Source organism: Erwinia pyrifoliae DSM 12163, from assembly GCF_000026985.1.
Classification (GTDB): Bacteria; Pseudomonadota; Gammaproteobacteria; order Enterobacterales; family Enterobacteriaceae; genus Erwinia; species Erwinia pyrifoliae.
The window spans coordinates 1,968,902-2,084,244 of the sequence record NC_017390.1 but is presented as its reverse complement, the minus strand read 5'-3'; the positions used below and the strand labels follow the sequence as shown (position 1 = coordinate 2,084,244).

Here is a 115,343-nt window from a genome sequence, read left to right as displayed (position 1 = left end):
TTGGACATATTCAGGTCGATCCTTATGGCCAACGCTGCTGCTGCGGTCACCAGGGGTGCCTGGAAACGGTTGCCAGCATCAACAACATAGTTAATTTGGCTGCGCAGCGACTGTCGTCGTCGACGGGTTCTGTCCTGCATCATCAGCCACTGACGATCGACACTTTGTGTGATGCGGCGCTGTCCGGAGATCGTCTGGCCTGCGACATCATCAGCGGGGTGGGCAGCAGCCTGGGACGGGTCCTGGCCATAATGGTCAATCTCTTCCATCCACAGAAAATCCTTATAGGTTCACCGCTAAACCGCGCCCGGTCGATTCTGTTTCCGGCTATTTCTGGTTGTATTCGCCAGCAGGCCTTACCCGCCTGTAGCGCCGAACTCAGCGTAGAATCCACACGGTTTGCGCAGTCCGGCACCCTGTCCGCCGCAGCGCTGGTCAAAGAAGCGCTCTATGACGGGTCGCTGCTCATCAGACTGATGCAAGGCTGATAGATAACCAAAGATTGCGCTAACGCAATCTTTGATAACCGGTAGTGTCCTACACTTTTGGCTCCCATTGAGCACTAAAATACCAATCAGCCCAAACCGGGGCTGCCGGAGTCATGCTATGTCAACACGGTTATTTGTCACGGGAACGGATACGGAAGTTGGGAAAACGGTGGTATCGCGCGCCTTGCTGCAAAAGCTGGCAGCTGCAGGTAAACGCAGTGTGGGTTATAAACCTGTGGCCAAAAGCAGTAAGCAAACCGCCGAAGGGGCGCGTAATCAGGACGCGTTGGTGTTGCAGGCATCTTCTTCCGTGGCCTTGCCCTATCAGGCAATAAACCCGTTAACGCTGCTGGATGACGAGATCAGCACCAGCCCGACGCCGGTCAGTTATGAGGCCTTGAGCGGTGGGCTGAAGGCGCTGGATGACCACGCCGACTATATCATCGTGGAAGGCACGGGAGGGTGGCGTAGTCTGATGAGCGATCTGCGTCCGTTATCAGACTGGGCAGTGCAGGAGCGGCTGCCGGTGGTACTGGTTGTGGGCATTAAGCTGGGCTGTATCAGCCATGCTTTGTTAACCGCCCAGGCGGTAGTGAATGATGGCCTGCCACTGCTGGGCTGGGTAGCTAACCGCATTAATCCGGGGCTGGCGCACTATGCTGAAATCATTAACGTACTGCGCGGACAAATCCCGGCTCCGCTACTGGGGGAGGTGCCTTATCTGCCGCGCCCGGAAACCCGCGATCTGGCGCAATATCTCGATCTGTCACCTCTGGCGTAACGGCGGCAGCCACGGCCGAACGTGGCTGGATTTGCTGAAAACTCACCTGTTGCCCGCTGTTTGTCGTCAATCTGCAACGTCATATCCCGTTTAGCTGCTGTGACGTTGTCACATGCAGCTTCTCTGCTGAGGGTCTGTGCACCATCGTTTGTCCTTATCCGCCGCACCTCTGCCAGTAAAGCCTGGCTCAAAATAACTTGATGAAATAAGCTACACTGCTGGCAGCTGGCGTAAAGCCGCAGTAGCGGTCAAGGGTTTGACGAGCCTGATTCTGTGACATTGTCACCAACACCGTTAGCACAATCTGAAAATTGCTGTGCGCTATTTCATGCACAATGACAAGACGCATCGCCGGGAAGAGACAAATGTGGCAAGAGTTGGAAGATATGAATAATCAGGTTACGCATCGCCACTGGGTATTGGTCGCCTCAATGCTGGCGATGTTTATGGCCGCGATCGAAGTCACCATTGTGGCGACGGCCATGCCCACCATCATTGTGCAATTGGGTGGGTTCTCTCAGTTCGGTTGGGTGTTCTCTATTTACCTGCTCACTCAGGCCATCAGCGTGCCAATTTATGGCAGGCTGGCTGATTTATGGGGCAGAAAACGGGTATTTTTTATTGGCACCGGGCTGTTTCTTGTCGGTTCCGTGCTGTGCGGGTTTGCCACTAATATGGCCTGGCTGATCCTCTTTCGTGCCTTTCAGGGACTGGGCGCGGGAGCGATCATGCCGCTGACCTCAACCATCATTGCCGATGTTTACCCGCCGAAGGAGCGGGCAGGGATCCAGGGCTGGCTGTCAAGCGTATGGGGCATAGCGGCGATTATCGGCCCGCTGACCGGGGCCTGGCTGGTGCAGCATTTCAACTGGTCGCTGATCTTCTGGGTCAACATTCCGCCAGGGCTGGTTTCCATGTTGTTGTTAGCGCGTTATTTTCCCGAATCAAAATCCTCCGGTGCGCATCGGCTTAATTTGACCGGCAGCGGATTGCTGATGCTGAGCGTCAGTGCATTACTGGTGGCGCTACTGCAGGCGGAAACGCTTGGCGGGTTAGCGGTGGCCGGGCTGCTGATGCTGGCACTGCTGGCCGGGGCTGTGCTGGTACGCCACGAACGCCATTCCGGCGCACCACTCTTTCCTCTGGCTATCTGGCGCAGCCGCATGTTGTTGGCGGGTAATGCGGGCAACCTGCTGATCGGCGCAGCGATGATGGGTATCAGTGCTTTTCTGCCGACCTGGATTCAGGGAATAAACGGCGGTACGCCTTTACAGGCGGGCAGCGCACTGGCAATGATGTCGATAGGCTGGCCGTTGGCCAGTACCTTTAGCGGGCGTCTGATGCAGCGCACCTCATATCGCTTTACCGCGCTGCTGGGTTCACTGCTGCTGGTCGCGGGAACAGGACTGCTGCTGACCCTCCACCGTGAAAGTCCCGTTTGGCATGCCGGCGTTTTTGCCTTTGTGATTGGTTGCGGGATGGGAATGAGCAGCACGACCTTCCTGATTGCGGTGCAAAACACGGCGGAATTTGCCATTCGAGGCATCAGTACGGCATCGATAATGTTTAGCCGCATGCTGGGGTCGGCGCTGGGGACCGCGCTGATGGGAGCCGTACTCAACTACAATCTGCTGTTACGCCTGCCGCAATATCAGAACCCGGTGCAGCAGGTCATGTCCCACAGCGAACGGCAGCAGATAGCACCCGCCAGCCTGGAGATCATTCTTAATGAGATTGCGCATTCGCTGCACTGGGTTTTTGTCGTGTCGACGGTGATTGCCTTGTTGAGCCTTTCGGTATCACGATTGATCCCGGCCCGTCAGGCAGATTAAAAGCAGATAAAGCGACCCGTTTCGGGGCGCCTTATCTGTCAGGCTATTGTGAGCTATCCCGCGAGGTTCCCGTGCTGGCTGACGCATCATTTTCAGCTGCACCGCTCACGTGCTTATAAACGATTTTATGGGTATCACTTTCACAGTGGCCTACGACCTGACCGCCCGCCTGGTCGACCTGGTCATTCGGCACAATGTCCAGACTAAACCCCGAGGCGGGTACGCCATTGCTGATGATTTTCTGGTTAATATCCGCTTTCACCGACTCGCACGATGCCGTTGCTGCAAGCGGCGTGACAACCAGCAGTGCAGATAAAGCCCATTTAAAACCTTTCATCATCTCATCCTTTTGTCTCTGACCGAGCTGTCACTATAGCAGTAAAGTCAATTATGGGGTGACCTGGCGGCCGGTACGACGATCCAGGCAACGCAGGGTGTTGGGTTCCCAGTAAGCGTTAAGGTTCAGGCTTTTCTCGCAGCCGTCCTGGGTATCGAAGGCACGATCAACTTTATCGAACTGCTTCTCAACGCGGTTATTGACCTTGCCGCGCAGGCTATGGGTAGCATCCCACTGCTCTTTTTGCTCGCGAGCCTGTTCTTTGCTCAACGAGTTATCACCATTTTCAATGATCAAACGCTCAGTTTGTGCATGTGCGCCGTGTGCCACGGTAAACAGCGCGGCCAGCACCACCAGCGGTAGCGTGGCCTGAGCCAGGCGTTGTTGCAATGTCTTCATATTCGGTTCCCTTCTGTAGGCTGCCAGCCGTAATGACTGTGCGGATCTTGTCTGCCAGTATATCACCAGCTTTAAGGCGCTAACCAGTCAGCCAACCGCGCCATTGAGGCTTAAGCGAGATTTAAATCTACGTTGACTGGCAGAATCACTGAATTCTGCTTTTACGGTTACGCGATTTTGTGCACGCGCAGGCCCGCCTGGCTCTGCCCAACCGGCATCATCTCAAGCGCATTGATATTAACGTGCCCAGGCAAGGTAGCCACCCACCAGACGGCTTCGGTGACATCTTCTGCCGTTAAAGCCTCAACGCCTTGATAGACATTGTCAGCACGCGCATCGTCGCCCTTGAAACGAATATGAGAAAACTCGGTACCGCCTACCAGACCTGGTTCAATATCGGTGACGCGCAGCGCGGTGCCGTGCAGGTCAGTACGCAGGTTGAAGCTGAACTGACGGACAAATGCTTTGGTTGCACCGTAGACATTGCCACCCGGATAGGGCCAGCTACCGGCAATGGAACCCATATTAATGATGTGCCCGACGTTCCGCGCTATCATGCCAGGCAGGATAGCGTGTGTCATATACACCAGGCCTTTATTGTTGGTGTCGATCATATCCTCCCAGTCTTGCAGGCTGGCCTGCTGCGCGGGTTCAATCCCCAAAGCCAGTCCGGCGTTATTGACCAGTACATCGATATTGCGCCACTCCGCCGGCAGGCTGTTCAGGGCTGTTTCGATCCCACTGCGGTCGCGCACATCCAGCACCAGGGGGTACAGGCTGGCGCCCAGTTCCTGCTTCAGGGCATCCAGCCGCTCCTGACGGCGACCGGTGGCAATAACCTGATGGCCCATGGCGACAAAGCGGCGGGCGATGCTTTGACCAAAACCGGCTGTCGCGCCGGTAATAAATACGATCATTTTAATGTTCCTCAATGCATTTTAGGTTGTGAACACCTTACCACCCGATCGGCCCGGCTGATAATAAGCGAATGATTAACTTAAGACGAAATAACTGCACCAACAGCATGCGGCGGCTTTTACGATTGCGTTAACAATGTGCAAAGCAAAATTCAAATAAGCTCCGGGATTGACAAAACAGGGCTTTGCAACAGTTTATCCGGCGAGCTACCGGACGCGCACTCGAAGTGATAATGCAGGCGATAAACCAGAAGGAAGAATTTAACCTTCTGTCATTTAAGGGGTTATCAGGCGTATATCCGCTGGCATAACAATTGCAAAGGCAACTCTCAATCATCAAACTTCCCAGCTGCCGGGAATGTTGTAAAGGAATAACTATGTCAGTGAGCTATACGCGCGCCATCCGTGCCAGTTTCTTTGATATCACCCATACGGTTGACAACCCGCTCAACCTGGCTGAAGCCGCGCGCTACCTCGAAGACGGACTGCTGCTGCTGGATGAGGGGCACATTGTCTCGCTCTCAGAATGGGAGGCGGGCCGGCAGCTGTTAAGGCCGGGCGAGACTATCCTTGATTATCGCGGCCGGTTAATTGTACCGGGCTTTATCGATAGCCATATTCACTATCCGCAAACTGAAATGATTGGTGCTTACGGCGAGCAGCTTCTGCAATGGCTTAACCGTTATACCTTCCCGGTGGAAGGGCAGTACCGTTGTGCAGACCATTCGGCAAAGATGTCGGCGTTCTTCCTGGAACAGCTGCTGAGCAACGGCACCACTACCGCGCTGGTATTTGGCACCGTCCATCCGCAGTCGGTTGACGCACTGTTTGCGGCGGCAGAAAAACTGGGGATGCGGCTGATTGCCGGTAAGGTGATGATGGATCGCAATGCGCCAGAAGAACTGACTGAAACCCCGGAGCAGAGTTACCAGCAAACGCGGGATCTGATAGAACGCTGGCATAACAAAGGGCGTCTGAACTACGCGCTGACGCCACGCTTTGCTCCGACTTCTTCGCCACAGCTGCTGGAAAAAGTGCAGCAGTTACGCAGCGAGTACCCTGATGTCTGGTTACATACCCACCTGAGCGAAAATCCGCAGGAGGTCGCCTGGGTTAAAGCGCTGTTCCCGCAGCATGACGGCTATCTGGACGTCTACCACCATTATCAGCTCACCGGTAAACGCAGCCTGTTTGCCCACTGCCTGCATCTGGAAAACAGAGAATGGCAATGCCTGCACGATACTGCGTCGGCGGTCGCCTTCTGTCCAACCTCAAACCTGTTCCTCGGCAGCGGTTTATTCAATCTTCAGCGCTGCTGGCAGCAGGGCGTCAAGCTGGGACTGGGTACTGACGTGGGGGCGGGCACCAGTTTTAGCATGTTGCAAACCATGGGGGAAGCCTACAAAGTTGGCCAGCTGCGCGGCTATAAGCTGGCCGCCTGTGAAGCTTTCTATCACGCAACGCTCGGCGGAGCGCAGGCGTTGGATCTCGACCGCTACATCGGTAATTTTGCCAGCGGCAAAGAGGCGGATTTCGTGGTGTTGGACCCGCAAGTCACGGCGTTACAACAGATGCGCTTCGCCAACAGCCGCGATATTTGGGAAAAACTGTTTCTGCTGATGACGCTGGGCGACGACCGCAATATCGCCGCTACCTGGGTAAATGGTCGCTGCGTGTGGCAGCGCGCAAACGTGGAGCAGTCGGCATAATTGCGCTCCTGGCAGGGCGATCCTCCGCTGTGTTGAGGACCCGTCATTGTCGTTACCCTGTCACTTATTTCGTATTGATGAGCGCGCTGAAGCCTTAGGCTTGAAGCGCTGACCGACAGATCTGACGGGCGAAAAACCACGCTACGGCGACGATGGCAAAAGAAATTATCGCCATATATCAATGTTGTTAATGATTTTGCCGTCCGCAACGTTTATGCTGGAATTTTGGTAACCGGATGAAAGGAGAGCAGAGTAACAATGAGAATAACACCGTTAGTCTTGGCCATCGGTATGGCACTTACCGCCGGCGCACAGGCGGCAGAATCAAAACAGGAGAGCCGCCAGATGCAGTCAAAACAGAGTCATCCCTTCAGTCAGGCCAGTGCACTGCCGTTTCAGGCTCCGCCATTCGACAAGATAAAAAACGCCGATTACCGCCCGGCGCTTGTCGCGGCCATCGCTGATAAGCGCGCTGAAATTGAACGTATAGCCAATAATCCTGCCCCGCCAGACTTCGCCAACACCTATCAGGCGCTGGAGCAGAGCGGGCAGAAACTACAGCGCGTCTACAGTGTTTTCAGCGCGATGACGGCAAGTAATACCAGCGATGAGCTACAGGCTCTGGACGAAGAGATGTCACCTGCATTGGCGGCGCTGAAGGATGATATTATGCTGAACGCCAAACTTTTCGCCCGGCTGGACAGCGTGTACCAGCAACGCCAGCAGCTCCAGCTGGACGCAGAGTCGCTGCGTCTGGTGGAGGTCACCTGGCAGGCGTTCGTGCTGGCCGGAGCGCGCCTCAATGACGCAGACAAGACGCAACTGAAAGCGCTCAATCAGGAGTCAGCAACCCTCAGCACCCGCTTTAGCAATCGCCTGCTGGCGGCGACCAAAGCCGGAGGCGCGCTGTACCACAATCCGCAGCAGCTGGCCGGTCTAAGTCAGGACGAACTGACCGCCGCCGCAGATGCGGCCCAGGCTCGGGGACTGAAAAACCAGTGGTTGCTGACGTTGCAGAACACCACCCAACAGCCTGATTTGCAGGTATTAAGCGATCGCGCAGCACGTAAGACTCTGTTTGACGCCAGCTGGACGCGCGCAGAGAAATCAGACGGTAACGACACGCGTGAAGTGATTATACGCCTTGCGCAGGTGCGGGCGCAGCAGGCCAAATTGCTGGGCTTCGACAGTTATGCGGCCTGGAAACTCCAGGATCAGATGGCAAAAACGCCACAGGCAGCGCTGGAATTTATGCGCAAAATTGTTCCGGCTGCCACCGCTCGCGCGCAGCGTGAAGCGGACGATATACAGGCGGTTATCGATCGGCAGAAAGGCGGTTTTGCTGTTGCCCCGTGGGACTGGCAGTTCTATGCCGAACAGGTGCGGCGGGCGAAATACGACCTTGATGAATCAGAAATCAAGCCCTATTTCGAGTTGAACAACGTGCTGGAGAACGGGGTTTTTTATGCCGCCACACGGCTGTACGGCATCACCTTTAAACCGCGCCCCGATCTGCCGGTATATCAGCCGGACGTCAAGGTCTATGAGGTGCTTGATAAAGACGGTACTCCGCTGGCGCTGTTCTATGCCGACTGGTTTAAGCGCGACAATAAAGGCGGCGGGGCGTGGATGGGCAACTTCGTTGACCAGTCAACGCTGCTGGGCAGTAAGCCGGTTATTTATAACGTCGCCAACTTCAGCAAACCTGCAGCTGGCCAGCCGGCTCTGCTGTCGTGGGATGATGTCATTACTCTGTTCCACGAATTCGGCCATGCGCTGAACGGGATGTTCGCCGACCAGCGTTACCCGAGCCTGTCCGGTACGGCCACCCCGCGTGACTTTGTTGAATTCCCGTCACAGTTCAACGAGCACTGGGCCAGTAACCCGCAGGTGTTTAGCCACTTTGCCCGTCATTATCAGACAGGAGAGCCGATGCCCACCACGCTGCGCGACAAAATGTTGCGCGCCAGCCAATTCAATAAAGGTTACGAGATGAGCGAACTGCTGGCCGCAGCATTGCTCGATCAACACTGGCACGCTCTCAGTGCCGGGCAGCCTTTACAGCAGGTCGATAGCTTCGAGCAGGCTGCCTTGAAGCAGGAGAAGATCGGTTTGCCAGCGGTACCGCCGCGCTATCGCTCCAGTTACTTCCAGCATATCTGGGGCAGCGGCTATGCCGCAGGTTATTACGCCTATCTGTGGACCCAGATGCTCGCCGACGACGGTTTTGCCTGGTTTGATGAGCACGGTGGCTTGACGCGGGAAAACGGTCAGCTTTTCCGTGACAAAGTGTTGTCACGCGGTAACAGCGAAGATCTTAAGCAGCTTTATCGCGACTGGCGCGGCCGCGATGCGGAAATCGATTCGATGTTGTCTGACCGTGGGCTTCAATAACTCCACGGGTACCAGTATAAAATACAGCCGCTGAGAAAGGGCTGAAACCATTCAGGGCAGCGGGCCGCCCTGAATGGTTTCACACATTCCGCCGATAATGCGTTCTCCGCTCTCTTGTTTCAGCCCGGCGTACCATTCGGCGGTGAGCGCGGCATCTTTTGCATGGGTAATATCACAGCGTTTACGCGCTTTCAGCACCAGATCCTTAACCCGCCCGGCGCGTTGAGACTGGTAACGCAGTAGTGCATCCTCAATGCCCAGCGAATTGCTTTGCAACGCCATCGCCAGCACTACCGCATCCTCCATGGCCGCGCAGCCGCCTTGACCAATATCCGGCGTGGTGCTGTGTGCGGCATCGCCCAGTAATGCGATACGGCCCTTCACCAGCGGTGCAAATGGCTCGATATCGTGAATTTCCACGCGGTTGGTGATATCCGGATCCAGCTGCGCAATCAGCCGTTGCACTGGGGCGGCCCAGCCCGCAAAGTAGCGGGTTAAATCGGCGCGGATCGAGCTGCGGTCTTCCGCCAGGCCTTTCGGCAGCGGGACGTCAAAGAAGAAATAGAAGCGATTGCCGGCAACCGGCATCAGCGACACGCGTTTCCCTTCGCCAACGAAGGTGGTCCATTGATTAACCGGAGCCAGCGACGGGTCAATCTCTACCAGTCCGTTCCAGTTGACGTAGCCGGCATAGCGGCGATCCGGAGAAAAGCCGAGCACCGTTTTGCGTACCACCGAGTGCGTGCCGTCACAGGCGATCAGCAGATCGCCGTGAGCCTCGCTGCAATCCTCGAAGAAAGCAGTTACACCGTCACCGTTCTGCGCCACGCGGCAGATCCGTTTGCCAAACTGAACCCGGCTGCGGCCAAAGGTGTCCAGCAGCATTGCCTGTAATTCGGATCGCACCACCGGGTAGGGACGCTCGCCTGAATGCTGTACCAAAGGAGCGAGACTGAACTGCGTCAGGGTGTCCGCGCTGCGGAAATCCCGGTAGGCCATGTAATCCATCGTGCCGCCAATAGCGCGCAGCGCCTCTTTCATTCCAAGATAATTAAGGCATTTAACCCCGTTTGGCCAGATGGAGATGGCGGCACCTACCGGTTTGATCTCTTTGACCGCCTCAAACACGTCGCACTCAATTCCACAACGACGCAGGGCAATGGCCGTGCACATTCCGCCGATACCGGCACCGATAATCATTGCTTTCATCTGCTGCTTCTCCTGTCCGTATCAACCTGGAAATAAGCAATTTTCATACCAGCCAGCGGCCAGCAAAAAAGTCCGGTTTTCGGCGACCAGAGAAGGAAAACGAAACAAACATTTCGCCACCAAGGTCGTATTTATGGGCAATTGCATCATTTTGGGGCTTGTCAGGAGAAACTTTTGTTATCGCCATCAAAAATGATGGCTGGCATTAACGGAAATTTTTGCCACAGTTAAGCGGTCCCCCTCAGGAGAATCAACGATGACCGTTATTGCCTGTCTGCATGCAGCCGAAAGCAACATTGAGGTCTTCGAGCAGTCGCTAAGGGCGCTGAAGGAAGACGATATCCAGTTATTGCACCGGGTAGAGAGCGATCTGTTTGCGCAGGCGCAGGCAGAACGATCGGTAACGCCGGCGATTGTCGCCGCCACGCGCAGGGCGATAGAAGCGCTGTGCCAGCAGGCGGATGCGGTGATTGTTACCTGTACCACTTTAGGCATAGCTGTATGGCAGGCTGAATTCAGCAAACCGGTGCTGCGCATAGATGCGACGCTGGCCAGGATGGCCGCACGTTACCACGGCACCATCCTGGTGCTTTGTACTGCCCGTTCCACACTGGAACCTACCACCCGCCTGTTCAGCGCCTTTATTCCCGGTGAACGCCTATACGTTGAGCTGATCCCCCGTGCCTGGGCATGGTTTAACCGGAGTGATATTGCTGGCTATCATCGTGAAATAGCACGCTATATTTTGCAGCGCCCCGAATGCCCGTTGGGCTGCATTGTGCTGGCGCAGGCATCAATGAGCGGAGCGGAAAAATACGTCAACAGCACGCTGGCGGTTTTGAGCGGCCCACAGGTCAGCTTGCGCGCCGCAATTGAGGCGCTGCGATAATTCTGCCGTAGTGGGAATAACCAGATTGGCGGGTATAAATGGTTATGCCTGTTATAACAAGATGTTATCAATCATGTCTGCTGCATCAAGCGCTTCGCCATTAGCCCAGAATCAACTCATCCGGCCCTAATTCAGATACTGTGCAACCGTAGCCGCAGGCGGATCACCCCGCCTGACGCAGCAGATCGCGTGCCTTAGTATAACGGTCAGGCCGCACCGGGATCCCCATGAGTCTTAAAAAAACTTTTTTATGATATTCATTAATAGAGATTAAAATATAAAATGATGTTTTTAGTTTATAGGTTTTTATGTTCTCTCATCCCCTGTCCAATTGTATGCCAGGCCAACAGGATCGCACGGATAGTATAATTGCAAGTAATACCAGCTTGGGAAAAGTGCCGGAAATATTAACTCAGATAAAATACATGGGAAATTCCCCGCTCGAATTTCATTTAGCATCCAAAGAAATATCTGATAATAACAGAACGGCAAGTCATCTCACAAATGCTATCGCTGGTTGCCACACTGAAATAAGGCCTCCCAATGAAAACACTTTCGCCAATGGAATCCCCGCTGTGATACATTTCACATGGGAAGGAGATGACATTTCAGCAGAAGATCTGGCTAATATTCTATTAAACACGAAGATGGCCCCCGATTTTCGAGTATATATCTGGACAACGAGGTCAGAGTCAATATTATCAACTTTAGATAAAATGAATAATTCTGAAACTAATTCCCAATACAGATATCTCGCAAGGAATTTCGGTCCATCAATCTCAGTAAAAAACACCAGATTGTTATATGACAACCTGGTAACGAAGTTGGACGTAAGCAATGAAGTATTTAATGAAAATATATCATTAGCTGGTTATCTCTCTTCAGTTTTTTTTAGAGAAATAAATGGCACTTACAAAAACCTTGCGGCCGCAAGTGATATAGCTCGGTCAGTGTTGATGTATGTGGAAGGGGGTTGTTATATGGATGTCGATATTATCTGCACTTCTTTAAACAAACTCAAATCCGTTAAAATACCCGATGGATTTTTACAAGGGGTAACTCATAGTAAGCGTTGTAGTAATTCTTTTTTAATCTCTTTGCCTCAGTCAGCTATTTCACGGGAAATTCTGGAAGCTATTAATTATAATTTACGATTAGCCGATAACCTAATTACCAGCGAGGGTAAGGAGCTTATGCTTCAATGGGTCAAAAAAAGAAGTATCGAATACTATCGCATAAATGGCACCTTGGAGTGGACGGGGCCTTACGTGTATCATGAGAAAGTGAGTAGAAGATTACGTCTCCTTGTCGAAACTAGATACAGAACGAGTGGATCGGTAAAAAGCATTTTCCCTCCTGATGTAAAAGATTTTAACAGGATGACTACATCTGAAATAAAAGAATTATTCCGCATAAGGGGAAAGGATGAATTATTATTTTTTAATACGGTACCAGGTTTCGATGGTTCAGGTAGCTGGATTGATTTAGACGATAGTAAAATAAAAGCCACTGAAATTTAACTGCATATACTTAAGTTAATGCCTGAACAGCTATTTATTTACCTCACGCCGGTTGGTGGTCTGCTGATCGGTACGATGTTCGGCGTATCTCTGTTCAGAGGCGTACTGGTAGGGCCGCTGATTGCTGACGGCCTGCTGTCACTGATGCTCGGGAAAGAGGAGCGAACTGTGGTATTCTGCCCACCTGATTTCCCAGCGACCGAGAAACCGTGTGAGCAGCAAACAGGATAAACGTCAAAAACGCGCTAAAGCGAAGGCGAAGCAGGTCAACAAGGTACGCGCCCACGGGCGTCAACTTGATGCCATCGGCCGTCAGAACTATGTGGCTACGCCAGAGATGCAGGCGCTGTTCGCCACGCTGCCGGATCTTGATGACAGCGGGGAAATGCCGTTTGTCGGGGCAATTTATCATTGGTCAGCGGCAGAGTATCAATTCGATGGTTCTCAGCAGGAAGGCGAACAGCTACAGGTCGCTGCGCTGTGCGTGATGTATATTCACTGGAAGACCAGCGGTGGGGCAACAACGCGGGTACAGAATGAGCTGATTGAGGCAGCGCTGGGACTGGTTGAGAAAAACGACGCCTTTAAGCAGCGTTATCAGCAGGCGCAAGCCGAAGCGGTCAGCGCAGAAGCGTAGCGCACCCGCCACGGGCGCAGGTCCTCTAACGCGTCAGAAAAGGGACGGTTCAGGCCGTCCCTTATGCTGTCATCCCGGGTATATCCCCCGGTCTTTACGCGCCATCAGAATGCGCTCGCATGCCACAATATAGGCGGCGGTGCGCAGACTGCAGCTTTTCTCATGCGCCTTATCCCAGACGTGAATCATCGCCTCGGTCATGATTTTATCCATGCGCTCGTTGATCTCGTCTTCGCTCCAGAAGAAGCTGGCCATATCCTGTACCCATTCGAAGTAACTGACGGTGACACCACCAGCATTACAAATGACGTCCGGTACGACGGTTACGCCGCGTGAAGTGAGCACGTCGTCGGCTTCCGGGAATGTTGGGCCGTTAGCCCCTTCCAAAACCAGACGGCAGTGCAGCTTTTCCGCACGCTGCGGGGTAATCTGGCCTTCCAGCGCCGCCGGGATCAAAATGTCCATTTCCACATCCCAGAACGCTTCGTCATCAATCTCACGCGCGCCGCTGAAACCGGCAATCTTCTTATTGGCGCTCTGCCATTCTCCCAACGACACCAGATCGATTCCGTTGGGGTTAAACAGCGTGGTGCTGTGATCCTGGATGGCAATCACCCGCGCACCGGCGGCACAAAACAGGCGAGCGGCCTCGCTGCCTACGTTGCCGAAGCCCTGTACCGCAACTTTCGCGCCTTCAATATTAATACCGTTGCGGCGTGCCACTTCACGGCCGGTAATAAATACGCCGCGTCCGGTCGCTTTTTCACGCCCTAATGAACCGCCGAGGTGAATCGGCTTGCCGGTAACCACGCCGGTGATGGTGGTGCCGTGGTTCATTGAGTAGGTATCCATCATCCACGCCATCACTTTAGCATTGGTGCCAACGTCCGGTGCGGGGATATCTTTTTGCGGGCCGATAATCAGGCCGATTTCGCTGGTATAGCGGCGCGTCAGGCGCTCAAGTTCACCATCAGACAGGCTGAAGGGGTCGACCCGAATACCGCCTTTCGCCCCGCCGTAGGGCAGATTAACTGCCGCACATTTTATGGTCATCCAGGCAGATAGCGCCATCACTTCGTTTAGATCAACGTTGGGATGGTAGCGAACACCTCCTTTTCCCGGGCCTCGCGACAAATTGTGTTGAACGCGAAAACCTTCAAAGTGACGAATAGTGCCATCGTCCATTTGCAGAGGAATATCCACAATGAGCGCACGCTTGGGATGACGCAGAGTATCTATCCAGCGAGACAACTCGCCCAGATGTGGCGCAACGCGATCGATCTGTTGCAGATAGGTTGACCAGGCCGTTTTGCTGCCATCAGAAACGTAAGAAAGCTTTTCCATTTCAAACCTTTATTCAGTTAGCGCCTGTCCGTTGGCAAGTGGTGGCCTGGCGGTGGACGCTGAGTTGTCAGTACTGTTTTACCGTCAATGGCTCAGTGCATCTCACTGAGCGGTGAGTAATTTAGCATTGAAAAAAGTTTCCATCGTTTTAAATAATTGCGAAAACCTGAGATCCTAAGAGGTTTCCAGCACGATTAACTGCATAACAAACGGTTTTAACAGTGGATATATGGCACATGGGCGGTTTTTTGGTGTCTAACTATGCATTAATAATGCATAAGTTGATGTGACTTATAATTTCCTGAAATTTGAATCCGATCATACTTTAGATTCAGGCGCTTGACTGGATGGCTTCGCACTGCTTAAAGCGGAAAAGTAACTACTTGTACGCATGTCGAAAGGATAAGCTTGATTTCCACTGGATAACAAAAAAGCGGCTGGACAGTGATTTACGCGTTTCCGCACTTTGCCTGAACCGGCATAAGCGGTATTCTAGCGGCCGTATTTAATCAATAAGTTCATGAAAAAAGTTTCAACATTGAGGTCGACATGATTATTAAACCACGCATCCGTGGCTTCATCTGTGTTACTGCCCATCCGGCGGGTTGTAAAGCTAACGTGGAAAAACAGATCGAATACGTCACTGCTCAGGGCGCGATTACCTCCGGCCCGAAAAAAGTGCTGGTGATCGGTGCCTCTACGGGGTACGGACTGGCTGCCCGTATCTCTGCCGCATTTGGTTGCGCTGCAGACACGCTGGGCGTGTTCTTTGAGCGCCCGGGCGAAGCGAACAAACCGGCGACCGCTGGCTGGTATAATTCTGCTGCGTTTGAAGAGCTGGCAACGGCAAAAGGACTGTATGCGAAAAGCATTAACGGCGACGCTTATTCCGATGCGGTTAAGCAAAAGACGATAGAACTGATCAAACAGGATCTCGGCCAGGTTGACCTGGTGGTTTACAGCCTGGCTGCACCGCGCCGCACCCATCCGAAAACCGGAGAAGTGTTCAACTCTACGCTGAAGCCGATTGGCAAACCGCTGACCACACGCGGTCTGAACACCGACAAAGAGACCATTACTGACGTCTCGCTGGAACCCGCTTCACAGAAAGAGATCGACGGCACCGTCGCGGTAATGGGCGGTGAAGACTGGCAGATGTGGATTGATGCATTGCTGGAAGCCGGCGTGCTGGCGGAAGGGGCTAAGACCACCGCCTTCACCTATCTGGGTGAGAAGATTACGCACGATATCTACTGGAACGGTTCAATCGGTGAAGCGAAAAAGGATCTGGATAAGCGTGTTCTGGCCATTCGTGACACCCTGGCCGCACACGGCAACGGCGACGCCCGCGTTTCCGTGCTGAAAGCGGTCGTCACTCAGGCAAGCTCGGCGATCCCGGTGATGCCACTCTATCTCTCCCTTTTGTTCAAGGTAATGAAAGAGAAAGGCACCCACGAGGGCTGCATTGAGCAGGTATACGGCTTGTTCAAAGACAGCCTGTACAACGCCGCGCCGATTGTTGATGAAACCGGTCGCCTGCGCGCGGACTATAAAGAGTTACAGCCAGAAGTTCAGGATGAAGTCTCGGCACTGTGGCCAACCGTGACCAATGAAAACCTGAACCAGCTGACCGACTTTGTCGGTTATAAAACCGAATTTATGCATCTGTTTGGCTTCGGGCAGGACGGTGTGGACTATGAAGCGGATGTTAATCCGGACGTAAAAATCAAAAATTTGGTGCAGATGTAATTCTCTGCCGGACAAAATGCAGGGGCGGCCGTTGGCTGCCCCTTTTTTATGAACCCTGGTCACGGCGGCTAACCAGCCAATCGCATTAAAGCGCACCCTCATACGCCCGGCGCACAGGACGCAATACGCTTCATCAGGTAATCATTGCGCCGGGTGGCCAACGGCTGTAGCCATAAAGCCGCATTGCAAAGGGGATTTTCGTATTTAAACCCGCGCTGTTTTTAAGAAAATCTGACGTCATATTCTATCAGCACGGAGTTATATCATGAGTCAAACCCCACGTCGGATTAAACTCGGCCTGATGTTACAGGGCGCAGGCGGCTATATGAACGCCTGGCGTCATCATAGCGTGCCTGCCGATGCCAGCGTTAATGTTAACTGGTATCACCAGTTGGCACGCCAGGCGGAATATGGCGGACTCGATTTTCTGTTTGTCGCTGACGGGCTGCACATTAATGAAAAATCGCTGCCGCATTTCCTTAATCGCTTCGAGCCGCTGGCGCTACTCTCATCATTGACGGCGGTCACGCAACGTATCGGGCTGGCCGGAACGGTTTCCATTTCTTACAGCGACCCGTTTACCGAGGCACGACAGCTTGCTTCGCTTGATCTGCTAAGTAACGGCCGAGCCGGCTGGAATGTGGTGACCTCGCCGCCTGAAGGATCGGCACGAAACTTCGGCAGAGAACATCCCGAACATGGTCAGCGCTACCAGGTAGCCGGGGAATATATCGAAGTGGGTGCATATCGTCTGGAAGGGCAGGCGTCAGGCGATTTTGCGGGTTACTGAAATCTGAAGTAAATAACCGCTGTGCTCTTTAAGACAGCGGTTTGATCGGTTAAAAAACAAATCGACAGGATGGTAAAGAACAGCACGATTAAGCGATATCCGGTTGTCGGATACGTTGACCTTCTTAGCAACGGGCTATAATCAGCGTGATGATCAATGATGAAAAATCACCAACTCCTGGTGATTATTTTTGTTCATTGCCTTGGTGCTGCATATACCAATCACCAGCCACGCTTGTAATTATCTTATGAATTTCTTTCGTCTTTAATCCGCTTGCTTCCACACTGGCTGGTTGTTCAAGGCCGATATTCTTTTTCACTGCCTGACAAAAGATGGGTTGGGACACACGATTCTTCGGCGTTTCAGACCACACCTTTTCCATGCGTTCTTTCGTTAAAAATGTTGTAATAAATACGTTTTTACTATTTATTTTTTCTTTCTGCTCAGGGGGCAAGTTACCAGCTTTCGATTCTGTGTCTTTTGTCTCACTAACTTTAAACATCAGGCCGTTTGTTTTTGGATTATCAGAAACGACTCTCCATACCGCGCCTTCTCCTCGCCCCTTTTGGCCAAGCTTATGGGCTACAGGGCATTGCTCAATTATATCATTTGTGATTTCGAGCAATCGCTCAGGCACCTTATGTCGTAGGAATTTGCTTGATCCTGCAGAAATATTGCCTTCTATTTGAAAAGTAAGAGGATTTATGGTTAGCTCATAGGTTTCGAATTCATTTGTGCAGAAAACTCTTTCTTGAGCTGTTGAGGGATCATTGTCTGATGAATTCCTTTGGCCTCCATTTCTTGCGCTGGTTATAATGTCGTTGACTATTTTGGCTGGCAAAAAACGACATTCCTGATTTCTTGCTTTGTTTCCTTTTTTACTTCCTTCTTTAAAGAATGCAATATCGAAAACAACGAATAAAGGCTTCAATTTATTAATGGCGAAATCTTTAGAATCAGTATCCATAACCCCAACTCCGCACCACTCACCAAATATTGCGGCATGATTTTCTCCAGATAATTTATGTTTATTAATTTGTTCAAATGATTTTTTAAATATATCATTAATTTTCCCATCGTTTACAAATAACATAAATCCTTTATTTGGATCTTTTTTTGGATCAATATTTGGATCAATATTTGTATCGATAACATGTTTACGGGTCTGACCCCACATTTTTCCCGTCCGAAAATCAACGGCTACAGAACTATTCCTACCGTCTAACTTTACCGTACCCTCAATTTTCACGTTTTCAGTTAATGTTCCGTCGTTAACAAAATTTATTAATTTTACTGCAGCTTTGTCACCTCGTTGTATTTCAGGGTAATGCAGAAAGGTTGTTTCTTGGGAACTCTTTGCAGTATGAAATTCAGTATTCGTGCTTTCTGTACCTAACACATTTTCTAACACCTTGGAACCCTCCCCGTTGCGACTTATATTATCAGTAATATTTGTAGTTGACGGGGTAACTTGTGGAATTCCAGCCGAGACGCCAGGTAGCATAAACTCTCTCCTTAAATGATAGAATTGATACCTTAATAGCGGGCATCCTCTGTTGGCTATCATTAAACGGTTTATCGCTGAAACTGATCAAGTTATGACACTTTCGTATCCTGTCACCTCCTCTGTCACGCCTTTACCCATCACGGCTGAACGCTTTTTTAATGCCTCAGATTGTGTACAGCGGTAAATTTGTGCATGCTTTTATTGATAATGATTATCATTTGTATATGATAGCGAATGTCATCTTTAGTTTTGTCCCGTCAAATTGTGTTTGGGACCCTCTATTCCCGTATGGAAGCCATGCCTGAGCCTATACTCATAAACTATTCAGGTGTTTACCATGTCCAATTTTTCATACCGTCAGGGTATTTTTCACAGGTCACTGATGATGGGGACGTTGTTTGGCGTTGCCGTTACCACCACCAGCTCCGCTGCTCAACCGAGCGGCGCGTTGGCGGAAAACCGCTCCGGCCAGCAACAAATATTGTTTGCTATGCCAGAGGATAATGCGCTAATGACCGTGCTATCCCCCCCGGTTATGCAGGCGGCCGGAAGCACGGAAAGTATTAGCGTTGCTGATATGCAGCGACGCGGCGCTAACGACTTTGGTTCCATCATGCGCTATCAGCCGCTGGTCGGTGCGGTGGGCAGCAGCAGTGGTTCAGGCAGCGGAAAAAGCGGCTTCGACCGCGCGGGTTACGCCGGCTACAACATCCGAGGCCTGGAAAGTAACCGCGTAGCGCTCAGCGTAGATGGCATCCCGCAGCCGGACGCCACCGGCCGAGGCTACGGCAGCCGTTCAGGGGTTAACACCGTTGGCATCGGGCGCGATTATATTGACCCGTATCTTTATGCCCGGGTAGATATTGAAGCCGGAGCCACGGCGACATCTCGCGCCAATACCGCGATGGGCGGTTCGGTCTCCTTTCTGCCAAAATCGGCAGATGATTATCTGCTGCCGGATAAACAGAGCTATTTTGGTTATCAGAGCGACTACGATTCTGCCAACCGCAGTTGGCACAATGGCATCACCGCAGCCGCCGGGGATCGGAATCTGCGCGGCCTGATCGCTTACAGCCGCCGCGATGGGCAGCAAACGCGTAATAACAGCGATGTGCTGGATGCCTACCCCGCCAACTGGCATTCGGATGCCGTGCTCACTTCAGCGATCTGGCAGCCCGATGAACAGCATAAACTGGCCGCTACGCTCGATTTCTATAGCAAAGTAAATCATAGCCGCTATGCAAGCTGGACCGACCGTTTCAAGGAGCCGCTGGGTGACGCTGATCAGCAAAGCAACACGCGTCGCTGGGGAATAACCCTGAAGGATGAATGGACGCCAGACATTGACTGGATCGACAGTCTGAGCAACAAAATCTATCTCCAGCAAACCCAAGCGCATGATAATACGTTAAGTCCGCAGGAATCGCCGTCAACGGGATATCTGCGCACTTATTCCGACTACAACGTAAAAACATGGGGTTATGAAGCGCAGCTGGCGAAAACGCTGGGCCGCCATGCGTTTTTGGCGGGAGTTAACGCCCGGCTTATCGACACCGAACGGCCATTCAGCCAGTCGCCAGCGCAATCAGTTACTAAACCGCAGGCCGACAGCCGTACCCTGACGCTGGGGGCTTTTTTACAGGACAGTCTGCAGTTTGACATTGCTGGCCACGGTTTTGCCGTGGTGCCGGGCGTACGCGTGGCACATCAGGAAACGAAACCACAAAACCTGGCGAATATGGCTACCGGTACCGACGTACTGACCCCCGAGGATGCGCAAAAGCTGTACGGGAAAACCAGCACTGACAGCCAGCTGCTGCCATCCATCAGCTTAAATTACGAGGTAACCCCAGGGCTGATGACTTACCTGCAGTACCGGCGTGGGGTGCAGTTCCCCAATGCCAGCCAGCTATATGGTTCCTGGAACCTGGGCAGTAACTATATTCCGGGGGCGCAATACGCGTTAATTGGTAATACCGATCTGAATACTGAAACCAGCAATAACGTAGAGTGGGGGATAAAAGGCCAGGTCAATGAAGGGGTGACTCTCAACGCCTCACTGTTCTACAACACCTACAAAAACTTTATTGCTTACACCCGTTACAGCAGGGCGAGGAGTCCGGACAGGTTCGCCAATGTCCCTGCAAATATTGCGACGATTTTTCAGGCGGAAAACCGTGACAATGCGTATCTCTGGGGCAGTGAAATCAGTACTAAAATTAACTACGGTACCTGGTTAAAAGAGGTGAATGGTTTGAATACCACCTTTGCGCTCGGCTACAGTCAGGGCAAATCTAAGTCCAGTTACAGCGGCGACAAGTATGTGGATCTTGACAGCGTTGCCCCAATGAAAGCCATAATTGGCATGGGTTGGGATGACCCGGCACAGCGCTACGGGGCTGCGGTCACCGCAACCTTTGTCAAAGGTAAACAGGCAGATGCCACCAATCGCGAAGCCTGGCTCAATAACGGCAGCGACCTGACCGATTCCAGCAGTGAGTATACGCGCGTACCGGGCTATGGTGTGGTGGATCTCAGCGCCTGGGTTAAGGTCAGCAAGCAGGTTAAACTGAATGGCGGTATTTATAACCTGACCGATCGTAAATACCGGGATTACCTGAGCAGCCGCACTCTTTCCGGGCAGACAACGCGCGATATGAATGACCGTGCACTGGCCGTTATGCCGGGGCGTAATTTCCAGCTGGGCGTTAATGTTGATTTCTGAGGCTTGACCAGGCCGCGCGCCGCGCGGCTATTTTATTACGATTTATCCGCGTGACGATCAATATGCCCCAGGTCGCGCTGCGGGAAACAGACGGCGCGCACGCGTCGCTTGATTTCGGCAGCATCCGGGAAGCCATTATCAATTTTACGGTTCCAGATTATCTGCTGGTTGACGGTGATTTCGTAAATCCCACCCGTGCCGGGGACGAGCGTAACCGCGCCGAGGTCTGTGCTGAAAGTGTGCAGTAACTCCTGGGCCATCCAGCTGGCGCGCAGCATCCAGTTGCATTGGGAACAATAGTGAATGGTGACGACGGGCAAAGGTCTTAACATAGTAGCCTCACAGGAGAGATGACTTCTTTTCGAACACTTTCATACGCCAATCAGCTTAACAAGCCAGCACCCACATTAATCGACAGGCCGAGAATGGTCAGATTAAAGATAAACGACAGGACTGCCTGTAAGGTGGTAATTCGCCTGATGGTGGTATTGCCGGTAGCTACATCGGCCGTTTGTGACGCTAGCGCAAGGGTAAATGAATAATAAATGAAGTCCCAATAGCCTGGCTCGTGCAGCTTGTCGGGGAACAGCAGGGCCTGATGTGACTCCGTCTTGCTCAGATAAAACATATGCGCATAATGCATGGCGAATGCCGTTGGCAGTAACGACCAGGATACCACCAACGTTGCCACAGTGAGGGCAATATGCCGCGCCTGGGCCGCATCTTTAAGCTGTTTCACTTCGCCAAGTTCAAACAGGATTGCCAGAATACTGACCAGACAGGCCACACAGACTAATGCCAGCACGGTTCCGGCGCATTCATCCTGTGCACGAGCAATACGGGCAATGTCTTTTGCCGGCGTACGCAGCATCAGCCACCACAGTGACAGCAAATATAGCCAGGCCAGCACATTCCAGCAGATTAACAGGCGCTGTGCCAACGGCTGGCAGGAATGAAGAAAAAACTGACCACGGACAGCAAAAAGGCAACCAGCAGGTGAGGGCGCGCCCGGTAAAGATGCCGAAACGGGGGCGGGAAAGTCATCAAGGCGTTACCTCACCGAGAGAGACGGATTAGCCGCGCCAGCCATAAACATTCTTACCGCACAGGCGGTCATTTCCTGCACGCGTTTCACGCTCAACGGCGGTGCCGCACGCTGATAAATGCGTATTTCGATTTCTGCCGTCAGTAAAGCCAGAAATTGCAGTGCGCGGATGCGCGCATCGCCAATACGCAGCACGCCGTTATCCATCGCGGATGAAAACACCCGCGCCAGCTTTTCCACGCTCTCACGCGGACCTGATTCATAAAACAGCATACCCATTTCGGAGTGACCGGCTTCTGCCACCACCATGCGGTAGACCGCGAGGGCGGTATTATCGGTGGTCATAACCTTGAGCATTTGCTCGCCAAAGTGTTGCAGCTTCTCCTCCAGCGTGACATTTTTGCTTAAAGGGGTGTCCAGTGCGCTGGCGGCGTCGGTCAGATGCCGGGTGGCGTAAGTACGGATCACTGCGCTGAACAGCTCTTCTTTCGAAGGAAAATAGTTATATAGCGTGGCCTTCGAACCGCCCAAACGTTTTGCCAGCTCGTTCATTGAGGCACGTTCGTAACCCATCTGCTGGAACAACTGTGCGGCAGCTTCGACAATCGCCTCACGGCGCTCTTCAGTACGAACTTTCATCGGGTTTCTCTAGAAAAATAAATCAGAGTGTACATTCTATTGACAGAAAAATCCTGCCAGGGCATAAATAAACCGTACAGTACGGTGCATTTATGGGATTTTACTATGTTGAACCAGATCGGACCTTTTCGCGTTAGCATTATTCTGCTGTCACTGGCATTAGCCGGGTGTGCAGGAACTCAACTACCTCGCTATGCAGGCTTATCTTCTGCTGAACAGCTGCAGCCAAACATTGGCGACGAGGCTTACCGTCAACCGTGGCGCACCAACAGCCCGATTGAATGGAATAAGTACCGCGAAGTCACTCTGGACCCGGTAGTCATTTATAGCGGAGCAGATAATCAGTTTGGCGATCTCAGCCCGGCTGACCGAAATGAGCTGGCCGATTACCTTTATCAGCGTAACGCGGAGGCGCTCAAAACGCGCTTCAGCTTTGCACAGCCGCCGTCTGCGCATGGGTTGCGCATCAGGCTGACGTTAACGGGGGCTGAAACGACCACCCCGGTCATCGGGACCTTCACTAAATTTGACCTGGCGGGGGGGCCATATAACATCGTGCAGGCGGTACGCGGACGGGAAGGATTAATGAATGGCTGGGTCAGCTATGCAGTGGAAATTTATCAGGCTGATAATAATCGGTTGTTAAAGGCGTATATTACCAAACAATACCCTAATGCAATGAACATCAGCGCCAGTATAGGTTCGCTCGCCGCCGCCAGAGCGGGGATTGATAAGGGCGCCGATGAGTTATTGTCTGAGATGAAGTAACCTGTTTCCGACGCCAGAATACAGGCGGCATTAAAGCCGCCTGTTATTGATTTACCGGGTACAGCTAAGAACGCAAATTTTGTAATTCATTGACGCTCTTGAAATTAGTCTCAATGACGCGCCTTGCTAAATCTCCAATCGGATAAAAGTCCGAAGCAATAATTCCCCCATAATTCTTGCGTTTCCTGATGTAATTAGCCAGCTCGGGATTTTTATCACGCGCATATGACTTTGCTGATGTAAACGTATCTGCAGCAATGCTGGTGTAGTTGATCGTCAACCAACCTGCTCTGGAATTAGATTCTGAGAAATCCCAGGCAGATTTGATGGCGCACCATTTTTCTGACTCATTGCGCTCATTATATTTATCCTGTACATGTATTTTCATGGAGCCATTCGTAGTGTCGAATGTTGTATTATCCCCCCAATAAAGACTTTTTCCAACAGTGCTGCCATCAAAGCGTTTTAACAAGACTATCTTTCCTCTGACTTCTTCCAGCTTGGGGAAGCGGCCTTCTACAAACCATCTTTTGGGGTCATAATATTTTTCTTCAAATGTTTTAGCAAAGCTGCGAGAACAGTTCTCTTCTGTATGTTCATTTTTGACGGACATGAATATAAATTCACTGGGATATTTCTCAAGAAATCTGTAGCAGTCATTGAGGATTGTGCCAAAGTTAACATCTAAATAAAACTTGTCATGATGCATGGTAAACACATTTGAAATATGGCGGCAGCGCGCGTCAATGAACCTTACGCCATCGAGAAGCTGATCCCATACCGATTCATACTGGGTTTTAACCCAGGCACTAATTACCGCGTTTTTACCGATGGTGTAAGTTGCAGAGTTGTGTGTTCCCGGTATGGATAGTTGGTTAATTGGATGCTTATCGTCTATAAAATTAAGCCAGTTTTTGCTGGAGATAAATCCTTTGAACTTCCAGTGTTCAGTATCTTCACGATGAGGAGGAAAAGATAACTGATCTTTTGATGGATTGCCACGATGTCTTAACTCATAAAAATAACTCCATTTAGGAGAGTAGTAAATATCTCCCTCTTCGCCATCATCATTGTATGATTTAGCATCCATAAAAGTTCCGACTTTCCAACCGATAAAGTCCCAGTAACTATTTGATTCACCATTGACTGGAAAATACCATTTATTTCGGGATGGATTTCCATTCATTATTAACTTCATATATCCAAATTCTGGCTTGTGATAAATGCAGCCTGATGTTCCATATTCCGACCACGTCTTTGGCTGTTCACGCGTGCCGGCATTCATACCCCCAAAAAGAAAGTATTTATTGTCTTCTTTTCCTGAAGGGTAATACCATTTGTTATCACCTGGACTTCCTTCTCTTTTGAAAACATAGTACAGAGAATTGGCGGGATTATAGTAGATGTCTCCTTCCACGCCTTTATCTGCCCATTTTTTCGGGTTTAGATAAGTTCCTTTATTATGCATTTTAGCTCTCTTCTTTTCTTGCTGGTGTAAGTGAGACTTGAGTGTATATATAATTTAGTGCTGGTCAATGAATTATTTACTATCCGTGCATTTTATTTTTTCGGTATTTGTAGATTTATTGTTTTATTGTGGCAGTATTGAAATTAATTGGGTGGATATAATTAAATACAATTTAAACATGTTGTGTAAGCGAAAGAACATTCGACAATGCTCTGGCATTTTATCCAGTTTTAGAAGACGGGACAATACGCAATAAAATAATCATCTGTTTGCACCAAGAGTTAAAATGCCATACTTGCGACATCCTTCCCCGCGCCGGTTAAATAATCCGCCGTGCCGTCAACCGTGGGCTTGCCAGTCACTCTATGCTACGCGGTGCCTGTTACCTGTGCGCGGGGCTGATAGCCTGCTTATTGCTGCCAGATAATGCTAATCAAGAAACATCTGACCGACTTGTCAGCCGTCTTAATCATCGTTGACATTTTTTAGCGCAACAGGCGCAGGCAATATCAGAGTTTTTACCTGTCAAGTGCACACAGCAAGCATTATATTCTGCCTGAGTCACGACAGATGTTGGGCTTTGTACTAAATACTTAGAGTCAGATGCTGACTCTGACATTCCATAACTCAAGTGTGGTGAGATAAAAATGCTGTTAAAACGCAGTGGTACTATGGCAATTGTTCTGCTGATAACCTTCGCCGTGTCGGCTTGTGGCATGTCTCATCGCGGTAGAAACACCGCTATAGGCGCGGGTGTTGGCGCAGTGGGCGGGGCCGTATTAACGGGCGGTAGCACATGGGGCACCCTCGGTGGTGCGGCGATTGGTGGTGTTGTCGGTCATCAGGTTAGCCGCTAATTCAGGTGGTGCCGCAGACGGTTGATCTGCTCTGCGGTACCCATCTTCACTTCCCCCCGCAATTGACATACCATCCCGTTGACCCCGTTTTTTTACTGCGATTGGGCTATTTATATGGAAATCACCATCAGAAAATACCAACCCGCCGACCTGACAACCGTTATTGCCGTTTTCCAACGGGCAGTACGGCTAATTGCGGCACGGGATTACAGTCAGCAACAAACCGAAGCCTGGAGCCATGCTGATCGCACCGACTGGAAGCGGCGTTTGGACAACGGTGATGTGTGGGTGGCCTGCCACAATAATAAGATCATTGGTTTCACTTTGCTGGAAGCTCATGGCCATCTTGACCTGTTATTCACCGATGCAGGCTACCAGCGCTGCGGGGTGGCGACATTGCTGATGAATACGCTAGAGCAAGCAGCCACTGAAAAAGGATTAAAACAGGTTGATACTGAAGCAAGTATAACGGCAAAGTCTTTCTTTATGCAGCGAGGCTATCAACTGGTGGCGCAGCAGAGCGTAGCGGTACGTGGCCAGTACTTTATCAATTTTCGCATGCGTAAAGGGTTGATCGGGAAGGGTACGTAGACGGGTTCAAAGCCGGAATACCGCCTCAACGTGGTGTTGAAAAACGTATGGGTCTGAAAGCAGCTGGAACTGTTCATCATCCGGATAAGTCACTGCAACAGGGTAATTCTCCCCGGCAAACGCCTTAATCGCCTCCAGATCCTCCCACCAGGTGGCTAAATTTGTTATTACAGGACGCTCACCGACTGACAATCGCGGACGTGCTTATCCGTTGCTACATTTGCGCTACTGTCACTGATTCTCAATCAAAATAGGGTAGACATGATGACCTCACCAAGGCGTAATGGAGAGGTAGCACCTCTTGGTTTTTGATTTTTCTTATTATAAAGGGATCATATGCACGTACTAAAAAAAGCGGTACTCCTGACATTGTCATTCACCAGCACTGCAGTTTTAGCCGCAGCGGCGTCATCGAGCTGCCCGGCGCAGAATTATGAAATGGCACTGCGCTATCAACAAAAGTCCGCTGAAGTCATGGCTTTACAGCTACAGACTTACCGCTTCGCTCAGGCGCGTTTTGACCAAAAATTAGGCCAGTTAAGTGCTCCGGAAAAAGCCGCAATTGTGCTGGACCTGGACGAAACCGTTATCGACAACAGCGCATTGCTGGTACGGGACGCTAAAGAATGCCATGACTATACCCAATGGGACACCTGGGACAGCTGGGAAAAACACGGCAATCCCAGGTTAATCCCTGGCGCGAAAGCCTTTCTCGAAAACGTGAACAACAAAAAAGTCCGTATTTTCTACGTTTCAGATCGTTTTGAAAAAAATAAGGCCCAGACCATGGCAACCTTAAAAAAATTGGGGCTGCCCCAGGTTTCTGAACAGAATGTCCTGCTGGATACAGAATCCAAAGAGAAACGCCGGGCGAAGATAATGCGGGACTATCAGATAATCATGCTGTTAGGCGACAGCCTGCCAGACTTCGCCGCCCAGTTTAAAGCGAAAAAAAGTGCCGAATCGCAACACCAGCTGGTTAGTGAAAGCGCGGCACATTTTGGTGATGACTGGTTCGTGCTGCCAAATTCTGCCTATGGCGCCTGGTCGACCTATGACACTGAAGGCTGGAAAGAGATTAAATAGCGCATGCACCACTTAATCAATCCCGTCTTGAGTACCGCATGGCTCATAAAAAAAGCGCCTTAAAGGCGCTTCATTCAGGCGTTATTGATCACGTTTCGCTCTTTCCTGCAATACGTTAGCAGCAATACGATCGCCTGTTGCCCTGTCGATATTGCGCCAGTATTCAAACGCGCGTGAAAGAACCGGTTCTTCGACTCCCTTCAACAGATGGCCGGTGACGTTGTTCACCAGGCGATCGCGAGCGGCGGCATCCATGACCTTATTTACCAGGTCATTCGCCTGACCGTAATCATCGTCATCTGCACGCAGTGTGTAAGCCGAGCGCACCAGATTTCCCTGAGATTCCCAGGTTGTATCTGTCGGATAGCGTTCACCGTCCGCCGCCGGCCCACCTTTTGAATTAGGCGCATAGACTGGGTCAGAGGCGAGATGAATACGCATCGCACCATCTTTGCTGTAACTGTTCACCGGGGACTTAGGCGCATTCACCGGGATCTGCTTGTAGTTAACACCCAGCCGCGCGCGGTGAGCGTCAGCATAAGCGAATATACGGCCCATCAACATTTTATCCGGGCTTAAGCCAATGCCGGGCACCAGATTATTTGGCTCAAAAGCAACCTGCTCAATTTGCGCGAAGTTATCGGTAGGATTGCGGTCCAACACCAGTTTGCCCACTTTGATCAGCGGATAATCACTGTGCGGCCAGACCTTGGTGAGATCGAACGGGTTATAACGATAGGTTTCAGCATCAGCGAACGGCATAATCTGCATATGAAGCGTCCAGCTTGGTGAATTTCCTGCTTTGATTGCTTCAAACAGATCGCGGGTATGATAATCGCCATCCTGACCGGCTAGCGTATCGGCATTTTCCTGAGCCAGGAACTCAACGCCCTGATCGGTTTTAAAGTGATATTTCACCCAAAACTTCTCGCCCTGGGTATTGACCCACATATAAGTGTGGCTCGAATACCCATTCATATGGCGCCAGCTTTTAGGGATCCCACGATCGCCCATCAGCCAGGTCACCTGATGAGCCGATTCTGGAGACAGGGTCCAGAAATCCCACTGCATGTCGTTATCGCGCAGATTATTATCCGCACGACGTTTCTGGGAACGGATGAAATGCTGGAACTTCATCGGGTCGCGAATGAAAAACACCGGAGTGTTATTCCCGACCATATCGTAGTTACCTTCGCTGGTGTAAAACTTAATTGAAAAACCGCGTGGGTCACGCCAGGTATCCGGGCTGCCACGTTCACCCGCCACCGTTGAGAACCGCATAACCACATCGGTTTTGACACCAGGCTGGAAGAGGGCGGCCTTGGTATACTGGCTGACATCTTCGGTCACTTCAAAGTGACCAAAAGCACCGCTGCCTTTTGCGTGCGGCTGGCGTTCAGGAATACGTTCACGATTGAAATTAGCCATCTGCTCAATCAGGTAATGATCATGCAGCACGATAGGGCCATCAGGACCAACCGTTAATGAATGCTCATCACTGGCTACCGGGATCCCCGCGTCTGTAGTTGTTGGTTTACGCACATCATCGCTCATCGCCATACTCTCCATGTTTAAATGGTTATTTTCGACACTAAGCGTAGTACATAAACATTGATAAGGATGGGGGATTCGGTGGTTTTTTAATCATCTGACAGCATTTTTTTGCATCGCGTTATGCCATGATGGAGTGCCCCATATTGAAATAAACACCTTTGGAGTGTACATTGGAGTGTATGTTGGATTGTACATTTCAATAAGGCTATGACTATGCAAGCTATAAATTTTACAACAGCCCGTAATGAACTGGCATCCGTTCTTGATAGCGTTGCCAACGGTAAGCCAGTAATGATCACACGCAGATCGGCAAAGCCCGTTATAGTGATTGATGCCGGGCAGTATGAAAAAATGCAAAAGATTCAGGCCGAATCGGACTTTGATTGGTTGTTTACTGAACATGGGCAGACACTTGAGGCTCTTAAGAACCGATGATCAATTTTCTAACCAGTGAAGACATCATCGGCATTCATGAGCGTATGATTGTCGCTTACGGAGGTCTGGCCGGTTATGCTGATCCTGGTCGGATAGAAAGTATGGCAACACGAATTCTGAACCGCCACATGTACGAAGGCGAGGTTGATATATACGTTCTGGCTGCTGCATATCTGCTGGCCATCGCGCGGGGGCATTGTTTCAATGATGCAAATAAGAGAACCGCATTTGCTTCAACGGCATTATTTCTGCGCCGTAATGGGATTCTTCTTCGGTTTTCTCCAAGCCATGAAGAGTTGGCTGTCGCAGCAGCGCAGGGGAGCCTGGATGTATGGCATATTGCTGAAGCACTAAAACAGTCTGCATGACAAAAGCGCTATCCTCGCCCCAGTCTATTCAATTTAACATAATATACATTATGCGCACCAATGTTGTAAGTCCCATTTGATAATGTCACTTTTTAGCTAGTTTATAATGTCACCCAGATACGGCGCATTTGCCACCTTTATGGGAGATCTCTTCTAAAGAACTCCACCGCTTGCCGGTGATCCAGGCCGTTGTTGAAAAGCGCCTGCGTCGCCGTGATACCGCCTCTCAGTTGGATCTCACAGAACGTCAGGTACAACGTCTGATGAACCGCTTCAGGGAATCCGGTGCTGCCGGGTTGACGAACACTCGTCGCGGTATGCCTGGAACTCATCGCATTGATGTTGCACTGCGCCATCGGATACTGACGCTGCTACGTGAAAATTACGTCGGTTTCGGGCCCACATTTGCCGCAGAAAAGCTTCAGGGGCGTCACGGGATTTCTGTTTCAGTCGAGACGCTGCGCTGCTGGATGACTGCCGATGCTCTCTGGGTGCCGCATGCCCATCGGCGATCGCGAGTCTATCAGCCCCGGTATCGCCGCGACTGTTTGGGTGAACTCATTCAGATTGACGGTTCACACCACGACTGGTTTGAAGGCCGTGCACCGAAGTGCTGCCTGCTGGAATCCATCCGACTACAGGAACACGTAATGTCCTGGAGCCGCTATGGTCGGTCGTTATGTACAGGAACGGGGTTATTAATGGCTAAAATTAAGGTTTTTTAAATTAAAATTAGGTTAATCATCATTAGTTGGCATGAAGTGGTGATAGAAAAAATATACTATTTCAGGTGATTAAAAATAAATTGATGCCTTTTTTTTACTTTTTTCACCATCGGGAACTTCAAGCAATGATCAGTACTTATATCGATAATACCACCCCTGCCCTTTCCATTGCCTGTCAAATAACCTCGCGGAGTTTATCTTTAAATAGTGAATTATCAAATCATTATGCATATTTAATTTTAATTGATTTCGACGAGATGATTTGAAACATGAAAAGAATATTGAATCACATCTCATTGCCTGCAAAGCTCCTGCTTCTTGGCGTATTCGGTTTATTGCTCTTTGCTGTCCCTACCTGGATGTATATTCAAGAAGGGAACGCGGATGTGAATACCAAGATACTTGAATTAAAAGGCGTGCCTGTAGAAAAAGAGGTGTTCGACCTGTTAAATCTTATGCAGCGTCATCGGACTGAAACGGCTTTTGCCATTGCTACAAATAACCCGGTAAGTCCAACCCGCATCGCATCGAGAGATCGGGTGAATTCAAAAGCAGATGCCATTGGGGCGTATTTGCGTACAACTTCCATTGACAATCATGTTCAACAGAGATTTAGTGAACTAACTGCTTTGTGGAATCAATTGCAAAGCGATATCGATGATAAAAACCTCACAACTTCGGGAAATTTAAAGCGCCACACTGATTTAATACGCATGCTCCTTGATATAAACACGCATATACTCGATTATCATAATTTATCTCTCGACCCCGATCTTCGCAGTTATCAGCTTATAATAGCCATGCTAAATCGCCTGCCGACTTTAACAGAAGCTATTGCTCAGATGCAAGCTGTTGGTGTTTCCTCGCTGCTTAAGAAAGACGCTATCAGTGCCAGTGATTTGGTGCGCATGGAGGTGCTGATAAATAATGGTAAAATTGCGTTCGAAAATTTCAACGCGGAACTTGTGAAATCTTGTCAGTCTGACAACGCGTTATGTATGAAGCTTAATCCTCTGTCTGATATCGCTTTGAAAAAATATAATGAAGCGTTAGCGATGACTGAAGACGGTTTTCTAAAACACGGAAAGCGCCCTCAAGCTGAAGATTATGCGGCAGCATTGACTCTGGCTATTAATGACTATGCGATATTGGCTAATGAAGGCTGCGATGAATTGATGTTTATGCTTTCCGAACAGATTAAACAGCATCGATTAAATCAATTGCAGCTTTTAGCATGGCTTATTGTCATTGCCATTATGGTCATCGTTATGGGTATCTGTATTAGTCATTCGATTACCGGCCCGGTCAGTGAAGCGACTAAAGTTGCCAGCGAAGTGGCCTCTGGAGATTTAACTTCTCACCTTGTGCAAACAGGCACTAATGAAGTGGCAGATCTGACTCATTCACTGATGAAAATGCGTCAACGTCTTTCATCGCTAGTTGCAGATATTAAGCATCATGCGGCTACCATCGCGACCTCATCTGAAGAGATAGCCAAAGGGAATAATGACCTCTCATCTCGTACAGAGGAACAGGCTGCCTCTGTTGCGGAAACAGCCGCAAGCATGGAGCAGCTTTCGTCCAGCATACTTCAAAACGCCGAAAATACTCGTCATGCCGCCGTTATGGCAAGCTCGGCTACCGAATCTGCGCTTATGGGGGGAGAATCAATGGAATCCGTGCTTAGTTTGATGCAGAAAATCAGCACCAGCGCTGGCCAGATTGAGGAAATCACCAGCGTTATTGATCATATTGCATTTCAGACCAATATTCTGGCATTGAATGCATCCGTAGAAGCGGCAAGAGCTGGAGAACATGGCAGAGGGTTTGCCGTCGTCGCTGAGGAGGTAAGAGCGCTTGCCCAAAGGTCGGCAAGAGCTGCCAAGGATATCAAACTGCTGACAGGACAATCGGTTGACATTGCCCGTCAGGGGATTCTGCAAGCCCAGGACTCAGGGGATAAGGTCAAGCAAAGCGTTAAGGCCATTGCGCAAACGGCGCGACTGGTGAATGAAATTTCAACCTCTTCTAAGGAGCAAACTTCCGGTGTGACACAAGTGAATATTGCCGTAAGCCAAATGGATCGCTCAATCCAGCAGAATGCGGTTATGGTTGAACAATCAGCCTCATCAGCAGGAGATCTCGCTGCCCGAGCCATCCAGTTACTCGATATGGTTGCTGTTTTCCGTACCACGGCAACCATTTAAATATCGCAAAGTCGGCCACGGCGGGTTTTCCGCTTCTGGCCGACGGGTGACCCGCGCACCAGCATGGCGGTTGTAGCCGTCACTGATAAAATGCAGAATGTTATCTGAGTTGTACCATCACTACTAAAAAGAGATATCGCTATGCAACACATTGTCGAAGGTTTCCTGAACTTCCAGAAAGAGATTTTCCCGGAACAAAAAGAGTTGTTCCGCAGCCTTGCCTCTGGTCAGAATCCCAAAGCGTTGTTCATCTCATGTTCAGATAGCCGCCTGGTGCCGGAGCTGGTCACCCAGCAAGATCCCGGGCAGCTCTTTGTTATTCGTAATGCCGGCAACATTGTGCCCTCCTTCGGACCGGAACCGGGCGGCGTATCTGCAACGATCGAATACGCAGTCGTTGCGCTGGGCGTAAGCGATATTGTTATTTGTGGGCATTCAAACTGTGGTGCCATGAAAGCAATAGCTACTTGCCAGTGTCTTGAACCGATGCCGGCCGTTGAACACTGGCTGCGCTATGCCGATGCGGCTAAGGCGGTTATCGAGAAAAAAACCTACGGCAGCGAAGAGGAAAAAGTGAAGGCCATGGTTCAGGAGAATGTCATTGCGCAGCTAAACAATATCAAAACGCACCCATCTGTTGCTGTTGGCTTACGTAACAATGCGTTACGCCTGCATGGCTGGGTTTATGATATTGAAAGCGGTGTCATTCTGGCGCTGGATAAAAACAGCAAACGGTTCGTTCTGTTATCTGATAACCCGCAGGTTCATTTCGAGTAATTCTCAGCGGCATGGATGCCCTGCATTTTCCCCATTCCCCTTGCACTGACTTGTGCGAGTTCATTTCAGGCTGCCGCCGCCATCAACGTTAACCATAAAGCAACTGATGCTTTTTTTTACGTGACAGATAATCCTTATCCTCCCGGATCTGGTCCCAGCAGTGTTTGAAAATAGCGGCCGCTGCGGCTTTTTCTTCATTGAGTTGATAAGGCAGGATCTGCTTATCGGCATCATATTTACGCCCACCTTTGTGATTCGCGTAGCGGCGCGCCCGCGTATAACCCATTTGGATAAATTTACGTGCCATATCCATGCCGACGAAATCATCATCTGCGCGGTAGGCTTCAAAAAGCTGCATAATCTTTTTGGCGGAAATATCGGCAATAGCGGGAGTTTTAAAGCGCCAGTGGGGCAGTATCTCACTTTTATAAGGCTCTACTATCAATACGCCCTGCTCCCCCCGGCCTACCTGATATTTTTCAGGCTGTTGGCGAAAATTGATGCCCTTAAAATCCTGCTGATAATCAAATTCCTTCATTAGCGCTATATTCCGTTAAGTTGGCGATAGTGAATAATCCTGGCACATCCAGCGCATATGCCCAGTTAACGGCATCAGTATGATAGTTAATCGCCACCAGACAGTGCAGCCGGCTCATTGCACCAACTGATAACCCGGCCAAAATGCCGCCTGAGCGGTGATTATTATTGACAATAATGTGCTATTTTTCCAAAAACATATAGACAACACGCCAGATTAACCACTTAAAGGGTGCGTGATAACTGATTTCATTGAAAAATAACCAACTTTTCGCACTTCTGTAAATTAACCCGCAGGTTTTTTAACTAAAAAAATTATCTGTGCAATTAAAGAAACCAATCAGGAATTAAAAAAAACCAGATTTAGCTTAAGTTGTGAAAATAGTTATTAACTTATGGTTAAATTGCGCTAAAATATATTTTCAATTCTTTAACTAATACTGATATTCGATATGTCTAACATCAGAAAAACGATCCCTGTTCTCTCCTTGTCCGCTCTGCTTGTTTGTAGCAGTAGCTGGGCTGAAAACGCTGCCCCACAGAAAACGGATGTGCTGCTGATTGGCGGCGGCATTATGAGTGCATCACTGGGCACTTTTCTCCAGGAACTTCAGCCAGGCTGGAAGCAGCTGATGGTGGAAAAGCTCGATGGCGTTGCCCTGGAGTCTTCTAACGGCTGGAATAACGCCGGCACGGGCCACTCGGCCAACATGGAACTGAACTACACGCCCCAGCGTGCGGACGGTTCCATTGACGTCAGCAAAGCGCTGGAAATCAACGAGCAATTTATGATTTCCCGCCAGTTCTGGACCACTCAGGTGAAGCGCGGCATCCTCAACGACCCGCACTCCTTTATCAACTCGACCCCGCATATGAGCTTTGTCTGGGGTGATAATAACGTTAACTACCTGACCAAACGCTATGAGGCGCTGCAGCAGACTACCCTGTTCCAGGGAATGAAATTCTCAACCGATCAAAACCAGATCAAGCAATGGTCACCGCTGATCATTGAAGGCCGCGACCCGCAGCAGAAAGTTGCAGCAACCTGGACTCCGGTTGGTACCGACGTGAACTACGGCGAAATCACCCGTCAGCTGATCGGCAGTCTGAAGAAAGATAAAAACTTCACGCTGGAAACCTCATCTGAAGCTACCGGGTTTACACGTAATGCCGATAACTCATGGCATGTCACCATTACCGTTGTTAAAAGCGGTGATAAGCACAGCGTTGATGCGAAATACGTGTTTATCGGTGCTGGCGGCGGCGCGTTGAAGCTGTTGCAGAAAACCGGCATCCCGGAAGCGGATAACTATGCTGGCTTCCCGGTGGGCGGTTCGTTCCTGGTGAGCGAACATCCTGAAGTGACCAAACAGCATACGGAAAAAGTGTATGGTCAGGCTTCCGTTGGCGCACCGCCAATGTCAGTACCGCATCTGGATGCCCGCTTTATTGACGGTAAACGCGTAGTACTGTTCGGGCCCTTCGCCACCTTCTCAACCAAGTTCCTGAAAAATGGCTCGTTGTTCGATCTTCTCAGCACCACCACCACCAGCAACGTGATGCCGATGACCCATGTGGGCCTCGATAACTTTGACCTGGTGAAATACCTGGTGGGTCAGGTGATGCTAAGCGACGATGACCGTTTCGCTGCGCTGAAAGAGTACTACCCGAATGCGCGTAAGGAAGACTGGAAGCTGATTCAGGCAGGCCAGCGCGTTCAGATTATTAAAAAGGACGCTGACAAAGGTGGCGTGCTGAAGTTGGGTACCGAAATTGTTACCGACAAGCAGAAAACCCTTGCTGCTCTGTTGGGCGCATCGCCGGGAGCATCAACAGCGGCTCCTATCGCGCTGAACGTCATTAAGAAACTGTTCCCTGAGGAGTTCAACTCACCAGAGTGGCAGAGCAAGATCCGCGCTATCGTGCCAAGCTATGGCCAGCAGTTGAATGGCAACGTGTCCTTAACCCAGCAGGTTTGGAACGACACCGCAGCGACGCTGCAACTGACTAAACCCCCGGTAATTGATAGCAAAACCGGTAAAGCCACCGATGTGGCACCACAGCAAGAAAAGCACGTTGAAAGCGCACAACATGATATGGCGCTGTAATTTGTAACGCATGTAACGGCTAAAGCCCGGTGACTATCACCGGGCTTTTTTTATTTTGCAGAACAGGTTATCAGCCCGGACAGCAGCTGTAAGGCGATATTAGCCAGCAGTGGAGCTTGTGACGGCAAAAGCCGGTTTGTTCCTCGTCACTGAATAGGCAACGTGAACGGCTTGATCGGTGTTAGTGGTGACGTCAACAGACTGAATACTGACCCGGCCAAGGCCAAAAAGCGTTTGCACATAGCCCCCGACCTTATGTTTTCCGGCAGAGACAAACAGCGCTTTGCTGTCTCCGCGACCCAACATTCCCGCCTCTTTATCGTCGATAGTCAGGATCACCGTCGAGCCGTCATCGGCGCGGGTGAGGATGTGCGAGACATTAATCTGCGTTGGCCCTGCAGCAAATTCAGATACGGCAGGGGTGGCTTCAGCAGCGCTTACCTCCACGGTGGCAGGGGCTTCAGCCGCTTTATGGCTACAGCCTGCAAGCGCCAGCGTGGCCGCAAGAGTGACAAGAGTGGAACGATAAAACATAATGACGCTATTTCCTCAGTGTGGTTTAAGCCGGATATCATAGCGTTGCGTGCTGATAAAAACAGCCGTTCCTGCTTAGGGTTGTTCCTATTTACCAGAGTTTTACAGTCGCAGCGCCAGCGTATCGCTCTACCCGGCAATCAACGTCATAACGATGGCAACGCCAGTCTTGCTGCCGACATAAGCCTATGTTAATCATCTCATCGTCCGGCCTTGCGATAGCGGATGGCCAGGCAGGTCAAAATGACGGTTGTTCTTTATGGGTTGACACGGCTCAATGTTCCGTTCCCTTCTATGCTCAAAATACCCAACTAATTTATAGCTTGTTTGCGCATTTGGTTTAAGTCAAACGGCACTAGACTATGCTGTTATTACCCGCCTGTTAAATCCAATCCTGAATATAAGGCCTTTTGCGTGGCAAAAATCTTCTTACGCAGTGGAAATCTGGACGCGCTTCTTGCCCTCGGTGAAAGCGGTCAACCGGTTTATCTCTCCGCTTTGCAACTGCGCGAAACCCTGCGCCTGAGAAAACAGTCACAGATAGCCGACTGCCTGGCTATCCCTCAGCCGAACGATGCCGGCAACCGTCTTGACTGGTATTCCCCCGTAGCGGGTAAAGTGACTACCTGGGCTTCTGCCAGTAACAGCGCACGAAGCGCAGCGCTTAATCAGCTGCTGGTATGCCAGAGCACTTTCGCTGAAATTAGCGAACGCGCCCTGCGCTCGGAAAAACCAGGCCAGAAACTGTTCGGCGCTCTGCTGAACAAGGCACTGCAATTCCCGGACCAGAACTTTGTCTATCTTGTTGATGGCAAGCCGGTCATCACTTTTTGGGGTTTTATCAGTCTGGATAAAAAGACCCGTCAGAACGCTTTTGACTGTTTAACACTCGATGATGTTGATCCCCAGATTGCCCTGTCGCGCCTGGCCCCGGTGACTGTCTCCAGCGTTTCCGTGGCGAAGCCCGAGCCATTACCCGCCCGGCAACCGGCTCTGGTCATCCCGTCTATGACTGCGCAAGACCGGGCTGATGAACCTGAACCGACAGATGAACCGACAGATGAACCGACGTCAGAACCTGTTCCGGCGGTGCCGTTAGTCGAGGAAAAACCAGCCGCCCGATCCTGGCTGCGATATGGCTGGCTGTTGCCAGCCGCCGTATTACTGGTCGCTTTTGGCATACAGTTAAAAGCATGCAGCGACAGATCCATCGCCACATCGCCCCCGGCCACTCCCCCCGCTGTAGAGCCACCAGCACGGTCGCCAGCCCCCACGGTTGCACCGGCGGTGTTGAGTGCGCTACCGCTGACTTCCGCCATCGTCGTACCCACGCCCCGTCCTGATCCAGCGCCTGCACCGGCTGCCGCCCCGCTAGCGGATGTACGCCCGGCAGGGAAAGATGACCTGGTGATGCCGCAAAACGCGGTAAAAATCGGTTCCGTCAAGTTCCTCAACGGAAACTGGCGCGTTCGGGTACAGGTGAAAAATCCGCTGACCGGCACACCGCCCATGCTGAAATATCAGCTACAGAATGGTAAAGGCAGCGCCCGTATGATTCAGGGCGACGGCGTAAGCTGCCGGGTTGAGGTGTTCGCCGGACTGATGAAGTCAGGCAACCTGGTGATCAACAGCCGCAGCAAAGCGCGTTGTAGCGACGGCTCGCGCTATCAGATGCCGGAGCTGGTCTGTAAACAGGGTTTGACCGGCGCCGCCGAGTGCAGCGGCCGTTATAACAACGATACGGTGCTGCCAATGACCATGAAGCGTGAGAGTAAATGAGGATGCTGGCGACAATGACTGACTTTATACCCAATATGACGCTGATACAGAATAGCGGCATTCAGTTCCTCGACTTTGCTGTCAAGCCGGATCTCGCTACCGACTGGCCGGGTAAATTCGTGCGCCAGACGGCAAACGGCCCCCTGCTACGGCTCCACTATCATCAGCAGAGCGGAAAATACCTGCTTCCTCAGGTGGCGAGTGCGCCTGCCGAAGTGGTGAAGCCCGAATTCAGCTTCCCGCTGGAGCAGTCGCTCGCTTTGCTTAACGCACAGTGGCTTCCGCTGCCTTATTTCCGCTTTAACCCACCGCGCACTTTTATTGGCGGCCCTGATAACTGGGCGCGTGCGCAAGTCGTCGAGTTAGATAAGGCCGATGCCAGCGGTAACACGCATCGCGTCGTGCTGGCGTTTGACACCAAAGTCTGGGCCGATGGCGAAGACGAATCGCTGGCGTTGAATGAGAATGACGGTAAGAACGGGGTCAGCTTTGCATTGGCTCACCACAGCGATGAGCTGGGAGAATTCCTCGATCATACCTGGGTGGATGGCTGGCTGCGCGAAGTCTTCAGCGAAAGTGCTTCCCAGCTGGAGCAGCGCCCACAGGTGAATATCAAAACCGCACTGCGCGAATTCGAGTATCAGGCTCACTATCTCAATATCCTGCATTTTCTTGCTCATCAGCTGTCGCTGCCTGAACTGAAGATCAGCGCCGCCTCGCTGCAGGAGCCGGCAATTGCCGTGGATTTAATCCTTGACGTGGGCAATTCACACACTTGCGGCATCATGGTCGAAGACCACACGGACGATCACCAGGGCCTCAGGCACACCTACGAGTTGCAGATGCGCAATCTCAGTCAGCCGCATCAGCTGTACAACGAACTGTTTGAAAGCCGGGTCGAGTTTGCTCAGGCCAGTTTTGGTAAACAGAATTTCTCGCTGGAAAGCGGACGCGATGATGCCTTTATCTGGCCATCAATCACCCGGGTGGGTCGTGAAGCGGGTCAGCTGGCGCTGCAGCGCCTCGGCACCGAAGGCGCGACCGGGCTTTCCAGTCCGCGCCGCTATTTGTGGGATGAAGAGAGCTACACGCCGGGCTGGCGTTTCAGTCGTACTGCGGGCAACCTGATGCAGGAGCGGCCGGCCATCGCCCGGCCGCTAACCAATCTGATTAATGATGAAGGACAGCCGCTGTACAGCATGGCGCTGGAGGATCGTCTGCCGGTGTTTGCCGCGCATTACAGCCGCAGTTCGCTGATGAGCCTGATGCTGTCTGAGCTGCTGGCACAGGCGCTATTGCAGATCAACAGCCCGATGCAACGTCAGAAAATGCGACACGGCAGCGCGCCGCGTCAGCTGCGCAATATTATCCTCACCCTGCCGTCGGCAATGCCAAAACCGGAACGCGAAATCTTCCGCCGCCGCATGCAGGAAGCGATTGCGCTGGTATGGAAAGCGATGGGCTGGCATCCGCAGGACGACGATTTCACCCTCGCTGTGGATCGAGCGAAAAGCCTTGTCCCGGTCCCCCAGGTACAGATGGAGTGGGATGAAGCGACCTGTGGCCAGATGGTTTATCTGTATAACGAAACACAGGTTAATTTCGGCGGTCGTGCCGAGGCGTTCTTTGCCAGTATGGCGCGCCCCGACTGCGACCGAGCCGCCGATGAACCGGCCGGTAAAACGCTGCGCATCGCCTCAATTGATATCGGCGGAGGCACCACCGACCTTGCCATCACCCAGTATCGCCTTGATGACGGCGTTGGCAATAACGTGAAAATTTCGCCGCGCCTGCTGTTCCGCGAAGGCTTTAAGCTGGCGGGAGACGATATCCTGCTGGACGTCATCCAGCTTTATGTGCTGCCAGCGTTACTGATTGCCTTTAAACAGGCTGGTATCGTCAACCCGGAAGCGGTGATGACGCGTCTGTTTGGCCATGAAGGCCATATGGACGGCCACTCCACGCTGCGTCAGCAGGTCACGTTACAGCTGTTTATCCCCCTGGGTCAGGCGATCCTGTCCGCCTATGAAAACGTCGATCCGCTCGATCTCAACGCAGAAATTGACGCACGCTTTGCCGAACTGCTGGCCCAGCCGCCGACGGATAAACTATTGGACTATATCAACCGTGAAATCCAGGGCGAACTGCCGGGTGATGCGCCAGCCTTTGATATTCTCGACGTGCCGCTGATAGTCCGACTGAGCAAGCTGCACGGCGAGTTCCTGTCGCCGCGCATGAACATCACCCACAGCCTGCGCTCAATGTCTGAAGTGGTTGCGGTATATGACTGCGATGTGCTGCTGCTAACCGGCCGCCCTTCACGCTTCCCCGGGGTACAGGCCCTGTTCCGCCACCTGCAACCGCTGCCTGTCAGTCGTATTCTGTCGCTTGACGGCTACCACACCAATGACTGGTATCCGTTTAACAAGCAGGGAAAAATTGAAAACCCGAAATCAACGGCGGCGGTCGGGGCGATGCTGTGCCTGCTTTCACTCGATCTGCGGCTGGGTAACTTCTGGTTTAAAGCCGGAGATTTCCAGCCCTACTCGACCATCCGTTATCTGGGAATGCTGGACGGCACGGGCGCGCTGACGGCAGATAACGTCTGGTATAGCGATATCGATCTCGACAAGCAAAGTTTCAATCTCGACGTGCGCAGCCGTTTCCAGGTGCGCGGCGCGTTAACGCTCGGCTTTCGCCAGCTGGACAATGACCGCTGGCCCGCCTCGCCGCTATATACCCTGACCATTGTTGATTCACAGCTGGCTCGCAGCGTGGCGGGAGATAACGTATTACGCATCAAGCTGGCGGTCAGTCGGCCGTTTGGCGAGTTCGGCCCGGAGCGTTTCGCCATTGCCGAAGCCAGCCTCGATGACGGCAGTCAGGTGCCGCTTGAGCACCTGCGCCTGCGGCTAAATACGCTGGCCAGCAGTGGCTCCGGCATCGCGCATTACTGGATTGACAGCGGGAGCGTCTACAAGAAATGAAATCTCTGAATAACATCCTGTCAGCACAGGCTAAAAACCAACGTGATGCCCTGACACAGGGCATCAGCCAGGCGCTGGAGTGGCTGGAGGTGAACCGTCAGCTGGCTCCGCGCCTTAACCGGGAAGCTGACCGTCTGGCGATCAAACTGCTGCGCCAGCATAACCGGGCCAGTGTGCTGGCGCGCCAGGCTGAACAGCCTTGCGCCATCGGGCTGTTTGGTCTGGCTCAGGCCGGTAAGTCGTATCTGGTGGGGGCGCTGGCCGCCAGCGGTAAAGGACGCGTCGAATGCGCGCTCGGTAACAGCGTACTGGATTACGCCAGCCAGCTGAATCCGCAGCAGCAGACGGCAAACCTGGTGCTGCGCTTCAGTGGTCGGCAGCACAGCAGCGACAGTAGCTGGCCGGTTCAGCTGGACTTGCTCACCGAATGTGAACTGGTGGCCATCCTCGCACTGCAATATCATCAAAATTATGGTTCCCGTCCGGCAGATGCTGCGGGCTTTGACGAGCAGCAGCTGGAAGATAAAGTGCAGAATGTGGCGATGTATCGCCAGCCGGGGGGGACCGACGGCATTAACCGTCACCAGATGGTGGCGCTGTGGGATACGCTCCGTCTGATCCTGCCGGCCAACTCCGCGCTGGAGAGTCATTTCTGGCCGCAGGCGACAGAACTGGCCCCGCTGCTGGGCGTGGACGAACGTGCACGACTGTTTTCATTGCTGTGGGGCGAAGACCGGCAGATCACCGCGCTTTACCGTCAGCTGGCGCACGTTTTACATCATCTCTCCTGCGTGGAGCAGGTGCTGGCTCCGCTTAGCGTGCTGGATGAGCCTTCCTACAGCCTGCTGTACAAAAACGGGATCAGTCAGTTCAATGCCGCCACCGACCTGATAATACAGGTGCTGCCACGCCACAACGGGCGCGGGCTGGCCCCGGTCAGCGTGGCGATGGCAGAATTAACCCTGTTGAGCCGGGAAATCATGCTGCCGCTTTACAGCGCACCGCGTGAAGAGCTGTTCAGCGAGGTCGACCTGCTTGATTACCCCGGATTTACCACCCCTTCGGTACTACCGGATGATGAGCAGTACGCGCTGGCGCTGCGGTTTTTACAGGCACGCCGTCCGTTTCTGTTGCAGCGCGCGGCGCAACAACAGGACGTCACCCATCTGCTGGTATGCAGCGCAGCGGCTCACCGCAATGAGACCCGCCAGGTGGGTCTCCTGCTCGACTTCTGGGTGAAACAGACCCAGGGAGAAACCCGTGCATTACGCAGCGGACGCAAGCCGGGCCTGATCTGGGCGATGACGCCATTCGATCAGCGTATAACCCACGGCCATCATTGCGATGCGGCGGTGCAACGCTTCGTGGGCAATCCGGGCGACGCCTGGGGCGCGTTGCTGGCGATGGATGAAAAAGGCCTACAGCGGATGACGGGTTACCTGGTTAATGAAGTGCAGCGCGGCGGCAAGCTGCAACGCATTGCCAGCCAGCGTATTGAGATCCAGCGCGAACTGACGGACAACCAGCTGGGCTGCTGGCATCAGGAGGCGGATGGAGAAGATCCGACGCAGCGCATGCGCATTGCTGAAACGCTGCTAAAAGCATTGCAGACGCGTACCGGCGTTCACGGTGAACTGCTGGAGCGTCTGGTGCCGCTGCGCGATACGCTGCGTCATCTGTTTCTGCAACGCCAGCATCAGCACAACCGCACCGTGGCCGATGAATACAGCCTCAGTGAGGACGACCCGTTCGGGATCGGTATGGCCATCGACCTGCTGAGCGACCAGCCGCTGACAGCGGTACAAAGCAGCTATCACAGCGCGCCGCCGGTCGATCATGAAGTGGAATTTGCGCAAAGCGTCTATCGTCACTGGGTTAATCAGCTGCGCCTGCTGCCGGATAACGGCCCGCTGTTAACGTTGCTGGGCGTCAGTAAACCGACGCTGGAGAGGTTAACCGAAGAGCTGATCACCGCCAGCGTGCGCCAGCAGCTGGAAAATGCGCTGGTGCACGTATTGGCCGACAACGACACGCACGGACTGCCCGCCGAACAGATCGCCGATCGTCAGGTATCACGCGCGCTGAGCGTACTGGGAGATTTTGTTGCGTGGCTCGGTTTCCAGCAGCTGCCAGAATCACAGCGGCCGGACAGCCGGATCAATCGTGGGCAGAAAATTTTTGCTAAACCTGAAGCGCAGACCGTCAGTCTGGGACCGGGCCAGCGTTTAACCCGGCTGGCGCTGAAGCCGAACAATCATGCCGCGTTTTATATCTACGACTGGCTGGTGGGTCTCAATGAGATGATAGTGCAAAATGCCGGTTATGGTGCCTCACGCGAAATCAGCCCGCAGCAGCGCGAAAAGCTGGCGCAGATATTAACGCAGCTGACCCCTTAGGATCAGTTCGAGGCCGCCCGGTAGTCCGCTGCGTTACCGGGCATCGTTTTATATTTCCACTGCGCTGTGGGCAGGTCATCCAGTTATCTGGCTAAGCCTGGCTTGCTGTGCGGTTGCGGCCAGATATTTTGTCTGTTGTTACTGATACCCTCTGGGCATTCAGCGTGGGCTGATATGAACGCTGAATGCCCCACCCGTTTCCTGCTCTGCTTCCTTCATCACTGCCACAATACGCTCCAGTTCGGCCTGCTGCGGATGGCCTTGCAGATGGCGTAATGTGATGCGCAGCGGCAACGGCACGCCGCCGGTGAGCATATCCCAGAGCGCATCCTGATTGGCGCCAAAAAAGTTGAGATTAAATGCGATTGCAAACTGACGGTAGAAGTCAGCGCAGTCCTCTACCCGCTGTAAATCGAAGCTGACCCGCTGCATCTTAGTTCACTCGCTCGAAATGACGATAATGGTCGTTGGTCACAAAGATAAGCCCGTCGCTGGAGTACAGCATGCGATCCGTGCCACGACGGCCGCACTGGTAGTTGACATCGGCCTCAAACCAGCGCCGCCCGGCCCTGTCCGGTAGCCCGCCCTCACGATTGCTAAAGCGGTCACCGCCAATCGCTTTACCGGGCAGCACGCTGCACAGGTTACCCTTTGCCGGATCCCATCCCTGGCGGCGTGCCTCTGCCTTACCCAGATAGTAGCCAGGCAGCTGATGATGCTGTTGAAGGTAATCCGCCACCCGCCGCTGCTGCGTCAGTACGCTGATATTGCTGCTATGCGAACGGGCAGTGCCGATCTGCGTTTGGGGCCTGTTGGCGGGCGCGGGCTGTTCCCCGGGCTTTCGTAATCCGGCGTAGCTGGCAATAATGACCAGGATTGCCGCGATGATCGGTTTTTTATTCATGAGCGCAGTTTAACAAATCCTGAAGCCTGTCGAATGAAAAAGCACATCATCTGGTCTGTTAAGCGTTGCTGTCACCCTTGTCTGCGCCGGGAACAGCAGCAGCCCGATGGATATGCCGGTTGCATTCATCATATTAAATCAAACTGGCGGCACGTAGTTCCGCCTTAAGGTAGGCATAATAAACCGGCGCGGCGATCACGCCGGCGAGGCCAAAGGCGGATTCAAATACCAGCATCGCCAGCAGGATTTCCCAGGTTTTAGCGCTAATACGACTGCCAAAAATGCGCGCATTGATAAAGTATTCCAGCTTATGGATCAGTACCAGATAAACCAGCGCAATCAGCGCGGCTTCAAGTGAAATAGATAGCCCAATCAGCACAATGACCGTATTGGAGATCAGATTACCGATAATCGGCAGCAGTCCGGCGACGAAGGTCAGCACCACTACGGTTTTGCCAAACGGGAAATGCAGGCCGAATAGCGGCAGTACGCCAAATAAAAATGCCCCGGTCAGTACGGTATTGACCAGTGAGACCTTGATTTGGGCAAAAACGACATTGTGGAATGCCGCCGCCAGAATGCTCAGGCGATCGAGCATGGCTTCTTTTAGCGGCGCATCGGGGCGTTTACCAGCGCTGATGCGCAGGGAGATTATCGCACCGAGCAGCATACCGATTAGCATGGTGGCAAAGGTATGCGCGGCGTTACGGCCAAAGGTCTGCACGACCACCAGATGCTCACGCAGCCAGCCAATCATCCGGGTCTGTAGTTCGTCGATGTCAGACGGCAGATAACGGGTAATCACCGGAGAAAGCGTATGCTGGGCGTCTTCCAACAGTTTGCTGGCGGTAGCATGGAAAGCGGCAGGATTCTGTAAGTCGTTTAGCATAAAGCCAATCAGTTTGGTGATGCCGGTGACCAGCGCCAGAATCAACGTCACGCTAAGAAACATAATGCTGATCCAGCGGGCGACAGGGCCTTTCACCAGCCGTTCTATCAGCGGCGTGAGCGCCAGAATAATTTCATAAACGATAAAGCCGGCCAAAAAACAGGGCAACAAACGCAGCGGGAAGACAGCATACAGGGCGGCAAATACCAACAGGTAACTGGCGGCCTGGCAAAGCATTACACGATCGTAGTTCCTTATTTCCATAAACGAATCCTGTCCGAAGCTTCAGATGAAGCGAATCACCCCAGTATACCCTGTTTTTATTGCTTTAATGATGTCAGAGCAGCGCAATGGAGTAAGAATACATTTTCGGCGGGCATCCGGCCTTCGACTTTCTATAAACTGCTAAAAATCAGCAAGATAGGGTCAATAGCCCGTATCGCTTAGTGCACGTCTTCAAAAGTGCAATTTGATTGGGTATAATATGGAATCTTTATTTACCTGATTCATTGATTTTCAATGCTTTTATCTTAACGCTTCATCTTAAATGAACAGAAAAAAGCAAGGAACTCATCATGCTTGATTTTCGTTTTCCTACCGCTATGCAAATGGTTCTGTGTATTGCCAGAGCGCATAGTGAAGGTCTGCGCTGCACCAGTAAAATACTGGCCGATGGGCTGAAGGCTAACCCGAGTTTTGTCCGTAAAATGATGGTACCCCTCACGCGTGATGGCATTATCATTTCCACGCTCGGTCGTAGCGGCTCCATCCGCCTTGGGCGGCCCGCGCACCTGATCACCTTATGCGATATCTACCTGTCTGTGATTGAAGACAAGCCCTTGATGGCCGGACGCCCCGAAGCAGAACCTTGTTGTATCGTCAGTGCAAACGCCTGCTGGTACTTTAAACAGCTGGCCAAAGAAGCCGAACAGGCCTCGCTAGACGTACTGGCTAAACGCACCGTAGCCGATGCGTTGCACGACATTCTTCAGCACGGCTCCGCCGAGCCTGACCCGCAGCGCTGCACATCCTGAATGGCGTCTCCCCGTTAACAGGGGAGACGTCAACGTTCCCTCCCTCTCCCTCTCCCTCTCCCTTCCAGCCCTGCATCCGCTGATTGATCTCTTGTTGCTGAAACTCCTCTTAATGTATCAATAAAACTTGCATTATATCCGAGATTGACTTACCGTAATTAAATGCATTCGTTAAAGTTGCTTTTTATGCCAATCGGTAATACAGAGCGCAAGGCAACTGACCATAACCCATATTCGTCACACCAAATCAGGGGTACACCGATGAGTCATGATGATTTTATTAGCGATCTTGTGCAGTGGATCGATAACCATATTGAAGGAAAGATGGATTTAGATACGGTTGCCGACCGGGCTGGCTATTCTAAATGGCACCTGCAGCGCATGTTCAAACAGCATACCGGTTACGCACTGGGTGAATACATTCGTCAACGCCGTCTGAAAAAATCTGCAGAGCGCCTCGCACGCGGCGGGGAGCCGATCCTCGATGTGGCAATCAGTTTTGGCTTCGATTCGCAGCAATCCTTTAACCGCAGTTTTAAACGCCAGTTTGGTCAATCTCCGGGGGCCTGGCGGCGTCAGGTACGTACTGCCGTGCATGCCTGAAATCTGGGCGCGGCTCGCTGACCGGCTTGAGATACTCAGGCCGCGTCCGATCAGAATATTGAGCGCCCGATACGTTCAGCCAGCAGTTCCAGTGCTGCGGTGCCTGCCAGCGAATTACCCGATCCGTCCAGTTCCGGCGACCAGACGGCAATGCTCATCTCACCCGGCACCACGGCAATAATGCCGCCACCGACTCCCGATTTCCCCGGCATACCCACGCGCCAGGCAAACTCACCCGCACCATCATACATGCCGCTGGTGACCATTAATGCGTTGATCTGCCGGGTTTGTTTCGGGGTTAACACCGCGTCTTCCTGTCCCAGCCCCCGACCATGATTGGCCAGATAGAGAAAGCAACGCGCCAGTTCAACGCAGTTCATGTTCATAGAGCAGTAGTGAAAATAGGTTTGCAGTACCGTTGGCACATCGTTAGCGAAATTACCGAATGATTTCATTAGCCAGGCGATCGCCGCATTACGTGCGGAATGTTCAAACTCAGAACGCGCCACATGGCGGTCATAGTGAATCTCCGGCTGCTGTGAAAGCCTGCGCACCACCTCCAGCATACGCTGCCGGGGCGCGGTCAGTCGCGTTTCCAGCATATCGCAGACCACCAGTGCACCCGCGTTGATAAAAGGATTACGCGGTTTACCCTGTTCCAGCTCAAGCTGTAACAGAGAGTTAAACGGCTGTCCGGAAGGTTCTTTACCCACCCGCTGCCAGATTTCGCTTTCCTGATAGCGTGTCAGCGCCAGCGTCAGAGAAAGCACTTTAGATATCGACTGAATTGAAAAACGTTCTTGCGCATCTCCCGCCTGATAAATAGAGCCATCGAGGGTACACACGGCGATTCCCAATCGTTCTGCCGGAACACCGGCCAGCGCAGGAATATAACTGGCTACCCGGCCCTGTCCAATCAATGGCCGTACCTGCTGAATAATCTCTTCCAGCAAGCTGTTATCCAGAACGCTTACCATGTTCGTTCCTCTGTTGCATGCGGTTAACCTCTGATTTACGGCGCAATTCTGAGGCCTGAACGCCACTACGTCAAATGCTGCGTGTAGTATATAAAAGTGTATTTGTCACGATGACAGACTGCTTAATAACGCTGTTGATGTTTATATTCTGATTTACAAAATTGTTTATTTTTTTATTTCATCTCGCCAATAAATAAAAGACAATATCTCTGATTCATTCTCAGCCCCTGCTCCAAGGCTAACATTTTCTTAACACAACGCTAATTTTTCATGCAAACAATTCCCGTTTCTCGTAAGACCGCATGGCTACGCGTGCTGATGCTCGCTATTGCCGCCTTTATTTTTAACACCACTGAGTTTGTGCCAGTGGGGCTGTTGTCGGACATTGGCAGCAGTTTTTCCATGCAGACGGCGCAGGTCGGGCTGATGCTGACCATTTACGCCTGGGTGGTGGCGCTGATGTCGCTACCGATGATGCTGCTGACGCGTAACGTAGAGCGCCGTCTGTTGCTGGCGGTCATATTTGTGCTGTTTGTCGCCAGTCACGCGCTTTCTTCCGTGGCGTGGGATTTCACTACCCTGCTGGTTTCGCGCATTGGCATTGCGTTATCGCACGCCATTTTCTGGTCGATCACCGCTTCTCTTGCCATTCGCGTCGCGCCACAGGGTAAGAAGACTCAGGCATTAAGTATGATGGCTACCGGCACCGCGCTGGCGATGGTGCTTGGCCTGCCAATCGGGCGGATGATTGGCCAGCTGCTGGGCTGGCGAATCACCTTCGCCGTGATCGGCGCGGTCGCGTTGGTCACCATGTTGCTGCTGCTGAAACTGTTGCCGAAGCTGCCAAGCGAACATACCGGTTCGTTGAAAAGCGTGCCGATGCTGTTCCGCCGTCCGGCGCTGGTGGCGTTGTATCTGCTGATTGCCATCACCGTTACCGCTCATTACACCGCTTATAGCTATATTGAACCGTTTATTCAAAGCGTTGCGGGACTGAGTGGTGGCTTCACCACTTTCCTGTTGTTAGTTTTCGGCGCGGCGGGGATTGTTGGCAGCGTGCTGTTCAGCATTTATGGCAATAAATTCCCGGCCACGTTTTTAATCGCAGCCATCGCCTTAATTACCCTGTCGATGATGTCTCTTTATGTCGCCGCAACACATACGATTGCGGTTTCCACGCTCTGCATTGTCTGGGGCATGGCGGTGATGATAATGGGTCTGGCGGTACAGGTGCGTGTGCTGGCGCTGGCTCCGGATGCCACCGACGTGGCGATGTCGTTGCTGTCTGGTATTTATAACATCGGTATCGGCGCCGGAGCGCTGCTGGGTGGCCAGGTGAGCCTGCACCTGAATATGGCCAGCGTCGGTTATGTCGGCGGCGCGATTGGCGTGCTGTCTCTGCTGTGGTGCGCCTGGAGTATGAAGCGCCATCCGCAGCTGCGCCTGAACGGATAGTCTGCTTATCGCAGGTTAAGAAGCCCGGGCTGTTTTTGGTGCTGGCCCGGGTCACCTCCTGGCTTTTCCGCTATTAGTCGGTTCTGTTCGATGTTAAAAGAATACGGGCAGAGGTTTTGCCAGAACCGATTGCTGAGTGACCGTGCATTAATCGTCCACACAACATTCTCAAAGTCAGCGCCTCCCCTGAGACCTGTCGCCGTCTGGTCGTCATCTTAGTGCGCTATGATCAACGTGTGTTAGCTACGGCTGTTTGATATCTACCTGATAGAAGATATGTTTACCAAAGGGATCCACCTGGTAGCCAGTGACTTCTTTACGTACCGGTTCAAAGAGGGTCGAGTGAGCGATCATGACTGCCGGTGCCAAATCGTGCATCATTTGCTGCGCTTCACGATAATATATGCTGCGCTGCTGCCGATCCTGCTCGCTGCGCGCCTTATTGATCAGCTGTTCAAACGGGGGATAGCACCATTTAGACGCATTGCCGCCGCCGTTCGCCGCCGTGCAGCTAAATAGCGGGCTGAAGAAGTTATCCGGGTCGCCGGTGGCGGTAGTCCAGCCCATTAGCGCCGCCTGGTGTTCACTATGATGAATGCGGGACAGATACTCGCCCCACTCAAAACTGACGATATTGGCCTTTATGCCAATTTTTGCCCAGTCAGCCTGAATCAACTCGGCCATGCGGCGTGCATTCGGGTTGTACGGTCGCTGAACCGGCATCGCCCACAGATCGATCGTGGTTCCCGGCGCGATGCCCGCCTCCTTCAGCAGCGCTCTCGCCTGCTGCGGTGCATAGTCATAATCCTTTAATTCTTTATTCGCACTCCAGACTCCGGGCGGCAGCAGGTTTTTCGCGATGGTCCCGGTTCCCAGAAACACTGCATCAATAATCGCCTGTTTGTTGATTGCCATGCTTAACGCCTGACGAACCTTGACGTTGTCCAGCGGTGCTTTTTTAGTATTGAATGCCAGATACCCGGTATTCAGGCCTGCTTTCTCCATGACGTTAACATTGGGGTTTGCCCGCAGCCGTGACAGATCGTTCGGATTGGGGAGCGGCATCACCTGGCATTCATTTTTCTCAAGCCTTGCGGCGCGCACTGAGGCATCGGGCGTGATGCTGTAAACCAGCCGATCCAGTTTTGCTCTGCCCTGCCAGTATTGCGGGAAAGCGCGGAACAGGATGCGCGAGTCTTTCTGATATTGCACCAGTTCAAAAGGGCCGGTGCCAATCGGCTCATGGTCTACCTTTTCAGGCGTGCCGGCTTTTAGCATCGCCTCGGCGTATTCTGCCGACTGGACAGAGGCGAAATACCAGCTGAGGTCGGCAAGAAAAGGCGCTTCCGCATGTGCCAGGGTGAAGCGCACGGTACGATCATCCACCTTTTCGATGTTTTGCAGCAGGCTGCCAAATTCCAGGCTGTTGAAGTTGGCGTAAGTCCCGTTTGAGACATTATGGTAAGGATTGGCGGGATCCTTCTGACGCATAAATGAGAAAATGACGTCGTCGGCGTTGAAATCACGCGAAGGCTGGAAAAACCTGTTGCTGTGAAATTTCACGCCGCCGCGCAGATGGAAAGTGTAAACCTTACCGTCCGGGCTGATATCCCAGCGCTCCGCCAAACTGGGTACCAGCCGGGTTGTGCCGGGAATAAACTCTACCAAACGGTTGTACAACGGCACCGCGCTGGCATCTACGCTGATGCCGGACGTAAACAACTGCGGGTTGAAGTTTTCTGGTGAACCTTCCGAGCAATACACCAGGGTTTTCGCCAGCGAACCGCTGGCTATACTCAACATCAGTGCCGCCAGTGCCGTCTGCAGCAGGCTTTTTTTCATATCCATCCTCACTTTTATTTGACATTATCAAGGCGTTGCGTAAACCATCAACGGCGGTAAACTTCCCGCCCGTTGAACACCCGTCAGGCGGCTATCGGGTATCGTCAGCCAGCCTGAGATGGCCAGCGCACGGTCAGCCTCAATGGGAAAGGGACTAATAAGTAACACATTTTGCAACATGACAAGACTCCATTAGTCTGAGAAAATAAGGAAACTTTATGAATGAATCACTCGCACGTCAGTTAACCCAACGTTTTTATCGCTATCTTGCGGTGAGCAGCCAGAGTGATGCCGCTTCGAATGTGTTGCCCAGCACCACTGAACAGCATCAGATGGCGCAACTGCTGGCAGCGGAGTTGCGCAGCCTGGGTCTGAAGGACGTGGTGATTGACGAGTTCGCTACCGTCACCGCAGTGAAGAAAGGCCATCGCCCCGGCGCGCCGCGCATCGGGTTTATCACCCATATTGATACCGTCGATGTCGGCCTTTCGCCGCATATTCACCCGCAAACCTTGCATTTTAAGGGTGAGGATCTGTGCCTGAATACCGCAGAAGATATCTGGCTGCGTTGCGCGGAGCACCCGGAAATAAACGCCTATCACGGACAGGATATTATCTTTAGCGACGGAACCAGCGTGCTGGGTGCGGATAACAAAGCGGCAGTGGCGGTAGTCATGACGCTGATGGAAAACCTGTCTGACGAGGATGCGCACGGCGACATTGTGGTGGCGTTTGTGCCGGATGAGGAGATCGGCCTGCGCGGCGCGAAGGCACTGGATCTTAGCAGTCGGTTCGATGTTGATTTTGCTTATACCATCGACTGCTGCGAGCTGGGTGAAGTGGTGTATGAAAACTTCAACGCGGCGGCTGCCGACATTACCCTGACCGGAGTCACGGCTCACCCGATGTCGGGCAAAGGCGTACTGGTGAATCCCCTGCTGATGGCCTGTGACTTTATTGGCCATTTTGATCGCCTGCAAACGCCGGAGCATACTGCCGGGCGTGAAGGATATATCTGGTTCTACGATTTACAGGCCAATGCCAGCGTGGCTCATCTTAAAGCCGGCATCCGCGACTTCGACCTGAGCGGATTTGCCCAGCGCAAACAGCAAATTGTCGAGGTGGCCGAGAAAATCCGGCTGGCGTACCCAACGGCTAAGGTCGAAGTGAAAATCAGCGATACCTATAGCAATATCAGTAATGCCATTGGTGCCGATCGGCGGGCAATTGATCTTATCTTTCTTGCGATGGCGCAGCTGGAGATCAAACCCAAAATCATACCGATGCGCGGCGGCACCGATGGCGCTGCTCTGTCAGCCAAAGGATTATTAACGCCAAACTTTTTCACCGGGGCGCATAACTTCCACTCAAAATTTGAGTTCCTGCCAATACCCTCTTTTGTGAAATCCTATCAGCTGGCGGAGAAAATCTGTCTGCTGGCGGCGCAGTCGCGCTAAACCTTATTATCAATGGCTGTTAAGCCTGCTTTCCAGCAGGCTATTACCGGTATTTGTACACCTTACCTAACTGCTGGCATGTAATACGAGGTTACTTTGTCCTGACAACCGCTGAATCTAAAATGTATTATTCCTTTTCGGAGATTAGGTACAGATCTCTTGCCAGAATCGCTAAGCCATCAGCGTTGTGAAGCAACAGATGTGCCAGGTAAGCAGGGTCATTTTCTATGATATAGACAAGCTTGTCTGCCTCCATGATGTGACTTCTTATGTCTTTATAAACGGATATACTGGTAAAGTATTCATTATTCAGGCGATTAAAATCTTTTGTTTTTATCACTTTATTATTTCTTATTAATTCCTTCATATCGCCAATTGAATCGAGAATTGGGGCAATGGTGCCATCTTTTCTCGGGAAATAAACAATATCAGTAGCCATGGTTCCGACATGAGATGCTTCATGAATCAGAGTCGTGATCACATCGGTCGCTGCCTCCTCTTGTAATAATTGGTCAGGATTTTGTGCATCGATATAATATAATTTATCCGTATTAATAAAAATCCTCATGCTCTTATCCGTGAGAGTAGAGGCAAAGGTCCCGCCGCGTCGCTCCTCCCGGGTAAGTATTTCCTGATATGAATATCTTTCAACCGGCCCTTGCGCAGTTTCCCATCTGGAAGCATCCTTATTAAGCGCACATAAATAGACGTTATCCAGATTTAAATTATTGCGTATTTTATTGAGGCGTGTGAGCAGTTGAGATGAAAAATTGATAATAAAATCGATATTATCAGTACCCAGCACGTTACCAAGATAGCTTTCATAGTTCCAGGGTAATTCATTAAGCGCTCTGCTCACGGCCGGGATCAACACTTCCCTGATATGACTGATATGGTGTGTAATTTTTAGTGCGACGGCACGTAGATAGAAGGGATGTGAGCTGGTAATATCCTTAGCACGATAAATCCCCACGACGTTTTTATCATTGTTACACACTCTTTCAGGGTAAAGGATCTTCCTGATAAGCGATGTTACAGTGGGTTCAGGGATATCCGGGCTAAATTTTAGCAAAAGCGGTGAGAAATAATGATCGCCTGACAAACTAACCTGTCTGACCGCGTTGGCGAGAATATTGAAACCGGAGAGATGATTGTACTTTCTGTTTATTATAAAGTTCTCACTCATATTTTCATTTATATTGAGCTTTTCCGATATATATTCGGTGGTCGTTTTTAATTCGTGCCTGTCATTTATAACCTCACAGCAGACAATAGCAATATCCGTATGTTTGTTTATTGTATCAATGGGTTAATTCATTAGCTGACAGCGTGGGGATGGTCTGTCGGGCCATAAGCAATAACTGTGTGTTGAGCTCATTTGTTTTCTGCACATCTGTAGGCTTGCCTTCAAGCTGATCCGCGAACACTTCAAGCGCAGGCCCTACGATCAGCTGCAGCACGACAACAGGCTGCGAGCCAGGCAGGAAACTCATGATTTGTGTTAACCCGGCATCAATCTGGCCTGTGATATTACTAAGGTGCTGCCTCTCGCTATCCGTGGGACATCCTTGTCGCAGGGTATTATGGTGATGAACAATCTGCGACTCTTCCAGCAGCAATTTCAGTGGAGAACCCAGCGTAAGACCAATCTGTCTGATGATATCTGCCCATGATAAGTCTTTCCGCTTATCAACACATGAAAAGTCGAATAATTGTTCGATGCTGATATGGCCGTTTTTAGTCGGTGTTATGGTAACGGGATCTGCGCCTGTTAGATCCCGACTATCGAGGTCGGGCGAAATAAAAAATTTTCGTTTATCAACTGGCATGATATTCCGACCTGAACCCCTGGGAGGGTAAGGTTTACTCATGTTAAAGGTTGAATCACTTGTTTGATGAAAACGGGTGGTACTGAGAGTTGTTGTTTCGCTCAATGACTGAGAGGAGATCGTTGTTTTCGAACTCTGATGGCGGGTAGTCACTTTTTTTCTTAAAGTCGGGCGACGCTTGTTAAGCAAACCACAAGGAACTCTCTGCAGGACAGGCATTTTTAACAGACCATAAGGCTTATAACATGTTTTTAACGATTCGGGTTTGACATCATCCACAAGCCCTTTTTTCGGTGCAGAAGCCGTCTGTCTTTCAGCAAGATGCCGCCTGACATGTCTTGTACCCTTAATGACCTTGTTATAAGGCAGTGATGGCCGCTGCAACCGGGTCGAAAATGGCACTGGCGCAGTAACAGCGCCAGCTGCTCTGCCACCTTGTAAAGAGCAATCGTCACGCTTGTCTCTGGTGCCCTTGCAGAAATACAGCCCTGCCCCGGTGAGTGCTGCGGCTGCGCCCAAAGCAAGCCCCACTTTACCTTTTAGCGAAAAGGGGGGCGGCTCGATCCCTTCTTTATCGCATAGAGAGCGACTGGCCTCTTTTGCCTCAAGATAAAGCCTTTTGCCTTGCAAAAGGACTTCTTGTGTTTCCATGCTCTCGCTGCATGCATTATTGACGGTCCAGGGCCGCCAGCATTCGACCGCTTTCCATACAGCACGGACTGCATTTATGTAAGGACGCCTACCGGCCGAAGTTGAAAATGCCTGAGTACTGTTATTGGCAGTTTCGAACAGATCGGTGAGAGGGGATGGCTTGCCGTCAGGAGCGTGATACTCAAGGTTTATATTCGTATCAGCATGGGGAGAAGGTGTGGCCTGACAATTAACCTTTTCGTTTGTATTAAGCATGTTACAGCCTCTTTTGATAATAAGGTGGCCATGGGTACCATATAGAGCAATGATATTCTTGTGCTAAACGCGAGGAAACGATGAATTGATATAAGATAACGCTAATAATTTCGCAATACTTAATTGAGATGATTCCCACCATTTATTTTTTAATCACCAATGGAACAGGATGCATATTGTACTAAATATCCGTTTATTTTTCTTTCAAGAAAGAATTCCGCGTGCAATACCCACTATAAGTACCGGGTAAAATAGTTTCATCCGATATTGCAGCGGAAGATAAAGCTAATCTACTGCTAAAGGAAGCCACGTCATCTCTGGGCCGATATATTGCTGATTATTGCTCCTCACTCATTATTAGGATAGTTCGTAAAGATCTCTGGCCAAAATGGCTAACCCATCTGCATTATTCAATAATAAATGAGCCAGATAAGCCGGATCGTTCTCAATGATATAGACGAGATCATCCCTTTGCATAATATCATTCTTTATCTCTTTATAAACTGAGATACTGCCAAAATATTCATTATTCAGGCGGTTAAAGTCGTTCCTGTTTACTATCCTGTTGTTTCTGATGGCTTGCTTCATATAGTCGATAGAATCGAGGATCGGAGCGATAACGCCCTCATTCCTCGGGAAATAAACAATATCAGTTGCCATAAGACCAATGTGTGATCCTTCATGGATTAACGTAGTGACAACATCTGTCGATGACTCTTCGCTCAGCGTGTGGCCAACAGCTGTAGGGTCAATAAAATAGAGCTTGTCTGTATTAATGAAAATGCGTTTACTGCTGTCGGTAAGAGTGGTGGCAAAAGTGCCCTGCTGTCTTTCGTTAGCGGTTAGAATTTGCTGGTAGCTGTATTCTTCGACGGGTTTTTGCCCAGAGGGCAGTCCGGCTGCATTATTATGAAGCGCGCATAAATAGATTTTACTCATGCTCAGATTGCTACTTATCTTACTCAGCCGACTGTATAAACGGGCGGAAAAATTAATCAGAAAATTAGCATCATCAGTTTTGAATATTTTTCCAAAATAGGCCCTGTAATTCTCAGATAAGCTATTTAGCCCGATCAATACCACCGGCAATAGCTCTTCTCTGATATATTGAATATGTTGAGTTATTTCAGCAGCGACAGCACGCAGATAGTACGGCCGTGATGGTGAAACCTCCTTTGCGCCCAGAATCTCTACGAGATTGTCTGGATTATTAACCACTCTTTCAGGATAGAATTTTTTTCGTATAATTGTTTTTAATGTATCGTCAGGCGTGTCAGGAGTAAATTTCGTCGTGGTTTTGGAGAAATAATGCTTGCCAGATAAGTTAACCTGCCTGACTGCGTTGGAAAGAGAGTCCAACCCCGAAATACGTCTGTATCTGCGTTTGTGGTTAAAATCCTCAGCCATCATCTCGTCGATATTGAGTTTCTCCGAGATGTATTCAACAGTCGTTTTCAGCTCGTACTTGCCATCTTTTATTTCACTGGTAATAATGGCAATATCTCTGTGTTTGCGAAATATATTACCTTTGGCGTACAATTTTATAGCGGGTTTGCCGGTAGGATTCAACGTGTTGCCTTTGCTGATCCATTCAGCACTAAAGTAACATCCTTCATGAAGAAAATAAAACTTTCCATTTTCAGTCGAATATTTTAAATTAGGAAAATCGTCGTTTTGACTACTTGTAATAGCTTTATCTAACAGGGTCTTGTTACTTGTATTCCCCCTTATAATTTCATTTTTTAATAATTTATTTAGACTTTCTGTCATCATTACTGGAAGGCAAGTTTTTGATAAGGCGCCAGGTGAGCGCTTTTGCTTACAACCACTGAGTTTTTTGTATTTTTTTGGGAGGATATCATTTTCCTTCCTCACTCTAAAATAAGTTCCCTCATCAAAATATAGCGCTATATTTTTGCTGCCATCATCATATCCCCTTTTAACTTCAAGAACACCTCCTTTGTAGTAGGCCACTTCAAAATTATTGTTAGCTGTTGAAAATATCACACTCCCCTTAGCGTCCAGATAAACACCAGGACCAATTATTACTTTCGGTGAACTGTCGGTTAATTTACCCTGAGCCAAAAGATAACCCTGCGCCTCTCTCTCTATATAGACGCTATTTCTGCTATCAAACCGTAGGTCACCAGCGATTTCTCTTTCGTGGCCTTTGATGATATCGTCGGAACTTTGCAGAGTGAAATATCCATTTTCTTTAACAAAAAAATTACCCGGGATATCATTAATCATATAGATCGAATCCGTAACCCGGCTGACATGGCTATATTTGTTTTTATATTTTATTTGTGGCCTGTTAAATTTGTCGTAACTAAACCCATCATCCTGGATGTTAGTAAACATGTTCTCTCTGAGATGGCTGGCCCCTTTCCCTTTACTCGCTAAAAGAAGCCCAAGATTTTCGTCTATCAACGTTGATTCGGCTTCGAAAAACCAGCTATTGCCTTCTTTTAGCAGAACTCTCATTTCAGCCCTGTTTGAGGGTGATGCTAAAGTCACCGTTTGCCTGCCCTCCAGCTTAAATTGTTCAACAGGAATAATAAACCCATCCATCAGTACCGATTTGCAAGAAACCTTGTCTTTAGTGAAGGTAAATAAATTATTAACTGCATCATAATCATGGATAGTAAATTCACCGTTTTCTGGCAGTTTTTTTATTTCCATACCATAATCAAGCTTTAGTTTTTTCTGATACACATCTTGATGATTTATTTTTTTCGCAAACTCCCATTGGTCTGTATCAGTATTAAAAATAATTATTTCTGCTGCGCCATCCTTTTGAACATAAGAGACGCCGGACGCGTCTTCTTTGAAAAGATATTCTTGATTCTGAATTTTTACGGTGAGTTCCCCGTCCTTTATAGCAAACCTTTTCTTTATTATTTCAGCGTCGCCAGATGCCGGCTTGTGAGATGTCATCTTTGTTTTATCGTATAACATCATCAATTCATCAGGAGCCAGAGTGGGTATAGTCTGACGAGCCATCAGTATTAGCTGTTTGTTGATGTTGGTTATTTTTTGCCAATCCACCTGCTTTCCGTCCAGCTGGTTCGCGAACACCTCCAGTGCCGGACCAATCATCAGCTGCAGTACACAAAGAGGAGACGAACTGGGAAGAAGACTCAAAACCTGAGTTAATACCGTGTCAACTTGCCCCGCGATATCGGCCAGATGCTGACTGTTATCATTGGGGGGGCACCCCTGATGCAGGGTGTTTTGGTGATGTATAATTTGTGATTCTTCTGCCAGCGTTTTCAGTGGCGAACCAAGCGTTACCCCAACCAGCCTGATGATATCAACCCAGGATAAGTCTTTACGCTTATCAATACATGAAAAGTCATACAGTTTTTCAATTTTGACTGCGTTGTTTTCTGTCGGTTTCAAGGTAGTCGGTCTTATATTGCCTGCGCCCTTGTCATCAAGGTAAGGGGCAATAATAAATCTTCTTTTATCTAACGGTCTGATTTCAGGTTGTGAAGCCTGGCCCGGAGGATGGCTGAAAGGGGTACCACGTACTTTATAGCATCTGCGCTGCGGTTTAACGTGCACGATATCTGAACAGTTTTGTACTGGCGGCGATTCAGCGATGTGTCGCCTGACTGGCCCGGATCCCTCCCTGATACTCTTGACGTGTGGAACCCCATGAAAAATTCTTTGCAGCCCATTATCTGGTGCAGCCCTGGCTTTTTCTGAAGCACCATAGTCTGGTGTGAAATGATTGTTACGGGCATCTCTGCCTGCCTGTCTTAAACAGAGACCTGCGCCAGTCAGTGCAGCAGCAGCGCCCAAAGCCAGCCCGGCTTTACCCTTTAGCGATAATGTAAGCGGCTGCGGCCAATCTGGTAAGTTAAGAGAGACACGGGCTTCTTCTGCCTCAAGCTGAATTATTTTTCCTTGTAAAAGTACTTCCCGGGCTTCACTTTTTCTGCATGCGGCATCACCGCGCCAGGGGCGCCAATGTATTAACGTTGCCAGAACAGCACCTGATGCTTCTTTAATAAGGCATCCGTAAGATTTGGCTGAAAGCGTCCCGACTTCGCTGTTGGCTGATTCGAAAAGATGAGTCAGGGCGGCGTTTTTTTCGTCCCTGGCGAATTGTTCCAGATTGACGGAGTAATCAGTACCCGGTGGCAATATATCTTGAGCAGGAACCTCTACATTTATGTTGACCATAATGACCTCAGTTGATTGGGGGATAATCATTTTCGATAGGGAATGAGATGATAATTTTGATGTAGGGCATTGAAAAAAAACTGATGTGTAAGGTTGGAAACTGATGAGGTGGATAACGGGCTTCCAGCATCTGGCCGGCAGGATGAAAACGGGTCGCCCATATGCAGATGCGCCCCCGCTGCCGGGTGAGCGCTATCTGGTTAAATCAATCTTGTCAGAACGCGACCCAATCGTCGCCAGATGGCTTAGCAACCATAGCTTTAGGTACGGCCGTTATTCGGCGCGCCAGCGGCCGTGCGGCGGCGGCTTCGGTTGCTGACAGGCGGAACCTGGCGACGGACAAAGTCAGCTCTTCGCTTTGCCGTTCTAACGCGCTGGCGGCTGAAGATACCTGCTCAACCAGTGAGGCGTTCTGTTGGGTTACGCTGTCCATTTCTGACACTGCGCATGCCACCTGATCGATGCCCTTGCTTTGTTCCTCAGATGCACTGGAGATCTGCTTCATTATCTCGGTAACCTCATTCACTGACTGCATAATGTCCTGCATGTTGCTGCCCGCCTGGCCCACCAGTTTCGAGCCATTGTCTACGCGTGCAACTGAATCAGCGATCAGCGTTTCAATCTCCTTTGCCGCTCCTGCACTGCGCTGCGCCAGATTACGCACTTCGCTGGCGACAACGGCGAACCCCCGCCCCTGCTCCCCGGCTCGCGCTGCTTCCACCGCAGCATTAAGGGCAAGGATATTGGTCTGGAACGCAATGCTGTTAATCACCGAGGTGATATCGGCAATTTTCTTCGAACTGTCAGCGATGCCTTCCATCGTACTGACCACTTCTGTTACCAGTTTGCCGCCTTTACCTGCCGTTAGCGACGCGTTGTCAGCTAATGTACTGGCCTGACGTGCGTGCTCAGCGTTAAGTTTTACCGTGGCCGTAAGCTGTTCCATGCTGGCAGCTGTCTGCTCCAGCGCTGCCGCCTGCTGCTCGGTTCGCGATGACAGGTCGTTGTTGCCGGTTGAGATTTCAGCCGCACCACGGTGAATATTGTCGGTTCCACTACGAATGGAACCCACGGCTTCGCGCAGATTGTCCTGCATAGCCCGTACCAGCGGCACCAGCTGCCCCACGCAGTTGCGGTTTAAATCCCGCAGCGGGTGGGTAAGATCGCCTTCGGCAATTAAGCGAAAATGTTCGCGTAACGTATTCAGTGGGCGCACCATCATCGCCACCAAATAGCGGTCGGTAAACAGCAAAATGCCAATGCCAAACAACAAAGCGAGTATCAGAACAACTTTGGTGCGGCCGATAAGATTGTCACCGTTGGTTCGGGTTTGATCGAGTTTCATTGCTGCGGCGCTGTTGAACTTCTCCACGCTGACACCGAATTCACGGCTTAATGCCGGAGTCACGCTGCTGGCATGTAAGCGATAACCATCAAGATTCTGTTGCTGAGCCAGCCGCATCTGTGGAATAACCCCCTCTTCCAGCAACCTCTGCCAGCGTTCAATGACAGCTGAAGCGTGTTGAGCATCCATTGGCCCGGGTGACTGTGCCTTAAACTTTGCCAACAGGGCTGTCATATTATCCAGGGCCTGCTGTGCCGAAGCCATATCCTGCTGCTTTTTTGAGTCTGTGGCCCTTGTCAGGCGGGTAATAACGCGGAAATACTGGTCGTTGCCTTTACTCAGGGTGTTCATCTGATTGATGAGTTCACGGCCCACCGCATCGCCTTGACTCAACTGGCCCAGTGAATAGACGCTGTATACGCCAACCGTTACCCACATCAGGCAGAACAGCCCTAAAATCCACAGCAGGATGGCGCGGATGGTATAGTTTTTTAAGAAATTCATGATGACCCCGTAGCCTGGTGATACCCGTTAATAAATTTTTATATACATGCTTTATCAACAAGGGTTATCGGCAGGATGGAAGAGAAAATGGAGTTATTTCTTGCGTTAAATTGATATTTTTTCACCCGTGGCTCACGAAATATGAGGTTACCGCTACTTTAGAAAAACTTACAATTAGAGCAGCGTCACGGATTTTAGTGATTCAGATGGACAAAGGCTTTCATCAAGAAGCGAAAGACCCGCATTCTGTACCGCATAAAGCGTTTTTCAATCGTAATTTCAGCCAGGCCGTGACGCCCCAAACGCAGGGTTAGATCGGTAGAAGAGTGCCAGGCGGGCCAGTCCAGTTCACCCCTGATCGAGTGGGTACAGGTCGTCGCTTCGCGCGCAAAGTTAAGCCAGTACTCGCTGACGCGTTCGGCAAAATCAACATCGCCAGAGGTAAACGGTTGCCCTGTCTCTTCAGCCGTGAACTGGCCAAGAGTATTCAGTACGTAGGGGATTTCATTGCCGTGCCAGGTGCCGTGTCGGTAAATATCGCGGGAATTTTCAGACACATAATCGAAGTAGTAGCGCCAGCACGGCACGGCGATACGCTGCTGCGCCCGTGAGGCTAAATACCCCATGATAGTAAAAGACATATCGCGTGCCACTTGCCGACCCAGTTCGGCATCGTCCTTAACGCCGCGATATAACCATTTCATCATCCGCAGACCCAGCGGATGCTTTCTGCGCATTGCTGCAATAGACTGTGCCGCATCAACGCCAAAGAATTCTAATACGCTGGCCTCGTCGCTGTTACTGCCGATGATTAACGGCAGAGGATGTTGCCTGCCGGCCGTGAACACATCGAGCATCGGAACCGGAAGCACGCGATCGCCAGAGATAGCCACCGGCCCGCAACTCAGGGCGTTATCCAGCTGCAAGAATGCTTCGGCAGGAAGGTCACGTAACTGTTCTGCCGTAGCAGCTGGCAGTTTGAAATGACAAGCCAGCTTTTGCCCTTTCACGAGTGCGGCGGCGCGGGGTAGATCGGGTAATGCGTAAGCACTTTGCACTATCCCTTTGTGAAAAAACCCCTGTGCCAGCGGTGACGCAAAGAGTGAAAGTACGCTGCGTGCACCTGCCGATTCCCCCATCAGGGTGACGTTATGCGCATTACCGCCAAATGCATGAATGTTACGCTGTACCCAATGCAGGGCGGCGATGTGATCGAGCAATGCAAAGTTATTGGTTTCCTCGCCCTGAGGGTACTCACTGTCCAGCGCCGGATGAGCAAAAAAGCCAAAATGCCCAAGACGATAATTCAGGGTGACGACGACCGCACCGCGCTGCGCCAAAGGCGCGCCGCTATACGGGGTTAACCCCCCCGAACCAATGGTATAAGCCCCCCCGTGGATCCACACCATAACGGGTAGCGGCACCGAAGGGGCAATATCCGGCGTCCAGACATTGAGATACAGGCAATCTTCGCTTATTTCCCCCGGGTCACCACCGCCCATCGCCAGACAGTCGTTTCGGTTCTGCCAGCAGGCAGCCCCCCATTCGCTGGCGTCTTTTTCCCCGCTCCAGGGCTTGACCGGCTGTGGGGCTTTCCAGCGCAGTCCCCCTACCGGAGGGGCCGCATAGGGGATCCCTTTGAAAACGAAAACACCTTCTGCCACCTTGCCAAGCAGGATGCCTTCGGCTGTCATAATACGTAATCGTCGATCGTTTCTCATTTGCTTATCTACGCCGGTGTCACCGCATGATCAGCCTGTGTGCTAAATGGCTACGTGATGTCGTCATCATATGCAACCTGAACGCGCTTGCCGGACAGTTAAGGCCGATCGCGCTGAAAATCAAAGCGATACTTAGCGACCAACATCAGCGTGGTCAGCACAGCCGGAATAGCGAGGAAAGAAAAGACATCGGTTATATTCCAGCCCAGCGACAGCATCTGCGCCCCGGCAAAAGCACTGAGGATGGCCCCGACACGACCCACGCCGTGCATCCAACTGGAGCCGGTAGCGCGAGCTTGGGTAGGATAGTAATTGGCTGAAAGCGCATTCATCCCGGTATTCGCTCCATTCAGGCAGAAACCACTGCAAAAGGCGATGGAACTCAGCATCAGCGTATCCGCAGGCACGTAGCCAATGCAAACGGTGGCTATTGCCCCGCAAAAATAGATGCTGGCCAGCGCAAGGTTGGCGTTAAAACGATCCATCATCCAACCGGCGAAAAGAGAGCCTGCCGTCCCCCCCGCCTGATAAACAGCGGTGACCAATGCCGCCTGGCTGACGGTCATGCCCGCGTCTTTCACCAGTGACGGCAGCCAGGAGCCAATCAGATATACCAGGAATAGCCCCATGAAGTAACTGCCCCACAGCATAACGCTGCCAAAAAGATAGCGGCGGGAAAGCACCACTTTTATTGCGCTTTCACCTGCTGCCAGCTCATTACGGGTAAAAACCGTCGATTCAGAAATAATACCCGGACGCATCTTTTCAACAATCTGGCGGATCTGCGCGGCGGGGGCATTGCGGGCAATCATAAAGCGCACGGATTCCGGTAAACAACGAAGCAACAAAGGCACCAGCATCAGTGGCAAAATCCCCCCCATCATCAACACCGCATTCCAGCCGTAGTGAGGTATCAGCCATGATGCAGCAAATCCTCCGCTGGCCGCTCCCAAGGTGAAACCGCAGAACACAACGGTGACCAGGAAAGCGCGTTTACGTTCCGGCGAATATTCGGCAACCAGCGTGCCAACATTGGGCATTGCAGCGCCCAGTCCCAGGCCGGTCATGAAGCGCAGGAACATCATCTGATCGAGATTCTGAGAAAATGCGGTTCCCAGCGTGCACAAACCGAAACCGCACACGCTATAGATAATGATCAGGCGGCGTCCAAAACGGTCAGCCAGCGGGCCGGCAAACATGGCACCTAATGCAAGGCCGATTAGTGCGGCGCTGATCACTGCTCCCAGCTGATGATTAGTCACCCCCCACGCGCTCTTCAAAGCGGGCGCGATGAACCCCATCATAGCGATATCCATGCCATCCATAGCGACGACGGCAAAGCTTATGGCGATGATGCGTTTTTGATAACTGCTCAACGTTCCCTGATTGATTAACGCTCGGACGTCAATGGCTGCGGTACTCTCCACTTCAGGCTCCATAACTGGCCAGTGTCAGCGAATTCAGGTTGATCGATCGTCGGCGCTGACGAAAAAAATGACCATCATCATAGCGGATTGTTATCAATTTCTCTTGGGTAATAGCTGCACTTTCTACAGAAAAGAGAAATATTTCAGCGGGGGCGCCGTGTATTCAGATGATTCTGATTACTTCTCAACTATTGGGATTTAAGCTTTATGAAATCTGTTGCTGCGCAACATCATCGCCCGCGTAAATCAAGAATGTTTGCAAAAAAAACCGATTATGACAAACGTTAGCTATTATCCGAACCATTCTCTCTTTCAATAACAAATAAACAGGCATCTTATGCTAATCAGTTTCAGCCATTCCTGCTCAAAATGCCCGGCTTCTTGCGTCGTTCTTATTGTAAAACTGCATGGGATAATGGACATTAATTTTATTTATTCGTGATATCCCTGACTGCAAAGGCTCAGTAAAAGCCCCTGAAGTTTGATATCGGGTGAGGTGTCAGAAACTCCCTACACTTTGGCTCTGAAATCAGAGATGCATCGTACCCACTCATCCTCACCCTGAAAGGAAATTTAAAGCGTGATGAATTTTTTGGTAAATTTTGATTTGCGCAGCAGGACGCACAAGATATACGAAAGGCTGAAAGAAAATAAAGAGTAGATTATGATATATATATAATTATTTACCCCGCCAATCGTTTTCAGAATCGAATTATGTATGAAATCACTGTGTACTTCCACCACAAAGATGTTGTGCACAAGATAAATACCAAGTACGTTCTTACTGATATCGTCAACCACGCCAGGTATTCTGCTGATATTTATATTGATCATAAATAAGAACAGGCAAACGGATGAAGCCTGGAGAAATACATTATAAAACTTGCCATAAAAAAAGACCATACCGGTACGGGATGAGATGAAGGATAATGCTGTAAATGAACCAACAGAAATGACCAGGAGCATTAGGTGTGCAAAAGAAAAAGACCTGATTTGGGGCTTAGCTAAAGCTAAATAACCCCCGATGAGGAAGCTTATCAAGCCTTCGGACTGAAATGGCAGCAAAATATTAGAGGGGATTGATTTAAATGAAAATTCATAGTCTGTTAGTGCGTTAACAAGGGTAAGATTGGCCACGACCACCATCATAATCAGTATTTTCAAAATTCCCCTGGCATTAACTTCTGTGAAGGCGCAGCGTAGTAAAGGCGTTAAGAGGTAAAGAGCGGTAATTGAGAAGATAAACCAAAGGTGCGTGGCATCGGACAGATTGTTGCTGACATTGAAGTATTGCAGGAAACTGACATGTTCAACAGCAGTGAACTTACTGATAAAGTAAGTATCATACAAATAGTAAAAAATTATCCAGAACAGTAAAATCGTTATTAGCCCCTTAACCTTGTTAAGGATGTAATCCACCTGATCCTCATGCTTGTTGCTCAGCAAAAAATAGCCGCTGCAGAGAAAGAACAATGCCACGCCCCACTGACCTGATTGTCTGAAAAAATACAAGAAAACATCATTTTCATTAGCGGATAAAAAGAACAGCGTGACGTGGGAGGTAATAACAAAAAATATAGAGAAGATCTTCAAAAAATCTATAGTCAATATGCGCATTTCCTTGCCTTTCTAATAGATTAAATTATATGGATAAATTACCGTCTGTTACCTGGGGCATTCTGTTGCCTTGGTTCCTCTTCCCGATCGACAATAGCCGGTAAATGCACCATAAGATAACTGGCAAATTTATTGACGTTAACGACTATCAGCCAAGCGTATTTTAGACAGTCAATAGCGTGACAGACGTTTCACCAATCAGTAAAGTGGATGGATTATAGCCTTTAGATTTATTTAATCCCAACAATTTTTGTTAAGTATATAATCAATCTTGTTTATCCTCACCGCTATTGCTCACCGCTGCCCTGTCCATGATCTTGCGCAATGTTCACTCTGTTGCTAGCTTTAAAACAGTTTTGTTTGATGTACCAGGAATGACCTCAGGCTGGAATAATTTATGATACGAACCGTCCCAAATCTTTGGGTTTATCTTTATGACATTAAGTAAAATGGACCGCGTGGAGCAATGCAAGTTATTCAATTTTGAAAAACACGTCAACGTGCTAAAGCGGCCTTTACCACACACACTTCTTGCTGTCAGAAATCCTGTGGCGATATGCGCCGGTATTTCCCGGCCTCAGCCCTGCGATTAATTATTCCCCCTATCTCTTATGCCAGGAGGCTTGAAACATGGTTAACCGACGTCGTTTTATTATCGGATCAATATGCCTGAGTACCGGTGCCGCTTTTGGCCGTCCCTGGAATGAACCAGTAAAACCGGCTGCCGTAAGTTATCGGCCACTAATCCATTATGCCCCGATAAACGGATTTATGAACGATCCCAACGGACTTGTGTATTACGACGGTGAGTATCACCTTTTCTACCAGTACAACCCCACCGCGACGACGATGGGCAATGTTCACTGGGGGCATGCCGTCAGCAAAGATTTACTTAACTGGCATACTTTGCCCATCGCATTAGCACGCACCTCTGCCGGGCAGGCGTTCAGCGGCAGTGCCGTGGTAGATAAGGAAAATACCAGCAAGCTGTTTAAGGATAAGCACGGAGGCCTGGTGGTGATTTATACCCGCGTGTCTGCATCGCTACAAACTCAGGAGATAGCCAGCAGCGCAGATCGGGGACGAACCTTTACCCCCTACAGCAACAATCCGGTTCTGGATATTGGCTCCGCACAGTTCCGCGATCCGAAAGTATTCTGGTACGAGCCGAACCGCCAGTGGATCATGGTGGTGGTGGCATCGCGCGACCATCGCGTACAATTTTACCGTTCTGCTGATTTGAAAACCTGGCATAAACTCAGTGAGTTTGCCGATGCCGGACTGCTGGGCATTGATTACGAATGCCCGGATCTGGTCTCCGTTCCGGTAGAAGGAGGAGGTGATCGCTGGGTGCTGATCCTGTCGATCAATCCTGGCGCTCCTTTGGGTGGCAGCACGATACAGTATTTCGTCGGCGATTTTGACGGTCAGCAGTTTATCGCCGAAGACCACGCCACACGACTGATGGACTTCGGCAAGGATTTTTATGCATTCCAGACCTTTTCTGGTCTCAGTAGCGCCCCCGTAGGCCTCTCCTGGCTAAGTAACTGGCAATATGCCAACGAAGTTCCCGCCTCGCCTTCACGCGGTATGATGACCCTGCCGCGCACGCTTGGCCTGCGACAGGTTAAAGGAGACTGGCGGCTGTTACAGCGTTTTATCGATCTGTCACCGTTAGCTAACAAAACACTGTCATCCGGGCCACGCGCATCGGCGCGTGGCACACTTCTTACTCAGGCTTTGCCGCCGGGGGAAGCAGTCGAAGTGCAGTTAACGGTCGAAATAACAGTGAATGCCGTTTTCACCCTTCGCTTTGCCAATGAACAGGGGGAAAAACTTGAGGCCGGCCTGGACAGCGGGCCGTTTGGCGGGATTTTTATCGATCGACATGCAACGCAAGGCTTCCAGCATCGCTACTTCACCGATCGCTTTTCCTGGGCATTACCCCCTGCGACCACGCATACGGACATACATTTGGTGGTAGATCGTGCGTCTCTGGAACTGATAGCAGACGAAGGCGCGGCCTCCGGCACCGCGCTGTACTATACGACCCTGCCTTTCGACCGCATTACGTTGCTGGTAGAGCACGGCGAGGCGATCCTGCACGAGTTAACTATCCGAACGTTACATGCCGTATCAAGCTCGGGGGAAGTGACAACGTAGCTTATGTTACGTTAACAAACCGTTGAAGCGATCAGCGGCTGCGCTTTGCATGTCTTTTACGGTTTTCGCGGCGCGCCGTTTCGCTTTGGCGCAAACCGACAAAGCAGACCCCGCTGCCTCGTCAGCAGAGCCGGATCCTTAAAGCATCAAGGTGCAACAAAAATCTTAACAAACAAGACTTAGCGATAAAAAATGTTAAGCGCTACGTTATTTATGCGGCCGTTACGACATTGCCAATCGGGGATAACAACCCTGAGATTTATATGCCTTTTATATTTGGGGATATTCCCTTTTGTAGCTAAAAAATGTAAATTGATGTGAGTCAATTATCATCGAGCAACAATTATGATTCCGCAAAAGCGAATTCTCACCAAGCGCATACAAGCGGGTGGCTGCGCCATTCACTGCCAGGATTGTAGCATCAGTCAACTCTGTATTCCCTTCACGCTAAACGAACATGAGTTGGATCAGCTCGACAATATTATCGAGCGCAAAAAGCCGATACAAAAGGGACAAACGCTGTTTAAAGCAGGTGACGAACTGAAGTCGTTATACGCCATTCGTTCCGGAACGCTCAAAAGCTATACCATCACTGAACAGGGTGATGAGCAGATTACGGGCTTCCATCTCGCTGGCGATCTGGTGGGTTTTGATGCCATTATCGGCAGCCAACACCCGGGCTTTGCTCAGGCTTTGGAAACCGCTATGGTTTGTGAGATCCCCTTTGAAACGCTCGACGACCTGTCTGGCAAAATGCCCAGCCTGCGTCAGCAAATAATGCGCTTGATGAGCGGCGAGATTAAGGGCGATCAGGAAATGATTTTGCTGCTGTCAAAAAAAAATGCGGAAGAACGAATGGCCGCCTTTATTTACGGTCTCTCTCAGCGTTTTGGTCAACGCGGTTTCTCGCAGCGTGAATTTCGTCTTACCATGACCCGTAGCGATATTGGTAACTACCTCGGTCTGACGGTTGAAACCATCAGCCGCCTGCTCGGTCGGTTTCAGAAAAGCGGCATGCTGGCGGTAAAGGGCAAATACATCACCATTGAAAATCACGCCACTCTGGCGGAACTTGCCGGCCATGGTCACGCAACCGCCTGATTCCGGCCGGATCGATATTGGTGAGTTTCTTGATCGGGTCAAAACTTTTTTCTCTGCGCCCTTTGTCGTAATTAGTCTATCTTTTAAGCTGAAACGCTCTGCTCAGGAGAAACGTTATGGCTCTATTTCAAAATATACTGGTGGTCATCGATCCCCAGCAGGATGACCAGCCTGCGCTGCGCCGCGCTGTCTATCTTAACCAGCGCCTTGGCGGAAAAATCACCTGTTTTCTGCCCATTTGCGATTTCTCTTATGAAATGACCACCCTGCTGTCGCCTGATGAGCGCGTTACCATGCGTAAAGGCGTGGTGAGCCAGCGTACCGAATGGATACGCGAGCAGGCACGAGCCTATCTTCTGGCCGGCGTGCAGATTGATATTAAGGTTATCTGGCACAACCGTCCCTTTGAGGCAATTATCCATGAGGTGATTAACGGCCATCGTGACCTGGTGATAAAAATGACTCACCAGCACGACCGCCTGCAGGCCGTGGTATTTACGCCTACTGACTGGCATTTGTTGCGCAAGTGCCCCTGCCCGGTTTGGATGGTAAAAGACCAGGCATGGCCAGAAGGAGGAAAAGCGCTGGTGGCGGTAAATCTTGCCAGTGAAGAACCCCATCACGATCCGCTGAACACCAAGCTGGTAAAAGAAACGTTGGCGCTGGCAGAACGCGTTAATCATACCGAAGTCCACCTTGTGGGCGCCTACCCGGTTACGCCAATTAATATTGCCATTGAGCTACCGGACTTTGACCCGAACAGTTATAACGATGCAATACGTGGTCAGCATCTGCTGGCGATGAAAGCGTTGCGCCAGTCATTCTCGATTGACGAGAAATTTACCCACGTTGAGAAAGGTCTGCCGGAAGAGGTCATCCCCGACCTGGCGGAACACCTCGACGCCGGTGTTGTGGTTTTGGGTACTATCGGTCGTACCGGTCTGTCTGCTGCATTTCTCGGCAACACCGCAGAGCAGGTAATAGATCACTTGCGCTGCGACCTGCTGGCCATCAAGCCAGATGGTTTTGTTTCACCAGTCGTACTGGACGACGAGGAGAACGACTGACTTTATCCGCTTCGCTGAACGGCGGCGTGGCTTAAGCAGCCCCGCCGCTCGCACGAGTCTGATAATGAAAAATACTGAAACTAATAGGATTTAATGAGTTATTCATTAACAAGTAGAATAAAAAACGCTAGGATTACACCTCTTTATTTTGTTCTGTATGGATCACAGAGTGTTTTCGTTTTTCCGACTGTCGCATTCACGCATTCCCGCATTTATCGCCATTTTGGCGATTCTGATGCTATTTATTGCGCCCGATGTGTCGACTATTCTTGAGCAACGGCGCAGTGCAGAACATCATAAGACGTCTGTGGAAAATATCAGGAGTCGCTTAAGCGAAATGGCGCAGCACGGCATGATGGATAAGATGCCGACGGCAACTGACAACGCACCCTGTCATGCGCCAGCTCCTGCTGAAAACGGTCAGCATCATACCCGTAGCGGCGGCAAGTTGTTGGAGCACTTCGCCTGTGGCTATTGCCAGCTACTGGTTAATTTGCCGCTGCTACTGGCGATATTTCTTGTCGTTATTCACCTGCTACTGTTGTCGGCACGAATCCCACCCCCGCTCAATTTTCCACCTTATCACTTCACCTTTTTCCCCGGACTTTCACAGCCCCGTGCGCCACCCGTAAGTTAATTCCTTAATCTAAAACATTAACCTTCGAATTTGTGTCCTCCTGGAGATGACTCGATTCTGATCTACGCAATACGCAGAAGAAATTGCAGAAAAAATAATTTAACTGTCGATTTGTCGCGAACGGTAGTTCGTGCGCACGGCTGTAAATATTTGTCTTGCACATGGAAAAACTGCGCGCAGCAAGATTAAAAAAATTAATAAGGAATTAACCATGAAAGAATGCCATTTTCGCTTATCAATTTTAAGCGTTGCGCTGATGACTGCCTGCCAGGTATCGGCTACGGAACGCGCTTCTGACAATCAGCAGCCGGTAATGGTTGTAAGCGCCCCCCTGACCTCTCCACTGACGGTGGTGACATCACCGAAATCGTCACTGAAGTCCGCCAGCGATGCCTCCGACCATTTGAAAAACCAGCCGGGATTTTCCCAGATTCGCAACGGCGGCACTAACGGCGACCCGGTATTGCGCGGCATGTTTGGATCGCGGCTGCGTATACTCACCGACGGCGGGGAGATACTGGGAGCCTGTCCGGGGCGAATGGATGCCCCCAGTTCCTATATTTCACCAGAAAGTTTCGACCTGATGAACATCGTTAAAGGCCCGCAAACCGTCCTGTGGGGGCCGGGAAATTCAGCCGGTACTATCCGCTTCGACCGTGCCCCTTCTCATTTCGATCAGGCAAGCCTCAAAGGCGATGCCAGTTTGCTAGCCGCCGCCAATAGCCGCTGGGATGAAAATGCCAACTTCAGCATGGGCAATGAAGACGGCTATCTGCGGCTGATGGGCAATAAATCACGCGCTGGCGATTATAAAGATGGTAAGGGTTCCCGCGTTCCATCACGCTGGGATAAATGGAACGCCGATATGGCGCTGGGATGGACGCCGGATAAAGATACCCTGCTGGAGCTAACGGCCGGCACCGGTGATGGTGAAGCGAGCTACGCCGGGCGAGCGCTGGACGGTGCGCAGTTTAAGCGGCAAAGCCTGGGTGCAAGCTTCGAAAAATCAAATATCGGTGAGGTGTTTGATAAGTTTGAGGCTAAAATCCACTACAACTATGCCAACCATGTGATGGATAATCACAGCCTGCGCGACCCGCAGAGCAAGATGCAAGAAACAAGCGTTGTTGCGGAAAAAACCGCACAGCGTGATACGCGTTCGGTCAACGGCCGGATGATGGGGACCTGGCTCTGGTCCGACTTCGAACTCCAGAGCGGTATGGACATGCAAACCAGCAGCTACCGTAAATATGATGTCAACCACTGGGCGCAAGATGCGCGCTTCCATAATATGGGCGTGTTCAGTGAGTTGAGCTGGGCGACGGACGATCGGAACAAGCTAATAACCGGCGCACGCCTTGACCGGACGTGGGTGGATAACTCCACTTCTTCCGGTCAGGCAAAAAGAGACGATATAATGCCTGCCGGATTCGTGCGGCTGGAACATACGCTGGAAAACCTGCCCGTAATGCTGTATGCAGGGGTGGGCTATACGGAGCGTTTCCCAGACTTCTGGGAGCTGTTTTCTAAAACCACCTTTACCGATGGCCGTACAAGTGCATTCGATGCGGTTGCCCCTGAAAAGACCACTCAGCTGGATATAGGCGCAAAATATAGCGGTGATAAGCTGGACGGCTGGGTTTCTGCTTATGTGGGCCGCGTCAGCGATTTTGTGCTGTTTAACTACGATGATGCCGATGGCGGCACCAAACAAGTTGGCAACGTTGACGCCGCCATCATGGGGGGCGAAACGGGGTTAAATTACAAACTGACCGAAAACCTGAACGCCGATGCCAGCCTGGCTTACTCCTGGGGGCAGAACCGTTCCGATAAACGCCCGCTGCCACAAATGCCGCCGCTGGAAAGCCGCCTTGGCCTGACGTGGCATAATGGTAGCTGGAGCACCAGCGGTCTGCTGCGCATGGTGAGCCATCAGCATCGTGTGGCAATCAATGAAGGTAACGTGGTGGGTAAAGATTTCGACCGCAGTAATGGGTTCGCCATTTTATCCGCCAATGCGGCTTACGCGTTTACCGATGACATCAAAGTGAGTGCCGGCGTCGACAACATCTTTAACCGGACTTATAGCGAGCACCTGAACCTGGCAGGCAACAGCGCCTTTGGCTACTCCGGCGCGACCCCGGTCAATGAGCCTGGCCGTACCTGGTGGGCAAAACTTAACGTTAAATTCTGAGATAAATGAAAGGAGTACGATATATGGCAATGTTTCCTCCAGGCAAGAAGCGTCGGAATTTTTTTATTGCTCAGATCTGCGTGTTGATTTGTGCCGCAATAGTGATGACAAAAGCCATTATTGGTGGAGCAATAAACGAATACAATATGCCCTTCTCCAGCTGGCCTGTTGAACTCTACGTGTCTGAGTTCTTTATGATCCTGATCTACAGCTCGGTATTTACCCTGCTGCTGTCCATTCCGCTATGGTATTTCTTCATCGGCGAACAGTCGGCGGATAGTCAGTCCTGAATGGCAGATAAAGAGCAAGTCTGTGACTCTTAACCATCGTCCTCGGTGGTTAAATTAACGGTTCCCTACCCCTCAGTCCGGTCTCCGACCGGGCTGAGTCCTTCACGCCGGACCTGAACCGCGATTAACCAGCCGATCGTGACCGGCATCAGTCCTGAACAGACTTTGAGCAATCATCCCTGGTTCTGCAACACGGAACGGTCAATAACATGCGCCCATGCCCCGGCGCTCCGCATCATGCTGACCGCGAAATGGCTGACCGAACTCAATATTTTCAGTTAACACCAAATTCCTGATGTTTCCTGCGAACCATGAACATTTCTGCATGTCACCTCTCCGCTGAAATATCAGGGTCGGAACCTGTTTTCACAGACTATGGCGTCAGAGTATGGGTCATTGCGTCTCGATAACTTCTTGTCAACAGCCCGGGTGCATTAAGATGAGTCGCTTTGATAACAGGTTAATGCACACAAAATCGCGGAGACAGAGCACATTATTACATGTAATAATTGTGGGCTAATGTGTTACACATCAAGATGTCTGGCAGGTAATGTACTCATTTTTGCGTAAGGCGAAGGATTAATTTATGAAGCTGAAGAATACCATTCTGGCATCAGCGCTGCTGTCGATCACAGCATTGTCCGCCCAGGCAGCACAGGAACTGACCCCGGAAAAAGCAGCATCGTTGAAGCCGTTCGACAGAATAACCCTCAGTGGGCGGTTCAGCGCGATCTACGAAGCCAGCGATGCGGTTTCAAAGCGTGCAGATGCCCTGGGTGCTGATTCTTATTATATTCAGGGTATCAATGATACCAACGGCAACGGGGGTAACTGGAATGTGACCGCTGACCTGTACCATGCCGATGCTCCGGCAGCACCAAAGAATAAAGATCGTATTATTAATGGCGTACGTGAGCTGACTAAAGCAGAAGCCTTTACCCTTGAACCCTTCGACACCGTCAGTGCCAGTGGATTCTTCCGTAGCCAGCCTGACGTGAATGACGCGATTACCCGTTCAGCAAAAGAAAAAGGGGCTGCCGCTTTCTTTATCATTCGTCAGATTGACACCAACAGCGGCGGCAACCAGATTATCACCGCTTATATCTACAAATCAGACGCGCCTGAACGGCAGATCCAGTCGCCGAACCTGGTCCCGGCAGACTCTGAAGCCGGTAAAGCAGCGCTGGCAACCGGCGGCGCTGCGGCCAAAAAGGTTGAAATCCCCGGCGTGGCTTCTGCTGAAACGCCAAGTAATAAGGTGGGACGCTTCTTTGAAACGCAAAGCTCTACCGGTAAGCGTTACACTGTAACCACACCGGAAGGCAAAAGCGTGCAGGAGGTGAATGTGGTGACTGCGGCACAGATGCAGCCATTTGACAGCATTACCTTCACCGGCCACTTCAGCACCCCCACCGAGGTCTCTGAAGAAGTTGGGCGTCGGGCGATAGCTAAAGGTGCTAAGTATTATCATGTCACCCGCCAGTGGTCGAATCAGAGCGGCGGTAACCTGACGGTGTCTGCCGATCTGTTTAAATAATACCGGTTCGCGGGGTGGTGGCATCTCACCCCGCTTCATGAATAATTCCCGCCAGTTTTTGCATAGTAAGTCATTGCATCCCGCCGCCTCTCTCCGTAAAATCGCCCGCCACTTCAGGGGTTTCTTTGTTATTTATCGTCTCACTGACTAAATTAAACCTGAATCAATCACATTTAATGGCATTTTCTTCTGTATTTGGGGTGTTTTTTGGACAAAAAGTTAGGGCTGGGTGCGCTTACCGCACTGGTGCTCAGTTCGATGCTGGGTGCCGGGGTGTTCAGCCTGCCGCAAAATATGGCGGCTGTTGCCAGCCCGGCCGCACTGCTTATTGGTTGGGCTGTTACCGGCGTGGGGATCGTGTTGCTAGCTTTGGCCATGCTGCTGCTCAGCAGGATCAAACCCGAACTGGACGGCGGTATTTTCAGCTACGCCCAGGCAGGTTTTGGTGAATTGATCGGTTTCTGCTCTGCCTGGGGATACTGGCTCTGTGCGGTGATCGCTAATGTCTCCTATCTGGTAATCGTTTTTTCCGCCCTGAGTTTTTTTACCGACTCTCCGGGCCATGTGATTTTCGGTGATGGCAATACCTGGCAGTCGATGGTTGGGGCTTCCCTGTTATTGTGGCTGGTGCACGCGCTGGTACTGCGCGGCGTGCAGACGGCCGCCAGCATTAATCTGGTGGCAACCCTCGGTAAGCTGTTGCCTCTTGGGCTGTTTATTTTACTGGCGATTGCCGCTTTTCACTATGAACGATTCCGTTTCGACTTCACCGGCCTGACGCTAAATAAACCGGTGTGGCAGCAGGTGAAAGACACCATGCTGATCACCCTGTGGGTGTTTATTGGCGTGGAAGGTGCGGTGGTGGTGTCATCTCGAGCGCGCGATAAGCGCAATATTGGCCGCGCCACCCTGATAGCCGTTATCGCCGCATTGAGTATCTATCTGTTGGTTACTCTGCTGTCGCTGGGCATCGTACCGCGCGCCGAGCTGGCAGAAATGCGTAACCCCTCCATGGCTGGCTTAATGACCGCCCTGATTGGCTCGTGGGGAAATCTGACGATCGTTGCCGGGCTGATTATCTCGGTGTGTGGTGCGTACCTTAGCTGGACGATCATGGCCGCCGAGGTCCCGCTGATCGCCGCACAGCATGGCGCTTTCCCGCGCAGTCTGAGCCGCCTAAATCATCGTGGCGCTCCGGCAGCCTCATTGTGGTTGACCAATAGCTGCGTTCAGGTCTGTTTGATCCTGATTTGTCTGACCGGCTCCGACTACGGTACGTTGCTGACCATCGCCTCAGAAATGATCCTGGTGCCTTATCTGCTGGTGGGGGCCTTTCTTCTTAAGGTAGCGTGCGGATTAAAAAAACCGGCAGTGACGCTGGTAGCGGTGGGTGCCACCGCTTATGGCCTGTGGCTGCTGTATGCCTCGGGGCCGCTGCATCTGCTGCTGTCGGTGGTGCTGTATGCGCCAGGTATACTGCTGTTCCTTTATGCCCGCCGGGGTGGAAGAGCAAGCAAGCCACTCAACGTGACAGAGAAAGCGATGATGGTTTTGCTGGTGATCGCAGCGCTGCCGGCGATGTGGATGCTGCTATACGGTTAATCAATGTGCCATTGTCAGGATGCTCACGCTAAGACGTTCGTCATGCTGCTGGAGATCGAGCGGCCTGGCGTATTCCTGACGGATGGCATCCAGCTGCTGCTCTGAAAGCAGATAAGGCAGCAAAATATCAAATTGTTCCAGCTGCTGCTGTCGGGCAAGGGTGATCAGGCGCGCAATATTGATTTCATCACTCACCTGGGTAGAGATAATTTGCAGCGCCAGCGCTTTCAGGCGCTCGGAGGAAGGCTGGGGCATATCGGCAGGCTTTCGGGTTATCATGCCGAAAAACGGGATAACGCCGTAGATCGCATCAACAAAACGCCATTGCTTCTTGCATGATGCGGAAAGGAAATCAGTATAGTTAAGGCAGATGGGGGAACTGTAGTCTGCTGAAGCCTGTTTCTTTTCCAACACTCTTTTCTCCTCATGAATTTGCCTTGACAACCCTGCTAATGATGATGACATAGTCGACCCGGATTTTACCAGATATACTCCAAATAATTCGGCTCAGGTCACGTAGCAACAGTAGACAGTGCCCGCCACAGCCGCTGTACCCCCGCGCGCGCCGTAACACGATAATTTCACCTGAAACATAGTCGTGGCGCGTTGGAAAGGCTAAGCTAGCCTATTGCTAACCCATATATTCGGCTCTATGAACAAAATTGTATTCGTTGAAGATGACAAAGATGTCGGGGAACTGATCGCCGCCTACCTTGGGCGTCATGATTTCGACGTCATTGTTGAAAGCCGTGGCGACCGCGCTGAAGCCACTATCGCCGCCATCGATCCGGACCTGGTCATACTGGATATCATGCTACCCGGCAAAGATGGCATGACGCTGTGCCGCGATTTGAGCAGCAGCGATAGCTGGAAAGGCCCGATTGTGTTGTTGACCTCGCTTGATAGCGATATGAATCATATTTTGTCGCTGGAAATGGGCGCTAGTGATTATATCCTCAAGACCACTCCGCCTGCGGTTCTCCTGGCACGTCTGCGCCTGCATCTGCGTCAAGCGGGAATGGGCCATCAGCATGATGAGATTGCCCCTGGCATCCCCGGTCAAAAAGCACTTCGCTTTGGCACCCTGAGTATCGACCCCGTCAATCGCCATGTCACACTGTCAGACGAAATCATCGCCCTTTCCACTGCCGATTTTGACCTGTTATGGGAACTGGCAACCCATGCTGGCTCTGTACTTAACCGTGACGCGTTATTAAAAACTCTGCGCGGGGTCAGCTACGACGGTATGGACCGCAGCATTGATGTGGCAATTTCACGCCTGCGAAAAAAACTGCTCGATAACGCCATCGAGCCTTACCGCATCAAAACCATCAGAAATAAGGGCTACCTGTTTGCCCCTCATGCCTGGGATACACCATGAGGAAGCTGTTTGTTCAGTAAACCTTTAAGCCCCTGTTTACTTTATAAACTCATATGTAAACANGGGCTTATAATAACAGGCTTGTGGGCATCAACAGCCAAAAACGGACATTTACCTGCCCTTTTCTATGTCCCTTTTGTACCAAATGCCCCTTTTTTTGCCCCTGTGAATGAGCTGTAGTAACGGTAAAACATCCACAAAAGGACATACCGCTACCAACGCTGGAAAGCATCAAAAAAACAGGCGGGGCTTTAAGCCCCAGCTCCTGGAGGTTTACATGTTATACCCTGTTGCTATTGATAAAGGCGACTCATCCTTCGGCGTTNGCGTACCCGATATTCCCGGCTGCTTCTCTGGCGGCGACAACTATCAGGATGCAATGATGGGGAAAGCGGAAAAANTCAACGTCACGCTTCCTTCTTTGCTGACCCGCCGTATCGATCAGTTTGTCGCTTCACACCCTGAGTACGACGGTAGCCGCTCAGGCTTTATTTCTCGCGTGGCGGCTGATAAAATGATTGGACAAGAAAAACGTTAAGCCTCGTAAGAGGCTTTATTGATAAATGTATTAGCGAATCCGGTACTCAATGGAAAATAAACTTATAAGCTTACAGTGGCTGCGAGCAGTAGCAGTTCTTTTAGTTGTTGGCTGGCATGTTATGGTCAAAGCAAATGTGCTCAATATTACTTCAGAGCAGTATTTTGCAATTGGGAATGCTGGCGTTGATTTGTTTTTCATAATCTCCGGGTTATCATGGCTTACACACTACAAAAACAAGATAATGGGCGTGTATTTTTCGTCAAAAGACTTGCGAGAATAATCCCTCTTTACTGGTTTTTCTCATTGACAGCATTAATAATATATCTCTACAACCCTAACATGGTTAATAGTCATACTGAACATACGACAATTTTAAATTCCTTCACACTTTTCCCAATTGAAAACCATGCAATGCTAATCGATGTTGTTTGGACACTTCGGTATGAATTTATTTTTTACAGTATACTTTCAATATGCTTAATCTTTAGGAAAGATACTGGCCTGAAATTATGTTCAATCCTTTTATTGGCCATTCCCTTTACGAGCTATTTTTTCAACCAAAGAGGATTTTACTTCGACTTTTTAACCAATGAAATACTAATGGAATTTTCCTTCGGAATAATAGCCTATTACGTGAATAGGAAAATTTATATTTACTCCAAATCTATAATCACAATTCTATTAGGTTTAGCATTACTACTAACCTTAGAAAATTATACTCCGCATTTGCATCGAACCTTCAAATACGGAGTGCCAATGTTATTGATACTGTTCGGCACCTTGAAGTTAAACCAAAAAGGAAGCAATTGCATAAGCAAAGTTTTGTCTATAACTGGGGATGCATCCTACTCCATATATTTAAGTCACATGTTTACCATTGGCATTGCCATTCTTGCTTCGAGAAAAATATTACCAGGAACGAAGTTTGAATATCTTTTTATTCCCTTTTCAATATTAGCATCCACTATCGTAGGGATAGTGATTTTCCATTATATAGAAAAGCCACTATTAAAACTGGTAAAAAACACACTTCGCTCATATAGCAATGTTTATCAGTAGGCATATATGGTTACGCGGAGCGATACCACCCCATCAGTTTGATATAGCTATTCAATGTAGAGACTGCCTCGCCTGAACCTGTGTTAGCCGTGGTACCAGAGACAGAATGTGAGTGTGCACCAAGCCAAACATCATGGTTTTAACAGGTCAAAAACCTATAAGCCCCTGTTTACTTTATAAACTCATATGTAAACANGGGCTTATAATAACAGGCTTGTGGGCATCAACAGCCAAAAACGGACATTTACCTGCCCTTTTCTATGTCCCTTTTGTACCAAATGCCCCTTTTTTTGCCCCTGTGAATGAGCTGTAGTAACGGTAAAACATCCACAAAAGGACATACCGCTACCAACACTAAAAAGTATCAAAAAAACAGGCGGGGCTTTAAGCCCCAGCTCCTGGAGGTTTACATGTTATACCCTGTTGCTATTGATAAAGGCGACTCATCCTTCGGCGTTNGCGTACCCGATATTCCCGGCTGCTTCTCTGGCGGCGACAACTATCAGGATGCAATGATGGGGAAAGCGGAAAAAATCAACGTCACGCTTCCTTCTTTGCTGACCCGCCGTATCGATCAGTTTGTCGCTTCACACCCTGAGTACGACGGTAGCCGCTCAGGCTTTATTTCTCGCGTGGCGGCTGATAAAATGATTGGACAAGAAAAACGTTAAGCCTCGTAAGAGCCTTTAATAAAGACGAGATAATTTCCGTGATAACATACCCGAAAAAAACTATAGATTCCATACAAGCTTTGCGTGGCTTTGCAGCATTATTAGTTGTATTTTTCCATTATGGTATAACATTAAAACTTGATCCAGGTAGCCCTTTAGCCATCATATTTAGCCACGGATGGTCTGGTGTGGATCTGTTTTTTATCATATCCGGGTTTATAGCTGCACATACCGTGGAAAATCAGTCTTCTGGATTTTGTGCTGGGATGGAGTACCTAATAAAACGTGTTTCAAGGATTGTTCCGTTATATTATTTGGTCACAATTTTTAGTGCTGGACATAGTATGGAATCGTTCATAGAAACGGGAAAGTCTCTGCTATTTATACCATTGGGTGGGCTTCCACCAGATAGTCTGGGACCAGGATATGGTGGTGCTCGTGTAGGGCAAGGCTGGACTCTAAACTACGAAATGTATTTCTATCTAATTGTTTCTATTTCGTTCCTGTTCGGAAAAATGAAATGGCCTTTCACCGCTGGATTTATGGCGATAACACTACTTGCACCAATCATTATATATGGCGCCCCAGACAGCTATGGTTTTAGCGGATTTAACTTTGAATGGTTCTACCTGGGATTAATGACAAATCCAATAACACTTGAATTCATAATTGGCATACTTGTTTATTACGTATTCAGTAAAATGGATAGCGACCTTTCAATAGGTTGGCTGATTTTAATACCCACATTAATTTTAACCTATGCAATTAATTTATACTCACCTTTTTATTTTAACTCAAGAATCACTGCGTGGGCCATTCCATCAGCTCTGTTGATGATTGCAATGCTAAAGCTTGGAGCAACGGGAAAAATAAAAATCAACAGTTTAATCATGCATGTGGGGAACATTTCATTTTCAATATATTTATTGCATGAGGCGGCACAGGGTATTTTGCGAAAAGTCATTAAACTTATATCCGGTAATGAACATATTTTTTCTAATATTAGCATGCGCGTACTACTTTTCGTTATATCTTTGACCCTAACGTTTTACTTATCTGGTCTATCATATAAATATGTTGAGCATAAGCTATCAATCAAACTTAGAAGCTTCCTCCTCTCAAAAATAGCCCACAAAAAAAAACAGCCCGTATAACGGGCTACAACATATTTATATTATGCGCTGCGATACCAGCCCATTAATTTAATGAAGGCATTGGTCACGTTTATCGCTGTTCCTGCTCCGGTGTTGGCTGTTGTGCCTGAAACAGAGTGTGAGTGTGCGCCGATTTCTACAGTATGACCGTGTGCGCCGATTGCGACATTATGAGCATGAGCACCGGCTGTAGATGTATCACTTCCCCTGATTGTGGTTTCCCAAATACCGCCAATATCCATACCAGAAGCGCCGCGAGGTATCACTTCATTATATGAGTGGGTATGGCTGCCCTGGGTATCGGTAACTTTGTTACCATAATCAAATGTGCTTGTTCCTTTAGTTCCATAATCAAAACTACCGGTATTAGCCGAAAACGTATGGCCGTGTGCGGGAATATTTCCTACCGCCAGCGTGACCGAATCAGAGCCGCCCGTTGTCATCACATCGCTGCCGTTGGCGCTGGCCAGGCGGATTGTGCGGTTTTCACCAATATATTTCCACGTTGTACCGGGGAATAGCTTATTCGGGTCTTTTTTCTGAGCGAACCACGTCACAATCCCGATCGGGTAGAGCATATCAACGGGGTTTACATCCGCTTTAAATTCGACCCATCCACTCCCTTTACCGGGTTCTTCATTATTGTTTCCAATCTTCGATTGCCACAATTTCTTACCGTAGTAAGCCTGTGACCGAATTGCGTAAGGTTTTCCGTCCTCAGACCAAACGGCGGCACCGAACGCCTGAACCTCCCCCACTGCTTCGGTAACATCGTGGAAAAGCGCATTCATCTTCTCACGTTCAATATCCTTCGCTGCCGGATCTGTTGTCTGGTCACGCTCATAGTCATAGCCGTAGCCCTGAGTGTAAGATACCGAACCGTCATCCTGCGTTTCTACAGGCACAGCAGTTCTGTCACCCTGCGCAGCGAAGGGCGTTTTAAACACTTTAGTCATGATTTAGTTTCCGAAGTTATCTGTGAAGTTTTTACGTTTTTCGCCAAAGCCAAATGCCGTGCGGGTGACAATACGGTATTTGGCACCTACACCCGAAGGTCGGGGTAACAGGTCAAAGTTATCAAGCAGCAGGCGCAATCTTTCATCGGGGTTGAAATTGAACACGTACCAGATGTAAGACATATCGAGGGGATCGAGGACAAATACGCTGCCGTTTTCATCGCTAAAAAAGCGCTGAAGAAAGGCGTTGATATTGGTTATCGTCGGGCTTTCCGTCAGGGTGAAATAGCGCATTCTCACCAGCAGGCGCTTTTGCTCTGTGGTTAACGTCAGCGTGTAATCGGCGTTACGCCTGAAGTTGGATTTGAAATTGCGCTTATTAGCGCCGAAACCATAACCCCTTTTATTTTTGTCGCTGGGAGGCACATCAATACCCAGCGGTACATCCAGAATGCGGCTCCACACCGCCAGGCCAAAATCATTCGCGGTATCGATATTAAATACATTCCTATACCAGTTACGCCAGAAATCCACGGAAGACCTGCTGAAATACGCAGATTTATAGTGTGCCAGCGCTTTAAGATTGTTCGCATTTTCATACTGCCACAGAATGGCTTTCAGCATGTCGGAATGAAAATCAAGGGACTGTATTGTCATAAGATAACCACCTGCACGGCGTTGCGCCGGAGTCTGGCAACAGCGTTTATCTGCACGGGGATCGCGTCTGTTGACCAGGTCACGCCATCGGTGGATAACTCGACCTTCAGCACAAATAATCGCGGTTCAGCCGCATTGACCGCCGCCGCAATTTCAAATGGCGAAACGTCACGCCCGACCGCCAGGCCATCATCGGTATCGGTTTCACCAGCTACCCATTTTTCAACCGCATCGGGGATCAGAGTCTGGGCATCAAAGGAACTCTTGCGCACCGTCACCCGACAAAACACGGTAGTTTCCTTTGGCCTGTCAAATTTGACGTTGTACACCTGACCGCTGGACGGTTCTGTCACCTCAACCGTTTCACTGCCGTTGTATGCGGCACCCACTGTTTTGGTGCGTAGCAGGGCAACAGCGATTTCCTCACGCGGCCCGCCATCGACACAAACATAGATACTGTGTTTAACCAGCGGAACGCCATCAATAACCCGATCCGCATCCGTATAGTTTTCACGATACGACAGAGATTCCACACCTTCGATATCGTACAGTGCCGAGGTGATCGCCTCTCCGACACTCACCGTGTTTTTGGCGAGCGTATTTCTGCGACGCCGCCGGGTACGAATGTCGGATTCCGCTACCCTCCCCGGCACCGCATCAGCCGGATTGTTTACCGTTTCCCAGCCAAGAACCGAACTTGCCACCCGGACAAGTTTACCCGCCCCACAGCCTACCGGGCCGGTTTCAACCGAGCGCATATCGCCTTTTGTTACCCCATCATTCCCGATAATCAATACGCTGGTCGTTTCAAACGCATCCCCTGTCTGCGTTTCGGCCAGAGAGCCTTTCGGAATACGGGTCTGTGGAACACCAGCAAATTCAACATTCGTTAAAAAAGAATGCGTTGCGGGCAGTCGCTGCCCGCCCATCAGCGCCCAGATAGCATCAAGGAAGATCCCCCCGGCAATATCCGGGTTAATCTGGTTCGCCAGTTCTGCGTTATTGCGGACGATGGCGTCGCGGTTTTCCACCTCCATTGTGACAAGTAGCCCCTGCGGCGTTTCCGGCGACAGGTCAATTTCCTGACCAAACACATCACGGTACTCATTTTCAACCTGCTCCCGCAACGTGGAGGTGTCAGGGATAATCACCCCTGTGCTTGTTATAAACCGATAATCAGACATTCAGCGTTATCCTCCCGTAGAGGGTGCTGATCACGGCGATGTAATGAAGCTGGCTGTTTTCAATGGATGCAGAAAAGGAATCGACCGCCAGAACCTGTGAAATTTCCCGCATACGCTCGCGGAACGCCGCCTCAAACATCGGTAAATCAGCATCGCGGCCAAAGGTGGTTTTCCAGTACGGTATTCCCTTGTCCATCCTGTGCAGCATTTCACCCCGTAACGCTCTGGCATAGTGCATGCAGTAATTTTTCACCGCCGCTTGATCACGAACCGAAGCCAGGTTGCCATCGTTTCCGAGGTAAATATCATTACTTTCATTAACATCAAACGTCATCATACCGGCCCCCCGCTGTTGCCCGATCCCGGCTGAACACCGCCATGCTGGTGATCCGCCCCAATATTCTTACCGTTATGCCGCATCAATCCGCCGCTTGATTCACTGTTACCGTTGGTCTGGTGATTACCGTTCACCGTCACGTTGCCGTTAAAAATGCTCTCAGCGGCGTTAACTTCAAACACTGGCGTATCCAGCACCGCCTGCCCGGTATGCAACGCCAGACACACGCGGCCATCCAGCGACTGGATCACCAGCGCATCAATATTTTTGCCATCCACCGCCCAACCTTTCACGCTGTCAGGAAAAAACATCGCATCACTGAATGATTTCAGCCGGTGGGTATTAGGCTCCTCCTCCAGACCGCCGCGCTGAAAAATCAGACTGATATCGCGGTCATTGGCTTTCAGCCAGCCAAAATCCCCCGGTTTTAGCGGTACACGGATAAAGAACCCGCCGCCGCCAAAGCGGAAAACGGGAATATTATGAACCGGGGCGCGGGGGATTCTCTGCCCTTCGGTTGACACCATCATCACCAGCGGTTTGATCACCGCACGGTTGGTGGCATCGTCATAGCTGACCACCGTTGCGGGTAACATATCGTCGGTGTTCATCATCAGGTGACGAAAAGCGCCCATAAGCTGCCCTGCCAGACTGGATTCACTGGCAATATCGGTATTCGGTTTGTTCATTGGTTAAGCCCGTTTACAGGTGGCCTGATAAAAGAAGGGATCGTCGTGTGACTCAACATCGAACTTAAGTTGCTCGATGATGTAATCACCATCTAAAGAAGGGTTAAATTTACTCTCCAGCCGTAACGTACCGCCCAGGCTGGATTCACCGTCGATAAGCCAGGTAACATCAAGTCCTTTTTCGGTGGCCTTGGGTAGCCCGACCATACCGCTATTCTGGTTGACGATTTTGATACGCCCTTTGACTGCCCTGGCTTCGTCCTTCACATACAGAACATCATCATCGATAAAGGCTTTAACGCCGCCACCATCCTGCAATCGCTCGACCTGTTTCAGCTTTGAGCCACAAAAATACCAGTTAGCGATATTTTTATCCGTGGCCTGAAAATCCAGACGTACACCGCAGTCCCGCGCAACCCCTGCGGATATCTCACTCAGCTTACTCATCGCGCCGGAGGACGTTGCCACAATATCCCGCGCACTGCCGTTACCCGTTTTTGCTTTCAGCGTTAGCGTCACGTCAGGCGGGCTGGAGGGTTCAGCACTGACAATATCCCCCACGAAAAGGCGAAATACGCCGGTACTCACCCGCCCGGCTTCCAGTATAAGCCGGGAGGGCTGCTTGCTTTTGTTATACGGGCTGGTTTCCGTCAACAACATATTGCGGGTGGTCGCATTCAGGCCATCAATGCTGACCGTGCATTCATTCTGCAACGGATTCGCATATTTGGTGCCGCTGGCCTTAACACGCATCCCCTCATACCACTGTATACGCCCGCTGACTTCGACCCCTACCCTGATCCGCCTTAAATCAATCATCCGGCCCCCAGAACACCAGGCTTTGCGTTTTGCCAAATGCCTCATACCAGGGCAGAGCATCGCGTTCTGTGATAAACGCAAAATTACCGGCTGAGGCCAGATGGTAATAAGGTATTAAGGGTGCATCTGTTATCGCCCTGGTTGCCAGCATGACCACCTCATCATTGCGGCGAATATCACACACCATCATATTTCGCGCGACCTTGATCGTCAGATCCCAGCGGTTATCATTAATGGTCATTTGCAGGCGCTGGTTTGGCACCGGGTTTAACGGTATTTCACGCATCGTGCGTTATCCTCCCAATACCCTGACCAGAACTGATTTTTTCCGATCTTCGGATACCGATTTTGTCTGTGCGCCGCCCCTTTTAACGGTACTGGATTGTGAGGGCTTCTGAACTTTTTTGGGCGGTAGCTCGCCGTATTCGGGTGTCACACTTCGCCACTCGGTGAACCGTAAAGACAACTGGATAGCATCGGCCATCTCCGCGGTCTCATCGTGGTAGAAATTGACCAGCAGCATGGGCCGGTAGGTTTTGACTCTGGTCTGAATACCTACCAACTTGTTCTGTTCCCAGGCTTGTTGCATCAGGCCAAAAGCATTTTTAAGCTCACCGGATAAAATCAGATCCATGCCAATTTCCACGGCCTGCACAACAACATGATCGCTACGGGTTTCCCCTGACTCGACCTGAAAAGTGGTGGCCTTGTGCTCGTCGCGGATAGTGATTTTTATCGGGCTGGCGGTTTCAAACAGCGTGGTAAAACTATCGGTATCGAAGATTTTTACGTCAGTGATCATATTGCCAGCCCCGTTTGCGTTTGCTGCCCCAAATCCTGCAACTGCTCCTGCAATGCGTCTTTCATGCCCGCCGCCATGCCTTTCGCATCGGTTGCCTTGGTTTCAACCTTCACTTCCCCAATATTCAGGGTGGTTTCATTCTTCACGCTGGAACGATTGCTAATCGCCTGGCTGGTCACGGGGTTGAGGGGGTGATTATTCGCCGCTGCAATTTGGGCTTTTCCAAGACCTACCCTATTTTGTATATCCTGCAATGGCGAGGGACGTTCAGCTTCGGGAATACGGTGCGTCACTTCCCCCTCAGCGCTGATTTTGCGCTCTATGGTGAGTTCTTTTTCATCATCAGCACCGAACCAGCCCGCAACGACTGACCAGCCTTTCTGGATTGTATCCAGACCGCCGCAAATCCCGCCAATCACCTTCTGCACCTGCTCCCACATCCAGGTAAATATGCCGACAACGGCATCCGCCACGTTATCGAAGACGCCCCCGAACTGTGCTCCCCATTTAACCAGACTTTTTATTGAGTCCGGCAACCAGTCAATAAACTGGTTCAGGGCGTTATTCATGGTGTTGTAAGCGTCCACCACCACATCAGCAACGAATTTAGCGGCACCTGAAAGGTACTCAAACAGGGATTTGAATGCCTCCCACAGCGTCATAACGACCTGTTTAAGTTCAGGATAGGCATCAAGGATTCGCCCGATCATCGAATCATTACCGTCGATAAAATTCATGATGTCGTCGTAAACCAGTGCGAACGCGGCGGCCAGCGCCGCAATGATGGCGATAATAGCGAGTATTGGCCAGGTTGCCGCCAGCGTGGCGCTAGCTGCGGCAAGCATCGGAGGAACGTAGTACGCGGCGACCGCCACACCAACTGCGAGGAAAAAACCGACGATCAGGTTCTTATTTTCCCGGCAAAAACCAACAAATTTACTTAAGAATTCCATGCCCTTAGTCAGGTAAGGCAACACCATTTCGAGGAAGCTGTTTTTTAACAGGCCGGATGATTGCCTGAACCCCTGCATGGCCTGGTTAAAGCGCCTGGACTGTTCGATACTCTCTTTGGTAATGCCAGAGTATGCTTTTTGCAGCCCCATCATGCGCTGCATCTCATGACGGCCTTTCATCATCAACTCAATCGTTTTGTCGTCCGTCACCCCCAGGTTTGCAAGGTGCGCTTTGGCTTTGTCAAAGTTCATCCCCTTTACTTTATCTGCTGTAGCAAGAATTTCTTCCATCGAGTCCGTGGTGCCACCAAAGGCTTTTGCCATTGCCGACAAATCAGCCTGAGCGCTTTCCCTCGCGCCCCCCAGTTCGGCAACCGAACCCGCGAAAGCATCGACATCCGCCGTCGCCACGTTTATCTTTTTACCCAGCTTATCAAGCGCCTCTACTTCTTCCGCGCGTGAAACAGACTCGCTGAAGATGGACGATACCCCCAACAATTCGCCGAGTACCCCAAGCGTTTTTTGGGCTAATGCGGCAACGCTGGTTTCCGTGCCGCTGGCAAAATCACTGACGCTTTTTGCCGCTTTATCGGCTTCATGCTGCGCCCGTTTCATACCATCAATAATATCGTCGGTAGAACGCCGGACATTTTTAAACGCCGCGTCGGCCTGCCGGGTGTCGAATTCAAACACCTGCACAAAGGTATCTAACAGAGACATTATCGGTTTCCTGCGGCGGCAAGCGCCTCGTTATAGCGGTTGGTCACAGCGATTTCCCACAGGTCCATCGCCTCTTCCAGGTCTATTGAGGTTTTGAGTTCGGTGAAGCTGGCGAGTTTTTCTGAGATGATGACTGCAAAGAATCCATCAGCGTTTTTATAATCGACGGGAGTGAATCGCTGATTTTGCCAAGCCAGTAAGGCAGGAAACCTGTGCTCCCGGCGTTGCCGAAAAAACTGGTGTTGTACCTCAGCATGGAGAGTTCAAGGCGGATCAGCGCTTCACCGTCCGGTACATGGTTATCAATCAGCGTCTGGGTTTTCAGGCAGATTTCCGCACCATCCCGCACGACGGCGACATGAGCCATCATTTTTAACATGGCCTCTTTGCTGATTTCGTAGTCGCCAATTTTAGGTGCGTTTGACAGCGGATATTTTGCCAGGATTTCACGCCCCAACGTGGCGGGCAGGCGGCCGATCACAAAGGTGTGCATCTCACCATCAACATCTTTAATTTCAATATCTTTCGGCTTAATGAGCATAATGCCCCCAATAAAAAAGGCGGGATGTTCCCGCCTGATAGTTAACGAACGCGCGTACTGTCAAAGTCCTGGAACACAAAGGTATAAGCCTTTGATTTAAGACGCCCACCGCTGGCAGCAGAGTTACCGCGACTACCGTTGGTGATTTTTCCGTTTCGCGCGGTAGTGGTCGCGCCGTCACCGTAGGACGCCACCAGCGTAATAATATCTCCGGCGTGTCTGCGGCCACGTTTGGCCGTGTTGGCTTCCAGCAGGATCGCCAGATTCTGATCTTCTTCACTCCCCGGTAGCACGTTTATCGTCACGGTCTGCGGGGTGGGTGTTGACCAGGACACCAGATTGCCGTTGATATCCATGCCGGTCTGGGCGATATCGACAGCAGGCAGATCGAACGGATCGGCATCATCGGCGAAAGCCGTTACCAGTATTCCTGCCGGAAAGGTTTGGCTTGCCTGAACCAACAGGCTGAGACCGGTTGCAGATACATCATTCATCATTTATTCCTTATACCAGGTTGTGCGAGCCTTCGACCTTACGTACCCAGTCGCCTTTACCGTAAATCAGTACGTATTTCATCACGTATTCCGGCAAGCCGGATGGCCCGGTACTTTCAACAATCTGCGCGTTGTACCAGTAGCCCTTGTCCTGAATATCGTGCCACGCTAAATCGTCACCAGACGCATCGGCCACCGCGAGTTTCTGCACATCCGAAAGCGTCTTACCGGGCAGGATGGTGCCGTTATTCACCGCTTTGGTCACGGCTCCGGCAATAATCATCATTGCCCTGGCCTCGCCATCGCGGTTTGCAGGTACGCCGCGCGTCGCCAGCAATAATGAAAACCATTGCTGTGCAATGTAGGCTTTTAGCCACTGCTCATTGGCATGAACGCTCATGTCCAGCGGTGCGGTACCCGGCCCGCACAGAAAACCACGCTGGTAAAACGCAATATGTGAACCTGCCACCGCCGTTTCGCCGTAATAGTTGACGCGTAACTTATCCAGTTTGTCGGCATCCAGATCGGCGGTTACCTGTGCCGGGAACGTCACGCCAAACTGACGAAACATATAGTTGGTGGTGGCGTTTGTACGGTCATAGTCCGTTGCCGCCATAACCGCCATTGGTAACGCCTGAACATAAAAATTATCCTCGGTTTTCAGGTTCAGCGCCGTTGACGCCGTGCCTGTCAACGCCGCGCTAAAATCCTCCGCATCCGTTGCGGAAATATTCAGATGTAGCTGGTATTTCACGTTTTCACCTGCCACATGACTCGCCAGGGCAACGGCCTGTTCGAGCGTCAGCGGATCAATAAAAGTCGCACTGCCGAACGAATCCGAGATTTTCTCTGCCGCCATAAAGGCTTCTAGCGGGGTTTGTGCGGTATTTCCGGGCAGGGCTTGTCCGCAAGATAAACCGATTGCATCCGCCAGAGCGGACGGTTCCACGTTGATGTTTGCTCGCTCTGGCACACCGCCACCGAGTTCAAACGAGCTGCTGATAGCGATAAAGGTCACTCTGGCAGAAGCGAAAGCGGGTTCAGATTCAGCGTTTAGCTTTTGCTGTACGGTCGAGGCAACATCGGCGTAGGACCTGGCCTTAGAAAGATCGATTTCGGTGAGTTCTTTACGAATATTACCGATAGTCACCGCAAGTGTTCCGGTGGTGATCGCCTTCAACTCATCCAGACTGGCCGCATCGCCTCCCGAAAGAGTCGGCGCCCGGCCGGTTGGTACGTAAGGCGCGGTCTGCAATTCTCTCGGCTTATTGACGGGAGCCGGGCTGGTATAGCTGAAATATTGCCGGGCGAAATTCGCTTCGGGAGAGTCAGCCCCAAAAAACTCATCAATCTGACCGCTGGCGAATTCCAGTACATCACCGGACGGAATTTTTGCGTTTTGAGAGAATATGCGGCCCGTCAGTTTGCGCATCGGTACAGCAGCGCTGCCTGTGACCGCACTCGTAATGCTGACATAGCGTGTTTGTTTGATTGGCATGATTAAACCCTTAATTAAATGCGGTGAATATCGGGGTAAAGCGCTTTTACTGCCGTGGTGTTTGGGAATATTTCGCGGTGGAATGTGACGTTGAAATCAAACGAGGGGTTCTGTTCATAATCCCCCTGGTCATTGATAAAGTAAGGCGTTCGAATGCCGGAAGCACGTTGTACCCCCACACCCTGTTTTTTTAGCGCATCAATAAAAGGCAGTGAGTTCACTATCATTCGCACCGTGGCGGTCAGATCAGTCGCCGTGAATTCATCGGCATCCGATACCAGCCCCTGAACCTGCAACGTTTTTTCCACCAGCTGAGTTTCTTTGTGATTCGTATCAGTGCGAGCAACATGATAGTTTCGCGCCTGCCATCCGTGGCCTGCCTCGTTGATGGGAAAGAACATAACAAAGCTATCTTCCCTCCCCTGCTTTGTTGACTGAAAACCGGCAACAACAGGTATCGAAAGCCCCGCATCATTCATTTGCGCCAGCATCTGGTGCCGGATGGCAATGTAAACCTCGTTATCCGTCATAGTTTCCAGCCTTAATACTAAGAACAGACTTCCAGCCGTCCTGCGCGTACCAGTCTGCATCGCCGGTCACGTCATAGCGCTTGCCGTTGAACACCAGAGAATCCGGTGCATCACCCCGCTGGATGGCGTGAATATCGTGCGAAGTGTAGAGCCGCCGATAAACTTTGTCGGTCACCAGCCCCATCCCCTGTACATCCTGCGTATCCACAGCCTGCCAACTACCCGTGACCGACTCGGGCGGATGGTACTGCGCTACCCATTTGCCAAAGTCGTCTAACGTGCGCGACTTAAACCGATACCAGAGTGCCGTCTGCTGTGGGATCACCCGTGCGGCCACGTTGTAAAGTTTGCCAAACATTATTTGCCCTCCACGGCATAAGTGACCGTCTGCAACATCTGCCCGCTATCCACCAGCGGTTTTGATAAGGCTCTACCTTTGCTGTGTCTTCTGGCTCTGCCCCGGATGGTGGATGTATGCAGCGGAGGCGTAGTCAGGGTACGGATGGCATTCTGCACATCCCCCGCTGCTTTGGTTCCGATTTGATTCAACCCATCGTTAAGCGTGATACTGCCTGCAACAGCAGCATTGACGGCTTGCGAGATAAGTTTTTTATAACCAGCGGCGTTCTCTGCCATTGCCGGACGCAGGAAAGGCCGGGGCGGGATGCCGCCAGCCGGGTGCCCAAGTTCCTGAATGGCCGCAACATAAGCAATCGGCGTACCGTCCGGGTATTTGCCGTGCTCAAAAAATCCGATCTGCAACTGCTTTTTGTTCAGTTCATCGTAGACCGCTTTCAGCCTGGTAAAATGACTCATCGTCTTAGCCTCCCGCGCATCGGAAACCGGCCACCCACGCTACGAAAGGCGGCACGTTCTCCCATGCCACCGATATAGCGCGGTACACTACAGCGTTTAATCAACGCCAGATATTGCTGGCCGAATGGCGTCAGATTGTACCAGTATGACCAGTTTGAACTCGTCGGCGGGGCGGCAAATGATACGCTCACTTTATCGATCGTGGCGCTTTTCACCGCCCCTGAAGGAGATTCTCCGCTTGCCGCCATCTGGCGCAACATCAACATATGTGCAACCATCAGCATCCACAGTTCACTGGTGCAGATCCCCTGACATTCCAAGAAATAACAGGTCGCTGATTTGGCGATGATAACAAGGTCATCAGCAGGCACATCGTTAAACTGCGGGTAAAGAACACGAAATGCTTCGAGGGGAAAGGTGCCAGCATCCATAATCATTTCCCTTTTTTGTTGTTTTTCAAAACCTCTTTATTTTCGGCTTCAAGAGATTCAGGCGTATCTGGCGCTGACAGGTCGCTGGCTTCCATATTGGTTGCCATTTTTTCGGGATCGGCTTTTATTTCTTCAACCGCGATAAAACCGTTTTTTTCATGTAGCTGAAAAACATGATTCTTTCTAAGCAGGACGTACTGCTCGTCGGTAATATCGGTAACACGACCACGCGGGGTGTACATTTGCCTGGTCATGATATTGGCTTTTCCGGCAATAAATACCGTTCCACCCGCTTCCAGTGCGTAATTCTGGTCATTGGAAAGCGTGGAATAAACGTAGATAGACATGGGTAATCCTTGAAGATTAAGCCCTCAAATTGAGGGCTGTTATCAGAGACCGTTCAGGCGGGTTATCGCCCAAGGGCGGGTGGCAATGACACCAGCAGTGGCGTTGGTGGCATCTTCCAGATAGCCTTTGATCTGATTCTCAGACCCCAGCAACTGGTATTTCACTGGCACAACCTGCAAGATAGTTGCGCGGGTTGCGGTAGAACCGTCATCCACGCTACCGGCAAACATATAGGCAATATTTGCCCCGCCATTCGCACCTTTGAATTCAGGTGAAAAGACCTGGCGCATATTGGGATAGTTGTTGTTGATCCACTCTTTGACGGTTTCACCTTTGGCGACCGGATTAGCTTTATTCAGCGCCGACCGGAAACCCAGCGGAAGCGTCAGCGTGACAGGCATATCATCGCGGATGATGCCACCAGAGTTCGTTTCGAGACGTGAGAACATATCGGTAATGTCCTTCGTAATCTCATCGAAGGTGGCCGTCAGCCAGGGCTTGGTTGCAGTTTCATAAGCCGGGAGGTTCGGATCGTTTAACAACCCAAAAACACGGGTCGTCGGGCTGTTAAAACCCTGATAGCCGACTCGCTCACGCCCCTGCTTTAGTGACTCAGTAGCCGTGTTGCGTTTTTCTGCTGCCGCCTCGAAACCCGCCGCCGATTTCTCTATCTCCCGGCGGATTCACACCATTGGTTAAGCGTAGCCACCTGACCGGCACAAATTGATAAAGCGGTTTGCAGTGCCCGCGCATGGCTACCAATGTCGCCCCAGGTATCGCCTTGTAACGTTGGTATTTCACAGGGTTTGAATACCGACTCTGGGGGCAGCAGAACGATTGGCGCTGGCGGCGTTGGTATCCTTTGCGCGCAAGAGGTCAAGCACAACGCCAGGAGCAGCGCGGCGGGCGCACTCGTCGTTTTTAATAGCATCCTCATATTTCCTTTGGTAGATTTCGCCCCGCTGGCGCAGCTGCTGCTCTCTCCGTTGCTGTTCGGACATCAGCTTACGGTTTCGGGCGCCCTGTTCCTGCATGGTGGCGATCAGTCCAGCCTGCTGCGCCAGCGTCTTCTGCTGTTCTGAAACCTGCTGGCGTGCCAGCTCCAGCCGGTGTGACAATAACGCGCTGTAGCCGCCGAGGCAGATTGACGCTACCAGCAGGAGCAGCAATCCCCCGCCGATCAATTTTGAAATCCAGCCATTCATGTCAGTGCCTGGCGCGCACGCTCGAATCGTTCTTGCCGATCCGCCAGCCCATTTTTGCCGCCGTTGATCAGCCGTGTTACCCTCTCTATATCGCCGGGGTACTTGCTGCAATTCCGGGATTGCCAGAACCAGCCGGCGGAACGCATGGCGTTTTCATCTTTTTCAAGCAGTTCAGGAACCAGCAGCAAATCGGTTTTAATGCCAGCGCCGCAAGTTCGATAATTTTCCAGTCCGGTTACCTGAATCAGACCTCGCCCGCGATATTTCCAACCATCTCCGGTTGATTTGTTACCAAGACGGCTACCATAGACCAGATTAGCGATCGCCGCCTGGCGGTTTAATGGCACCTCCGTTTCGCCGCGCTGGCGGCCCAGCATTTTGCCTTGTTCCGGCGTTAAGCGTTTTCCAAACGTGGATTGCAGAGCGGCCACGCTGTAATTGAAGGATTCAGCAGTCGCAGTGAATCCGTTCGATTCATGCCCTGCCTGGGCGATGAACATCGCCTGTTCCACCGGAGAAGCGATCTCGAATTCGAAAAAAGTTGCTTCCAGATGCGAAAACCAGCGCGTGGCTAATCCGGCACCAATACCGGCCGCCTCTTTAAATTGATCTTTGGTCATCGGTTATTCCTGTCGTGGGGAGCCGGTACGGTGACTGGCGATGCGGCGTAACAAATTTCCGAAATAGTCGACGCCGGCATAACCGATAAACATACTTCCGAGGCAGGCATAGGTGGAATCCCAACCAATAGCGGCCAGGCAATCTTTAATGAAATAAGCGACCATTGCGCACATAGCAGCGTCAATGAATCGCCGTGTCCAGCCCTGCTGGCCAACATAGGCGCTGCGCAGTAACGCCATCAGTGCAGCCGTAGCCGCATAACCGCCGCCCTCTTTGTGAGCGGCAAACCATGCGGTCAGTTGCGCCCACAAGTCCGGGTTTTTATCAGGCATTTTCATGTCCTCCCCCTGCCGGGGCTTGCCCGAACGTCGGGTGACAGATACGAAAAAGCCCCGACGAAAGTCGAGGCTCAGAAATGGAAAAACCCGCGCATATGGCGGGTCTATGTAATTTGGGCAGCATATATGAATTGCGCTAAATATGGCTTATTTTGTTCGGTTTTGCAATACTCATGCAGTAACTTCCTTAAAAGCACGATCTGACATCCGGTTAATGACCTTTCCCAGAGCGTTTTGATCCAGTTCGACTACCGACTGCTTTAAGCGCTGCCAGTGCTGTCCATAAATTTCGCACCACGTAGAGCGAGAAACTCCGAGTTGAGAAGCCAGCAGTGCTCCCGCATACGCCTTGTATGTGTCGTTCATACACCCGGTAGCCACCTCCTGCACCGCCAGCCACACCAGCGAGATTAGCCGCTTTTTGGTCTTCTTCAGCAAGCCTGCCGGCAAGTGCTTCTGATGCCCTTTCCAGATGGCCTCACATATCAGCGTCTGGTAGCGGAAGGTCAGATCGAAGCCGTAACAATAGCGTAGCCACGCCTGTTCATGCTCAGGCAGTGTATTAACGGCCCGACGCCAGGGTGCTGCGGCAAACTCTTCATCGTTTATCGGCGGCAGCGGGCTGCGGCGGCTTCGTGTTTCCAGGACATATAAAGCGGTATTTTCTGCTTTGACCTTCCTGATACCTCCCTGGCCGTCCTCCAAATCAATAACATGTAATGGCTTTCGGGGATTGCGTTCTTTATCGGCTGGTGGATATTCAGCAAACGCCTGCAACTGCCCTTTTGTTGACCCGGAGGTGTCCCGCAGCGCCTGCGTGAGTTCCAGACGAGCATAATTAAGCAGATTTTCGTTCATCAGATAAAGCCCTCGCGGCGCCAGATTGCTTGCGTACGTAAAACACCCTCGGCGTGCATAAGCCTTAGTTCGTCATGCGTGTAGTCAGTAGTTTTGGTTCGGCCATCAATCGCATCGTGACAGCCGTTACAGGCAATAGCCGCTTGCTGATCGTCGGGCTTGTAACCAGTTCCACAGGTTCCGGCCATCCGATAATGCGCCAGTACGCATGTCTCCGGGTTGCCGTTGCAATAACCCGGGATCCTTACCTGGCATTCCCGGCCACGCGCTTTTTTTCGCAGATCTTCAGCGGTGTAATAGCTCTCACATTTGGCGTTGTGATCGTCAGCAAACAGGTCAAGTGAGAACGGGCCAAATTTGGCGTTTATTCCCCACCAAATCGCATCTGGTGTACGCCACCGATCGCCGACTTCTTTCAATTTGTGAGGCAGGCGGTTGCGCAGTTCTTCAAGTGCCTTGCAATATGGATTGATGTTCACGCGGCGTACTCCAAAAGCTGGGCAGTAACGTTCTCTACCTCCTCCGGGGATTTAAAAGATCGGAATAGGATAAACGTCCATAAAACATTCAACACTGATTTGTAGAGTTGGTGGAATTCGATTTCGTCCATATTGGCGAAGGAAATAGACTTTAACCGACGGTTGCGGCTGCCATCCGGGTAGATGTGTTCGGTATAATACCCGGCCTGAATAGTTGCCCATTCACGGTAGGCGTCGAAGGATTTGAGCAGGGCAATATCCCCTGTCCGGGTATAAGCTGCATCGGAAAGATACTGTTCGGCCGCACCGGAAAGCGCCACGCTATGCTGTTGCCCGACCTGCCGGCACAGGAAATCGACGAACCCATTGACCAGTTTGCGTTCTTCGGGAAGAATTGCACCGCCGGTGGGGTTCCAGTACTCAAAGCCGAGCTGAAGGAGTTTAAAAAAGCGTTTGTGAAACGGATAATTGCGGACACGCTTAAAGTCTGCGTGTATCCACTCACCGAGTTTAATACGTTGCAGGAAATCGCTGGCCTCGGGCGTTGCCGGGGTCAGAATTGCCGGGCCAATCTTTTGCAGTTGTATCTGTGCCATCTGAATACTCCGGTGGCACAGTGATTTCACAGCAGGTTGTTCAGACCTGTTCAGAGATTATAGTGGATTACTGACATCATCAACAGAGGGTAATCCAGCCTTTTTACGCGCTTCGTCCATCTGCTGCAGACTGGTTATAAATTCGTCCGCTCGCAATACAAAACCGTAAACGAATTCACCCTGTTCATTTCGGTATAGCACGACAGGCCGCGTACTTTTGTTCAAATCGCGAATGAGGTGGTCCGGTATTATCATCCTTTTGCTCCAGCATATTCAGAAGATCCGTCACTTTCCTTCGCGCGTTTAAAAGTAAATTACATATCCTTAGCAGTCATTAACATCAAACATGTTTGGCTATTTTAGCTTAGTGCAGGAAATGCCCGCAGACTGTACTTAAATACGCAGAAAATCGCCATGCTGACTAAGGATTTTTAATGGTTATTATTAAATTAACTTAATGTTTATTTGCCCTGCCTTTAGAAAAGGTGAGCACTTTTTTTATCGGTCGCCAGAGGAAACTTAAATAAAGAGGCGGAAATGGGTGCCTGGGAACGCCTCAACTCAACACGGCGGTGGCGGGGATGACTCCCCGCCGGTTGCCCTTACTGGTTGGGCTCACAAGCCATAACTGCCGCAACCTCCCTGATACCATCCCGTATTCGCAGTTCGTAAAGCGAATGGCGGGTCAACAGTGTGAATGCCAGTATCGTCAGACAGACGATAACAAGGCACCAGGTAACAGAACTTTGCGGCTTCATGGCTGCTTCTCCTTGACCTTTCGGTCTGTAAGAGGCTAACCTTGCATGTGTAGAGCATACGAGGGCCTCGGGTTGATTTAACAGCTCGGGGCTTTTCTCTTTATGCTTGGTATATGCCTGAAACCCTGCCGTTCGAGTGTTGCGTGCCACTGCCCCCACAACAGCTCTGTCTCACTGTATTTATGCGCCATTATTTTTCCCTACCCTCAACACTTCAGGGGTATCAGTGGGTTTAAGCCCGCGCCCATATTCCTGTGCATCGAGTACCAGACGCGCATTGCTGATGATTTGTGTTGAGACGCCAGTGACGGCTTTTGCCCGGTGGATCTCTTCTTGCAACTCGTCCCCTTTTAGCGATTCATCACTCAGGCGTTCAATCTGTGCGAACAGATGGTTATTCAGATCAGATAATGAATTTTTCAATTTATTTTCTCTTATTATCCAATTTTTGTTGTTTATCCAGCAGCTGCTGGTATTGATCGTCGAATAAACTTAGTCGCCTGGATCTTTCATATTCGATCCGTTTACGTCTCGCCTTTTCACACTTACGTCGGTCTGCTGCCAGAGCCTGCGCCATTTCGTGAACTTTTGCTGCAATCCGCTTTTGTCCGGAAATGTTATTACCTGATGCGGGTGGTGGCAGATATTTTTCTGCCAGGGGTGTAGGAAGCAGTCCCGTTTCTAACGCACGCTGAATTTCCCGGTGCCGAAGTGCTGGATCAAAACCCTGTGAAATTCGCCAATCCGGTTTTTCCCCAACGACTGCTGCTCTGGATGTCAAACGCTCGTAGTGCTGAATGAATGCCATTCTGGCCCCTACACGGTCACGTCCTTCAAGGACTGGTAGTGCAACATGCCATGCCTGTTCCATCTCAGTAGTCCACACAACGGTGTTGGCCTCGTCTTCAGCAGCCAGGCAACGTGCCCAGGCTTCAATCGCCCCCGGATGCTGGGTCCCGTCATCCATCCGATCCAGAATATGTTTCAGGGTGAGCATGCCATAGCACTCCATACGCACCCTGGATAATGCCCGAACAATCGTTCGGAAATTATGACCGGATAAGTCTTCTGCCATCAGGAGTGCTACTCCGGGTTTTAATGCTCCTCCCATCACTTCGGCTGTAGCGCAGAGTTGCAACACAAGATTTTCTTGTTCCTGATCCGTCAACATTTCACCCCCTCTCAGCGCTACGTTTTGCCCGAAGCATAGCGATAGCCTCACCTGCTGCATCTGCATTAGCCTGGCTTTCATCCATCTGCCGGGCACGGGTTCCGGTCATCGCGACGCCCGTAGCCCACTGCGTATGTAGCCCTTCTGCATCAGCCAACAGACTGCCAACTGGATGACATTTTCGAACATAAAAACCATCGTTAAGTGAGACATAAAACTCTGCAATGCGCGGGGCTTCGCCAATGCCGACGCGACGCACGAAACTCTTGATTTGTGAATTTACCGTCTGGTTTCGTATTGGCTGGGTACCATAACGGGAAATATAAACAGAGCAGTACGACCGCCAGGTTTCGCGGCATGCTGCTTGTAATTCAGTTTCCTTCGGCTCAGAAACGCGATTTTTTGAACGCGCCGACACCGTTTTTTTCGGTGACGGGAGATCTTTAATATCTGTAGTAGTATTTGAGTAATCTATGTAAGTACTCTTTGTAAGAAAGGCGCAATCTGGCTCTATCGATGGGGTCAATTTGATCCCATCTGGAACAGAGCAATCTGAACTGCTCGATTGAGTCAATTTGATCCGATCGATTAGATACTCACTTTGATAATTTACGGTGTAATATTTTGTATGATTGCATTGGGACTTTTGCAATTTTTCAGCTATGACAACACCCAATTTTTCCAGACTGACCAACGTCCGCTTGATAGTTGGAATTGACCAAAATGGAAACTGTTTTTGCCATTCCTCATATGTGTTATATACCCACCTGCGCCCTGCATGTTCGTATCTGGCCTCTACGTCATTGAGCCAGTAATTAATCTGCTGAAGTACGATGGCTTCATTCAGACCGATTCTCTCGGCAAGCTGAGGACTTACTACTAATGGTCGAAAATTGAATAACAAACTCACGATGCCCCCGTAGGAATATTCCATTCCATGACGGAATTTCTCATTGCTATCAACGCATCGATTGCTTCACTGACCTTTCGCATAATAACTGCTGTAGGTGCACCGAGATGGACAGCATTAACGGCCTCGATACCTTCTTGCGCCGCGATAGTTGCCAGTAATGACGGGTCCCCAGGAGACTCTAGCCTGGCTCGACGTTCTGGCGGTAATGCAGCCAGCGCAGCCTGTTTTAGATCTTCGGCAACTGATGCGTAACGCGGCCCATCATATCCACGGAATATCCGCCGCAATCGCTGTACGGCATTTCTCAACCCTGCTTCGCTATCAACCTGTGGTAACAAATTACCGCGACAATTGCAGTGATAAGCAGCTGCAACGCGGATAGCCACAGTTTTCCAACCAGCCATCAATGCCCAAGCTTCCAATTCAGCAGCAACAACATCAATCGGAGGACTGATTTTCATGATTCAGTTCCTCCGTTATACTGTGCTGCATACAAATCAGCCTCATACTGCAAAGCACCATTAGTTATGGCAGCCAGTTCCATAGCACGCAGTTTAGGAATAATTCTTCCCCAACGAGTGACTGAAGGCCTGGTTACATTCGCAGCCGCAGCCAGCTTGCTTTTACTACCAAAGAATTTGATCGCATCTTCTTTGTACACTTTACGAACCCCATTTGTTAGCCATGACTAACAATATAGAAGTTAACATAAACAGAGTAAAGAAGAATTAGCATTAGCTAACTATGAAAAATTTAACCATTGGCGAACGCATCCGGAACCGCCGGAAAGAAATGAAGTTTACGCAGCGCTCTTTAGCAAAGGCGTTAAAGATCTCACATGTGTCCGTATCTCAGTGGGAAAGGGATGATAGTGAGCCTACTGGGAAAAATCTTTTTGCCTTAACTAAGATACTCCAGTGCACTCCTACGTGGGTACTTTTTGGGGATCAAAACCAATCTCCCCAGGAGCCTACTGACACCCCCTTGGAACTTGACGATAAACAGCGCGAGTTGATCGGGCTGTTTATCGCTATTACTGACTCAGAACAAGATGAGCTGCTCAACGAACTTAGAGCACGCGTAGAAAATAATAAAATTCGTCTAGAAGAACTCCTCAAAGCTCGCCAACGCGCAAGTAAAAAATAATCTTTTAGCTAACAAAGTGTTAGCTAATTATTACGCCTCAATCGTTAGCCATGACTAACATTTACTTGATCTATTCGTTAGCCTTAGCTAATTTAGTCACATCGAAACCACACAGTGATTTCACAGCAAACGTTCCGCCAGCCTGGCGATAAGGGCAAAACACCGGAGACGCGGCGATGCAAAACTATCTCAACGCAACAATGTATGTAAACAGATTTACAGGGAAGCAATATCTGGTGCAGAACGGCTACCGAGGCAAGGTTCAGCAATTCGCTCCGGGCGTGACCGTCTTCTTTGACGGCTCATGTTGCAAGGGTGGAAAACCGGTCAACAGATTTTAAAAGCCGTAAGGATTTAAATTCCTGGCTGCGCATGATGGGATTTAAAAAATAATTTAGCTAACTGTGATGACGGAGAACCGACCGCTTATAGCTAACCAGTATTTATTTTTTACGCCCTCACCAGGGAAACGGTTCTCAATGAGAACACCGAAAACGTAACCGGCAACTAAATAAAGGAGACTAACATGTACGGTACAGCATTTATGCCTCGTCATGCCGTAGTTCCGGGCACGATGATAAAGCATAAAGGAAAATATTGGCGTTCATCTGCAAATCTGGAAAAAGGGTTATATGCTTTACCCCCCCTCGGAAGTAACCAGAATAAACAGTGACACGATTGAAGTGATCCTAAATCAACGCGGCTTACCGCTTATTAACTAATTTAAGCCAAACCAGAATACATTTATGCCGTTAATCCGGCAGGTAAATCCACAATATTTTTCAGGAGAAAATATGGAAACCATAAATATTATAAATCTTCGCTTATTCACCATTAATAGCGAACTGACATTATTCAACTGTGAAAATTCAATTACCGGATTAATTCACACCGCTCGATCATACATGACCATCGTCTTGGATGGTGGCTACGTTCTCGGTCAGTTTGGTTGTGTTCACGCCGCGTTTGATGAGCTAACTGGCGTACATATTCAACTGCACGAAGCCGAGAAAGAAAGCGGCACCTACGAAGATTATAAGAAAAACAGGGTTAGCATCGTATTTCATTAAGCGCTATCAGCCCCATTCGCGCGGGGCGTTTATCAGCATAAGCATTTATTCAGTGCTTACCTGATAAATGAGGAGTCATGAATTGGATATTACTCTCGCGTTCAAAAAACTATCACTGACAAACGGTGATGAAATCACGCTAAGCATCGCACCCAGCGCAATGGAAAAAATGATATTTGAATTAATTGCCAGTGGTTATCTCACTACCGAGGAAATGGCTACCTACGTAATCAGTCAAATAAAGAATTGCGACAAAAGAAACCTTCCGTACGTATTACCTGCAAACGTACTGAATAATTTAAATGAAACTTATCAAAGCGTAAATAACGGAGATTGAAATGTCTAAATTTACCGGCTGTTGGTTCCCGCATGAACAAGCCATTGAAGAAAATGGCGCACTGCGTATCGCTCATCATTTTGAAGCGGCAAATGAGAAACAGGCTCGGGCAAAAGCGACTTTGCTGTTTATGGAAGAATTCCCGGATGCGGACGATTCTTTGTTCGAACTTCGCCTCTACCCGCACGCACCTGATGTTCCCCGCCCCGCTACTGAATGGGATGAAACATTTTTATTCGATCACGAGTGGAATGATGAACTCGGCCATCCGGTATTGAAAGAGCAGCCTAAACCTGTTGAGTTTCACAAATTATCTCAATCTCTCCGGGTGGCAGTTCTGCTTAAATTTCATACAACGGAAATTACACATACCCAATTGTCGGTTGCTATGGCCATAGAACAAGATGGGTCAGGTTTCGAACGCCACATTATAGACGCGATATCTAAGACACCAGCGGTCATTTCTATGTATCCAGAACGCATACTGGACGCTATCGACTACATACGTAATAACTGCGCCACGACAAAGAAATGGCCAGAGATCAAAGCCGTGCTGGCAGGCTGGGTTAAGCAATGTGAGCAAACCCGCAAAGGCGGTGCCGGTGGCGAAGATTCCATCGACGAATATGAAGTTATCCCGCGCCCCTACGAGCACACCCATAAAACTCTCGATATTGAGATAGCCATTGCCCTCTGGGCGGGTGATGTGAATCCAAATGCTCCGCTCGCCTCGGTAACTCGCTGGGCCAACGGCATCATTAAAGACGATCGCGAAGACTGGAAACGCTGGTCAATGCAATTGCGAACCCAGCCAAACATTCTCGCATACGACCGTCCGACAATCTTCGGCGTCGTCCGCAACGCACCTGCACCAGAAACCTGTAAATTTCCAGAATCACATGGTCGTTACATCGCCGGATACCTGGCTGAACACGGAAAAATGGAGGGTCATACAGATGAAAGCCAACAAAACACGGCGGCATCAACTCGCGTACTGGAACATCAACCGGCAGAAGCTCATACAGTGGAACCGCAACAGCCTGATCATGCGACAGCAACGCGGCCGATGGAAACTGCGGCATCGGTAGAACGTACCGGGCCTTTCTATTACAGAACCCCGGAAGGAGAAGTAAGCCGCGCCAATAAACTGGCGAAACTCGAAACCGTGCTGGATCAGGGGTGCGAAGAAATCACCAAAGAGGAATACCTGTCCCTCAAAGATGCGCCCACGGTGCAGCAGCAAGCCAGCGGCGAAGAGCCAACAATTAATAACCCCGGCAATGGACGCTTCACCGTTGACGGTCTGGATGCTGGCCAGACTCAAATAAGTGCTCAAAGCGCCTCAAATGAAGTCGGAAAAACGCAAGAGGCTCAGGCGCAACGCCAATCCCCTGCTTTCCAGTCCATCGGTGCCGCGCTGGAGAAAGACCTCGCGGAGAAAGGCGACAACCTGAAAATCTGGCGCAGCGTCATGCGCACGGACCCTCGCTATACCAAAGACCTGGCGGGTGCGGGGTTTGAGGGTACCAGCATTAATGCCGAATACATGATTATGCGCGCCACCGAGATCTTCGGCCCCATCGGCACCGGCTGGGGCTTTGAGGTGATGGAAGACCGCATGATCCCCGGCGCCCCTTTGAGCGAAGCCATCTGTGACGATAATAAATTTGTCGGTAATCGCATATTGCGAGACGCAGATGGCACGCTGATCACCGAGCTAAACCACAGCATAAAAATCGGATTCTGGTACCTGACAGATACCGGCACCGCCGAGCGCTTCGAAGCCTATGGCGCGACTAAATACCTGTACAAAACCAAACATGGCATTACTTGCGATGGTGAAGCACAAAAAAAATCACTCACCGACGCCATCAAAAAAGCGCTTTCCCTACTGGGCTTCTCCGCTGATGTGTGGCTGGGGCTGTACGACCAGGCCGAATACAAGCAGGAAAACGCCATTGAGTTCGATATTCGTAATGCCAGCGATAAGGCCGAGGACGTCACGCGTATCCGCAAAGAGCTGGATGAAAAATTCAAGCAGAACACCAACAGCATGCGCTCCGCCGTCACGCCTAACGAAATATCGGGTATCGCCTCATCCCTCACCCGCGTGATGGGCGTTCACCTCAAAGCTGCGCGTGATAAGGCCGACCGTGAATACGCCAAATACCTTGAGGGCCGTCTGCGCCGCCTCGACGAAGTTAAATCCGAATGCCTCGCCAAATTGCAGGAGAAAGCAGCATGAGCAACCGTACCATCGACCTCGCTTCAGACATGAGCAAACTGGAGTCTCTTGCCGCTGATGGCGGGGATCTCACCCCTGAAATGATTGCCGATACCCTGGAAGGTATCGAAGCAATGCTGGAAGACAAATTCGACGCAACCATGCGCGTCATCCGCGATTTCGATGCAAAAGCGGAAGCCTGTAAAAAAGAAGCGGCGCGGGTTAGTGAGCGGAAAAAACATTGGGAACGTCAGGCCTGTGCGCTCAAAAGCTACCTGCTGCAATGCCTCCAGATCAGCGAACGCACCACCTTTAAAACCACGCTCAACACCTTCACGGCCCGCAAAGGCGGCGTAAGCCTGAAAATCGATAACGTGGATTTGTTGCCCGATGAATTTGTTGAGTCGCATACCGAAGTGGTCACCACGACAAAAAACGACGAACTGAAAAAAGCATTACAGGAGCTGGCCACAAAAATTGAAGCGGCCAGGGCTGCCGGCGAAGAACCAGCACCGGAATGGCTCCACTCGATCCCCGGCGCTCATCTTGAGACGGGATCGCCCACTTTGCAGGTGCGTTAACCCGGATGCGGCCAACGATGGCCGCTTACTGAGACAGAGATATGAGCGGTGAATTCAACAGCCTTTTGTTCGCCAGAAGAACAGAACCCGATGACTTTAAAGACCATACCAAAGCAATCATCTGGCATATGCGGAACGGTTACCGGCGGCACCACGGAATAGTTGAGCAGCTCCCGCTTTTATAGCCAGCCAGATGGGGCATGAGAATGCAGAGAGGGTTTATACGGTGTATTCTGCATGGATAGATGCCCTCGATGGCGATCAGATAGAGTTCCTGAATCAGCGCATCAGTGGATATAATGCCCCATAGCGCCCCTGCGTGTTAATGCGGTGTAATTAAGTTGCTGATTTTAAGGTAATAATCAATGAGGAAGCTGTTTGTTCAGTTTTACCTGCTGCTGTTTGTCTGTTTTCTGGTGATGGCGATGCTGGTCGGGTTGGTTTACAAATTTACCGCCGAGCGCGCCGGGCGTGAATCGATGAATGATTTGATGAAAAGCTCGCTGTATCTGATGCGCAGCGAGCTGCGTGAAATCCCGCCGCGCGACTGGAACAAAACCGTCGATAATCTCGACCTTAACCTGTCGTTTAAGCTGCACATTGAGCCGATGAGCAAATATCAGCTTGACCCGAATACCTTACGTCGGCTGCGTTCCGGAGAGATCGTTGTACTGGATGATGAATACACCTTTCTGCAACATATTCCGCGCAGCCACTATGTGCTGGCAGTGGGGCCTATCCCTTACCTGTTCTTCCTGCATGAAATGCGCATTCTTGATATTGCGCTGCTGGCATTTATCGGCATCTCCCTTGCCTTTCCGGTATTCATCTGGATGCGCCCGCACTGGCAGGACATGCTGAAACTGGAAAACGCCGCACAGCGGCTGGGCCAGGGGCATCTGGATGAGCGAATACATTTCGACAGCGCTTCCAGTTTGTTACGCCTTGGCGTGGCGTTTAACCAGATGGCGGATAATATCAACACGCTGGTTGCCAGTAAGAAGCAGCTGATTGACGGTATCGCCCACGAGCTGCGTACTCCACTGGTGCGCCTGCGCTACCGACTGGAGATGAGCGATAACCTGACAGATGCGGAGTTGGCGGCGTTGAATCGCGATATAGGCCAGCTGGAATCGCTGATTGAAGATCTGCTCACCTTTGCCCGTCTTGACCGACCCGAGGTTAAACTGAACCTGCAAAGCCTCGATCTCGCCCAGTGGTTGCAGGAGCGTTTACACGATATCCGCACGGTAAACCCGCAATATGAGATTGAGCTGGGTACGCCGCAGCGCGAAAACAGAGGCATCGCGGATACCCGGCTCATGGAGCGCGTGCTGGATAATCTGGTTAACAACGCTTTGCGCTATGCCGACAAACGTCTGCGTGTGGGGCTATGGTTTGACGGCAACACGGCCTGTATTCAGGTTGAAGACGACGGGCCGGGCATCCCGCTTGATGAACGCGAACGGGTTTTCGAACCCTTTGTCCGGCTTGACCCCAGTCGTGACCGCGCCACCGGAGGCTGCGGCCTCGGCCTGGCGATTGTCCACTCGATTGCTCAGGCTTTCGGCGGCTATGTCACTATTGACAGTAGCCCACTCGGCGGTGCCAGCATCCGTTTTTGCTGGCCTGCCGCGCTTAACTAACTTTTAAGGAACGCTATGTCTTCTGCTTACGCTAATCTGACCCGTACTTTCCAGCGTCTATCCCGTTTCGCACATTTGTCTGCGATTGCCGGATGGGACATGCAAACCACGATGCCCGCCGGAGGAAGCCCCGCGCGCGGTGCAGCCCTTGCCGAGATGAGCGTACTGCGCCATGAAATCCTGACGGCCAGACAGGTGGGAGAATGGTTGCAGCAGGCACAACAAGAAAATCTGGATGACGTGGAGCAGGCTAACCTGTATGAAATGCAGCGCGCATGGCGGCAAGCCTCGCTGTTACCTGCTTCGCTGGTCGAAGCAAAGTCCATTGCCGGGTCGCGCTGCGAGCATGCCTGGCGTCAGCAACGGCCGGCGAATGACTGGCAGGGTTTCGCCGCTAATCTGAAAGAGGTGGTCAAACTAAGCCGTGAAGAGGCGGAAATCCGTTCTCAGGCCAATGGATGCACAGGCTACGATGCCCTGCTGGACATTTTCGAGCCAGGTATGACCAGTGCGCAACTGGATAAAACCTTTGGCGACCTCAAACAGTGGCTACCCAATCTGCTTCAGCAAATTGTTGATCGGCAGGCGAATGAAAGCGTAGTCCGCCCTTCCGGCCCGTTCCCGCAGGCCAGCCAGCAGCAGCTTGGGCTGGCAATCATGCAGCAGCTGGGTTTTGATTTTCATGCCGGTCGCCTGGATATCAGCGCCCACCCGTTTTGCGGCGGCGTGCCGCAGGATGTGCGCATCACCACCCGCTATAACGAAGCAGAATTTATCAGTGCCATGATGGGGGTGATCCACGAGACCGGTCATGCGCGTTATGAGCAAAACCTGCCGCAGCAGTGGGCCGATCAGCCTGTGGCTCTGGCACGCTCTACGGCTATCCACGAATCACAAAGCCTGTTTTTCGAAAAGCAACTGGGCCGCAGTGTGGAGTTCCTTAGCCTGATCCATCCGCAGGTCATCAGGCACCTTGGCGAGCGACCAGGGATGAGTATCGATAACTTTACTGCCCTTAATCTGCGTGTTAAGCCGGGTCTTATCCGCGTCGATGCTGATGAAGTCAGCTATCCTGCCCATGTTATTCTACGCTATGAAATCGAACGGGCGCTGATTGCCGGAGAAATAGAAGTCGACGATATTCCATCGCTGTGGGATGAGAAAATGCTCACCCTGCTGGGTCTGGATTCGCGCGGCAACTATCGTGACGGCTGCATGCAGGATATTCACTGGACCGACGGTGCCTTCGGTTATTTCCCAACTTATACGCTGGGCGCGATGTATGCCGCGCAGCTGTTCCAGACGTTGAAACGCGCTATCCCCCAGGTGGCTGAAAATATTCGTAGCGGCGATTTGCAGCCGGTGTTTGACTGGTTACAGCAGAATATCTGGCAGCATGGAAGCCGTTTCAGTACCCGTCAGCTGATTGAAAATGCCACCGGGGAAGATCTTAATGCCGGTTATTTCCGTCAGCACCTGGAACAGCGTTACCTGAAATAGTGGCACCGGGAAACCAGTTAGCTGACTTCAATCAGATGCACATAGCCTGTTAAAGGGCTATGTGCTGCTCAGGCTGAATGACTGTTCCTGTACCAATCCAGCCAGCACGCTGCCGTGTCTGGCAGGTAAAAATTGTTAAACGACTGGCTCACGCTACTGCCTGCTGCCTCTGGTAGTACTTCCCCTGCTCTTCTCTCGCTGGTTGTACAATCGGTTACACGCCGATACTAAACACTCACGGAAAGCTGTCTGCCGTTCGCATATAGTCTTTTCACCAGCCCCGCAGTGGGCTGACAGATGAACTTAACTACTTGAGGGTTTTGCAATGAAAAAATTATTAGCTCTGGTCGTCGCCGCTACAATGGGTCTGTCTTCAGTTGCTTTCGCTGCTGAAACCACCGCCGCGCCAGCACCTGCTGCTGCAAGCACAACCACTGCAGCGCCAGCTAAAGCACCTGTTAAGCATGTTAAGAAACATAAGAAAGCTACTGAACAGAAAGCCCAGGCGGCTAAAAAGCACCACAAAGCGACTAAGCCAGTAGCGCAGAAAGCACAGGCNGCTAAAAAGCATCATAAAGCGACTAAGCCAGTAGCGCAGAAAGCACAGGCNGCTAAAAAGCATCATAAAGCGACTAAGCCAGTAGCGCAGAAAGCACAGGCGGCTAAAAAGCATCATAAAGCCTTAACGAAAACCGCGCCGAAAGCGTAATTTCTTCAGCCAGGGTGTCCGTCACCTTTTGCGAAATAGTTAACACAACACCCGGTTATGCCGGGTGTTTTATTAAGGAGTTTCGGATGATGGTACGTCGCTATTTATTCGAAATCATTCTGGTTGTCATGATTGTCTGTGGTATTGTTGCCGCCAGCTTTTACTGGTAGCAAATTTTACTAGTATGCTGATATTCCGAATTAATCTCCCACTTTTCGTGCCGGCCGACTATAGTTACTGCACTAACGGAATCATTAAAACCAACGCGCTTTAAGCCTGAGAAAAATATGCGCCTGACAGCTGTGTTATTAATGGGTTGCTTTGCCTGTTCATTTTATACTTATGCCGATGAGGATGCCCGCAGCGAGGGGGATACAACCACGCTGTTTTTTGGTAAAGACAATCGTCAACCGGTCGACAATACCGCCAGCGCGCCCTGGGAAGCCATTGGTCAGCTGGAAACGGCAAGCGGCAATCTGTGCAGCGCCACGCTGATCGCCCCCAACCTTGCTCTCACCGCAGGACACTGTTTGCTTTCACCGCCGGGCAGGCTTGATAAAGCCGTGGCGCTGCGTTTTATTGCCAATACTAAAGGCAGCTGGCGTTATGAAATCCATGATATTGAAGCGCGCGTTGACCCGGCATTGGGTAGGAAACTAAAGGCCGACGGTGATGGCTGGATCGTCCCCTCCTCTGCGGCACCTTATGACTTTGGGCTGATCGTTCTGCGTAACCCCCCTTCGGGGATCGTTCCGCTTCCGCTGTTTTCCGGCTCCCGCCAGGATCTGACCTCGGCATTAAAAGAAAGCGGGCGAAGGATCACCCAGGCGGGATATCCGGAAGATCATCTTGATACGCTTTACTCACACAATGATTGCATGGTCACCGGCTGGGCGCAGAAAGCCGTGCTTTCACACCAGTGCGATACGCTGCCAGGCGATAGTGGCTCCCCGCTGCTGCTGAAAGTTGGGGGTGAGTGGCAATTGATCGGTGTACAAAGCTCGGCTCCTGCCGCTAAAGACCGCTACCTCGCCGATAACCGGGCGATCGCGGTTACCGCTTTTCGTGACAGCCTGGACGTGCTGGCCCAATAAAGGCGGGGTTTATCGTAATTAAAAGGATTTCAGGCAGCGGGCGATTGATGGACAATATCGCCGAATCTGACAGCAATCAAGGAAGACCTAATGAAAAAACTCACCCTCGCAGCGCTTGCACTTCTGTTGGCGGGTTGTGTCGGCGGCTTCCGAAACGGGGGCAACTCCCCTGGCTATCAACTCAACAGCGAACACCCTTCAGCAAGCCAAAATGAGCGGGTGCGCTTTCTGGTCCTGCATTATACTGCTGCCGATGATGCCGAATCGCTGCGCTTGCTGACTCAGGGGGGCGTCAGCGCACATTACCTTGTGCCGTCAGCGGCCGATCCCTTAATGAAACAACGGACTGTCTATCAGCTGGTGCCGGAAGATAAACGTGCATGGCATGCCGGGGTGAGCAACTGGAACGGGTGCAGTAACCTCAATGACAGCGCTATTGGCATCGAAATTGTCCATCCCGGTTTCATCGACAACAGCAGTGGAAGGCATTGGTACCCTTGGGATGCTCAACAGGTCAGGCTGGTTGCCAGTCTGGCGCAGGACGTTATTCAGCGTTATGCCATCACCCCGGACAACGTTGTGGCACATAGCGATATTGCGCCAGGCCGTAAATTTGACCCGGGTCCGCTCTTCCCGTGGCAACAGCTGGCAGAACAGGGCATTGGCGCCTGGCCGGACAGCTCCACCGTTCAACGCTATCTTGCTGGGCGCTCTCACTATGCTGCCGGCTCCGTGCGCAAAATTCAGACTGACCTGGCCAGCTACGGTTACACCATTCCGCAAACCGGCATTAATGATGAGAAGACCCGCAAGGCAATTGCTGCGTTTCAAATGCATTTTCGCCCGACCAATTTCAGCGGCGTAGCAGACGCAGAAACCGAAGCGATTGCTGCGGCGCTGGTGGCAAAATATCGGACGGCCAGTAGAACGTTGCTGCAAGAGAGCGATGCGGCGCTCTAGAGCGTAATGGAAACGGCCAGCCCTGCCGGGCTGGCACAATCACTTCACTGCGATTTGTTCCATCGCCTGCAGGATGCGTTTTTCAGAAATGGGGTACGGCGTCCCTAACTGCTGAGCAAACAGGCTGACGCGCAGCTCTTCAATCATCCAGCGGATATCCTGCACGTCAACATCATCTTTGCGCTGCGGCGGCAATTTATCCAACCAGCTGCTCCAGACCTGCTGTACTGATTCAACTTTCAGCATACGGGCGCGGTCACTGTGAGGATCAACGGCGACTTTTTCCAGCCGGCGTTCAATCGCCTGCAGATACCGCAACGTGTCCCCTAGCCGCTTCCAGCCATTGCCCGTAACGAAACCGCGATATACCAGCCCGCTCATTTGCGCTTTAATGTCTGACAGCGCCAGCGCCATCGACATGTCGACGCGCCCTTTCAGGCGTTTATTGATATTAAATACCGCAGTAAGGATCTGTTCGACCTTTTTAGCAATCTCCACCACCGTGTCATTCAGCGCTGCCCGTACCTTATCATGCAGTCGGTCATAGCCCTGCTGCTGCCAGCTCGGGCCGCCGGATTCCGCTATCAGCTTATCCACGCCACAGGCGATGCAGTCATCAATCAGGTCAAGCACCTTGCCGTAAGGGTTGAAGTAAAGCCCCAGTTTGGCTTTGTTGGGCAGCTTCTCGTGCAGATATTTAATCGGTGACGGAATGTTCAGCAGCAGCAGACGCCGCTGCCCGCGCCACATGACCTTCTGCTGTTCGTGCTGTGAATCGAACAGGCGGATCGCTACGCTGTCTTGCTCATCGACCAGCGCGGGCCAGGCTTTAACGCTGTAATTTCCCCGTTTTTGTTCAAAATGGTCGGGTAAGTCGCCGAAGCTCCATACATGCAGACCGCGCTGTTCCAGTCCGTCATCCGCTACCTTCGCCAGCGTTTCCTGTACCTTGCTTTTTAACTGTGCCTTGAGCGCCGTCAGGTCTTTGCCTTCCGCCAGCTTGCGGTTGCTTTCATCGACAATGCGGAACGTGATTTTAAGATGATCGGGCACCTGCTCCCACTGCCACGCATCACGTTCCAGGGTAATTCCCGACATGCGGCGAAACTCTCGCTCCAGCGACTCTGGCAGAGGCAGCTCCAGCGCCGTAGCACGGGCAAGAAAAGCATCCGCATAGTTGGGAGCCGGAACAAAGTTACGGCGTAACGGTTTGGGTAACGACTTGATTAAGGCAATCACCAGCTCGCGACGCACGCCGGGAATTTGCCACTCAAAACCGTTATCTTCCACCTGATTAAGCAGCGGTAGCGGGATAAACACCGTAACGCCGTCGGCATCAGCGCCCGGTTCAAACTGATAGCTTAACCGCAGCTTCAGATGCCCCTGATGCCAGAAGTTGGGATAATCCAGCGGGCTGACGTTATCAGCCCCCTGATTAATCAGCATCTCTTTAGCAAAGTTCAGACGGTCAGGCTCCTCCCGGCTAAGCGTTTTCCACCAGCGGTCAAAATGTCGCGCCGATACCACCTCATGGCCAATACGCTGGTCATAGAATGCAAACAGCGTTTCATCATCTACCAGAATATCGCGGCGGCGGGATTTGTGTTCCAGCTCTTCCACTTCAGCAAGCAGCTTCAGGTTGGCTTTGAAGAAGGCATGACGCGTCTGCCAGTCCCCCTCAACCAGCGCATGGCGGATAAACAGCTCGCGCGATAGCACCGGGTCGATCGGAGCATAGTTAACCTTACGCGCTGCGACGATGGGCAGACCGTACAGCGTGACTTTTTCACTGGCCATCACCGCGCCCTGGGCTTTTTCCCAGTGCGGTTCACTGTAGCTGCGCTTTAGCAGGTGCTGCGCAACCGGCTCGATCCATTCCGGCTCAATCCGCGCGGCGATGCGCCCCCACAGACGGCTGGTTTCGACCAGTTCGGCCACCATCGTCCATTTCGGCGGCTTTTTGAACAGCCCGGATCCGGGGAAGATGGCAAAACGGGCATTCCGTGCACCGGTAAACTCTTGCTTATCACTCTCTTTTTGACCAATGTGCGACAGCAGACCTGTCAGTAGCGCGGTATGGATTTCACGCAACGCCGCCGGTTCACTGTTGACCGGCAAACCTAGTTCACGCACAACCTGACGCAGCTGGGTGTAGATATCCTGCCATTCGCGCACGCGCAGGTAGTTGAGATAGTCCGTTTTGCACTGACGGCGGAACTGGCTGGATGACAGCGCCTTTTGCTGCTCTTGCAGCCAGTTCCACAGATTAACAAAGGCGATGAAATCAGACTCTTTATCGGCAAAACGCTGGTGTTTCTCATCCGATGCCTGCTTTTTGTCGGCAGGCCGCTCACGCGGATCCTGAATCGACAGCGCGGCGGTAATAATCATCACTTCACGCACACAGCCGTATTTCTGTGCTTCCAGCACCATTTTTGCCAGCCGTGGGTCGACCGGCAGCTGTGCCAGCGCGCGCCCGGAAGGCGTCAGCCGATAATGCTGATTATCCGCGAGAGTTATCGCCCCCAGTTCTTCCAGCAGGCGCACACCATCCTGAATATTGCGCCGATCCGGTGCTTCTACGAATGGAAACGCAGAAATATCGCCCAGGCCAAGTGCGGTCATTTGCAGAATGACCGACGCCAGGTTAGTACGCAGAATTTCCGGATCGGTAAAAGCAGGACGACTCAGGAAGTCATCTTCCGCATACAGGCGAATACAAATTCCCTCGGAGACACGGCCACAGCGCCCTTTACGCTGATTTGCCGACGCCTGGGAAATCGCTTCAATAGGCAGGCGCTGCACCTTAGTGCGGAAACTGTAGCGGCTGATACGCGCCGTGCCGGGATCAATCACATATTTGATCCCCGGCACCGTTAAAGAGGTTTCCGCCACGTTGGTTGCCAGCACGATGCGCCGCCCGGCGTGGGACTGGAACACACGGTTCTGCTCGGCATTCGATAGGCGCGCATACAGCGGCAGCACTTCCGTATGCGGCAGATCGCGCTTGATGAGTGCATCGGCGGTATCGCGGATTTCGCGCTCGCCGCTCATAAAGATCAGGATATCACCACGGCTTTCACGCCCCAGTTCATCAACCGCATCAAAAATCGCCTGTAGCTGGTCGCGGTCGCTGTCATCTGCCTCTTCCACCACCGGACGATAGCGCACTTCCA

Annotated in this window: 110 protein-coding genes and 8 pseudogenes (2 of these 118 running past the window's edge); 55 read left to right on the top strand and 63 right to left on the bottom strand. The window is 50.9% G+C overall.

Translation table 11 applies throughout. The features are described 5' to 3' along the window. The 3 genes from mlc to EPYR_RS09280 form a co-directional block, all read left to right on the top strand. A protein-coding gene (gene mlc / locus EPYR_RS09290) for a sugar metabolism global transcriptional regulator Mlc (RefSeq protein WP_012668152.1) crosses the window boundary here: on the top strand, positions 1-488 show its 3' end. The gene continues 730 nt to the left of window position 1, outside the view; the window shows 488 of its 1,218 coding nt (coding positions 731-1,218); its start codon lies off the left edge, out of view; its stop codon occupies positions 486-488. 118 nt (positions 489-606) lie between these two features. Further along, a complete protein-coding gene (gene bioD / locus EPYR_RS09285) occupies positions 607-1,269 on the top strand; it encodes a dethiobiotin synthase (protein WP_012668151.1) in 663 nt (220 codons plus the stop codon). A gap of 365 nt (positions 1,270-1,634) precedes the next feature. Next, positions 1,635-3,101 carry an MDR family MFS transporter gene (locus tag EPYR_RS09280; RefSeq protein ID WP_012668150.1) on the top strand — a complete coding sequence of 489 codons (1,467 nt, stop codon included), beginning with the start codon at positions 1,635-1,637 and terminating at the stop codon, positions 3,099-3,101. A 43-nt stretch (positions 3,102-3,144) separates the two neighbouring features. Here EPYR_RS09280 and EPYR_RS09275 read toward each other — a convergent pair whose 3' ends face one another. From EPYR_RS09275 to ydfG, 3 genes are all read right to left on the bottom strand, one after another. Beyond that, positions 3,145-3,441, bottom strand: coding sequence for a DUF1161 domain-containing protein (locus tag EPYR_RS09275; RefSeq protein WP_014538936.1), 297 nt, complete (start codon positions 3,439-3,441; stop codon positions 3,145-3,147). Positions 3,442-3,489: 48 nt separating this feature from the next. Then, positions 3,490-3,837 (bottom strand): DUF1283 family protein, encoded by a 348-nt coding sequence (locus EPYR_RS09270; RefSeq protein WP_012668148.1) that lies wholly within the window; start codon positions 3,835-3,837, stop codon positions 3,490-3,492. A gap of 167 nt (positions 3,838-4,004) precedes the next feature. Next, the gene (gene ydfG / locus EPYR_RS09265) at positions 4,005-4,754 is read right to left on the bottom strand and encodes a bifunctional NADP-dependent 3-hydroxy acid dehydrogenase/3-hydroxypropionate dehydrogenase YdfG (protein ID WP_012668147.1); all 750 of its coding nucleotides are present in this window, start codon (positions 4,752-4,754) and stop codon (positions 4,005-4,007) included. 377 nt (positions 4,755-5,131) lie between these two features. Between ydfG and guaD the strand changes: the two genes are divergently transcribed. Both guaD and dcp read left to right on the top strand, forming a co-directional pair. Beyond that, entirely contained in the window at positions 5,132-6,463 is a 1,332-nt protein-coding gene (gene guaD / locus EPYR_RS09260; protein WP_012668146.1) for a guanine deaminase, read from the top strand. 258 nt (positions 6,464-6,721) lie between these two features. Beyond that, on the top strand, positions 6,722-8,857 hold the full coding sequence (gene dcp / locus EPYR_RS09255; RefSeq protein ID WP_012668145.1) for a peptidyl-dipeptidase Dcp: 2,136 nt from the start codon (positions 6,722-6,724) through the stop codon (positions 8,855-8,857). A 51-nt stretch (positions 8,858-8,908) separates the two neighbouring features. Here the strand turns inward: dcp and hpxO are convergent, their stop codons facing one another. Next, positions 8,909-10,066 (bottom strand): FAD-dependent urate hydroxylase HpxO, encoded by a 1,158-nt coding sequence (gene hpxO / locus EPYR_RS09250; RefSeq protein ID WP_012668144.1) that lies wholly within the window; start codon positions 10,064-10,066, stop codon positions 8,909-8,911. A 256-nt stretch (positions 10,067-10,322) separates the two neighbouring features. Between hpxO and EPYR_RS09245 the strand changes: the two genes are divergently transcribed. The 4 genes and pseudogenes from EPYR_RS09245 (at position 10,323) to EPYR_RS09230 (ending at position 13,112) form a co-directional block, all read left to right on the top strand. Then, complete coding sequence (locus tag EPYR_RS09245; RefSeq protein WP_012668143.1) at positions 10,323-10,955, top strand: hypothetical protein; 633 nt, start codon at positions 10,323-10,325, stop codon at positions 10,953-10,955. A gap of 425 nt (positions 10,956-11,380) precedes the next feature. Further along, a complete protein-coding gene (locus tag EPYR_RS09240) occupies positions 11,381-12,475 on the top strand; it encodes a glycosyltransferase (RefSeq protein ID WP_226060736.1) in 1,095 nt (364 codons plus the stop codon). 45 nt (positions 12,476-12,520) lie between these two features. Beyond that, positions 12,521-12,631: pseudogene (locus EPYR_RS21060) on the top strand (DUF441 family protein); the annotation flags it as partial. A gap of 55 nt (positions 12,632-12,686) precedes the next feature. Beyond that, positions 12,687-13,112 carry a hypothetical protein gene (locus tag EPYR_RS09230; RefSeq protein WP_014538931.1) on the top strand — a complete coding sequence of 142 codons (426 nt, stop codon included), beginning with the start codon at positions 12,687-12,689 and terminating at the stop codon, positions 13,110-13,112. 69 nt (positions 13,113-13,181) lie between these two features. Here EPYR_RS09230 and EPYR_RS09225 read toward each other — a convergent pair whose 3' ends face one another. After that, a complete protein-coding gene (locus EPYR_RS09225; protein WP_012668139.1) occupies positions 13,182-14,456 on the bottom strand; it encodes a Glu/Leu/Phe/Val family dehydrogenase in 1,275 nt (424 codons plus the stop codon). A 549-nt stretch (positions 14,457-15,005) separates the two neighbouring features. Between EPYR_RS09225 and fabV the strand changes: the two genes are divergently transcribed. Further along, positions 15,006-16,205 (top strand): enoyl-ACP reductase FabV, encoded by a 1,200-nt coding sequence (gene fabV / locus EPYR_RS09220; protein WP_012668138.1) that lies wholly within the window; start codon positions 15,006-15,008, stop codon positions 16,203-16,205. A 265-nt stretch (positions 16,206-16,470) separates the two neighbouring features. Next, entirely contained in the window at positions 16,471-16,995 is a 525-nt protein-coding gene (locus tag EPYR_RS09215) for an LLM class flavin-dependent oxidoreductase (RefSeq protein WP_014538927.1), read from the top strand. Between the two features lie 184 nt (positions 16,996-17,179). On the opposite strand, the gene EPYR_RS09210 is transcribed toward EPYR_RS09215, so the two are convergent. Beyond that, on the bottom strand, positions 17,180-18,499 hold the full coding sequence (locus tag EPYR_RS09210; protein WP_012668137.1) for an RNA ligase family protein: 1,320 nt from the start codon (positions 18,497-18,499) through the stop codon (positions 17,180-17,182). Between the two features lie 340 nt (positions 18,500-18,839). Here EPYR_RS09210 and EPYR_RS09205 point away from each other — a divergent pair, with 340 nt between their 5' ends. Next, a complete protein-coding gene (locus EPYR_RS09205; RefSeq protein ID WP_012668136.1) occupies positions 18,840-21,227 on the top strand; it encodes a TonB-dependent hemoglobin/transferrin/lactoferrin family receptor in 2,388 nt (795 codons plus the stop codon). A gap of 35 nt (positions 21,228-21,262) precedes the next feature. On the opposite strand, the gene EPYR_RS09200 is transcribed toward EPYR_RS09205, so the two are convergent. The 3 genes and pseudogenes from EPYR_RS09200 to EPYR_RS09190 all read right to left on the bottom strand — a co-directional run bounded on the left by EPYR_RS09200 (position 21,263) and on the right by EPYR_RS09190 (position 22,911). Further along, positions 21,263-21,559: an Rdx family protein gene (locus EPYR_RS09200; RefSeq protein ID WP_012668135.1), complete on the bottom strand. Its 297-nt coding sequence runs from the start codon at positions 21,557-21,559 to the stop codon at positions 21,263-21,265. 50 nt (positions 21,560-21,609) lie between these two features. Beyond that, positions 21,610-22,271: pseudogene (locus EPYR_RS09195) on the bottom strand (DUF1345 domain-containing protein). A 7-nt stretch (positions 22,272-22,278) separates the two neighbouring features. Continuing rightward, positions 22,279-22,911: a TetR/AcrR family transcriptional regulator gene (locus EPYR_RS09190; protein ID WP_012668133.1), complete on the bottom strand. Its 633-nt coding sequence runs from the start codon at positions 22,909-22,911 to the stop codon at positions 22,279-22,281. A 105-nt stretch (positions 22,912-23,016) separates the two neighbouring features. Here EPYR_RS09190 and EPYR_RS09185 point away from each other — a divergent pair, with 105 nt between their 5' ends. Next, positions 23,017-23,679, top strand: coding sequence for a DUF3313 domain-containing protein (locus tag EPYR_RS09185; protein ID WP_012668132.1), 663 nt, complete (start codon positions 23,017-23,019; stop codon positions 23,677-23,679). 64 nt (positions 23,680-23,743) lie between these two features. On the opposite strand, the gene EPYR_RS09180 is transcribed toward EPYR_RS09185, so the two are convergent. Then, a complete protein-coding gene (locus EPYR_RS09180; RefSeq protein WP_012668131.1) occupies positions 23,744-25,147 on the bottom strand; it encodes a phosphatidylinositol-specific phospholipase C in 1,404 nt (467 codons plus the stop codon). Between the two features lie 647 nt (positions 25,148-25,794). On the opposite strand from EPYR_RS09180, the gene EPYR_RS19195 reads away from it, so the two are divergent. Further along, a complete protein-coding gene (locus EPYR_RS19195; protein ID WP_012668130.1) occupies positions 25,795-26,004 on the top strand; it encodes a glycine zipper 2TM domain-containing protein in 210 nt (69 codons plus the stop codon). Between the two features lie 114 nt (positions 26,005-26,118). Further along, entirely contained in the window at positions 26,119-26,595 is a 477-nt protein-coding gene (locus EPYR_RS09175; protein ID WP_012668129.1) for a GNAT family N-acetyltransferase, read from the top strand. Positions 26,596-26,601: 6 nt separating this feature from the next. Here the strand turns inward: EPYR_RS09175 and EPYR_RS19190 are convergent. Next, positions 26,602-26,754 (bottom strand): annotated as a pseudogene (locus EPYR_RS19190) (antibiotic biosynthesis monooxygenase); the annotation flags it as partial. A gap of 177 nt (positions 26,755-26,931) precedes the next feature. Between EPYR_RS19190 and EPYR_RS09170 the strand changes: the two are divergent. Beyond that, positions 26,932-27,681: a 5'-nucleotidase, lipoprotein e(P4) family gene (locus tag EPYR_RS09170; protein WP_012668127.1), complete on the top strand. Its 750-nt coding sequence runs from the start codon at positions 26,932-26,934 to the stop codon at positions 27,679-27,681. 81 nt (positions 27,682-27,762) lie between these two features. On the opposite strand, the gene EPYR_RS09165 is transcribed toward EPYR_RS09170, so the two are convergent. Then, a complete protein-coding gene (locus tag EPYR_RS09165) occupies positions 27,763-29,235 on the bottom strand; it encodes a catalase (RefSeq protein WP_041473998.1) in 1,473 nt (490 codons plus the stop codon). 213 nt (positions 29,236-29,448) lie between these two features. On the opposite strand from EPYR_RS09165, the gene EPYR_RS09160 reads away from it, so the two are divergent. The 5 genes and pseudogenes from EPYR_RS09160 (at position 29,449) to EPYR_RS09140 (ending at position 33,747) form a co-directional block, all read left to right on the top strand. Further along, positions 29,449-29,670, top strand: coding sequence for a type II toxin-antitoxin system Phd/YefM family antitoxin (locus EPYR_RS09160; RefSeq protein ID WP_012668125.1), 222 nt, complete (start codon positions 29,449-29,451; stop codon positions 29,668-29,670). Next, the gene (locus tag EPYR_RS09155) at positions 29,667-30,038 is read left to right on the top strand and encodes a type II toxin-antitoxin system death-on-curing family toxin (RefSeq protein WP_014538918.1); all 372 of its coding nucleotides are present in this window, start codon (positions 29,667-29,669) and stop codon (positions 30,036-30,038) included. Before EPYR_RS09160 ends, EPYR_RS09155 begins: the two co-directional genes overlap by 4 nt. A 146-nt stretch (positions 30,039-30,184) precedes the next feature. Beyond that, positions 30,185-30,661 (top strand): annotated as a pseudogene (locus EPYR_RS09150) (helix-turn-helix domain-containing protein); the annotation flags it as partial. 371 nt (positions 30,662-31,032) lie between these two features. Continuing rightward, positions 31,033-32,970 carry a methyl-accepting chemotaxis protein gene (locus EPYR_RS09145; RefSeq protein WP_014538915.1) on the top strand — a complete coding sequence of 646 codons (1,938 nt, stop codon included), beginning with the start codon at positions 31,033-31,035 and terminating at the stop codon, positions 32,968-32,970. A gap of 141 nt (positions 32,971-33,111) precedes the next feature. After that, the gene (locus tag EPYR_RS09140; RefSeq protein ID WP_012668121.1) at positions 33,112-33,747 is read left to right on the top strand and encodes a carbonic anhydrase; all 636 of its coding nucleotides are present in this window, start codon (positions 33,112-33,114) and stop codon (positions 33,745-33,747) included. An 88-nt stretch (positions 33,748-33,835) separates the two neighbouring features. Here the strand turns inward: EPYR_RS09140 and EPYR_RS09135 are convergent, their stop codons facing one another. Both EPYR_RS09135 and EPYR_RS20750 read right to left on the bottom strand, forming a co-directional pair. Further along, the gene (locus tag EPYR_RS09135; RefSeq protein WP_012668120.1) at positions 33,836-34,285 is read right to left on the bottom strand and encodes a DUF4385 domain-containing protein; all 450 of its coding nucleotides are present in this window, start codon (positions 34,283-34,285) and stop codon (positions 33,836-33,838) included. Further along, entirely contained in the window at positions 34,272-34,427 is a 156-nt protein-coding gene (locus tag EPYR_RS20750) for a hypothetical protein (protein WP_014538914.1), read from the bottom strand. Before EPYR_RS20750 ends, EPYR_RS09135 begins: the two co-directional genes overlap by 14 nt. A 309-nt stretch (positions 34,428-34,736) precedes the next feature. On the opposite strand from EPYR_RS20750, the gene mqo reads away from it, so the two are divergent. Continuing rightward, positions 34,737-36,392 (top strand): malate dehydrogenase (quinone), encoded by a 1,656-nt coding sequence (gene mqo / locus EPYR_RS09130; protein WP_012668119.1) that lies wholly within the window; start codon positions 34,737-34,739, stop codon positions 36,390-36,392. Between the two features lie 99 nt (positions 36,393-36,491). Here the strand turns inward: mqo and EPYR_RS09125 are convergent, their stop codons facing one another. Then, positions 36,492-36,926 (bottom strand): hypothetical protein, encoded by a 435-nt coding sequence (locus EPYR_RS09125; RefSeq protein WP_012668118.1) that lies wholly within the window; start codon positions 36,924-36,926, stop codon positions 36,492-36,494. A gap of 414 nt (positions 36,927-37,340) precedes the next feature. Here EPYR_RS09125 and EPYR_RS09120 point away from each other — a divergent pair, with 414 nt between their 5' ends. From EPYR_RS09120 to EPYR_RS09110, 3 genes are read left to right on the top strand one after another with little or no spacing between them, the layout of a single operon-like run. Then, complete coding sequence (locus EPYR_RS09120) at positions 37,341-38,705, top strand: SrfA family protein (RefSeq protein WP_012668117.1); 1,365 nt, start codon at positions 37,341-37,343, stop codon at positions 38,703-38,705. A gap of 2 nt (positions 38,706-38,707) precedes the next feature. Next, positions 38,708-41,692, top strand: a complete 2,985-nt coding sequence (locus EPYR_RS09115) for a virulence factor SrfB (RefSeq protein WP_226060735.1) — start codon at positions 38,708-38,710, stop codon at positions 41,690-41,692. Next, positions 41,689-44,088, top strand: coding sequence for a virulence factor SrfC family protein (locus tag EPYR_RS09110; protein ID WP_012668115.1), 2,400 nt, complete (start codon positions 41,689-41,691; stop codon positions 44,086-44,088). The genes EPYR_RS09115 and EPYR_RS09110 overlap by 4 nt, the downstream gene beginning before the upstream one ends. 159 nt (positions 44,089-44,247) lie before the next feature. Here EPYR_RS09110 and EPYR_RS09105 read toward each other — a convergent pair whose 3' ends face one another. From EPYR_RS09105 to EPYR_RS09095, 3 genes are all read right to left on the bottom strand, one after another. Beyond that, positions 44,248-44,520, bottom strand: a complete 273-nt coding sequence (locus EPYR_RS09105; protein WP_012668114.1) for a barstar family protein — start codon at positions 44,518-44,520, stop codon at positions 44,248-44,250. Between the two features lies 1 nt (position 44,521). Beyond that, positions 44,522-44,992: a ribonuclease domain-containing protein gene (locus EPYR_RS09100; RefSeq protein ID WP_012668113.1), complete on the bottom strand. Its 471-nt coding sequence runs from the start codon at positions 44,990-44,992 to the stop codon at positions 44,522-44,524. A gap of 133 nt (positions 44,993-45,125) precedes the next feature. Continuing rightward, positions 45,126-46,145, bottom strand: coding sequence for an AI-2E family transporter (locus EPYR_RS09095; RefSeq protein WP_012668112.1), 1,020 nt, complete (start codon positions 46,143-46,145; stop codon positions 45,126-45,128). Between the two features lie 311 nt (positions 46,146-46,456). On the opposite strand from EPYR_RS09095, the gene EPYR_RS09090 reads away from it, so the two are divergent. Both EPYR_RS09090 and EPYR_RS09085 read left to right on the top strand, forming a co-directional pair. After that, positions 46,457-46,915: an RrF2 family transcriptional regulator gene (locus tag EPYR_RS09090; protein ID WP_014538912.1), complete on the top strand. Its 459-nt coding sequence runs from the start codon at positions 46,457-46,459 to the stop codon at positions 46,913-46,915. Positions 46,916-47,176: 261 nt separating this feature from the next. Next, positions 47,177-47,518: a helix-turn-helix domain-containing protein gene (locus EPYR_RS09085; RefSeq protein WP_012668110.1), complete on the top strand. Its 342-nt coding sequence runs from the start codon at positions 47,177-47,179 to the stop codon at positions 47,516-47,518. A gap of 50 nt (positions 47,519-47,568) precedes the next feature. Here the strand turns inward: EPYR_RS09085 and glsB are convergent, their stop codons facing one another. Continuing rightward, complete coding sequence (glsB, locus tag EPYR_RS09080) at positions 47,569-48,495, bottom strand: glutaminase B (protein WP_012668109.1); 927 nt, start codon at positions 48,493-48,495, stop codon at positions 47,569-47,571. A gap of 270 nt (positions 48,496-48,765) precedes the next feature. On the opposite strand from glsB, the gene EPYR_RS09075 reads away from it, so the two are divergent. Continuing rightward, positions 48,766-49,950 carry a sugar transporter gene (locus EPYR_RS09075; RefSeq protein WP_012668108.1) on the top strand — a complete coding sequence of 395 codons (1,185 nt, stop codon included), beginning with the start codon at positions 48,766-48,768 and terminating at the stop codon, positions 49,948-49,950. Positions 49,951-50,193: 243 nt separating this feature from the next. Here the strand turns inward: EPYR_RS09075 and EPYR_RS09070 are convergent, their stop codons facing one another. Beyond that, the gene (locus EPYR_RS09070; RefSeq protein ID WP_012668107.1) at positions 50,194-51,792 is read right to left on the bottom strand and encodes an ABC transporter substrate-binding protein; all 1,599 of its coding nucleotides are present in this window, start codon (positions 51,790-51,792) and stop codon (positions 50,194-50,196) included. Between the two features lie 218 nt (positions 51,793-52,010). Here EPYR_RS09070 and pepT point away from each other — a divergent pair, with 218 nt between their 5' ends. After that, complete coding sequence (pepT, locus tag EPYR_RS09065) at positions 52,011-53,249, top strand: peptidase T (protein WP_012668106.1); 1,239 nt, start codon at positions 52,011-52,013, stop codon at positions 53,247-53,249. 127 nt (positions 53,250-53,376) lie between these two features. On the opposite strand, the gene EPYR_RS09060 is transcribed toward pepT, so the two are convergent. The 7 genes from EPYR_RS09060 to EPYR_RS09030 all read right to left on the bottom strand — a co-directional run bounded on the left by EPYR_RS09060 (position 53,377) and on the right by EPYR_RS09030 (position 66,789). Beyond that, the gene (locus EPYR_RS09060; RefSeq protein WP_012668105.1) at positions 53,377-54,435 is read right to left on the bottom strand and encodes a hypothetical protein; all 1,059 of its coding nucleotides are present in this window, start codon (positions 54,433-54,435) and stop codon (positions 53,377-53,379) included. Positions 54,436-54,550: 115 nt separating this feature from the next. Beyond that, positions 54,551-55,729, bottom strand: coding sequence for a hypothetical protein (locus EPYR_RS09055; RefSeq protein WP_226060734.1), 1,179 nt, complete (start codon positions 55,727-55,729; stop codon positions 54,551-54,553). 612 nt (positions 55,730-56,341) lie between these two features. Continuing rightward, on the bottom strand, positions 56,342-60,175 hold the full coding sequence (locus EPYR_RS09050; protein ID WP_012668103.1) for a hypothetical protein: 3,834 nt from the start codon (positions 60,173-60,175) through the stop codon (positions 56,342-56,344). A 214-nt stretch (positions 60,176-60,389) separates the two neighbouring features. Beyond that, a complete protein-coding gene (locus EPYR_RS09045) occupies positions 60,390-62,024 on the bottom strand; it encodes a methyl-accepting chemotaxis protein (RefSeq protein WP_012668102.1) in 1,635 nt (544 codons plus the stop codon). Between the two features lie 194 nt (positions 62,025-62,218). After that, positions 62,219-63,745, bottom strand: coding sequence for a carboxylesterase/lipase family protein (locus EPYR_RS09040; RefSeq protein WP_012668101.1), 1,527 nt, complete (start codon positions 63,743-63,745; stop codon positions 62,219-62,221). Positions 63,746-63,843: 98 nt separating this feature from the next. Further along, positions 63,844-65,172, bottom strand: coding sequence for an MFS transporter (locus EPYR_RS09035; protein ID WP_014538909.1), 1,329 nt, complete (start codon positions 65,170-65,172; stop codon positions 63,844-63,846). 573 nt (positions 65,173-65,745) lie between these two features. Further along, positions 65,746-66,789 carry an acyltransferase gene (locus tag EPYR_RS09030; protein ID WP_012668099.1) on the bottom strand — a complete coding sequence of 348 codons (1,044 nt, stop codon included), beginning with the start codon at positions 66,787-66,789 and terminating at the stop codon, positions 65,746-65,748. Positions 66,790-67,419: 630 nt separating this feature from the next. Between EPYR_RS09030 and EPYR_RS09025 the strand changes: the two genes are divergently transcribed. The 8 genes from EPYR_RS09025 to EPYR_RS08990 all read left to right on the top strand — a co-directional run bounded on the left by EPYR_RS09025 (position 67,420) and on the right by EPYR_RS08990 (position 77,380). Continuing rightward, positions 67,420-68,952: a glycoside hydrolase family 32 protein gene (locus EPYR_RS09025; protein ID WP_012668098.1), complete on the top strand. Its 1,533-nt coding sequence runs from the start codon at positions 67,420-67,422 to the stop codon at positions 68,950-68,952. 345 nt (positions 68,953-69,297) lie between these two features. After that, positions 69,298-70,053: an FNR family transcription factor gene (locus tag EPYR_RS09020; protein WP_012668097.1), complete on the top strand. Its 756-nt coding sequence runs from the start codon at positions 69,298-69,300 to the stop codon at positions 70,051-70,053. 116 nt (positions 70,054-70,169) lie between these two features. Further along, on the top strand, positions 70,170-71,120 hold the full coding sequence (uspE, locus tag EPYR_RS09015; protein ID WP_012668096.1) for a universal stress protein UspE: 951 nt from the start codon (positions 70,170-70,172) through the stop codon (positions 71,118-71,120). Positions 71,121-71,277: 157 nt separating this feature from the next. Next, positions 71,278-71,757, top strand: a complete 480-nt coding sequence (locus EPYR_RS09010) for a DUF2946 domain-containing protein (RefSeq protein ID WP_014538907.1) — start codon at positions 71,278-71,280, stop codon at positions 71,755-71,757. A gap of 211 nt (positions 71,758-71,968) precedes the next feature. Next, a complete protein-coding gene (locus tag EPYR_RS09005; protein WP_014538906.1) occupies positions 71,969-73,951 on the top strand; it encodes a TonB-dependent copper receptor in 1,983 nt (660 codons plus the stop codon). Between the two features lie 23 nt (positions 73,952-73,974). Then, on the top strand, positions 73,975-74,241 hold the full coding sequence (locus EPYR_RS09000) for a DUF2534 family protein (protein ID WP_012668093.1): 267 nt from the start codon (positions 73,975-73,977) through the stop codon (positions 74,239-74,241). Between the two features lie 586 nt (positions 74,242-74,827). Beyond that, positions 74,828-75,778, top strand: coding sequence for a DUF1471 family protein YdgH (gene ydgH, locus EPYR_RS08995; RefSeq protein ID WP_012668092.1), 951 nt, complete (start codon positions 74,828-74,830; stop codon positions 75,776-75,778). Positions 75,779-75,985: 207 nt separating this feature from the next. Continuing rightward, positions 75,986-77,380 carry an amino acid permease gene (locus tag EPYR_RS08990; RefSeq protein ID WP_012668091.1) on the top strand — a complete coding sequence of 465 codons (1,395 nt, stop codon included), beginning with the start codon at positions 75,986-75,988 and terminating at the stop codon, positions 77,378-77,380. On the opposite strand, the gene EPYR_RS08985 is transcribed toward EPYR_RS08990, so the two are convergent. Continuing rightward, positions 77,381-77,845, bottom strand: a complete 465-nt coding sequence (locus EPYR_RS08985) for a hypothetical protein (protein WP_012668090.1) — start codon at positions 77,843-77,845, stop codon at positions 77,381-77,383. 187 nt (positions 77,846-78,032) lie between these two features. Here EPYR_RS08985 and rstA point away from each other — a divergent pair, with 187 nt between their 5' ends. The 4 genes from rstA to EPYR_RS08970 all read left to right on the top strand — a co-directional run bounded on the left by rstA (position 78,033) and on the right by EPYR_RS08970 (position 80,361). After that, complete coding sequence (rstA, locus tag EPYR_RS08980; protein WP_012668089.1) at positions 78,033-78,761, top strand: two-component system response regulator RstA; 729 nt, start codon at positions 78,033-78,035, stop codon at positions 78,759-78,761. Positions 78,762-79,038: 277 nt separating this feature from the next. Then, entirely contained in the window at positions 79,039-79,299 is a 261-nt protein-coding gene (locus EPYR_RS08975) for a type II toxin-antitoxin system HicB family antitoxin (protein WP_014538902.1), read from the top strand. A 49-nt stretch (positions 79,300-79,348) separates the two neighbouring features. Next, on the top strand, positions 79,349-79,582 hold the full coding sequence (locus EPYR_RS19180; protein ID WP_071819813.1) for an acyltransferase family protein: 234 nt from the start codon (positions 79,349-79,351) through the stop codon (positions 79,580-79,582). Continuing rightward, a complete protein-coding gene (locus EPYR_RS08970) occupies positions 79,516-80,361 on the top strand; it encodes an acyltransferase family protein (protein WP_012668087.1) in 846 nt (281 codons plus the stop codon). The genes EPYR_RS19180 and EPYR_RS08970 overlap by 67 nt, the downstream gene beginning before the upstream one ends. 10 nt (positions 80,362-80,371) lie before the next feature. On the opposite strand, the pseudogene EPYR_RS21415 reads toward EPYR_RS08970, so the two are convergent. Then, positions 80,372-80,500, bottom strand: a pseudogene (locus EPYR_RS21415) (phage tail protein); the annotation flags it as partial. Between the two features lie 271 nt (positions 80,501-80,771). Here EPYR_RS21415 and EPYR_RS08965 point away from each other — a divergent pair. Both EPYR_RS08965 and EPYR_RS08960 read left to right on the top strand, forming a co-directional pair. Then, positions 80,772-81,032: a type II toxin-antitoxin system HicB family antitoxin gene (locus EPYR_RS08965; RefSeq protein WP_014538901.1), complete on the top strand. Its 261-nt coding sequence runs from the start codon at positions 80,772-80,774 to the stop codon at positions 81,030-81,032. A gap of 38 nt (positions 81,033-81,070) precedes the next feature. Then, a complete protein-coding gene (locus tag EPYR_RS08960) occupies positions 81,071-82,186 on the top strand; it encodes an acyltransferase family protein (RefSeq protein WP_012668085.1) in 1,116 nt (371 codons plus the stop codon). A gap of 20 nt (positions 82,187-82,206) precedes the next feature. Here EPYR_RS08960 and EPYR_RS08955 read toward each other — a convergent pair whose 3' ends face one another. From EPYR_RS08955 to EPYR_RS08810, 33 genes and pseudogenes are all read right to left on the bottom strand, one after another. Then, complete coding sequence (locus tag EPYR_RS08955) at positions 82,207-83,142, bottom strand: phage baseplate protein (protein WP_012668084.1); 936 nt, start codon at positions 83,140-83,142, stop codon at positions 82,207-82,209. 3 nt (positions 83,143-83,145) lie between these two features. Continuing rightward, positions 83,146-83,799, bottom strand: a complete 654-nt coding sequence (locus EPYR_RS08950; protein ID WP_012668083.1) for a baseplate wedge 1 family protein — start codon at positions 83,797-83,799, stop codon at positions 83,146-83,148. Continuing rightward, positions 83,796-84,983, bottom strand: a complete 1,188-nt coding sequence (locus EPYR_RS08945; RefSeq protein ID WP_012668082.1) for a baseplate J/gp47 family protein — start codon at positions 84,981-84,983, stop codon at positions 83,796-83,798. Before EPYR_RS08945 ends, EPYR_RS08950 begins: the two co-directional genes overlap by 4 nt. Further along, positions 84,976-85,320: a hypothetical protein gene (locus EPYR_RS08940; protein WP_012668081.1), complete on the bottom strand. Its 345-nt coding sequence runs from the start codon at positions 85,318-85,320 to the stop codon at positions 84,976-84,978. Before EPYR_RS08940 ends, EPYR_RS08945 begins: the two co-directional genes overlap by 8 nt. Then, a complete protein-coding gene (locus tag EPYR_RS08935; RefSeq protein ID WP_012668080.1) occupies positions 85,317-86,009 on the bottom strand; it encodes a Gp138 family membrane-puncturing spike protein in 693 nt (230 codons plus the stop codon). The genes EPYR_RS08940 and EPYR_RS08935 overlap by 4 nt, the downstream gene beginning before the upstream one ends. A 3-nt stretch (positions 86,010-86,012) precedes the next feature. Next, positions 86,013-86,828, bottom strand: coding sequence for a baseplate hub protein (locus tag EPYR_RS08930; protein WP_012668079.1), 816 nt, complete (start codon positions 86,826-86,828; stop codon positions 86,013-86,015). Beyond that, on the bottom strand, positions 86,821-87,114 hold the full coding sequence (locus tag EPYR_RS08925) for a phage baseplate plug family protein (protein ID WP_012668078.1): 294 nt from the start codon (positions 87,112-87,114) through the stop codon (positions 86,821-86,823). Before EPYR_RS08925 ends, EPYR_RS08930 begins: the two co-directional genes overlap by 8 nt. 6 nt (positions 87,115-87,120) lie before the next feature. Next, positions 87,121-87,630: a phage baseplate protein gene (locus tag EPYR_RS08920; protein WP_012668077.1), complete on the bottom strand. Its 510-nt coding sequence runs from the start codon at positions 87,628-87,630 to the stop codon at positions 87,121-87,123. After that, on the bottom strand, positions 87,627-89,303 hold the full coding sequence (locus tag EPYR_RS08915; RefSeq protein WP_012668076.1) for a hypothetical protein: 1,677 nt from the start codon (positions 89,301-89,303) through the stop codon (positions 87,627-87,629). Before EPYR_RS08915 ends, EPYR_RS08920 begins: the two co-directional genes overlap by 4 nt. 82 nt (positions 89,304-89,385) lie before the next feature. Beyond that, positions 89,386-89,844, bottom strand: coding sequence for a hypothetical protein (locus tag EPYR_RS08910; protein ID WP_012668075.1), 459 nt, complete (start codon positions 89,842-89,844; stop codon positions 89,386-89,388). A 41-nt stretch (positions 89,845-89,885) separates the two neighbouring features. Beyond that, on the bottom strand, positions 89,886-90,338 hold the full coding sequence (locus EPYR_RS08905) for a phage tail fiber protein (RefSeq protein ID WP_012668074.1): 453 nt from the start codon (positions 90,336-90,338) through the stop codon (positions 89,886-89,888). A gap of 10 nt (positions 90,339-90,348) precedes the next feature. Further along, a complete protein-coding gene (locus tag EPYR_RS08900; RefSeq protein ID WP_012668073.1) occupies positions 90,349-91,836 on the bottom strand; it encodes a DUF3383 domain-containing protein in 1,488 nt (495 codons plus the stop codon). Between the two features lie 14 nt (positions 91,837-91,850). Continuing rightward, complete coding sequence (locus EPYR_RS08895; protein WP_012668072.1) at positions 91,851-92,366, bottom strand: phage gateway protein; 516 nt, start codon at positions 92,364-92,366, stop codon at positions 91,851-91,853. Continuing rightward, positions 92,356-92,724 (bottom strand): phage collar protein, encoded by a 369-nt coding sequence (locus EPYR_RS08890; protein ID WP_012668071.1) that lies wholly within the window; start codon positions 92,722-92,724, stop codon positions 92,356-92,358. Before EPYR_RS08890 ends, EPYR_RS08895 begins: the two co-directional genes overlap by 11 nt. Then, positions 92,724-93,182: a hypothetical protein gene (locus EPYR_RS08885; protein ID WP_012668070.1), complete on the bottom strand. Its 459-nt coding sequence runs from the start codon at positions 93,180-93,182 to the stop codon at positions 92,724-92,726. The genes EPYR_RS08890 and EPYR_RS08885 overlap by 1 nt, the downstream gene beginning before the upstream one ends. Then, on the bottom strand, positions 93,179-93,619 hold the full coding sequence (locus EPYR_RS08880; protein ID WP_014538898.1) for a DUF4054 domain-containing protein: 441 nt from the start codon (positions 93,617-93,619) through the stop codon (positions 93,179-93,181). Before EPYR_RS08880 ends, EPYR_RS08885 begins: the two co-directional genes overlap by 4 nt. Then, positions 93,616-93,960, bottom strand: coding sequence for a hypothetical protein (locus tag EPYR_RS08875; protein ID WP_012668068.1), 345 nt, complete (start codon positions 93,958-93,960; stop codon positions 93,616-93,618). The genes EPYR_RS08880 and EPYR_RS08875 overlap by 4 nt, the downstream gene beginning before the upstream one ends. A gap of 42 nt (positions 93,961-94,002) precedes the next feature. Continuing rightward, positions 94,003-94,632 (bottom strand): major capsid family protein, encoded by a 630-nt coding sequence (locus EPYR_RS08870; protein WP_226060754.1) that lies wholly within the window; start codon positions 94,630-94,632, stop codon positions 94,003-94,005. Next, positions 94,629-94,841 carry an Rz1-like lysis system protein LysC gene (gene lysC, locus EPYR_RS21630; RefSeq protein WP_071819812.1) on the bottom strand — a complete coding sequence of 71 codons (213 nt, stop codon included), beginning with the start codon at positions 94,839-94,841 and terminating at the stop codon, positions 94,629-94,631. The genes EPYR_RS08870 and lysC overlap by 4 nt, the downstream gene beginning before the upstream one ends. Continuing rightward, positions 94,759-95,166, bottom strand: a complete 408-nt coding sequence (locus EPYR_RS08865; RefSeq protein ID WP_012668066.1) for a DUF2570 family protein — start codon at positions 95,164-95,166, stop codon at positions 94,759-94,761. The genes lysC and EPYR_RS08865 overlap by 83 nt, the downstream gene beginning before the upstream one ends. Next, complete coding sequence (locus EPYR_RS08860; RefSeq protein ID WP_012668065.1) at positions 95,163-95,786, bottom strand: glycoside hydrolase family 19 protein; 624 nt, start codon at positions 95,784-95,786, stop codon at positions 95,163-95,165. Before EPYR_RS08860 ends, EPYR_RS08865 begins: the two co-directional genes overlap by 4 nt. A gap of 3 nt (positions 95,787-95,789) precedes the next feature. Beyond that, positions 95,790-96,125 carry a phage holin, lambda family gene (locus EPYR_RS08855; protein WP_012668064.1) on the bottom strand — a complete coding sequence of 112 codons (336 nt, stop codon included), beginning with the start codon at positions 96,123-96,125 and terminating at the stop codon, positions 95,790-95,792. 171 nt (positions 96,126-96,296) lie between these two features. After that, positions 96,297-96,983 carry a bacteriophage antitermination protein Q gene (locus tag EPYR_RS08850; RefSeq protein WP_012668063.1) on the bottom strand — a complete coding sequence of 229 codons (687 nt, stop codon included), beginning with the start codon at positions 96,981-96,983 and terminating at the stop codon, positions 96,297-96,299. Next, on the bottom strand, positions 96,983-97,264 hold the full coding sequence (locus EPYR_RS08845) for a DUF1364 domain-containing protein (protein WP_259817556.1): 282 nt from the start codon (positions 97,262-97,264) through the stop codon (positions 96,983-96,985). The genes EPYR_RS08850 and EPYR_RS08845 overlap by 1 nt, the downstream gene beginning before the upstream one ends. A 12-nt stretch (positions 97,265-97,276) precedes the next feature. After that, positions 97,277-97,462: pseudogene (locus EPYR_RS21055) on the bottom strand (DNA N-6-adenine-methyltransferase); the annotation flags it as partial. Beyond that, a complete protein-coding gene (locus EPYR_RS08840; protein WP_012668061.1) occupies positions 97,459-98,058 on the bottom strand; it encodes a DUF1367 family protein in 600 nt (199 codons plus the stop codon). The gene EPYR_RS08840 and the pseudogene EPYR_RS21055, both read right to left, overlap by 4 nt. Before the next feature lie 602 nt (positions 98,059-98,660). Then, a pseudogene (locus tag EPYR_RS19165) lies at positions 98,661-98,798 on the bottom strand (type I toxin-antitoxin system Hok family toxin); the annotation flags it as partial. Next, positions 98,737-98,874: pseudogene (locus tag EPYR_RS21520) on the bottom strand (hypothetical protein); the annotation flags it as partial. The pseudogenes EPYR_RS21520 and EPYR_RS19165, both read right to left, overlap by 62 nt. Before the next feature lie 122 nt (positions 98,875-98,996). Next, on the bottom strand, positions 98,997-99,239 hold the full coding sequence (locus tag EPYR_RS08830; RefSeq protein ID WP_012668058.1) for a hypothetical protein: 243 nt from the start codon (positions 99,237-99,239) through the stop codon (positions 98,997-98,999). Position 99,240: 1 nt separating this feature from the next. Further along, the gene (locus EPYR_RS08825) at positions 99,241-99,987 is read right to left on the bottom strand and encodes a hypothetical protein (RefSeq protein WP_012668057.1); all 747 of its coding nucleotides are present in this window, start codon (positions 99,985-99,987) and stop codon (positions 99,241-99,243) included. A 1-nt stretch (position 99,988) separates the two neighbouring features. After that, complete coding sequence (locus tag EPYR_RS08820; protein WP_012668056.1) at positions 99,989-100,897, bottom strand: hypothetical protein; 909 nt, start codon at positions 100,895-100,897, stop codon at positions 99,989-99,991. Beyond that, on the bottom strand, positions 100,894-101,361 hold the full coding sequence (locus EPYR_RS08815) for a toxin YdaT domain-containing protein (protein WP_012668055.1): 468 nt from the start codon (positions 101,359-101,361) through the stop codon (positions 100,894-100,896). Before EPYR_RS08815 ends, EPYR_RS08820 begins: the two co-directional genes overlap by 4 nt. Beyond that, the gene (locus tag EPYR_RS08810; RefSeq protein ID WP_012668054.1) at positions 101,358-101,561 is read right to left on the bottom strand and encodes a Cro/CI family transcriptional regulator; all 204 of its coding nucleotides are present in this window, start codon (positions 101,559-101,561) and stop codon (positions 101,358-101,360) included. The genes EPYR_RS08815 and EPYR_RS08810 overlap by 4 nt, the downstream gene beginning before the upstream one ends. Before the next feature lie 83 nt (positions 101,562-101,644). On the opposite strand from EPYR_RS08810, the gene EPYR_RS08805 reads away from it, so the two are divergent. The 12 genes from EPYR_RS08805 (at position 101,645) to EPYR_RS08760 (ending at position 112,167) form a co-directional block, all read left to right on the top strand. Then, positions 101,645-102,046, top strand: coding sequence for a helix-turn-helix domain-containing protein (locus EPYR_RS08805; protein ID WP_012668053.1), 402 nt, complete (start codon positions 101,645-101,647; stop codon positions 102,044-102,046). A 176-nt stretch (positions 102,047-102,222) separates the two neighbouring features. After that, positions 102,223-102,387: a hypothetical protein gene (locus tag EPYR_RS19970; protein ID WP_012668052.1), complete on the top strand. Its 165-nt coding sequence runs from the start codon at positions 102,223-102,225 to the stop codon at positions 102,385-102,387. Positions 102,388-102,840: 453 nt separating this feature from the next. Further along, the gene (locus tag EPYR_RS08800; protein ID WP_012668051.1) at positions 102,841-103,116 is read left to right on the top strand and encodes a hypothetical protein; all 276 of its coding nucleotides are present in this window, start codon (positions 102,841-102,843) and stop codon (positions 103,114-103,116) included. Between the two features lie 82 nt (positions 103,117-103,198). Then, positions 103,199-103,453, top strand: coding sequence for a hypothetical protein (locus EPYR_RS08795; RefSeq protein WP_012668050.1), 255 nt, complete (start codon positions 103,199-103,201; stop codon positions 103,451-103,453). 1 nt (position 103,454) lies between these two features. Then, complete coding sequence (locus EPYR_RS08790) at positions 103,455-105,698, top strand: exonuclease family protein (protein WP_012668049.1); 2,244 nt, start codon at positions 103,455-103,457, stop codon at positions 105,696-105,698. Further along, on the top strand, positions 105,695-106,258 hold the full coding sequence (locus EPYR_RS08785) for a siphovirus Gp157 family protein (RefSeq protein ID WP_012668048.1): 564 nt from the start codon (positions 105,695-105,697) through the stop codon (positions 106,256-106,258). Before EPYR_RS08790 ends, EPYR_RS08785 begins: the two co-directional genes overlap by 4 nt. Positions 106,259-106,623: 365 nt before the next feature. Further along, positions 106,624-107,904 carry a two-component system sensor histidine kinase RstB gene (gene rstB, locus EPYR_RS08780; RefSeq protein ID WP_012668047.1) on the top strand — a complete coding sequence of 427 codons (1,281 nt, stop codon included), beginning with the start codon at positions 106,624-106,626 and terminating at the stop codon, positions 107,902-107,904. Positions 107,905-107,919: 15 nt separating this feature from the next. Then, on the top strand, positions 107,920-109,404 hold the full coding sequence (locus tag EPYR_RS08775) for a carboxypeptidase M32 (RefSeq protein ID WP_012668046.1): 1,485 nt from the start codon (positions 107,920-107,922) through the stop codon (positions 109,402-109,404). Positions 109,405-109,729: 325 nt separating this feature from the next. Then, positions 109,730-110,113 carry an acid resistance repetitive basic protein Asr gene (gene asr / locus EPYR_RS08770; protein WP_012668045.1) on the top strand — a complete coding sequence of 128 codons (384 nt, stop codon included), beginning with the start codon at positions 109,730-109,732 and terminating at the stop codon, positions 110,111-110,113. Between the two features lie 86 nt (positions 110,114-110,199). Next, entirely contained in the window at positions 110,200-110,283 is an 84-nt protein-coding gene (gene ydgU / locus EPYR_RS21625) for a small membrane protein YdgU (RefSeq protein WP_004157645.1), read from the top strand. A gap of 117 nt (positions 110,284-110,400) precedes the next feature. Then, positions 110,401-111,207, top strand: a complete 807-nt coding sequence (locus EPYR_RS08765) for a trypsin-like serine peptidase (RefSeq protein ID WP_012668044.1) — start codon at positions 110,401-110,403, stop codon at positions 111,205-111,207. A 90-nt stretch (positions 111,208-111,297) separates the two neighbouring features. Continuing rightward, the gene (locus tag EPYR_RS08760) at positions 111,298-112,167 is read left to right on the top strand and encodes an N-acetylmuramoyl-L-alanine amidase (RefSeq protein ID WP_012668043.1); all 870 of its coding nucleotides are present in this window, start codon (positions 111,298-111,300) and stop codon (positions 112,165-112,167) included. A 39-nt stretch (positions 112,168-112,206) separates the two neighbouring features. Here the strand turns inward: EPYR_RS08760 and hrpA are convergent, their stop codons facing one another. Further along, a protein-coding gene (gene hrpA, locus EPYR_RS08755; protein ID WP_012668042.1) for an ATP-dependent RNA helicase HrpA crosses the window boundary here: on the bottom strand, positions 112,207-115,343 show its 3' portion. Its footprint extends 766 nt past the window's final position; the window shows 3,137 of its 3,903 coding nt (coding positions 767-3,903); its start codon lies beyond the right edge, outside the window; it ends in the stop codon at positions 112,207-112,209.

What these genes read in the sequence shown, in the direction of transcription:
- bioD (WP_012668151.1), top strand. Translation starts at nt 607, where the DNA reads ATGTCAACACGGTTATTTGTCACGGGAACGGATACGGAAGTTGGGAAA.
- EPYR_RS09280 (WP_012668150.1), top strand. Translation starts at nt 1,635, where the DNA reads ATGTGGCAAGAGTTGGAAGATATGAATAATCAGGTTACGCATCGCCAC.
- EPYR_RS09275 (WP_014538936.1), bottom strand. Translation starts at nt 3,441, where the DNA reads ATGATGAAAGGTTTTAAATGGGCTTTATCTGCACTGCTGGTTGTCACG.
- EPYR_RS09270 (WP_012668148.1), bottom strand. Translation starts at nt 3,837, where the DNA reads ATGAAGACATTGCAACAACGCCTGGCTCAGGCCACGCTACCGCTGGTG.
- ydfG (WP_012668147.1), bottom strand. Translation starts at nt 4,754, where the DNA reads ATGATCGTATTTATTACCGGCGCGACAGCCGGTTTTGGTCAAAGCATC.
- guaD (WP_012668146.1), top strand. Translation starts at nt 5,132, where the DNA reads ATGTCAGTGAGCTATACGCGCGCCATCCGTGCCAGTTTCTTTGATATC.
- dcp (WP_012668145.1), top strand. Translation starts at nt 6,722, where the DNA reads ATGAGAATAACACCGTTAGTCTTGGCCATCGGTATGGCACTTACCGCC.
- hpxO (WP_012668144.1), bottom strand. Translation starts at nt 10,066, where the DNA reads ATGAAAGCAATGATTATCGGTGCCGGTATCGGCGGAATGTGCACGGCC.
- EPYR_RS09245 (WP_012668143.1), top strand. Translation starts at nt 10,323, where the DNA reads ATGACCGTTATTGCCTGTCTGCATGCAGCCGAAAGCAACATTGAGGTC.
- EPYR_RS09240 (WP_226060736.1), top strand. Translation starts at nt 11,381, where the DNA reads ATGGGAAATTCCCCGCTCGAATTTCATTTAGCATCCAAAGAAATATCT.
- EPYR_RS09225 (WP_012668139.1), bottom strand. Translation starts at nt 14,456, where the DNA reads ATGGAAAAGCTTTCTTACGTTTCTGATGGCAGCAAAACGGCCTGGTCA.
- fabV (WP_012668138.1), top strand. Translation starts at nt 15,006, where the DNA reads ATGATTATTAAACCACGCATCCGTGGCTTCATCTGTGTTACTGCCCAT.
- EPYR_RS09215 (WP_014538927.1), top strand. Translation starts at nt 16,471, where the DNA reads ATGAGTCAAACCCCACGTCGGATTAAACTCGGCCTGATGTTACAGGGC.
- EPYR_RS09210 (WP_012668137.1), bottom strand. Translation starts at nt 18,499, where the DNA reads ATGCTACCTGGCGTCTCGGCTGGAATTCCACAAGTTACCCCGTCAACT.
- EPYR_RS09205 (WP_012668136.1), top strand. Translation starts at nt 18,840, where the DNA reads ATGTCCAATTTTTCATACCGTCAGGGTATTTTTCACAGGTCACTGATG.
- EPYR_RS09200 (WP_012668135.1), bottom strand. Translation starts at nt 21,559, where the DNA reads ATGTTAAGACCTTTGCCCGTCGTCACCATTCACTATTGTTCCCAATGC.
- EPYR_RS09190 (WP_012668133.1), bottom strand. Translation starts at nt 22,911, where the DNA reads ATGAAAGTTCGTACTGAAGAGCGCCGTGAGGCGATTGTCGAAGCTGCC.
- EPYR_RS09185 (WP_012668132.1), top strand. Translation starts at nt 23,017, where the DNA reads ATGTTGAACCAGATCGGACCTTTTCGCGTTAGCATTATTCTGCTGTCA.
- EPYR_RS09180 (WP_012668131.1), bottom strand. Translation starts at nt 25,147, where the DNA reads ATGCATAATAAAGGAACTTATCTAAACCCGAAAAAATGGGCAGATAAA.
- EPYR_RS19195 (WP_012668130.1), top strand. Translation starts at nt 25,795, where the DNA reads ATGCTGTTAAAACGCAGTGGTACTATGGCAATTGTTCTGCTGATAACC.
- EPYR_RS09175 (WP_012668129.1), top strand. Translation starts at nt 26,119, where the DNA reads ATGGAAATCACCATCAGAAAATACCAACCCGCCGACCTGACAACCGTT.
- EPYR_RS09170 (WP_012668127.1), top strand. Translation starts at nt 26,932, where the DNA reads ATGCACGTACTAAAAAAAGCGGTACTCCTGACATTGTCATTCACCAGC.
- EPYR_RS09165 (WP_041473998.1), bottom strand. Translation starts at nt 29,235, where the DNA reads ATGAGCGATGATGTGCGTAAACCAACAACTACAGACGCGGGGATCCCG.
- EPYR_RS09160 (WP_012668125.1), top strand. Translation starts at nt 29,449, where the DNA reads ATGCAAGCTATAAATTTTACAACAGCCCGTAATGAACTGGCATCCGTT.
- EPYR_RS09155 (WP_014538918.1), top strand. Translation starts at nt 29,667, where the DNA reads ATGATCAATTTTCTAACCAGTGAAGACATCATCGGCATTCATGAGCGT.
- EPYR_RS09145 (WP_014538915.1), top strand. Translation starts at nt 31,033, where the DNA reads ATGAAAAGAATATTGAATCACATCTCATTGCCTGCAAAGCTCCTGCTT.
- EPYR_RS09140 (WP_012668121.1), top strand. Translation starts at nt 33,112, where the DNA reads ATGCAACACATTGTCGAAGGTTTCCTGAACTTCCAGAAAGAGATTTTC.
- EPYR_RS09135 (WP_012668120.1), bottom strand. Translation starts at nt 34,285, where the DNA reads ATGAAGGAATTTGATTATCAGCAGGATTTTAAGGGCATCAATTTTCGC.
- mqo (WP_012668119.1), top strand. Translation starts at nt 34,737, where the DNA reads ATGTCTAACATCAGAAAAACGATCCCTGTTCTCTCCTTGTCCGCTCTG.
- EPYR_RS09125 (WP_012668118.1), bottom strand. Translation starts at nt 36,926, where the DNA reads ATGTTTTATCGTTCCACTCTTGTCACTCTTGCGGCCACGCTGGCGCTT.
- EPYR_RS09115 (WP_226060735.1), top strand. Translation starts at nt 38,708, where the DNA reads ATGCTGGCGACAATGACTGACTTTATACCCAATATGACGCTGATACAG.
- EPYR_RS09110 (WP_012668115.1), top strand. Translation starts at nt 41,689, where the DNA reads ATGAAATCTCTGAATAACATCCTGTCAGCACAGGCTAAAAACCAACGT.
- EPYR_RS09105 (WP_012668114.1), bottom strand. Translation starts at nt 44,520, where the DNA reads ATGCAGCGGGTCAGCTTCGATTTACAGCGGGTAGAGGACTGCGCTGAC.
- EPYR_RS09100 (WP_012668113.1), bottom strand. Translation starts at nt 44,992, where the DNA reads ATGAATAAAAAACCGATCATCGCGGCAATCCTGGTCATTATTGCCAGC.
- EPYR_RS09095 (WP_012668112.1), bottom strand. Translation starts at nt 46,145, where the DNA reads ATGGAAATAAGGAACTACGATCGTGTAATGCTTTGCCAGGCCGCCAGT.
- EPYR_RS09090 (WP_014538912.1), top strand. Translation starts at nt 46,457, where the DNA reads ATGCTTGATTTTCGTTTTCCTACCGCTATGCAAATGGTTCTGTGTATT.
- EPYR_RS09085 (WP_012668110.1), top strand. Translation starts at nt 47,177, where the DNA reads ATGAGTCATGATGATTTTATTAGCGATCTTGTGCAGTGGATCGATAAC.
- glsB (WP_012668109.1), bottom strand. Translation starts at nt 48,495, where the DNA reads ATGGTAAGCGTTCTGGATAACAGCTTGCTGGAAGAGATTATTCAGCAG.
- EPYR_RS09075 (WP_012668108.1), top strand. Translation starts at nt 48,766, where the DNA reads ATGCAAACAATTCCCGTTTCTCGTAAGACCGCATGGCTACGCGTGCTG.
- EPYR_RS09070 (WP_012668107.1), bottom strand. Translation starts at nt 51,792, where the DNA reads ATGAAAAAAAGCCTGCTGCAGACGGCACTGGCGGCACTGATGTTGAGT.
- pepT (WP_012668106.1), top strand. Translation starts at nt 52,011, where the DNA reads ATGAATGAATCACTCGCACGTCAGTTAACCCAACGTTTTTATCGCTAT.
- EPYR_RS09060 (WP_012668105.1), bottom strand. Translation starts at nt 54,435, where the DNA reads ATGAGTGAGAACTTTATAATAAACAGAAAGTACAATCATCTCTCCGGT.
- EPYR_RS09055 (WP_226060734.1), bottom strand. Translation starts at nt 55,729, where the DNA reads ATGGAAACACAAGAAGTCCTTTTGCAAGGCAAAAGGCTTTATCTTGAG.
- EPYR_RS09050 (WP_012668103.1), bottom strand. Translation starts at nt 60,175, where the DNA reads ATGGTCAACATAAATGTAGAGGTTCCTGCTCAAGATATATTGCCACCG.
- EPYR_RS09045 (WP_012668102.1), bottom strand. Translation starts at nt 62,024, where the DNA reads ATGAATTTCTTAAAAAACTATACCATCCGCGCCATCCTGCTGTGGATT.
- EPYR_RS09040 (WP_012668101.1), bottom strand. Translation starts at nt 63,745, where the DNA reads ATGAGAAACGATCGACGATTACGTATTATGACAGCCGAAGGCATCCTG.
- EPYR_RS09030 (WP_012668099.1), bottom strand. Translation starts at nt 66,789, where the DNA reads ATGCGCATATTGACTATAGATTTTTTGAAGATCTTCTCTATATTTTTT.
- EPYR_RS09025 (WP_012668098.1), top strand. Translation starts at nt 67,420, where the DNA reads ATGGTTAACCGACGTCGTTTTATTATCGGATCAATATGCCTGAGTACC.
- EPYR_RS09020 (WP_012668097.1), top strand. Translation starts at nt 69,298, where the DNA reads ATGATTCCGCAAAAGCGAATTCTCACCAAGCGCATACAAGCGGGTGGC.
- uspE (WP_012668096.1), top strand. Translation starts at nt 70,170, where the DNA reads ATGGCTCTATTTCAAAATATACTGGTGGTCATCGATCCCCAGCAGGAT.
- EPYR_RS09010 (WP_014538907.1), top strand. Translation starts at nt 71,278, where the DNA reads ATGGATCACAGAGTGTTTTCGTTTTTCCGACTGTCGCATTCACGCATT.
- EPYR_RS09005 (WP_014538906.1), top strand. Translation starts at nt 71,969, where the DNA reads ATGAAAGAATGCCATTTTCGCTTATCAATTTTAAGCGTTGCGCTGATG.
- EPYR_RS09000 (WP_012668093.1), top strand. Translation starts at nt 73,975, where the DNA reads ATGGCAATGTTTCCTCCAGGCAAGAAGCGTCGGAATTTTTTTATTGCT.
- ydgH (WP_012668092.1), top strand. Translation starts at nt 74,828, where the DNA reads ATGAAGCTGAAGAATACCATTCTGGCATCAGCGCTGCTGTCGATCACA.
- EPYR_RS08985 (WP_012668090.1), bottom strand. Translation starts at nt 77,845, where the DNA reads ATGTCATCATCATTAGCAGGGTTGTCAAGGCAAATTCATGAGGAGAAA.
- rstA (WP_012668089.1), top strand. Translation starts at nt 78,033, where the DNA reads ATGAACAAAATTGTATTCGTTGAAGATGACAAAGATGTCGGGGAACTG.
- EPYR_RS19180 (WP_071819813.1), top strand. Translation starts at nt 79,349, where the DNA reads ATGGAAAATAAACTTATAAGCTTACAGTGGCTGCGAGCAGTAGCAGTT.
- EPYR_RS08970 (WP_012668087.1), top strand. Translation starts at nt 79,516, where the DNA reads ATGGCTTACACACTACAAAAACAAGATAATGGGCGTGTATTTTTCGTC.
- EPYR_RS08955 (WP_012668084.1), bottom strand. Translation starts at nt 83,142, where the DNA reads ATGACTAAAGTGTTTAAAACGCCCTTCGCTGCGCAGGGTGACAGAACT.
- EPYR_RS08950 (WP_012668083.1), bottom strand. Translation starts at nt 83,799, where the DNA reads ATGACAATACAGTCCCTTGATTTTCATTCCGACATGCTGAAAGCCATT.
- EPYR_RS08945 (WP_012668082.1), bottom strand. Translation starts at nt 84,983, where the DNA reads ATGTCTGATTATCGGTTTATAACAAGCACAGGGGTGATTATCCCTGAC.
- EPYR_RS08940 (WP_012668081.1), bottom strand. Translation starts at nt 85,320, where the DNA reads ATGATGACGTTTGATGTTAATGAAAGTAATGATATTTACCTCGGAAAC.
- EPYR_RS08935 (WP_012668080.1), bottom strand. Translation starts at nt 86,009, where the DNA reads ATGAACAAACCGAATACCGATATTGCCAGTGAATCCAGTCTGGCAGGG.
- EPYR_RS08930 (WP_012668079.1), bottom strand. Translation starts at nt 86,828, where the DNA reads ATGATTGATTTAAGGCGGATCAGGGTAGGGGTCGAAGTCAGCGGGCGT.
- EPYR_RS08925 (WP_012668078.1), bottom strand. Translation starts at nt 87,114, where the DNA reads ATGCGTGAAATACCGTTAAACCCGGTGCCAAACCAGCGCCTGCAAATG.
- EPYR_RS08920 (WP_012668077.1), bottom strand. Translation starts at nt 87,630, where the DNA reads ATGATCACTGACGTAAAAATCTTCGATACCGATAGTTTTACCACGCTG.
- EPYR_RS08915 (WP_012668076.1), bottom strand. Translation starts at nt 89,303, where the DNA reads ATGTCTCTGTTAGATACCTTTGTGCAGGTGTTTGAATTCGACACCCGG.
- EPYR_RS08910 (WP_012668075.1), bottom strand. Translation starts at nt 89,844, where the DNA reads ATGCTCATTAAGCCGAAAGATATTGAAATTAAAGATGTTGATGGTGAG.
- EPYR_RS08905 (WP_012668074.1), bottom strand. Translation starts at nt 90,338, where the DNA reads ATGAATGATGTATCTGCAACCGGTCTCAGCCTGTTGGTTCAGGCAAGC.
- EPYR_RS08900 (WP_012668073.1), bottom strand. Translation starts at nt 91,836, where the DNA reads ATGCCAATCAAACAAACACGCTATGTCAGCATTACGAGTGCGGTCACA.
- EPYR_RS08895 (WP_012668072.1), bottom strand. Translation starts at nt 92,366, where the DNA reads ATGACGGATAACGAGGTTTACATTGCCATCCGGCACCAGATGCTGGCG.
- EPYR_RS08890 (WP_012668071.1), bottom strand. Translation starts at nt 92,724, where the DNA reads ATGTTTGGCAAACTTTACAACGTGGCCGCACGGGTGATCCCACAGCAG.
- EPYR_RS08885 (WP_012668070.1), bottom strand. Translation starts at nt 93,182, where the DNA reads ATGAGTCATTTTACCAGGCTGAAAGCGGTCTACGATGAACTGAACAAA.
- EPYR_RS08880 (WP_014538898.1), bottom strand. Translation starts at nt 93,619, where the DNA reads ATGATTATGGATGCTGGCACCTTTCCCCTCGAAGCATTTCGTGTTCTT.
- EPYR_RS08875 (WP_012668068.1), bottom strand. Translation starts at nt 93,960, where the DNA reads ATGTCTATCTACGTTTATTCCACGCTTTCCAATGACCAGAATTACGCA.
- EPYR_RS08865 (WP_012668066.1), bottom strand. Translation starts at nt 95,166, where the DNA reads ATGAATGGCTGGATTTCAAAATTGATCGGCGGGGGATTGCTGCTCCTG.
- EPYR_RS08860 (WP_012668065.1), bottom strand. Translation starts at nt 95,786, where the DNA reads ATGACCAAAGATCAATTTAAAGAGGCGGCCGGTATTGGTGCCGGATTA.
- EPYR_RS08855 (WP_012668064.1), bottom strand. Translation starts at nt 96,125, where the DNA reads ATGAAAATGCCTGATAAAAACCCGGACTTGTGGGCGCAACTGACCGCA.
- EPYR_RS08850 (WP_012668063.1), bottom strand. Translation starts at nt 96,983, where the DNA reads ATGAACGAAAATCTGCTTAATTATGCTCGTCTGGAACTCACGCAGGCG.
- EPYR_RS08840 (WP_012668061.1), bottom strand. Translation starts at nt 98,058, where the DNA reads ATGGCACAGATACAACTGCAAAAGATTGGCCCGGCAATTCTGACCCCG.
- EPYR_RS08825 (WP_012668057.1), bottom strand. Translation starts at nt 99,987, where the DNA reads ATGTTGACGGATCAGGAACAAGAAAATCTTGTGTTGCAACTCTGCGCT.
- EPYR_RS08815 (WP_012668055.1), bottom strand. Translation starts at nt 101,361, where the DNA reads ATGAAAATCAGTCCTCCGATTGATGTTGTTGCTGCTGAATTGGAAGCT.
- EPYR_RS08805 (WP_012668053.1), top strand. Translation starts at nt 101,645, where the DNA reads ATGAAAAATTTAACCATTGGCGAACGCATCCGGAACCGCCGGAAAGAA.
- EPYR_RS19970 (WP_012668052.1), top strand. Translation starts at nt 102,223, where the DNA reads ATGCAAAACTATCTCAACGCAACAATGTATGTAAACAGATTTACAGGG.
- EPYR_RS08800 (WP_012668051.1), top strand. Translation starts at nt 102,841, where the DNA reads ATGGAAACCATAAATATTATAAATCTTCGCTTATTCACCATTAATAGC.
- EPYR_RS08790 (WP_012668049.1), top strand. Translation starts at nt 103,455, where the DNA reads ATGTCTAAATTTACCGGCTGTTGGTTCCCGCATGAACAAGCCATTGAA.
- EPYR_RS08785 (WP_012668048.1), top strand. Translation starts at nt 105,695, where the DNA reads ATGAGCAACCGTACCATCGACCTCGCTTCAGACATGAGCAAACTGGAG.
- rstB (WP_012668047.1), top strand. Translation starts at nt 106,624, where the DNA reads ATGAGGAAGCTGTTTGTTCAGTTTTACCTGCTGCTGTTTGTCTGTTTT.
- EPYR_RS08775 (WP_012668046.1), top strand. Translation starts at nt 107,920, where the DNA reads ATGTCTTCTGCTTACGCTAATCTGACCCGTACTTTCCAGCGTCTATCC.
- ydgU (WP_004157645.1), top strand. Translation starts at nt 110,200, where the DNA reads ATGATGGTACGTCGCTATTTATTCGAAATCATTCTGGTTGTCATGATT.
- EPYR_RS08765 (WP_012668044.1), top strand. Translation starts at nt 110,401, where the DNA reads ATGCGCCTGACAGCTGTGTTATTAATGGGTTGCTTTGCCTGTTCATTT.
- EPYR_RS08760 (WP_012668043.1), top strand. Translation starts at nt 111,298, where the DNA reads ATGAAAAAACTCACCCTCGCAGCGCTTGCACTTCTGTTGGCGGGTTGT.